Source organism: Microbacterium hominis NBRC 15708, assembly GCF_001592125.1.
Lineage (GTDB): Bacteria > Actinomycetota > Actinomycetes > Actinomycetales > Microbacteriaceae > Microbacterium > Microbacterium hominis.
This window is the reverse complement of record NZ_BCWI01000012.1, coordinates 1-111,908: the sequence shown is the minus strand read 5'-3', so window position 1 is coordinate 111,908 and position 111,908 is coordinate 1. Positions and strand designations below refer to the sequence as shown.

Here is a 111,908-nt window from a genome sequence, read left to right as displayed (position 1 = left end):
CCAGCTCTTCGTCGAGCACCCCCACCGGCAGCGGCGAGAGGAAGGCCGCGGCCGAACCGGCCGGCACGATCCGCACCGGATCCTCCCGGCGCGTGCCGCCGCGGGCCGCCTGCTGGGCGGTGAAGGTGCCGTCGGCGATGCCCACCCGCACGTCATCGACGCCGAGGCTCGCCACGGCGCCCGCGAGCACCGTCGCCGCCGCGGCCTCACCGCCGAAATAGCGCGCCGGCCCGCGCGCGTGCAGGGCGCACAGTCCGGGCTGGATCACCTGCACGTTCGGTGCGGCCTCCTCGATCGCCGCGATCACAGGCCCGAACGCCCGATGATCGCGCACGGCGTCGGCATCCACCACCGTCAGCTGCGGGCAGCGGGCCTGCGCATCACGGCGACGCATCCGTCGCCGGACGCCCTCGGCGCGCGCCGCCGCCGAGCAGGCGACGACCATCCCCTTCTCGAACACGGCGATGGGCCCGTCGGCGTCCAGCGGGTCGTCGCCGTCGCGGGTGAGCGCGACGATCGGCCAGTCGGGCACCCACACGACCAGACTGCGCGGAGGGGGCGGGCCGCCCCGGACATCGGCATCCATCTCACACCGCCCGTCTCATCGGCACGGGCGCGGGCACGCGCGAGCGGCCGGCGCCTTCCCCCCCGCCGAGGCGGCCCTGCTCGTCGGGAAGCAGGAGCCGGTTCGATCGCGGCACGGGCGCGCGCCGGCTGGTCACCGTGACGGTGAGCTCTCGTCCCGACAGGATGCCGTGGCCCTCGCCGAGGCCCGACCACGACGGATCGGAGACGTCGATCATCGCCTCGGTCTGCGGCCAGGGGCCCTGCACGAGCAGCACGGCATCGCGTTCACGCATGCGCGCGGCGAGCCGGGCGACGTCGGCATCCTTCGCCCGGGCCGGCGGCCGCACCGCCACGACCGACAGCACATCGGCGAGCGTCGAGGTCACCGCGAGCCAGCGCTCGCCCGGATCGGGCACCAGGACGAGCCGCGACAGGTCCACGCCGGCGGCGCGCGCCGCTTCCACACCGACGTGCGGCATGCCCACGACGGCGCACCACGAGCCGGTCTGCGAGGGTTCGGCCAGCAGAGCGAACAGCAGCGACATCGACCGCCCGAGCGCGTAGGCTCCCCCCGTGCGCAGGCCTCCGCCGGGCAGCAGCGACGCCAGCGCCGGCGGCACCGGGAGCACGGGCGTGTCGAGGCGACGCCCCTGCATGCGCTCCATCTGCGCGCGCAGGGTGCTCACGGTGCCCGCGACGTCCGCGGCAGCGACGTTCCCCACGATCGGCCTCACTTCGACAGATTAGAACATGTGTTCTAGTACTTCAATGCCTCTGCGTCGAAGATAAGAACGGGTTCGGACATTGCGCGCCGCATCCCTCGACCGGCCGCGCCGGACGGCTCATCTGCGCGAAACATGCGACTGATAGGACGGACGCCATGACCCGTACGCTGACCATCACGGGCGCCTCCCTCATCGTGGAGCGCTTCGACGAGCCCGACCTCGACCGCACCGGCGACCTCGTGATCGGCGCGGACGGCCGCGTCGGCGTCCCGACCGCGGAGCCCGCCGCATCCGCGCACGACACCCTCGACGCCGAGGGCGGCCTCGTCACCCCCGGTCTCGTCAACGCGCACCACCACCTGCTCCAGTCGGGCTTCCGCACCCTGCCGGGCACCCGGGGAGTGCCCATGCGGGAGTGGCTGCCCGCGATGGCCGCCGCGTATGCCGCCGCGGGCATCGACGCCTCCCTCGTCCGCGCGACGGCCGGCGTGGGGCTGGCCGAGTCGCTCCTGTGCGGAGTGACCACCGTCGCCGATCACCAGCTCAACTGGCCCGACCCCGCGGCCTCCCCCACTCCGGTCGACGACACCGTCGCGATCGCGCACGCCATCGCCGGAGCGGCCGCAGAACTCGGCGCGCGCCTCGTGTTCGTCCGCGGATCGGCCCGCGACGCCCCCGCCGCCGCGGCGGCGAGCGCGGAGGCGATCGTCCGCGACCTCCTCCCCTCCGCCGCCGACGTCCCGGGCGGCACGAGCGCCGACGGCATGCTGCAGCTCGCGGTGGGCCCGGCGGGCGTGCACTCCGACTCCGCGGAGACCTTCCGCGCGCTCGGCGACGTGGCGCGGCGCCACGGTCTGCGCCGGCGCACCCAGGCGAACGAGCAGGTCGACACCGAGATCGCGCTCACCCGGTACGGCCGGCGGCCCCTCGACCTGCTCGAGGAGTGGGGCTGGCTCGAGCCGGACGTGACGATCGCGCACCTGTGCGACGTGACGGATGCCGAGATCTCACGCCTCGCGGCCGCCGGCGTCACCGCCACGCACGCACCGGGCTGCGACGTGCCGATGGGCTGGGGCGTCGCCCCCGTGGCCCGCCTGCGGGCGCACGGCATCGCCGTGGGGCTGGGCACCTCGGGCGGCGGGTCGAACGACGCCGGGCACCTCCTCGCCGACGCCCGCCTCGCGATGCAGGTGTCGGGCCTCGTCGGGCCGACGCTCCCGGCGCGTGACGTCCTGACGATGGCCACGTCGGGCGGCGCCGCGGGTCTCGGTCGCGCGGAGCTCGGCATCCTGACCCCGGGGGCCGCGGGCGATGCGTGCGTCTGGGACGTCTCCGGCGTCGCGGACGCGGGCGTGGCCGATCCGGTCGCCGGACTGCTGTGGGCCCACCCGGGGCGCCGGCCGCGGCACGTCGTGGTCGGCGGGCGCGTGGTCGTCCGCGACTACCGGCTGGTCAGCGGCGACGAGACCGCGCTCACCGCCGCGCTCCGCGCCCGCGTCGGCCGCTGACGCCGGCGCCGCCGCACCGGAGCCCTGGCGCCGGCCGGCGTCGGCGCCCCGGCCGGCGTCGGCGCCCCGGCGCCCGGAGCCCCGGGGCCGTGACCACCGTCGGAGTTTCCGCGGGGATCGGCCCACCGCGGCCCCCTTCCGCCGCGCGCAGGGCACAACCTCCGACGTTCGTCACAGGATCGGCTCCGCTTGCCCGAGCTCCCCCGATGCCCCCACCGTCGGCGCGGCCGTCCGGCCCGCACAGAAGCGCGGCGAGCGCGACGTGACGTACGCCGGAGAAACCCGGTGGTGACACCGCACCATCCCTCGGTTCGGGGCTCACGCCGGGAAAGTCCGACGATCGTCACCACCACCCAACCGCAACCCAAGCCCCAGCCCAACCGCAACCCAAGCCCCAACCCCAGCCCAAGCCCCCGCGGCACCCGCTCAGACGTCGAGCACGATCCGGGGACAGGCCGCACGCGAGACGCAGGCCATCATGACGGCGCCCTGCTCCCGCTCGAGCGGGGTCAGCACCGAGTCGCGGTGCTCCACCTCTCCCTCCAGCACCGGCACCTCGCAGGTGCCGCACGTGCCGCGGCGACAGCTGGAGAGCACCATCGCGGTCGGGCTCTGCTCCTCGATCGCCTCCAGGACCGACTGGCCGGGCAGCACCGTGACGACGTCGCCGGTCATCGCGAGCTCGACCTCGAACGGCTCCGACCAGACCGGCTCGCCGTACGCGATCGCCTCGAACCGCTCGACGTGCAGCGCCTCGGCGCGCCCCGCCGCCCCGAAGCCCTCCTCGAGGGCCGCGATCAGTCGCGCCGGACCGCAGGCGTAGACGGGACCGCCGTCGGCGGCGGCGGCCACGAGTGCGGCGACGTCGAGGCGGGAGCCCTCGTCGGAGGGATGCAGCCGCACGCGGCCCGTGCCGTCGTCGAGCGCGCGCACGTCGTCGACGAAGGCCATGGTCGACAGCGACCGCCCGGCATAGTCGAGCGTCCACGCGGCCCCCGCGGCGGCCGCGGCGCGCACCATCGCGAGGATCGGGGTGATGCCGATACCGCCGGCGACGAAGCGGTGCACCGCTTCGGGCACCATGTCGTACGAGAAGTGGTTGCGCGGTCCGCGCACCCGCAGCCGTTGGCCCACCTGCACGTCGTCGTGCACGCGCACCGACCCTCCGCGCCCGTCGTCCTCCCGGAGCACCGCGACCCGCCACGTCGACCGGTCCGCGGCGTCGCCGCAGAGCGAGTACTGGCGCTCGATGCGCTCCGTCCCGGGCTGACGGCCGTCGGCGAGGATGAGGTCCACGTGCGACCCGGGCGCCCAGACGGGAAGGTCGCGGCCGTTGTGGGCCACGAGGTCGAGTGCCACGACGCCGTCGGCGAGCACGGTGCGGGCGGCGACCACGAGGTCGCGCTCGACGTCACTGAAGTAGCTCATGGATCCCACTCTTCCCATTCGCGCGGGGCCGTCCCGCCCGCGGGCGGCGACCGGCCGCACTCTTCGCGCGGATTTAACACGGCTGCAATCCCGACAGGCCTGCCAGGAAACACGTCGGGCGTTTACTGATTCTCACCCGATGTTGGTCATACCAACAACACCGCACCGCCCGCCGTCACCGCCACCGCCCGCCGTCATCGCCACGTGAGGAGAAGCCCCTATGGATGCCGAACTCCTCGAGCCGGGCCAGCGCATCGGCGCCGTCACCGGACTCTCGCCGGCCGGAGAGGTCGGTGACGCCCTCGCCTTCGCGGACGGTCGTGTCGTCGACGCGGGGGCTGCAGATGCCGACGGCGAGACGATCGACGCCACCGGCTGGGTCGCCCTGCCGCCCCTCGCCGACCTGCACGCCCACCTCGACAAGGGCTACACGTGGAGCGCGTTCGGCCAGCCCGAGGGCTCACTCGAGGACGCCATCGCGTGCTGGGTCGACCACGGCGAGAGCCACACGTACGAGGCGATCACGGCCGGCGCGCGCCGCCACCTGGTCGCCGCGCTGCACGCCGGCGTCACCGCCGTGCGCTCCCACACGAACTACCACCTCGGCGACGACCCGCTGCGCGGCGTCCGTGCGCTCGTGGAGCTGCGCGCCGAGTTCGCCGGGCTCGTCGACCTGCAGGTCGTCGCGAGCCCCGGGCCCTCCGACGGCCCGGACGATCTGGGACGCGCCGCCGTCGCCCTCGGGGTCGACCTGGTCGGCGGCTTCCCCCACCTCGCCGACGACCCCGCGGCGGACCTCGAGCGCGCCGCCGCGTTCGCCGAGGAGTTCGGCCTGGGCCTCGACCTGCACACCGACGAGACGCTCGATCCCGCCTCGACCGGCCTGGCCGAGCTCGCCGCCCGCACGCGCCACTGGCCCGCCGGGCTCATCCGCTCCGCCGGCCACTGCGTCAGCCTGTCCACGCAGGATGCCGCGACCCGCGCCCGCACCCTCGCCGCCGTCGCGGAGGCCGGTGTCTCCATCGTCACCAACCCGCTGACCAACCTCTACCTCCAGGGGTGGCAGCATCCGGTCGGCACGCCGCGCGGCATCCCCCCGCTGCGCGAGATCCTGGAGGCCGGCATCACGCTGGCGGCCGGCGGCGACAACGTGCAGGACCCGTTCAACCCGCTCGGCAACGCCGACATGGTCGACGTCGCCTCCGAGCTCGTCGTCGCCGGTCACCTCACGCCCGCCGAGGCCTGGCACGTCAGCTCCAACGGAGGACGCGCCGCCTTCGGACTGCCGCCCGCCCGCGGACGGGTCGGCGACGTCGCCGACATCGTGCTCGTGCGCGCCGCGCACACCGCCGAGGCGCTCGCGGAGCGCGCACCGGATCGCATCGTCATCCGCGACGGCCGCGTCATCGCGGTGCGCCGCCGCGTCGTCGGCAGCGTGCTCGATCTCCGCCCGTTGCCGGCCCCGCCGTCCGCCCCGACCTCCGAGGGAGCCCTCCTATGACCACCGTCACCGCACCCGCCGATCCGCGTTCGCACGCCGGCACCGCCGACACCGCCCGGCCGACCTCCACACCCACGCTCGCCTTCCGCGACGTCGCCAAGGTCTTCGACACGGGCACCCGCGCCCTGGAGGACGTGTCGATCGATGTGCGCCCGGGCGAGTTCGTGTCGGTGGTCGGTCCCTCCGGCTGCGGCAAGTCGACGCTGCTGCGCCTCGCGGCCGGGCTCGACGCCGCCACGGAGGGCGAGATCGACGTCCGCGCCGACACCACGAGCTTCGTCTTCCAGGAGGCGACCCTGCTGGAGTGGCGCAGCGCGCAGCGCAACGTCGAGCTCGTCGGGGAGCTCGCCGGCGTCGCCAAGGCCGAGCGTCGGCGTCGCGCCGCGGAGGTGCTCGACCTCGTCGGCCTGTCGGGCTTCGAGGACCAGCATCCGCGGGCGCTGTCGGGCGGCATGCGCATGCGGGTCTCGATCGCCCGCGCCCTCGTCGCCGAGCCCCAGCTGGCCCTGTTCGACGAGCCGTTCGGCGCCCTCGACGAGATCACGCGCCTGAAGATGCAGACCGAGCTGCAGCGGCTGTTCCAGCTCAAGGGGTTCGCGGCGATGTTCATCACCCACTCCATCTCCGAGGCCGTCTACCTGTCGAGCCGCGTGCTCGTGATGAGCGGACGGCCCGGCCGCATCGTCGACGACATCGAACTGCCCTGGTCCTACCCCCGCTCGCCCGAGCTGCGTTACGAACCCGAGTTCGGGCGCATCGTCGGCCACCTCTCGCACGCACTGGAGGCACACTCGTGAGCCAGAACCTCGCCCTGAAGGCGCCGACGGCGCACGCCGACACGTCGGCCGGCCCGGTGAGCCCGTCGAAAGCGGCCGCGGATGCCGCGGCATCCGCCGAGACGACGACCGCCGTGATGGCGGCGCGCCGACGGCCTCGCGGCGCGGCGGGCGTCGTGCGCGGCGCCTGGTCGCGCGCGTTCCCGATCGTCGCCGCACTGCTCGGGATCATCGCCATCTGGTACGCGGTGTCGTACCTGCTGCTGAGCGAGAGCCGCCGGTTCCTGCTGCCGCCGCCGCACCAGGTGCTGGCCGAGACGGTCGGCAACGACAAGGTGATCGCACCCATGATCGCCGCGCTCGGTCAGACGATCTCCGTCGCGCTGGTCGGTCTCGCGATCGCGGTCGTGATCGGCATGGGCTGGGCCATCGTGATGTCCCAGTGGACCCTCGCCGAGAAGATCCTGTACCCGTACGCGGTGATCCTCCAGACGATCCCGATCCTCGCGCTCACCCCTCTCATCGGCATCTGGATGGGCTACGGCCTGCCGGCGCGCATCGTCGTCTGCGTCATCATCGCGGTGTTCCCGATGATCTCGAACACCCTCTTCGGCCTGCAGTCGGCGACGCCCGCGGCGCACGACCTGTTCACCCTGCAGAAGGCCAGCAAGTGGCAGCGGATGACGAAGCTCATGCTCCCCGCGGCGATCCCGTCGATCTTCACGGGGCTGCGCCAGTCGGCCGGTCTGGCCGTGATCGGCGCGATCGTCGGCGACTTCTTCTTCCAGCAGGGCAGCCAGGGCATCGGCGGACTGCTGCGCACCTACACGCTGCGCCTGAATATGGAGCCGCTGTTCCTCGCGATCATCTTCACGGCACTGTTCGGCGTGATCGTCTTCTCGATCTTCGCCGCGCTCGATCGGCTGGTCGTCGGACGCCTCTTCGGCGTCGCGACCCGCTGATCGCGCCCCGCCGCCCGCACCGCTTCTCCTCACCCGCACCACGAATCGCACCACCCGTCTGTCCGCACCGCACCCGAAGCCCGTCCAGGAGGACACCGTGTCACAGCCCACCTTTCTCTCCCGTCGTCTGATGGCGCGCAGCGTCGCCGTCGGCACCCTCGCCGTCACGGTGTTCGCCGTCGCGGGATGTTCCAGCACCGAGGCGGCGGCTCCGGCCACGACCTCGGCCGCGACCGCGGCCGAGAAGGGCGGCCCCCTCGACCTCGCGAGCGTCTGCCCCGCGACCGTCGTCATGCAGCAGGACTGGCAGCCGGAGTCGGAGCACGGCGCCATGTACAACCTGGTGGGAGACGGGTACACGGTCGACACCGACAAGAAGACCGTGACCGGCCCGCTCGTGGTCAACGGCACCGACACGGGCGTGAAGATCGAGGTGCGCTCGGGCGGCCCGGCGGTCAACTTCCAGCCGGTGCCCGCGCTCATGTACCTCGACACCGACATCCTCATCGGCGCCGTCAACACGGATGCCGCGATCGTCGCCGACGCCGACCAGCCGACCGTCGCGGTCACGTCGCAGCTGACCTTCAGCCCGCAGATCCTCATGTGGGACCCCGCCAGCCACGACGGCGCCAAGACGATCAAGGAGGCCGCCGCCGCCGGCGACCCGATCGTCACGTCGGGCGACGTGATCCCCAACCTGCTGCTGTCGCAGGGCATCATCACCTCGTCGCAGATCGACACGAGCTACGAAGGCACCCCGCAGCGCTTCGTGTCCGACCCGAAGATCCTGCAGCAGGGCTTCGCGACGGCCGAGCCCTACATCTACAAGAACGAGATCTCGCAGTGGGGCAAGGACGTCGGCTACCAGCTGCTGTCCGAGCTGGGGTACAACATCTATCCCGAGCCCCTCGCGGTACGCAAGGCCGATGTCACCGACAAGGCCGACTGCCTGAAGAAGCTCGTCCCGATCATGCAGCAGTCGCAGATCGACTTCCTGAACGCGCCGGAGCACGGCAACGCGGTCATCCTCGACCTCGTCGAGAAGTACGACACCGGCTGGACCTACTCGGAGGGCGTCGCGGAGTTCTCGGTGGCGCAGCAGAAGGAGCTGGGCCTGGTCGCCAACGACGAGGCGTCCGGCGTCTTCGGGCAGTTCGACCCCGACCGCATGGCCTCGATCGTGAAGGACTTCACGCCCTTCCTCGTCACGGCCGGCAGCATCACGCAGGCGGCCGCGTCGGCGATCGACCCGTCGGCGCTCTACACCAACGAGTTCATCGACACCTCGATCAAGATGGACTGACACCGTCCGCACGCGAACGCCCTGCCCCACGATCGTCGGGGCAGGGCGTTCGCGTCGGTCGGGGCGTCAGAGTGTCGCGGTGACGCGGTCGGCGAGCGTGTCGAAGCGCTGCGCGACGGCGAGCGCCTCCGCAAGGGCGGCGTGCAGCGGCGCGAGCGTCTCGACCTCCGCCCCGGCATCGCGGGCGCTCGTCGTGTCGCAGCGGATGTTGACGGCCGTCGCACGGATGCCGCACGCGAGCATCCGCGCCGCGACGGCGACGTCGGGCGCCACGCGCGGCTCGCCGTTCTCTTCGAGCCACGTGAGGGCCGACCCCAGGGATGCCGCGACGTCGACCAGTGCGGCGCTCGCCTCGGCGGCGGCCACCGTCGTGGCGATGATCGCCGCCGGGCGCTCCGCGTCACCGGCGGGACGGCGGAAGGCGGCGACCAGCGCCGCCGACATCCGCCCGTCGTGCTCCGCGGCGACCAGCGCGTCGCGGCGCGCCCGCGTCGCGTCCGCGAGCACCGCGTCCCGGTGCGGGGCGACGGCGTAGCCGGCGGTCATGGCGACGAGCGCGGCCCCCGTCGCGATCACGACGCCCGCAGCGGCTCCGCCGCCGGGTTCGGGGACGGGGGCGGCGAGCGCCGCCAGCCAGTCGTCGAGGCGTGCGGATGCGAGATCGGGGGCGGACATGCGCCCACTCTAGGGGCGGGCGGCCGCACCGATCGGGGGGCGACATCGACGCATACGCGACCGTAACACCCGCGAAACGGCGCGCTTCTACAGTGACATTGTTGGCGAGACCAACATCGATTCCTGGATCGCCGAACGCGGGCGACCCGCGAGAGGAGGCACCGTGACCGTCCAGCTGCGCCTGCGCGATGCGTCGCGACGATGCCCCAAACGCATGGTCTACGGACCGTGCGGCGGCGTCGGCGCCGACGGCGGTTGCGAGGTCCCCGGCATCCGCTGCTCGTTCGCCGCCGACCCCGACCTCCTGCATACGCTCGACGTCTCCGCCGCCGACGTCGCAGCCCCCGAGAGCGCCGAGCCCAGCGGCGACGCGCTGCCCCTCTCCCCGCGCCGGACGGCGGCGGCCGCCTTCGCGACGCGCGTCTCGGAGGGGCTGCTCGTCACCGCCGATCTTCCCGTGCGCTCGGCGGATGCCGGCGTGCTCGCCGAGGCGGGCGCGCGCCTGGCCGGATTGACGGCGGTGATCGCGGGCGAGCCGCCCGGCCTCCGCGCGTCGCTCAGCCCGACCCACAAGGCGCTGGTGCTCGGCGGCGCCGGCGCCACCGTGATCGCGGGCATCACCTGTCGCGACCGCAACCGTGTCGCGATCGAGGGCGAGCTCGCGGCCCTCGCCGATCTCGGCGTCGCGGGCGTGCTGGCCGTGACCGGCGACCACCCGGCATCGACCGCGCTCCCGCACGCCCAGCCGGTGTTCGACCTCGACTCGACGCGCGTGGCTGCCCTCGCCCGCCGCGCGGGCCTGTTCGTGGCGGTGGCCGAGCAGCCCGCCGCACCGCCGATCGACTACCGGCCCGTCCGGCTCGCGCTGAAGGCGCGCGCGGGCGCGGAGCTGGCGATCCTGAACCTCTGCGGGGACCTGTCCGATCTCGTCCGCTTCGCCGGAGCGCTGGCCGCGACCGGCGCAGCCATCCCCCTCGTCGCCTCGGTGCCCGTGATCACGTCGCGATCGGCGGCCCTGCGGCTCGCGGCGCTGCCCGGGGTCCGCCTGCCATCGGGGCTCGTGACGGCGGTCACCGCGGCCGCGGCCGTCGACGACGCGGGCGTGCACGCCGCCGTCGCGGCGGCACGGGAGGCCCTCACGGTGCCGGGAGTGGTGGGCGTGCACCTGTCGGCCGTCGTCGACGAGGCCGACCCGACCGGCCTGGCCGCGGTCGACGCGATCGTGCGCACCGCGACGCTCCTGCGCGCGGGCCGCGCCCCTTCCTCCGACGCGACGGCGACGGGGGCCGCGGCATGAGCCTCGCCGCGGGCACGGCGCCGCGCGTCGCGGGGTGCCCGAAGTCGATGGCCTACGGCCCCTGCGGGGGCGTGAACCCCGACGGCACCTGCGAGGTCGATCCGACGCCCTGCGTCTTCCTCCGGCGCGACCTTCCCGTGCGCTGGGACGGGAACGGCGACGCTCCCGTCGACCGCGACCCGGTCGACGCGGTGACGACGGCCGCGGGGCGCGAGGTAGCCGAGATCGCTCAGCGTCGACCGCTGGTGTTCACGGGGTTCCCGGTGCGCGCGCTGCGCTCCGACGCCGTCCGCCCCACCGCCGACGCCCTGTCCGGCAGCGTGGATGCCGTGCTCTCCGGCGATGCCGGACGCTCGCGCGTGCAGTTCCCGCCGTCGTACCGGGCCGCGCTCATCGCGGCGACGGGCCTGCGGCTGTGGATGGGCTTCAACGCACGCGACCGCAATCGCACCGCGCTCGAGCGCGAGCTGCTGTCGCTGCGCGCACTGGGGGTGGCCGGGGTGCACTGCGTCACCGGCGACCACACGCAGACGGGCGACCGGGCCGACGCGCGACCCGTCTTCGATCTCGAATCCACGACGATGCTGCCCCGCGCACGAGCCCTCGGCCTGCTCACCTCGTTCGCGGAGTCCCCCGCGGCACCGCCCGTCGCCGAGCGCGGCGCCCGGGTGGCGCAGAAGCAGCGCGCGGGCGGTCGGCTGTGCCTCACGCAGTACGCCGGGGATGCCGAGGAGGTAGCCGACTTCGTCACGCAGTGCCGCACGGCGGGCGCCACCGCTCCGGTGCTCCCGGGCGTTCCCCTGGTGATCGACCGCGACGGGGCGGGACTGCTCGCCTCCTTCCACGCCGCGAAGCTGCCGCGGGGCTTCATCGACCGTCTCTTCGCGGCGCGGGACGTGCGCACCGAGGGGATCCGCCTGGCCGTCGAATACGGCCGCGCACTCCTCGACACCGGTCTCGTCGGCGGCGTCGTCATCGCCGGCGGTGCCCGTCTGGGCGAGGAGGTCTCCTACGCCGCCGACCTCGCCACGGTGGCCCGAGAGCTCGGAGGCGGGACGTGAGCGGGTCAGTGCGCTCCGGCGCTGCCTTCTTTGACGGTCAGCACGCGCGTCGACTCGCCCGGTTCGGTACGCCACCGGTGGCGTATGCCGCCGTGGTAATACACGGCGTCGCCGACCTCGAGGGCGAACTCCTGATCCTCCAGCACGACGACGAGGCGACCCTCGAGCACGTAGACGAACTCTTCTTCGTCGTGGACCCACCACAGGTCCTCCGAGAACGTCCCCGACATGACCATCGGCACGAAGCGCGGGTGGTCGCGCGCGAGCACGCGCAGAGGGCTGCCCCCGGCATCCAGCGGCGTCGCCTCGCTCGCGCGGAAGACGTGGAACTCCCCCTGGGTGCGCACCGCCGCGTCGGCGTCGTCCGTGAGCAGGGCCTGCTGGGTCGTGCCGAGCGCCTGGGCGACCCGGAACAGCGAGGTCATGCTCATCCGCTCGAGCCCGCGCTCGACCTGGCTGAGGAACGAGTGCGACAGCTCGGCCTGCGCCGCCACCTGAGTGAGCGTCATCCCGCGGCGCTGGCGGAGCGCGCGGATCCGCGCACCGAGCGCGCGGGCCGCCGAGGCCGGGCCGTCGTCGGCCAGGGGCGCGTCGGCGGCACGGCGGCGCGACGAGGCGGCATCGGACATGAGTGAAGACTATGACACACGAAAGGAAACCGAGATGACCGGCGCGACACCCACCGACATGCTCGAACCCGCGGCTCTCGTTGCCGCGGCCTCCCCCGACTACGCGGCCCTCGAGGCGGACCTGGCGGCCGTCCTCGGCATCCGGGGCGTCTCCAGCGACCCCCGGCAGCGGGAGAAGGCCTCGGTCGACGGCGCCCGGATGTCGCCGATCATCGCCGAACAGCTGCCCCTCGGCGTCGCCGACCTCGTCGCGTTCCCCGCCGACGCGCAGCAGATCGCCGACGTCGTGCGCGTCGCCGTCGCGCACGGCGCCCCCGTGACGCCTCGAGGCAAGGGCACCGGGAACTACGGTCAGGCGATCCCGATGTCCGGCGGCCTGGTGCTGGACACCTCGCGCGCCCGCGGCATCGTCGAGGTGGGCGACGGGTGGATCACGGCCGAGGCCGGTGCGCCCATGGCCGCGCTCGAGCAGGCGGCCCGCCAGCACGGCCAGCAGCTGTGGATGTACCCCTCGACCGTGCACTCGACGGTGGGCGGGTTCATCTCGGGTGGCTCGGGCGGCACCGGCTCGATCGCGCACGGCAGCAACCACGAGGGCTTCGTGCTCGCCCTGGACGTCGTGACCCCGGCATCCGGCGGTGAACTGGTGCACGTGGAGGGTGACGATGCCCTCGGGTTCGTGCACAACTACGGCACGGCCGGCATCATCGCGCGGGCGACGGTGCGTCTGGAGCCGATGAACGACTGGCGGGGCCTGTACGCGTCGTTCGACGACTTCACCGGCTCGATGTCGGTGCTGCAGCGACTCGCCGCCCTCCGCCCCTTCCCCCGGCTCGTCTCCGCGGACGACCCGCACGTGTCCGCCCAGCTGCCGCCCGACCCCGCGTTCCCCGAGGGGCGCAGCTCGCTGCGGACGATCATCGACGCATCCCTCGTCGACGAGGCGACCGCCCTCATCACCGCGGCGGGCGGGCGCATCGAAGAGGTGCGGGAGGGCCCCCAGGTGTCGGCGGCCATCTCGGTGCTGAGCTACAACCATCCGATCGAGTGGCTGCAGAAGTCCGAGCCCGGCGTGTACTTCCACGTCGAGGTCGGCGGAGACGCCCTCATCGACCGTCACGACGAGGTCATGGCGGTCTACCCGGGCGCGCACCTGCACATCGAGGCGACCGCGACGCGTCCCATCGGCATGCTCGCGGGGGTCTACGAGAGCCCGGAGCAGGTCGCCGACGGCATCGCGGCCCTGACCGCGCTCGGAGTCGGCGTGCACAGCCCCCACCAGTGGAACGTCGACTTCCGCCTCTCCGAGACGGTGCAGCTCGCCCGGACGACCGACCCGCGGGGGCTGCTCAACCCCGGCAAGCTCGATCCCGCCTACGGCGGACCCGTGAAGGGGGCGATCCGATGACCGGCGAGTTCCCCTTCACCCCGACGTCTCGCCACTGGGCGGACCTGTCCGGCCCCGCGCTCACGGCGCTGCTGACCGAGCGCTCGATCGCCGTGGTGCCCATCGGCGCGATCGAGCATCATGGTCCGCACCTGCCGCTGCGCACCGACGCGCTGGTCGCCGAGACCATCGCGACGGCGGCCGTCGCGCGCGTCGCGTCCGCGGGGATCGACGCCTGGGTGCTGCCGACGATCAGCTACGCCAAGTCCGACGAGCACCACTGGGCGCCCGGCACCATCTGGCTCGAGGGCACGACCGTGCTCGACCAGCTCGTCGACATCGGCCGCTCGATCGCGATGACGCCGGCCAAGACGGTCGTGTTCGTCAACGGCCACGGCGGCAACGTCATGCTGCTCGGCTGGGCCAACCGCGAGCTGCGTCGACGCTTCGGTCTGCGCACCTTCTCGATGCCCGCGACCGCCGGAGGGGCCGGCGACGGCATCGACGGCCGCCCCGACGAGAAGGGACAGGGCATCCACGGCGGCTTCTCCGAGACGTCGCTGGTCATGCACCTGGCCCCCCACCTCGTCGCCCCCGACATGCCCGCCCGGAACGTCCCGGAGCACATCGCCGGCCTCACCCACATCGGCTTCAACCGCAAGCCGGTCATGTTCGGGTGGACGAGCGACGACTTCGGCCCCGAGGGCGTGATCGGCGACGCGACGGGCGCCAACGCGGCGCACGGCAAGGAGCTGTACGACCGGGGCGTGGACTTCGTCTGCGAGGCCCTCGCCGAGATCGACGGGTTCGTGTTCGGATGACCGCGTCGTACGCCCCCGGCATCCCTCCCGCTCCCGTCGTGATCGCCCACGACAGCGACCCGGTGCAGTCGGATGTCGCGTGGAGCGATCCCCTCGCCCTCGCCGCCGACTGGCTGCCCGCGCCGGGCGAGGACCGCCTGCTGATGACGGTGTCGACCATCGGGCTGGACGGCATCCCCGACGCGCGCACGACCATGCTCAGCGACTTCGACGGCGAACGGTTCTTCTTCCACACCGATGCCGACAGCCGCAAGGCCGCCGAGCTGGCGGCCTCCCCCGGCGTCGCCCTCACCCTCCTGTGGCCGGGCTTCACCCGCCAGCTGGTCGTGCAGGGCACCGCGACGCGGTCGCCGCGTGAGGAGTCGGACGAGGCCTACCGGCGTCGATCGCCCTACCTCCAGCAGCTCGCCTGGCAGAACACCGCCGCGTATGCGCCTCTGCCGCTCGCCGAGCGGCGCGCACAGTGGAGCGCGTTCCTCGCCGCCCACGGCGGCGCCGAGCACCCCGCCTTCACGCCGCCCGAGACCTGGGCGGGTTACGCCGTGACGCCCCATCGCCTCGTGTTCTGGGTGTCGAACCCGGCCGCGGCGAGCCGCCGCCTCGCCTACACGCGCGTGGGCGACGGGTGGAGGTCGGAGGCCCTGCCCGGCTGACCGGGGTCAGGCGGCCAGCGACAGATACGGCTCCCAGGCCGGCTCGGAGCGCTCGGTGCCGCGCACCGTCCACTGCGGGCCGCGGGGCGGCTGGGGCGGCCAGCGCAGCTCCCAGCCCATCTCCTGCGGGGTGCGGTCGCCCTTCATGTTGTTGCAGCGCAGGCACGCGGCCACGAGGTTCTCCCACGAGTCGGCGCCCCCGCGCGAGCGCGGCAGGACGTGATCGATCGTGGTCGCGCTCTTGCCGCAGTACGCGCAGCGGTGGGCGTCCCGACGCAGCACGCCGCGTCGGGTCACCGGCACGCGACGGGCCCCCGGCACGCGCACGTACCGTGTGAGCACGATCACCGCCGGACGGTCGCACGAGCCACGGATCCCCCACACGGGATTTCCGTCGATGCGCTCGATGACGGTCGCCTTCTCGTTCATCACGAGCACGAGGGCTCTCTTGAACGAGACGACGGCCAGGGGTTCGTATCCGGCGTTCAGCACCAGTGTGCGCATGCGCGTTCCTCTCGAACGGCCGTCGATGGCTTCGACGGCTCTCCGTTGTCGACGCGGCACGGACGGGGCGGCGCAGGCACGAAAAAAGGCGCTGTCATGAAGACAGCGCCTTGAACCCGCGACGAATGTCGCGGCAGTCGTGCACACGATGCCGAAGGACATAGCGGCCGAGCGCATTCACGGTTCGAATGCGAGGTCCTGTGTCCATGCGGCTCCCCCTCGGCTGTGCGAGCGTCGGGATCAGGCTAATGCACGCAGCGACGACGCGGGCGAATGGCAGATGAACGGATGCCGCGTGTCGGGCCCGGTCACCGGGCCGCGACACGCGGCATCCGTTCATGCGCGATCAGCGGACGTTCGCGACGAGGAAGTCCTCGGCGTTGGTCCACGACCCGTTCACGTAGATCTCCAGGTGCAGGTGCGTGCCGTAGGCACGACCGGTGTCGCCGACCTGGCCGATGATCTGGCCGGCCCGCACGGTGTCGCCGACGACGACACGGCGGGTGCCGTAGGACATGTGCGCGTACAGCGACGTGACGGTGTTGCCGCCGATGTTGTGGGCGATCTTCACGTAGACGCCCCAGCCGGGGCCATCTTCGGTCGATTCGACCACGACGCCGTCCGCGATCGCGTAGATCGGTGTGTAGCGGTCGACCATGTAGTCGGTGCCCTTGTGCCCCGCGTAGGGCTCGCCGAAGTTGTTGAAGAACGGCAGCGGGCGCACGACGGAGCCGGCGGGCGCGATGGTCTCGGCGAGCGATCCGGAGTAGACGGCGGACGCCGTGGATGCCGCCGCGATCCGCGCAGCGGCCGCGGCTTTCGCGGCATCCTCGTCCTTCTTGGTCTGGATCTCCTCCGGCGTGGTGGCCGAGTAGCTGTCGCGCGCGAGGGCCGTGGGCGTGGCCTCGGAGGCGATGACGAGCGACTGCGCGTTCTCGGCGGCCACCTGCTGCAGCGTGACGGCTTCCGCCGAGCCGGAGCTCGTGGCGGCGAACGCGGGCACGATGGCGACGGTGGCGATGAGGCCGCCGACGGCGGCGACCGTCACGAAGCTGCGCACGGGGTGACCCGTGCGGCGTGCACGTCGTGCCGGTGCGGGGGTCGCGGCGGCGTCTGCGCGGACGGCGGGAGAGGTGGATGCGGAGCGGGCGAGCGTGAAACGGCGCGCGCGGCTCCGGAGAGTGGGTGTCGTCGCTTCGGACTCGGGTTTCTCCTGCGACGGGTCGAACTGATCAGCCAATTGTCCTCCGGCGCCTCTGCAGTCCTCCCCGGAGGCAGGATGCTGGTTCGTCGGCACTCGGTGTCAGGGCACAGATGTACGGGCTTCACCGCGCGAACGACGAACCGATGAGGCAATCCGTGCGGAGGTCCGTGGCGGGCTTCTCGCCACGTGGACTTTTCGAGGCTAGCGGAAGGTAACGAATAAGTCACGCAGAGTTCTTCGTACGCAGGCCCTTCCCTGGCGATGCTCAGGCTTGCGGGACCGCGTCGACGAGGAAGATGTGCGAGGCGACCTCGACCGGCAGCTCGAGTCCGTCGGGCTTGCCGGCCATCTGGACGAGCACGTAGCCCTCGCTGAAACGGAACTCTCCGACCCCGCCCGGCACCACGCCCGCGTCGCGCAGCTGGTCGAGCAGCTCGGGGTCGACCTGCACCGGCTCCGCGAGTCGGCGCACGGTCCCGCTGACGGGCCCGCCGGTCTCGTTGAGCAGCCGCACCAGGCCGACGACCCCGTCGTGGAAGGTGCGCGCCGGCACGTCGCCCAGCTGGTCCAGCCCGGGGATCGGGTTCCCGTAGGGCGATTCGGTGGGGTGACCGAGCAGCTCGATGAGCCGGCGCTCGACCAGCTCGCTCATCACGTGCTCCCAGCGGCAGGCCTCTTCGTGGACGTAGGCCCAGTCCAGGCCGATCACATCGCTCAGCAGGCGCTCGGCGAGGCGGTGCTTGCGCATCACGTCCACCGCCTTCTGCCGGCCGGTGATGGTCAGCTCGAGCGAGCGGTCGTCGGAGACGACCACGAGGCCGTCGCGCTCCATGCGTCCCACCGTCTGCGACACCGTGGGCCCGGAGTGCCCGAGGCGCTCGGAGATGCGCGCACGCAGGGGGACGATGCCCTCCTCCTCGAGCTCGAGGATCGTACGCAGGTACATCTCGGTGGTGTCGATCAGATCGGTCATGTGGCAGGCCTCGGTGCGCGTTCGTGGGTGTACTGCCAGCCTATCCGTTTCTCACGGCGTCCCGGCGGGGCCGCCCCCGCGCTCACCCTAGAATCGGGAGCATGGCCCACGTCACGCTGCCCCGCGAGATCCTGCCCGCCGACGGTCGCTTCGGTTGCGGACCGTCCAAGATCCGCCCGGAGCAGCTGGCTGCCCTGGCCGGTCCCGGCTCGGTGCTCATGGGCACCTCGCACCGCCAGGCTCCGATCAAGAGCCTGGTCGGCCAGGTGCGGATGGGACTCAGCGACCTGCTGCGTCTGCCCGACGGCTACGAGATCATCGTCGGCAACGGCGGCTCCACCGCCTTCTGGGACGCCGCCGCGTTCGGCCTGATCGAACGCCGCGCGCAGAACCTCGTCTTCGGCGAGTTCGGCGGGAAGTTCGCCGCGGCCGCGGCGGCGCCGTGGCTCGAGGCGCCCGACGTCCGCAAGGCGGATGCCGGCACCCGCACGGTCGCCGAGGCCGTCGAGGGCGTGGACGTATACGCGTGGCCCCACAACGAGACCTCCACCGGCGTCGCGGCGCCGATCGCTCGCGTCGCGGGCGATGACGGCGCGCTCACGGTGATCGACGCCACGAGCGCCGCGGGCGGCATCAACTTCGCGGTCTCGCAGACCGACGTCTACTACTTCGCGCCGCAGAAGAACCTCGGCTCCGACGGCGGGCTCTGGTTCGCCGCCGTCTCCCCCGCGGCGATCGAGCGGATCGAGCGCGTGGCGGCATCCGGTCGCTACATCCCCGAGTTCCTGAGCCTGAAGAACGCCCTGGACAACTCGCGACTGAACCAGACGCTCAACACGCCCGCCGTGGCGACGCTGATCCTGCTCGACAAGCAGCTCGAGTGGATCAACGGCAACGGCGGACTGGGCTGGGCCGCCGCGCGCACCGCCGAGTCGTCGAGCGCGCTGTACGCGTGGGCCGAGGCCTCGCCCGTGGCGACGCCGTTCGTCGCCGACCCCGCCGACCGCTCGCCGGTCGTCGTCACGATCGACTTCGACGAGACCGTGGATGCCGCGGCCATCGCCGCGAGCCTGCGCGCCAACGGCATCGTCGACACCGAGCCGTACCGCAAGCTCGGCCGCAACCAGCTGCGGATCGCCACCTTCGTCTCGATCGAGCCCGACGACGTGCGTCAGCTGATCAAGGCGATCGACTACACGATCGCGCACACGCACGGCTGAGTCCCGCCGGGGCGGCGTGTCACCCGTGGGGTGAGCGTCTGCGGCGAGGGCGGGCCGGAGCGGCCTCAGCCCTCGTCGTCGTCCTCGTCGTCGTCGCCGTCATCGAGCACGTCGATGTCGACGCCGTCGACGTCTCCCGCGTGGAGGATCGGCGACCCGTCGTCGTCGAAGTCCGCGGCATCCAGATCGTCGACGTCGTCGAGCTCGTCGTCCAGCTCGTCGAGGTCGTCATCGGACACGCCGTCCTCGTCCTCCGCGTCGTCCTCGGCGTCGGCACCGCGCTCGGCGGCCAGCGCCGCCTGTGCGGCCTGGTACTCGGCCAGTCGCACCGCCCACGGCACCCATTCGGGAGCCAGCAGCGCGCCCGCGCCCGGCAGCAGCTCAGCCTCCAGCACGGTGGGCTCGGCGTCCTCGACCACGGCGAGGCTCACCGTCCAGTACCAGCCCGGGTAGCCCTCCATCGTGTTGCCGAACCGCAACGACACGACGCCGCCGTCCTCGACGGTGTAGCCCGCGGGGGCGCCCACCGTGGCGGCGGGGGTGATCTCCGACAGCGCGGCGAGCGCCAGGTCGTGAGCCGCGAGCAGACGCTCGTCGGCGACGACGGGAGCCGAGCCCTCCGGCTCGGCCGCGCCGGAGTCGACGGACTCAGGCGTCGAGTTCATCGGCCACCTTGCGCAGGATCGCCGCGACCTTCTTGCCCTGACCCGCATTGGGGTAGTGGCCGTGGCGGAGATCGCCGCCGACCTTGTCGAGCAGCTTGACGAGGTCTTCGACCACGACGGCCATGTCGTCCGGCTTCATCCGGTTGCGCTTGGCGAGGCTCACGGGCGCGTCGAGCACCCGGACCGCGAGGGCCTGCAGCCCGCGCTTGCCGTCGGCCACACCGAAGTCCAGGCGCGTGCCGGCCTTGAGTCCCTCGGTGCCCGCGGGGAGGGCCGTGGCGTGCAGGAAGACGTCCTGGCCGTCATCGGTGGTGATGAAGCCGAACCCCTTCTCGTCGTCGTAGAACCTGACCTTGCCGGTGGGCATCGCACTGACCTCGCTCATCGGCGCCCGAACATGCGGACGCGGTGACATGGGGGCGTTCTGCCCCTGTCTCCAGCCTACGGCACCACCACGACTGCGGCGGGGACGCAGTAGGGTGATCCCGATGCCCTCTTCGTCCTCTCGCACTCCCGGCGCCGCCGACGATCTCCCGGTCCGGCGGATCGACCGCGTCCTCGCGTTCATGTCCCTGGGTCTGCTGCTGCTGTCGGTCGTCTGCTTCGTCGCGATCATGATCGGCTCGGCGACCGGCATGAAGCACGATGACTTCGGCCAGGGACTGTGGCCGCTCGTCGGCACCCTCGTCTACATCGCGCCCATCGTCGCCTTCGCGCTGCTGATGGCGGTGCTCATCATGACCTTCATCCGGAAGGCCCGGGTCGGCAAGGGCCGCTGACGTGACCGCCTCCGACGCGCGCGCACTCGCACAGCACCTGGTGCAGCGCGGCGACGACGCGCTGGCGAGCCTGCTCGCCGCCCGGCACATCGCCCCCACCGTCGGATGGAACGACGCCTTCGACGCGGCCGAGGCTCTCCTGGACCCCGCCTCCCTCGACCGCGCGCTCGTCGCGCTGACCGGCGACGAGGTGGACGCGCTCTCCGGCGACGGGCCGGTCCCGCCCGGCCCCGTGCGCGACACGCTCCACGAGCGCGCCCTGATCGACGCGGACGGGACCCCGTACACGGCGGTGCGCACCGCTCTGGAGACGATCCGCCGGCGCGGCGTCGCCACGGCATCCGGCGCCGTCGCCCCGCCCGCCGCCGAGGGGTCGGACGATGCCGGCGCCGCGGAGCGGGCCTTCGCCTCGCTCGGCTCGCTCGCCGACATCCTCCACGCCGCGCTCGCCCATCCCTTCGGGCGGATCGGCGCCGGCACGCTCGGCGCCGCCGACCGGCGCCGCCTGATCGAGGCCGGCATCGTCGACGACGCCGTCGCGGCCGACGAGCTGGTCGTGATCGCCGAACGCACGGGGCTGCTGTCCGGGCAGGACAAGACGTGGCTGGTGACCCCGCGCGGAGCGCAGTGGCTGCACAGCGACACCCTCTCGCGCTGGGCGGAGGTCGCGGCGGCGCTGCTGGACGCGCTCCCGCGCGGTGTGCGCCGGCGCGGCGGCGGCTGGCTGCCGCCCTACGCCTGGGCGGCGGCGTACCCGTTCGACTCGGCGTGGTCCGAGCGTGCCGCCGCGCTGCGCGCGCTGCTCGGGCGATGGGCGCTCCTCGACGATGCCGGCCGCCCGACGAGCTGGGCGCGCGACGTCTTCGCCGCGGCGGGCGACGACACCCCGACGACCGGTGCGCTCGATCTCGACGCCCTGGCGGGGCTGCTCCCGGGCGAGGTCGATCGGGTCTACCTGCAGAACGACCTGACGGCCATCGCTCCCGGACCGCTCGCTCCCCACCTGGACATGCGGCTGCGCTCCGTCGCCCGCCGCGAATCGCACGCCCAGGCATCCACCTACCGGTTCACGCCGGAGACGATCGCCGACGCGCTCACCTCGGGCGAGAGCGCCGAGTCCCTGCGCGAGTTCCTCACGGAGCTGTCCCTCACCGGGCTCCCCCAGCCGCTGGCCTACGAGATCGAGCGGACGGCCCGCACCCACGGCACGATCCGCGTCGGCCCCGACAGCGAGGGCCGCACCCGCGTCACGAGCGACGACGACGCCCTGCTGCGCACGCTCGCCGTCGACCAGGCCCTGCGTCCCCTGGGCCTCGTGCCGGAGGGCGCCGACCTCGTGACCCGCAGCGGAGCCGACACGGCCTTCTGGATGATCGCCGACGCCCGCTACCCGGTGGTGGCCGTGGATGCCGGCGGACGGCGACGCCGCCTCGACCGCCATCGCCTCGCATCGGCGCCTCCCGCCGCCGCCCCGCGGGAGGAGGCCTACGCCGTCCTGCTCTCCCGCCTGCGCGCCGCACCGTCGGAGGACGCCGACGCCGCGTGGCTCGGCCGTGAGCTCGACCAGGCCGTCCGCGCCCGCGCGACCATCGTGGTCGCGGTGCGCATGCCCGACGGCAGCGACCGCGAGTTCATCATCGAGGCCACCGGTCTCGGCGGCGGGCGCCTGCGCGGACTGGATCGCACGGTCGACGTGGAACGCACCCTCCCCGTCTCGAGCATCAGCGGCATCCGCCCCGCCGGAACGGCCTGAGCGACCCCGCGGCATCCGCCGCCGGGACGACCGACCGGCACCCGCGCCGACGCCGGTAGACTGGGACGCTATGGCTGACGGCCCCCTCATCGTGCAAAGCGACCGTACCGTGCTGCTCGAAGTCGCGCACCCGCAGGCGGAGACGGCGCGACACGAGCTCGCGATCTTCGCCGAGCTCGAGCGCGCACCCGAGCACATCCACACCTATCGCGTCACGCGCTTGGGGCTGTGGAACGCGCGCGCGGCCGGCCACACGGCCGACGACATGCTGGCGACGCTCGATCGCTGGTCGCGCTTCCCCGTGCCCGCCTCGGTGTCGATCGACATCCGCGAGACCGTGAACCGCTACGGACGGCTCGTCATCGAGCGGGATGCCGAGGGCGCGCTCGTGCTGCGCGGCACCGACCCCGCGGTGCTCGCCGAGGTCGGCAAGAACAAGCGCATCCAGCCGCTGCTGGTCGGTCGCCCGTCCCCCGACACGTACCTCATCGACGCGTGGGCACGGGGGCACATCAAGCAGGAGCTGCTGAAGATCGGCTGGCCGGCCGAGGACCACGCGGGCTACACGCCCGGGACGCCGCACGAGATCGACCTGCACGAGGACGGCTGGACCCTCCGCCCCTATCAGCGCCAGGCGGTCGACATCTTCAGCGAGGGCGGCTCCGGCGTCGTCGTGCTCCCCTGCGGCGCGGGCAAGACCCTCGTCGGCGCGGCCGCGATGGCCGAGACGAAGACCACCACCCTGATCCTCGTGACCAACACCGTCAGCGCCCGCCAGTGGCGCGACGAACTGCTCAAGCGCACGTCGCTGACGCCCGAGGAGATCGGCGAGTACTCCGGCCAGACCAAGGAGGTCAAGCCGGTCACGATCGCGACCTACCAGATCCTGACGGCGAAGCGGAAGGGCGAGTACGCCCACCTCGCGCTACTCGACGCGCTCGACTGGGGACTCATCGTCTACGACGAGGTGCATCTGCTGCCCGCACCCGTGTTCAAGCTCACCGCCGATCTGCAGGCGCGCCGCCGCCTGGGCCTGACGGCGACGCTCGTGCGCGAGGACGGCCGCGAGGGCGACGTGTTCAGCCTCATCGGCCCCAAGCGCTTCGACGCGCCGTGGAAGGAGATCGAGGCCCAGGGCTTCATCTCCCCCGCCGTCTGCTACGAGGTCCGCGTGGACCTGCCGCCCTCCGACCGCCTCGAATACGCCGCATCCGCCGATGACGAGCGCTACCGCCTGGCCGCCACCGCGCACGCCAAGATCGGCGTCGTGAAGGACCTCGTGGCCCGCCACAGCGGAGAGCAGATCCTGGTGATCGGGCAGTACCTCGACCAGATCGACGTGCTCGCCGAGGCGTTGGACGCCCCCAAGATCACCGGCGCGACGCCCGTCGACGAGCGCGAGGAACTGTTCGCCGCATTCCGGGAGGGCCGCGTGCCCGTGTTGGTCGTCTCGAAGGTCGCGAACTTCTCGATCGATCTGCCCGACGCGTCGGTCGCGATCCAGGTGTCGGGATCTTTCGGCTCGCGCCAGGAGGAGGCGCAGCGTCTGGGCCGCCTGTTGCGTCCGAAGTCGAACGGGCACACCGCCAGCTTCTACACGCTCATCGCCCGCGACACCGTCGACCAGGACTTCGCCCAGAACCGGCAGCGCTTCCTCGCCGAGCAGGGGTACAGCTACACGATCCTGGATGCCGAGGGCATCGCCGCCGCGTAGCGCACCGCGTTTCGACTCGTCGCTGCGCTCCTCGCTCAACGACCGGACGCCCCCCGCCGCGCTTCGACTCGTCGCTGCGCTCCTCGCTCAACGCCCGGAACCGCACCGCGTTTCGACTCGTCGCTGCGCTCCTCGCTCAACGCCCGGAAGCCCCCCGCCGCGCTTCGACTCGTCGCTGCGCCCCTCGCTCAACGACCGGAACCGCACCGCGATTCGACCCGTCGCTGCGCCCCTCGCTCAACGACCGGAACCGCACCGCGATTCGACCCGTCGCTGCGCTCCGCGCTCAACGACCGGAACCGCACCGCACCCCCGGTCGTTGAGCGAGCGGAGCGAGTCGAAACGCCCCGACGAGCGGGATGCTCACCACGCGGGAGCGGGCGGCGGCAGCAGCAGCGTCCGCGGCAGCGGGCGACGCACCAGCACCCACTCGACCACCGCGACGTAGCCGCCGATCAGCAGGAACGACCACAGGAAGCTGACGATGCCGGTCGTGCTCTCCGTCGGGCTCGATCCCGACGCGAGCGACAGCAGGAACGCCGTCAGGTTGTTCACCACGTGCAGCGCGATCGCGGCCTCCAGGCCCCCGGTGCGCCACGTGAGCCAGCCGGCGGCGACCGCGAACAGCCCCACGCCGATCTGGCCGAGCACGTCGTAGCCGTGGCCGAGGACGAACAGCGGCACGGGCAGCAGGATGGCGAACGCCGGATGCCGCAGCCATCGCCCGATGGCCTGCATGAGATATCCGCGGAAGATGTACTCCTCCGCGGCCGCCTGCACCGGCACGAGCAGCAGCACGACCACCGCGGTGATCGGCCAGGTCGGAGCCGGGCCGCCCGCGACCGGCTCCTCCATGCCGCCGGGGAGCAGGAACCCCACCGCGGTCAGCACGGCCGAGACGCCGACGGCGAGAGCGCCGCACAGCAGCATCCATCGCCAGCGCAGCCGGCCCGCGGCCGACGAGACGAGCCCGAGGCGCCGCCCGTTCACGATCAGCGACGCCAGAATGTAGGCCGGCAGCATCAGGGCGATCGTGCCGAGCAGGATCGCGACCATCAGCGGGTCGCCCATGTCGACGCCGCCCGACTGGCCCAGGCGCGCGAGGCTGTCCAGCCGCTCCGGGTCGCGGAACAGCGCGATGCCGACGACGACCATGGCGAACACGAGGAAGGCGACGTAGATCGCCAGGCCCAGGATGCCGGTGACCAGCGGCGTCCACCAGCCCGAGCGCCGCCGCGCGAAGATCAGCCGGTGGAAGGCGAGGCCGCCGACGAGGGCATCGCCCGGGAGAGCACGGGCCGGACGCGCGATCGGCGGCGTGACGGGCGGCATCGGCGGTGCGAACAGCGGTGATGACGGAGGGACGGGGACCTGCGGCGCGGGCGTCGTCATTCATCCATCTTCGCCGATATCCAGCAAAGGGAAGGGTTGCGATGCCAGGATGGGCCTATGACCGCACCGCGCATCCTCGTCGTGGACGACGAACCGAACATCCGGGACCTGCTGGTCACGAGCCTGAGGTTCGCCGGCTATCAGGTGCGCGCCGTCGCCAACGGCGCCCAGACCATCTCGGCCGTCCTCGAGGAGGAACCCGACCTCATCATCCTCGACGTCATGCTTCCCGACATGAACGGGTTCAGCGTCACCAAGCGTCTGCGGGGCGCGGGATACACCGCCCCGATCCTGTTCCTGACGGCGAAGGACGAGACCGAGGACAAGATCGAAGGGCTCAACGCCGGCGGCGACGACTACGTCACCAAGCCGTTCTCGCTGGACGAGATCGTCGCGCGTCTGCAGGCCATCCTGCGCCGTACGATGCAGGCCGACGAGGAGTCCACCATCCGTGCCGGTGAGCTCACGATGGACCAGGACACGCACGACGTGACCGTCGGCGACGTCTCCATCGATCTGTCGCCGACCGAGTTCAAGCTGCTGCGCTATCTGATGCTCAACCCGAACCGGGTGCTCAGCAAGGCGCAGATCCTCGATCACGTGTGGGAGTACGACTTCAACGGCGATGCCGGCATCGTCGAGAGCTACATCTCCTACCTGCGTCGCAAGATCGACCCGTACTCGTCGGAGCCGCTCATCCAGACCAAGCGCGGCTTCGGCTACATGCTGAAGGCCGGCAAGTCCTCCTGACCGCCCGCCCATGACGGTGGACGGGGTGTACGCGGCGCACGCGAAGAAGAACGATCGCCTGACGTCGTGGTGGCGCGGCATCAGCCTGCGCGCCAAGGTGACGGGCGTCACGGTCGCGGTGCTCACCGTGGGCCTGCTCGCGGCCGGTTTCGGAACGGCCGTCTTCCTCCGCAACGCCCAGATCGCCGAACGCGACCAGTCGATCAGCCAGACCGTCACGCTCGATCAGGCCAGCAGCCTGCTCAACGTCGAGGTGGTCGAGGGCGTCGCGCAGTTCGAGCCGGCCGACTATCCGCCGCTCACCTCGTTCTCGATCGCCGTCTACGGCCCGGACGGCACCCTGCTGGCCACCGGCGGGCCGGCCCAGAGCGACGGTCCGGTGTTCCCGGCGACCTTCGGTCTCGATCGGACGCTCATGCAGGGCACAGCACCGTTCGAGCTGTTCTCCGCCGACGGCGAGACGGTGTACCACGCCGCCGTGGACGTGCTGCAGATCCCGGGGGCGCGGGAGAACAACGTGCAGCTGCTCGCGCTGCCGCTGACTCCCGTCACCCAGACCGTGGCCAGCTTCGTCGGCATCTACAGCATCCTCGCTATCCTGACGATCCTCGCGAGCGCCCTGCTGACCCGGTGGCTCGTGACGCTCGCGTTCCGCAGTCTCGGACAGGTCGAGCAGACGGCCATGTCGATCGCACGCGGCGACTTCGGTCAGCGCATGGGCGACATCGCCCCGGGCACCGAGGTGGGCAAGCTCAAGACGGCCATCAATGCGATGCTCGACCGGGTCGACCACGCCCTCGGGCAGCGCGATGCGACCGTGCTGCAGATGCGACGCTTCATCGGCGATGCCAGCCACGAACTGCGCACCCCGCTCGTGACCGTGCGCGGCTATGCGGAGCTGTACCGGATGGGCGCGATCTCGGGCGACGAGCAGACGGCGCAGTCCATGGAGCGCATCGAGAAGGAGGCGATCCGGATGGGCGGCCTCGTCGAGGACCTCCTCGCCCTCGCCCGCCTCGACGAGCGCCGCGACATCGTCGTCGCCCCCGTCGACCTGCGCCCGATCGCGCGCGACGCGGTGCTCGATGCCCGGGCGACCGCGCCGGAGCGGACGGTGTCGTTCCTGGACGACGCTCCCGCGCCGCGACTGCTGCGCCCCGCATCCGCTCCCCCGACGAGCAGCTCGCCGACGCGGCGCCGTCCGCCGACGGCCGCGATCGGCGCGCTGCTGCGTCGGCGCCCGCGCCCGGGCGAAGAGACCGGCACGCCCGCGCCGGCGGAACGGCCTCCCGTTCTGGCGGCGAGGGAGCCCATCGTGCTCGGCGACGAGAACCGCATCCGCCAGGTGGTGGCGAACCTCTTGGGCAATGCCCGCCGCTACACGCCGGAGGGCTCGCCGGTGGAGCTGGCCGTGGGCGTCGACGAGCCGGCGGGCATGGGCTGGATCTCGGTCATCGACCACGGCGACGGCATCCCGCCCCAGCTCCGCGACAAGATCTTCCAGCGGTTCTGGCGCGCCGACACCTCTCGCACGCGCGAGACGGGAGGCTCGGGCCTCGGGCTCTCGATCGTCGCCTCCGTCGTCGAGGCGCTGCACGGATCCATCGTGGTCAGCGAGACGCCCGGCGGCGGCGCGACCTTCCGGGTGGCCTTCCCGCTGGCCCAGGCGCGGGATGCCGCCGAGCACCTGTTCATCGAGACCCAGCCGCTGCCGCGCCTCCACGCGGACTCCTGAGGGCGCCGCCTCCTCCCCGCACGGCTGGCGCCCGACGCCGTCCACGGGAGCGGCGCCCGCCCCGCGCGCGGCCACGCGCGCCGCGTAGCGTGGGGGCCCCGTCGAAAGGAGATCCCATGACCGCCTTCAGCGTCGATGCGGACGCCGTCCTCGCCGCCACCGGTGCGATCCGCGGCACCGCCGACCGGCTCCAGGCCGAGACCGCCGCGATGCTGGGTCAGCTCACCCAGCTCCAGGGCACCTGGACCGGTGGCGCCGCCGTCGCGTTCCAGAGTCTCGTCGATCGCTGGCGCAGCGCGCAGACCGAGCTGGAGAGCGCCCTCACCGACATCGGGACCGCCCTCGGTCACGCGGGAGCGCAGTACGCGCAGACCGAGGTCGCGGCGGCGGGCCTGTTCCGCTGACGGCATCCGGGAACACAGAAAGGCCCCTCCGAGGAGGGGCCTTTCCGATGAGGGTCGGACTCAGAAGTCCATGCCACCCGTGGGGTCACCGGCGGGCGCGGCAGCCTTCTCGGGCTTGTCGGCGACGACGACCTCGGTGGTGAGGAACAGACCCGCGATCGACGCGGCGTTCTGCAGCGCCGAGCGCGTGACCTTGGCCGGGTCGATGATGCCGGCGGCGAACATGTCGACGTACTCGCCGGTGGCCGCGTTCAGGCCCTGGCCGACGGGCAGCTCCGACACCTTGTTCGCGACGACACCGGGCTCGAGACCGGCGTTCAGCGCGATCTGCTTCAGCGGGGCCTCGATGGCGACCTTGACGATGTTCGCACCGGTGGCCTCGTCGCCCGTGAGCTCGAGCTTCTCGAACGCACGCTTGCCGGCCTGGATGAGCGCGACGCCACCACCGGGGACGATGCCCTCCTCGACGGCCGCCTTCGCGTTGCGGACGGCGTCCTCGATGCGGTGCTTGCGCTCCTTGAGCTCCACCTCGGTGGCCGCACCCGCCTTGATGACGGCGACGCCGCCGGCGAGCTTGGCGAGGCGCTCCTGCAGCTTCTCGCGGTCGTAGTCGCTGTCGGTGTTCTCGATCTCGCGCTTGATCTGGGTCACGCGACCCTCGATCTGCGCGGACTCGCCGGCACCCTCGACGATCGTGGTCTCGTCCTTGGTGACGATGACCTTGCGCGCCTTGCCGAGCAGGTCGGTGGTGGCGTTCTCGAGCTTGAGACCGACCTCCTCCGTGATGACCTGGCCGCCGGTGAGGATCGCGATGTCCTGCAGCTGGGCCTTGCGACGGTCGCCGAAGCCGGGAGCCTTGACGGCGACCGACTTGAAGATGCCGCGGATCTTGTTGAGCACGAGGGTCGCGAGGGCCTCACCCTCGACGTCCTCCGCGATGATGACGAGCTCCTTGCCCTCCTGGATCACCTTGTCGACGATCGGCAGCAGGTCCTTGATGTTGGAGATCTTCTGGTTCGCGATGAGGATGTACGGGTCCTCGAACACCGCTTCCTGACGCTCCGGGTCGGTGACGAAGTAAGGGTTGATGTAGCCCTTGTCGAAGCGCATGCCCTCGGTGAGCTCGAGCTCGGTGCCGAAGGTGTTCGACTCCTCGACGGTGACGACACCCTCCTTGCCGACCTTGTCGATCGCCTCGGCGATCAGCGCGCCGATCTCGGGGTCGGCGGCGGAGATGGATGCCGTGGCGGCGATCTCCTCCTTGGTCTCGACCTCCTTCGCCGATGCGAGCAGCTCGTCGGAGAGAGCCTTGACGGCCTTCTCGATGCCCTTCTTGAGCGAGATGGGGTCGGCCCCGGCGGCGACGTTGCGCAGGCCCTCGCGAACGAGCGCCTGGGCGAGGACGGTCGCGGTGGTCGTGCCGTCACCGGCGACGTCGTCCGTCTTCTTGGCGACCTCCTTGACGAGCTCCGCGCCGATCTTCTCGTACGGGTCGTCGAGCTCGATCTCCTTGGCGATCGAGACGCCGTCGTTCGTGATCGTGGGGGCGCCCCACTTCTTCTCGAGCACGACGTTGCGACCGCGGGGGCCCAGGGTCACCTTGACGGCGTCGGCCAGGATGTTCAGGCCACGCTCGAGGCCGCGGCGGGCCTCCTCGTCGAAAGCGATGATCTTTGCCATAAGTGTGTCGTCCCTCCCGGACGTGAGGATGAGTCTTTAGCACTCGCGAGGATGGAGTGCTAACTCATTCTGGCACTCTGGCATGACGAGTGCAAGCCGCCGACGCCCGGCGCGGCGACACGCGCCGAACCGCCGCCGAGGGCGCGCGGGAGGAGGGTCGACGCGGGGTCAGGCGACGACGCGGACCGACTCGGCCTGCGGGCCCTTCTGGCCGGCACCGACGGTGAACTCGACCGTCTGCCCCTCCTCGAGCACCCGGAATCCGGACATGTCGATGTTGGAGTAGTGGACGAAGACGTCCTGGCCATCGGTGACGGTGATGAAGCCGAAACCCTTCTCGGCGTTGAACCACTTGACGGTACCCTGGGCCATGCGAATCTCCTGATGCTGCGGTGGGACGTCGCAATGCTAACCAGCGCTCGCGGCGCGAAAACGCCGATCCGGCAACTGTTGACACGCGCGCATCGAAGTGTTCACACGCGTGAAACACTCCCCCGCGGAGGTCGCGTCCGCGCGGTGTCAGCCGGCCGGCGTGGCGCCGGCATCCGTGCGATCGGCGCCGATCACGACGACCAGCAGCGTGCTGCCGTCGCCGCCGGCCAGCCCCGCATAGGCGTCGCTGAGGGAGACCGTCGCACCGCCGATGACCTGCGCGAGGCCGCGGGCGGCGCCCTCCTCGGCGGGATCCGAATAGAACACGGTGGTGGTCTGGAACCCCGTCGAGCCGGCATCGCCGGCCGTGACGTCGTCGGCGGCCCAACCGGCGGCCACGATGGTCTGGGCGAGCGCGCCGGCGAGCCCCGACTGCGTGGTGGCGTTGAGCACGGTCACCTTGAACGACGGGTCGACGACGGGCTCGGCCGTCGCGATCGGCGGCGGGGTCGCGCTCGGCGTCGGGAACAGGGTCACGCGCCCGGTCGCGACCAGCGTGCCGAAGATGCCCACGGCGACGAGGACGACGATCGCGATCGCCGACCACAGCATCACCACACCCCCGCGCATCCGCGGGTTCTCGGCGCGATGAGCACCGATGCGGCCCCCGTCGAGGGGCAGATCATCGAAGCGGTCCTGGTGAGCGGGGGTTCTCGGCACCACAGAATGCTATCGGCCCGTTCCCGTGGGAACCGCGGGAACGGCGGCGCGGCCTGCGCGCTCGCGTTCGCGTGCCTCGCGCAACCGGCGCAGCCGGTGCACGAGCATCGCATCGTAGGCGGCCGCGTCCGGCTGGTCGACGACCCGGCCGAGGAGCTGGTAGTAGCGCGCCGGCGCGAGCCCGAGCTCCGCGCGGATCGCCTCCTCCTTGGCCGCATCGTGACCGCTCCAGCGCGACTCGAAGTCGAGGAGCAGGCGGTCACGGTCGGCGAGGGGCACACTTCACGCTAACGCGGCGAGGACGTTTCCCCCTCGCGCCACTCCAGCCAGGAGCCGAGCGGATCGGCCATCGCCACGATGCGCCCGTCGAGGGCGAGGGCGAACCCGTCCGACGACGGCTCCTGCGCGTGCGCTCCCACCTGCCAGCCGCGATGCAGCGTCGGGGCGTCGAGGGTGATCCACCGTCCCGCAGCGCGCACGTCGTCGATGAGGACGTGGCGGGCATCCCACGGGATGTGGGCCAGCACCCCCGGGGTCTGGATGACGAGTGTCGCCTCCCGCGGCGCCGCGGCGACGGCGCGGGCGAGCTGGGCGGAGCCGTCGCCGGCGAGGAGCAGCGGCGGGTCGGCCGCCGCGATGCGCAGCGCGTCGGCGACGCGTTCGACGCGGCCCTCCTCGCCCGGCCAGACGAGACCCGTCAGCCAGGCGGCCGTCGCGGGATCGGTCGGCGCGAGCGGTGCGAGGTCGATCCCGGCGCGCCAGACGATCGTCGGAGAGCGCAGCGGCGGTACGAGCGGACCGCGCAGCACGCTGCGCAGGACCACCTCCGACGTGCCGTCATCGGGATCGAGAGCGATCTCGCCGTCCGGCGTCGCGTAACGGTAGGAGTAGCGGTCGGGGTAGAGGCAGAGTCCGGCGCTCGCACCGATCTCGAGCAGGGCGATCGGCCCCTCGATGAGGCTGAGCGCGGGCAGCAGAGCGGCGCACCGCAGCGGCTCGTTCGTCTGGAGCGACCGGCGGGCGCACTCCCCGACGACCTCGTCGGCGTGGCGCAGGAGCCACTCCCGCCACACCGCGTAGGGCGGCTCGCCGGAGCCCAGCAGGCGCGCGACGGCGAAGACGAGCGGCGGCTGACGGTGCATCGGGGCGATCCGCGCCAGGACGGACTGCACCGTCCGGTCTGCGGCGACGCCGGCCGCCCAGTCGGCGTACACGGCCGAGCGCCCGGGCGCCTCCTTGCGGGCGAAGCGCGCGTAGCGTTCCGCGACCGCGGCGATCTCTGCATCCACGGGCTCCATTCTCGCCGGGACGGAGCACGCCCCCGCGACGTCGGGTTGAATGGAGGTGGACTAAGGAGCCAGATATGACCTACCACGTCACCAAGACCGACGAGCAGTGGCGTTCGGAGCTGACCCCCGAGCAGTACGCCGTCCTCCGTCAGGCGGGGACGGAGCGCGCATGGACCGGCGAGCTCCTCGACGAGAGCCGCGCGGGTCTCTACACGTGCGCCGCGTGCGGCGCCGAGCTCTTCCAGAGCGGCACGAAGTTCGACTCGCACTGCGGGTGGCCGAGCTTCTACGAGTCGGTGCGGCCGGAGGCCGTGGAGCTCATCGAGGATCGCAGCCACGGCATGGTGCGTACGGAGGTGCGCTGCGCGAACTGCGGGTCCCACCTGGGCCACGTCTTCCCCGACGGCTTCGGCACGCCCACCGGCGACCGGTACTGCATGAACTCGCTGTCGCTCTCGTTCACGCCGCAGGGCGAGGCGGACGCGTCGTGATCGACGCGGTCACCGACTACCCCGCCCTCGCGGCGGTGCGCGGGCGGCGGTCATGGTCGAAGGTGACGGATGCCGCCCCGACCCGTGCCGAGCTGCTCACCCTGGTGTCGGCGGCCGGCCGGGTCGCCGACCACTCGTCTCTGCGCCCGTGGCGGGTGATCGAGCTGCGCGGCGATGACCGGCTGGCCCTCGGTGCGGCCATCGCGACGGCCGAGGGCGACGACAAGCCCTCGACGAAGCCGTTGCGGGCACCGCTCGTGCTCGCGATCGTCGCCAGCTACCGCAAGAGCGACAAGGTGCCCCGCTGGGAGCAGGAGGCCGTCGCCTCGGGCGTCGCGCACATGCTGAGCCTGCTGCTGGACGAAGCGGGCTGGGGCGTGATCTGGCGCACGGGTCGCTACACCCGCGCCAAGGCCGTCGCGAAGGCGCACGGTCTCGGCACGGACGAGGAGCTGCTCGGGTGGCTCTACGTCGGCGGCAAGCCGCAGGGCGCGCGCCCGGGACGGCGGACCTCGGTCGACCCTCGATCGCACCTGACGCGGATGCCGGCGGCGACGGTCTCCGGCGAGAAGGCGGACGCCGCCGCGGCGAAGGCGAAGGCGAAGAAGAAGGTCAAGAAGAAGAAGAAGGACTAGTCCGCCGGCGCCGCCACGGCGCGGCGGCGATGACGACGGACGTCCCGGCCACGAGCACCATCAGCAGCTCCGTGACCCAGCCCGGGCCCGAATCGGCGGGCCACAGCGCGTCGATCGCGAACGCGGTGCCGAGCTGGCCGACGACCACCCCCAGGCCCAGCAGCAGCACACCCGTGTGGGCGACGAGAGCCGCCGACAGGAAGATGTAGGCGACACCGACGACGCCTCCGAGGTACAGCCAGCCGGCCGAGGGGAGCTCGGCGGGCGGTCCCACCAGCGCGACGTGGACGGCCGCCGCGATCGCGAGCACGATCGTCCCGCCCAGGAAGTTGACGAAGGTCGCCGTCAGGGGCGTGCCCACGCGCTGACGAAGTCGTCCGTTGGTCGCCTGCTGCCACGCGATGCCGACGCCCGCCAGGAACGGCAGCAGCAGCATCCACCACGGGATGCGGTCGAGCACGCCGCCCTGCAGGGAGATGCCGACGGCGACGAGCGCGAGCATGCCGCCCGCGACACGCGGCATGGTGACGGCGACGACGCCGGCCGGGCCGTAGCCGATGCGGTCGAGGACGAGTCCGTTGAGCGTCTGCCCGGCGACGACGCCCACGGTGAACAGCGACACGCCGATGACCGCGACGGCGAGCCCCTGCGTGGCGACGGTGAGCGCTCCGGCCAGGCCGCCCCCCAGCATCCACCAGGGGATCGTGCGCGCACGGATGCCGAGGACGAGCGCCGTGACGCCGCGACGGCCGGCCGGCAGGACGGCGGAGAGCACGACGAGCACGGCCAAGCCGGAGGCGAAAGAGACGACGGCGGCGACGAAGCCGTCGCCGATGTGCAGACCGAGCTGGCCGTTGATGCGCGCCTGGATGGCCGTCAGCACACCGACGAGCACGGCACCCCCGAGGGCGACGCCGGCGGGCAGCCGGTGCGTCGTCGGAGGTGTCACGAGTCCTCAGCCTATCCGGGCAGGACGGCGGGACCCGGCTGCTCAGTCGTAGCCGAGGATGCAGATCGCTTCGGTGATCGGGTCGGGTTCGGTACGCGGGTCGTGCTCGTCCACGAGATCGAATCTAGGGGCGTCCGACGCGGGAGGCCAGCCGCATCGCCGTGCATAACGACAACGCTCTCCGCGCGCCGACCTCTGGACGCGGGTTGCACGACGCACACGACCGCTATATCTTCTTTTCTACACGATCGATCCCTGATTATATACACCAAACGTCACAGTTTGTGTCCCTCGGGATCATGATCATCGCGGAGCCAACGGAGGACCCCTGATGCAGACATCGCCCGTCTCGGAGTACGACGTCGTCGTCGTGGGTGCGGGAGCAGGTGGGCTCGCCGCCGCCGTGACCGCCGCTCACGGCGGAAGCTCCGTGCTCGTGCTCGAGGCGGCGGAGGTCTGCGGAGGCGCGACGGCATGGTCGGGCGGGTGGCTGTGGGCACCGCGGTCACTGCTCGCCACCCGCGAAGGCGTCGATGAGTCGCTGGACGACGTCAGCGCCTACCTGCGTGCCGTGCTCGGTGACGACTACCAGGAGGACCGGGTGCGGGCCTTCCTGGAGGCGGCCCCCGAGATGATCGAGTTCTTCCACACCCGGACCGCGCTCGAGTTCGTGCCCGGCTCGAAGATCCACGACATCTACGGCGATCTGCCCCATGCCGGCACCGGCAACCGCTCCGCCGCCCCGAAACCGATCAACGCGCGCCGGCTCAGCCGCTCGGTACGGGCGCTCCTTCGCGGTCAGCTCTACGAGACGTCCTTCCTCGGGATGGGGATCATGGCCGGACCGGACCTCGGCGCCTTCCTCGCGGCGGCCCGCGGCGACCTGCGGGGTCTGTGGCACTGCACGTGGCGGGTCGGGCTCCACCTCGTCGATCTCGTGCTCCACCGCCGCGGCATGCAGCTGGTCAACGGCACCGCCCTGGTGGGCAGACTGCTGCAGTCCGCGGAGGACGCGGGAGTCGAGATCCGCGTCAGCTCCCCCGCCCGCGCGCTGACGACGGATGCCGAGGGCCGTGTCACCGGGGTCGTCGCCCAGACGCCGGACGGAGAACGCACCTTCGTCGCGCGCGCCGGCGTCGTGCTGGCCGCCGGAGGCTTCCCGAACGACGTCGAACGTCGGCGCGACCGCTTCCCCCGCACCCCCACGGGCACGGAGCACTGGACCCTGGCACCGGCGACCGCCGACGGCACGGGCATCTCGCTCGGAGAGAGCGTCGGCGGACGCCTCCAGCAGGGCGCCGCCGCCGGCGCGTGGTGCCCCGTGTCGCTCATCACCTATCGCACGACGGGGCGCACCGGCGTGTTCCCGCACATCATGGACCGCGCCAAGCCCGGCAGCATCGGCGTCATCAGCACGGGCGAGAGGTTCGTCAACGAGGCCAACGGGTACTACGACTACGTGACCGGAATGTTCGCGGCCGTGCCGGCGGGCGAACCGGTCCAGTCGTGGCAGATCGCCGACGCGACCTTCGTGCGACGGTTCCCGCTCGGCATGGCCCGGCCGCGCCCCGTGCCGCTGCTGCCCTACCTGCGCAACGGCTACCTCGTGAAGGCGCCGACCCTGCGCGAGCTCGCCGCGCGATGCGGGATCGATCCGGACGGACTCGAACGCACCGTCGCGGAGTTCAACCGCGACGCCCGCGCCGGCGTCGACACCCGGTTCGGGCGGGGACGCACCGCCTTCAACCGCTACGGCGGTGACGCCTCCGTCACGCCGAACCCCTCGCTCGCCCCCCTCGAGAAGGGGCCGTTCTACGCCGTCCGCGTACTGCCCGGCTCGTTCGGCACCTTCGCGGGGTTGGCCACCGATGCGAGCGCGCGCGTCGTGGATGCCGACGACCGCCCCATCCCGGGGCTCTACGCCGTCGGCGCCGACCAGGCCAACGTCATGGGCGGCCACTACCCCGCCGGCGGCGTCAACATCGGGCCCGCGCTGACCTTCGGCTACGTCGTCGGACGCGACCTCGCCCGCATCGAGACGGCGGTGGTCCGGTGATGCGCGAGATGGGGGTGGCGCACCTCACGCTGCTGACGCTCACGCCGCCCGAGCTGGTCGACATCGCGGCCGCGGCCGGCTTCGGCTTCGTCGGCATCCGCGTCCGGGCCGTCACGACCCAGGAACGCGCGTTCGACATGCGACCGGGCTCGCCGATGCTCGCCGAGACGCTCGCGAGACTCCAGCACACGGGACTGACCGTCCGCGACGTCGAGTTCCTGCCGCTCACTGCCGGGGTCGGACGCGAGCAGTGGCTCCCCGCCCTCGAAGCCGGTGCGGCCCTCGGCGCGTCGGCGCTGACGGTCACCGGGGCCGACCCCGACCGCGCACGGCTGATCGACACGCTCGCGGCACTGACTCAGGATGCCGCGGCCCACGGCATCCGCCCGCTGCTGGAGCCGATCTCCTATCAACCCGTCGGCCGCGTCGCCGACGCCGCCGCGATCGCCCGTGAGACCGGCGCGGCCCTCATGCTCGACCCGCTCCACATCTGGCGGGGCGGATCGTCGCTCGACGACATCCGCGGCCTCGAAGCGTCGCTCGTGCCGGTGCTCCAACTGTGCGACGCGCCGCCGACCGCCCCGTGCGGCGACGACCGGGTGGCCGCACTGCAAGGCGAAGCCCGCGCGCAGCGGCTGCTGGTCGGCGAAGGCGGGCTGCCGTTGGCGGAGCTCCTCGAGGCCGTGCGGCCCGGCACTCCTGTGAGCGTCGAGATCCCCCACGCGCGCCTGCAGGCGCACCTGCATCCGCTCGCCTACGCCCGCCGGGTCGCCCGGAGCACCCGAGACCTGCTGGAGCGCGTCGATCGGACCCGTCCCTCGCCCGCCGCGGAGGCGGCCGGGCACATCGTCGTCGAAGGAGAGCGCTCATGACCGCCACGACCCCCCGCACCCCGCATGCCGAGAGCGCGGTCGCCGCGACGGCGCGCCCCGGCGACACGGTCGTCGATCTTCTCGTGCTCGGCACCGGGGCGGCAGGCCTGTCGGCCGCCGTCACCGCCGCCGCGAGCGGGCTGGAGACGCTGGTGCTCGAGAAGACCGAGTACCTCGGGGGGACGACCGCCTACTCCGCCGGCACCTGCTGGGTGCCCGGTCACCGTCATCAGCGCGCACAGGGGCTCGCGGACGAGAGAGCGGAGGCCTCGCGCTACCTCGACGCGGTGGTCGGCGACAAGGCGCCCCGTGAGATCCGGGAGGCCTACCTCGACCGCGGCCCCGAGATGATCGACTGGTTCCACGACCTGGGAGTGCGGTTCTGGCATTCCCGCACGGTGGTCGACTACCACCCCGAGGAGGACGGAGCCGGTGTCGGCCGCGCCCTGGAGCCGGAGACCTTCGACGGGCGCCGCCTGGGCTACGAGGACTTCCGGCGCGTCCGGCCGCCCGTGCCGGAGTTCGCCCTGTTCGGCGGCACGCTCATGGTGCGCCGGGCGGAGGTGAACCGCCTGCTGGAGCTGTTCCGCTGGTCGCCGCGGGCGGCCGCCACGGCGCTCTCCCTCGGCATCCGCTGGTTCTTCGACCGCCTGCGCTACCCCCGCGGCACCCGTCTGGCGATGGGCAACGCCCTCGTCGCGAACCTCTTCCACACCCTCACGGCGCGCGGCGGCCGAGTCTCGTTCAGCAGCACCGCGAAGGAGCTGCTGATCGAGGACGGCCGCGTCGTCGGCGCGATCGTGGAGGCGGACGGGCGTGAGCGGCGCGTGCTCGCGCGGCGCGGCGTCGTGCTCGCCGGCGGCGGGTTCGCGGCCTCCCACGCGTGGCGGGAGGCGCATCTGCCCGCCCCGACGCCCCAGTTCACCCGCGCCGCCGAGGGGGCCACGGGCGACACGCTCGCCCTCGGCCTCGCCGCGGGCGCCGCGCTCGGACCGGATCACGGCGACAACGGCTTCTGGTTCCCCAGCTCCATCGGCCGGCGCCGCGACGGGTCGCTCGTCGTCTTCCCGCACATCTGGGACCGTGCCAAGCCCGGCATCGTCGCGGTGACCGCCTCGGGACGCCGCTTCGTCGACGAGTCGGTGTCGTACCACCGGTTCGTCCGCGCCATGTACGCCGCCCAGGCCCGCGACGAGGCCATCCCGGCGTGGCTGATCATCGATGCCCACGCCCTGCGCGAGTACGGCCTCGGCATGATCCGCCCGCACACCCCCGGGCGCGCGCTGCGCCGCTATGTCTCGGACGGCTACATCCACCGCGCCGGAACGATCGCCGAGCTCGCGCGACGGATCGGCGTCGACCCGGACGGGCTCGCCGAGACCGTCCGGGTCAACAACCGCTCCGCCGTCACGGGCGTCGACGAGGAGTTCGGAAAGGGCACGAGCCCGTTCGGCCATCAGTACGGCGACGCGCGCCACCGCCCCAACGTCAACCTCGGACCGATCCGCAGGGCGCCCTTCTACGCCCTTCCCCTCGTCCCGACCCCGCTCGGCACCGCGCGGGGACTGCGGATCGACACGGAGGCCCGCGTGCTCGACGCGCACGGCCGACCGATCGCCGGGCTGTACGCGGCCGGAAACGACGCGGACTCCCCGATGGCCGCCGAGTATCCCGGCGCCGGCGGGCAGGTGGGCGCGGGCATGACCTTCGGCTACATCGCCGCGCGCCACGCGGCATCCGCCGCGCCTTCCTCCCCCGCGGAGGGTGCCGTGGGGATCGCGACGACGGAGGCACGGTCATGACCGCCCCGAACCTGCGGACCCTCGCCACCGCACTCGACCAGATCGGCGTGGTCGTCGCCGACCTCGATGCCGCCGCGGCGGGGATGCGCGCGGCGTTCGGCATCGAGCCACGGCTGCGCACCACTGCCCGCTACCGCGGTGCACGCTATCGCGGGTCGAGCCTGGACACGGAGGTCGATGCGCTCTTCTACGACCTGTTCGGCATCGAGATCGAGTTCCTCGCGCCCCGCGGCGGCCCCGACATCTGGCAGGAGTTCCTCGACGAGCACGGCCCGGGACTGCACCACATCCGCTTCGCGGTGGACGATCACGACGCCGTCGTCGCGGCGATGGCCGCGGCGGGCATGCCCGTGCATCAGGAGGGGGACTCGGTGCGCGGCGGCGGCGTCCGCTACGCCTACTTCGACGCGCGCCCGACGCTGGGCTTCTTCCTCGAGATCCTGTCCACGCCCGTGTGAGCGCTCCGACATGGACATCGGCAGCCGTTATGCTCGCGAGGTGGAGATCCGCTGGCTCGAAGCCTTCGTCGTCGTCGCCGAGGAGCTGCACTTCGGACGCGCGGCCCAACGCCTGCACGTCGCGCAGTCGCCGCTGAGTCAGACCATCCGCCGACTCGAGGCGAGCATCGGCACCGAGCTCTTCGAGCGCAACACGCGCAGCGTCGCGCTGACGCCGGCCGGGCGGGCACTGCTGCCGATGGCCTACCGCGTGATCCAGGACCTCGCCCTGGCCACCGAGGCCGCGCGCGCGGCCTCCGGCGCCATCCGCGGCACCGTGCGCATCGGGTTCTCGGGCGCGTTCAACCACTTGACCCTGCCGGCGCTGGCGCGCGCGGCCCGGCGGGAGCTGCCGGAGGTGGACCTGCAGCTGGTCAGTCGCGTCCGCACCCGCGATGGGCTCGCCAAGCTGCGCAGCGGCACCCTCGACCTGGCGTTCGTCGGGCTGCCGGTCGCCGCCGAGGGCATCGACTCCCGCATGATCGCCCGCACGCGTCTGGGCGCGGCCCTGCCGATCGATCATCCCCTGGCCGATGAGCCGGCACTCCACGCGCGTCAGCTGGCCGAGGACGACTTCCTCTCGATGCCGACGGACGGCTCGTCCGCCATGGCCGAGGGGCTCATCCGCTGCTGCGTCGCCGCGGGCTTCCGCCCGAACATCGTGCAGGAGGTGGCGGACCCCTACATGATGCTGACCCTCGTCGCGGCGGGCATCGGCGTGACGATCACCGCCGAGGATCTGGCGCCGATCATGCCGCAGGGGGCCCGGTGGGTGGAGCTGCTCGACGAGCCGCAGTACATGCGGCACGGCATCGCCTGGCTCAAGGACGACCAGAGCGCCGCGCTCCGGGCGGTGCTCGACCTCGCGGAGCGCATCCTGCCGACACCGGAAGATTAAGCGCAGAATCCTCTTTGTTTCAGACAAACCTAGTTCTGGACGCGACACAATAGGGATGCCACGCTGTCGGGAGCGCATCGCACACGCGACCGCACCCCACAGAACAACGGCGTCTGGCCTCAGCGCCCTCGAACGAAGGCAGAGCACATGTCAACGACGACATCTCCTCCCCGGAAGAAGAACAACGCGCGCATCGCCGCCGTCTCAGGATTCATCGGCAGCGCACTGGAGTACTACGACTTCTTCATCTACGCGTCCGCCGCCGCGTTGATCTTCCCGCACCTGTTCTTCCCCGCCGGCGAGCCCGGCGTGGCGACGCTGCTGTCGTTCGCCACGGTCGGCGTCGCCTACGTCGCCCGCCCGTTCGGTGCCGTGCTGTGGGGACACGTCGGAGACCGGTGGGGACGCAAGAAGGCGCTGCTGGCCTGCCTGTCCATCATGGGCGTGGCGACCTTCCTCGTCGGCTGCCTGCCGACGTGGGACGCGATCGGGGTCGCCGCGCCGATCATCATCGTCGCGCTGCGCCTGATCCAGGGCGTGTCGGCCGGCGGTGAGTCCCCGGGCTCGAGCGCACTGACGCTGGAGCACGCCCCCGACCGTCACCGCGGCTTCTTCACGAGCTGGACGATGTCCGGCATCATGTTCGGCATCGTGATCTCGAGCCTCGTGTTCATCCCGATCGCGGCCCTCCCCGAGGACGCGCTGCTCAGCTGGGGCTGGCGTGTGCCGTTCTGGGCATCGCTCGCCGTGACCGTCGTCGCGATCGTCCTGCGCCGCATGCTGGACGAGCCGGAGGTGTTCGAAGAGGTGAAGGAGACCGAGGAGGTCGCGAAGATCCCGCTGGTCACCCTCTTCCGCTACAACGGCGGCACCGTCCTGCGCGTGACGCTGATGTCGCTGTTCACCGTCGTCAACACGATGTTCAACGTGTTCGTCCTGGCCTACGGCACGACCGTCGCCGGCATCCCGCGGGCGAACATGCTCATCATCATCACCGTCGCCAACTTCGCCGCGGTCTGCTTCGGCCCGATCGCCGGGGCACTGTCGGACCGGATCGGACGAAAGCCCGTCTTCCTCGTCGGCCTCGTGCTGCAGTCGATCACGATCTACGCCGTGCTGGCCGCCGTCGACGCCGCGAACATGCCGCTGGTGTGGGCGCTGAGCATCTTCCTCATCGGCATCGCCTACACCCTGTCCAACTCGGTGTACCCGGCCTACTTCCCGGAGCAGTTCCCGGCGCGCGTGCGCTACACCGGCATGGCGGTCAGCCTGATGCTCGGGCTCGTCCTGGCCGGCTTCACGCCCGCGATCGCGCAGGGCTTCGTGACGGGCGAGGGCAACGAGCAGAACTGGCCCGCGGTCGCGTTCTTCACGATCGGCATCGTCCTGATCTCGGGAATCGCGACCGTGTTCGCCCCCGAGACCTCGCGGACGCCCACGGCGCACCTCGGTCTGAGCCGGCGTCAGCTCGCGGAGATCGATCGCCGCACCGAGACCGGCGAGGCGCTCACGCAGTCGGTGCGCACGACGCCCTACGACCGCTTCAGCCGCCGCTGAACACCAGGATGCCGGGCGCCGCCGCCGTCACCGGCGCGGCTCCCGGCATCCGCGTCCCCAGAAACGGAACCCCATGACACGCTCCTACCTCGTCGGACTCATCGGCTCGGGGATCGGGTCGTCGTCGACGCCCGCCCTGCACGAGAGCGAGGCCGACGCGCACGGCGTGCGCTACCTCTACCGCACGATCGACATCGACGCCCTCGGCCGGACGGCCGCCGACGGCGCCGAACTGGTGCGGCAGGCGCAGGAACTCGGCTACGACGCACTGAACATCACCCACCCCTGCAAGCAGACCGTCCTGTCGGCGCTCGACGAGCTCTCCCCCGACGCCGAGCTGCTGGGCGCCGTGAACACGGTGGTGTTCCGCGACGGCCGCGCGATCGGCGCGAACACCGACCATTCGGGCTTCGCCCAGGGCCTGCGCGACGGGCTGGACTCCCCCGCGCTCGACCGCGTCGTCCTCCTCGGCTCGGGCGGAGCGGGCTCGGCCATCGCCTTCGCCCTCCTGAACGCCGGCACGCGGGTGCTGTCGGTCTTCGACCCCGTCGTCGAACGCGCCCGGGCGGTGCGCACGGCGCTGGGCCCGGCCTTCCCGGGAGCGGAGATCGTGGCGATCGGCGCCGACGAGCTCGCGGCGGCGATCGGAGCGGCCGACGGACTGGTCAACGCGACCCCCATCGGCATGGTGGGCCACCCCGGCATCCCTGTCGACCCGTCGCTGCTGCACTCCGGCCTCTGGGTCGCCGACGCGATCTACCGGCCGCTGCGCACGGAGCTGATCGAGACGGCGCAGGCCCTCGGGTGCGCGGTTCTCGACGGCGGGCGGATGGTGGTCGGCCAGGCCGCCGACACCTTCCGGCTGATCACGGGACGGGACGCGGATCCGGAGCGGATGCGGGCCCGCTTCCTCGCGCTGACGGGCGCGACTCAGTAGTCGGCGCGGCCGCCGGAGAGGTCGAAGGTGGCTCCGGTCGTGAAGCCGCACTGATCGCTCGCGATCCAGGCGACGGTCGCCGCCACCTCCTCCACCGTCAGGAAGCGCCCCATCGGGATGAGGGCGCGCGTGCGCTCGATGAACTCGTCGGTCAGCTGCGAGAACAGCTCCGTTCGCACCATGACGGGCGCAATGGCGTTCACGGTCACGCCGTCGGCGATCAGCTCGCGCGCCAACACCTTGGTCATGCCGACGACGCCGTGCTTCGCGGCGGTGTAGGCCGACAGCGAGGCGGTCGCCTCTTTGCCGGCGATCGAGGCGACCGTGATGACGCGTCCGTAGCCGCGTTCGCGCAGGTGCGGCACGACGGTCTTGGCCGTCAGGAAGGCGCCGGTGAGGTCGAGATCGACCACCCGTCGCCACGCGTCCGCGTCGTAGTCCCAGAGGGGTCCGACCGGGCCGGTGATCCCCGCGGAGGAGACCACGACGTCGACCTTGCCCACGCGGCGCAGCGTCTGGTCCATCGCGTCGCGCAACGACCGCTCGTCCGTGACGTCCGCCGTCAGCAGCGCGGCGGGCTCCCACGATCCGGCGAAGGCGGCGGGCTCGCGATCCCACACGGACACGTCGGCACCGGATGCCGCGAACAGCGCTCCGATGCCGGCGCCGATCCCGCGCGCCCCTCCCGTGATGACGACGGACGTGTCTCGGAAGTCGAAAGTCACCTGTGACATGCCCGCCACGGTAGCGCGCCCATTTGAACGGGATCAAGCATAAACAATGACTGATTCAGTCGTTCTGTTCACACTATCTTCGTCACATACTGGAGTCCGTGAGCCCAGACGAAGGAGTCATCATGCCGACGTTCGCCGTGTCATACGCCTACGCGCCCGGCAGCGAGGAGGCCCGCGCCACGCACCGCCCGGCCCACCTCGCCTTCCTGCAGGGACTGCACCGTGCGGGCATCCTGTACATGAGCGGCCCGCTCGCCGATACCGACCCGAGCGCGCTGCTGATCCTCCAGGACACCGACCGCGTCACGCTGAGCGCCCGCCTGGACGAGGACCCGTTCTTCACCGAGGGCCTCATCGCGCAGCGCACCGTCGCCGAGTGGAACGTGTTCTTCGATCCGCGTAACACGGTCTCCTGATGCGCACCGCCCGCACCGTCGCCCGCGGAACGCTCTCGTTCGACGAGATCGCCGAGCCGCAGCCGCGCGCCGGCCACGCCCGTGTGCGCATCCACGCCGTGAGCCTGTGCGGCACCGACCTGCACATCTTCGACGACGACTTCCCCACGCAGCTGCCCCTCGTGCAGGGGCACGAGATGTCGGGCACCGTGATCGACACCGACCCCGCCGCCGCATTCTCCCGCGGCGAGCGCGTCGCGATCGATCCGCTGGTGGCGTGCGGCGACTGCCCCGCCTGCCGGCGCGGGCGCTCTCACGTCTGCCCGCACCTGTCGGTGCGCGGATGCTACGAGGACGGCGGATTCGCCGAGGTCGTGAGCGTCCCGGTCGACCGGCTGCACCGGGTGCCCGACGACCTCGCGCTGGATGCGGCGGCCCTCGGCGAACCGGCGTCGATCTCCCTGCAGGCCGTCGCACGCGCCGGAGCCCAGCCCGGCGAGACGGCGCTCGTCCTCGGATGCGGGCCGATCGGGCTGCTGGCGACGCTCGGACTGACCGAACGCGGCGTGACGGTGATCGCGGCCGACACCGACGCCGAGCGCGTCGCCCTCGCGCGGGAGTTCGGCGCGGCTCACGCGCTCCGCGTGGCCGACGGATTCCCCGACGACGAGCAGCGAGCGCTGCTGTCCGCCCTCACCGACGGCGCCGGACCCGATGTCGTCATCGAAGCGACGGGGGTGCCCGCGTCGCTGGAGAACGCCGTCCGCCTGATCGCGGCCGGCGGGCGCATCGTGCAGGTCGGGATCTCGCCCCGCCCCGCCCGCATCACGGTCAAAGACCTCACCGACAAGGAGATCGAGCTGCACGGCAGCCGCAACAGCCGCGGCCTGATCCCGGACGGTCTCGCGATGCTCGCGCGCCACCCCGCGGCCACCGCGGCGCTCCTCACCCACCGTTTCCCCTTCAGCGACCTCCCGGAGGCGTTCCGCACGATGGCCGACCCGTCCATTCCCACCGGCAAGATCCTCGTCCTGCTCTCTCCGGAGACGGAGGCCACGGCGTGAGCGGCGTCCTCGCGGGAGTCGAGCAGCTGCCGCCCGCCGTCGACGTGCTCGTGCTGGGCTCGGGGGCGGCCGGACTGGTCGCGGCCCTGCGGGCGGCGGATGCCGGCGCCGTCGTCTGCGTCGCCGAGAAGGCCGACCGCGTGGGCGGCACCACGTGCGCCGGCGGCGGTGTCATCTGGGCCCCCGCCACCGACATCGCGGCCGCGGCGGGCTTCGCCGACAGCCCCCGCGCGGGGCGCGACTACCTCGCCGCCGCCTCCGCGCACGTCATGGATGCCGAGACGATCGAGTGGTACGTGGAGACGATCCGGGAGGCGATCGCCTATCTCGACACCGCGACGCGCGTCCGTCTCGCTCCCCTGGCCCGTCCCGACTATCGCGGCGAATGGCCGGGAGCGGCCGCGGGCGGACGCTCGCTGGACAATGAGCCGTTCGACCCCGCGCCCTTCCCCGGGCTCGCGGAGGCGCTTCGTCCGCCGTCCTACTTCCCGCTACTGACGATGGCCGAGCGCGACGACCTGGACGGTCGGGCCGCCGATCCGACCCTGCTGGCCGACCGCGCCGCCCGCGGCGTGCGCACGATGGGAGGAGCCCTCGTCGGGTCTCTCGTCGCGAGTGCGCTGGACCGCGGCATCCGGGTGGTGCGCGGCGTCCGCGCCGACGGACTGGAACGTGCGGGCGACCGGTGGCGGGTCTCCTTCGCCGAGACGACCGTCACCGCCGGCGCGGTCGTGGTCGCGACCGGGGGCTTCGAGTGGAACGCGCACCTGCGGGCCGCTTTCCTCCCCTTCGACGTCACCCCGATCAGTGCCCCGTCGAACGAGGGCGACGGGCTCGAGCTGGGGTTGGCGCTCGGCGCCGCAGTCGCGGACATGACCGAGATCTGGGGCGTGCCGGTGCTCACCCCTCCGGAGCAGGTCTACGACGGCGCACCGTCGGGACGGATGGGCAACGTCGAGATGACGCTGCCGGGATCGCTCACGGTCAACGCGGCCGGCGAGCGCTTCGTCAACGAGGCCCTCGCGTACGCCGACACGTGCCGCATGTTCGGCGACACCGATCCCGTGACCGGCCGGCCGCGCAACAGCCCGGCGTGGCTGGTGTTCGACGCGGCGTTCGCCCAGCGTTACCCGATCGCCGGGTCGGCGACGGGCGCGGCCCCGGACTGGGCGGTGACCGCGCCGTCGGTGCGCGAGCTCGGCATCGCCATCGGCGTCGATCCCGACGGGCTGGAGACGACGGTGGCCCGCTTCAACCGGGATGCCGCCACCGGCGTGGACACGGTGTTCGGACGGGGCGAGACCGCCCAGGACCGGTTCCTCGGCGACGCGACGCACACCCCGAACCCGTGCCTGGCCCCCCTGTCCACACCGCCGTACGCCGCCGTCCCCGTGCGGGCCGGGGCGCTCGGCACCTCGGGAGGCCTTCTGACCGATCGCGACAGCCGCGTGCTCTCGTGGAGCGGAACCCCGATCGAGGGGCTGTTCGCCGCGGGCAACGTCTCCGCCGGCGTCTTCCGGGGCACCTATCCGGGAGGGGGCGCGACGCTCGGCTCCGCCGTCGCACGCGCCTTCGTCGCCGGTCCTGCGGCCGCGGCCGCGGCGCGCGCCGCGCGCACGCTCGTGGGGGCCGGGCGATGAGGGTCGCGCTCGTGGGAGCAGGCGCGATCGGGCGCACGCACGCCGACACGATCGCCGCGACCGCCGGGTTCGACCTCGCAGGCATCGCCGACCCGTTCGACGCGGCCGGGCTCGTCGCCGAGCGGTACGGGACGCGGCACCACCGCGACCATCGGACGCTGATCGAAGCGGAACGACCCGACGCCGCCATCATCGGCACGCCGAACGAGCTGCACGTTCCCCAGGCGCTGGACTTCATCGCCGCGGGCATCCCCGTCCTCGTCGAGAAGCCGGTCGCCGTCGACCTGGCCGACGCCCTGACCCTCGTCGCGGCGTCCGATGCCGCCGACGTGCCGGTCCTCGTCGGGCATCACCGGCGCCATCATCCGGTCGCCGCGAGGGCGAAGCAGATCATCTCGGCAGGAACCCTGGGACGCCTCGTCGCCGTGAGCGTCACCTCGTTCCTCGCCAAGCCCGACGACTACTTCGACATCGCCTGGCACCGCACGGCCGGCACCGGCGGAACGTTCCTGATCAACCTGATCCACGAGATCGATCTGCTCCGCTACCTCGTCGGCGAGATCACCGCGGTGACGGCCCTCGCCTCCACCGCGACGCGCGGCCTGGAGGTCGAGGACACCGGTGCGCTCGCGTTCGCGTTCGACTCGGGGGCACTGGGCACCCTCATCGTCTCCGACACCGTCGCGGGGCCGTGGAGCTGGGATCTGACGGCCGGCGATTCGCCGCGCTTCCCCGCCCATCCGGTCGATTCGCACCGTGTCGGCGGCGTCGAGGCGTCGCTGACGCTGCCGACCCTGGAGGTGTGGCGCCACGACGGCGAGCGCAGCTGGACGAACCGGATGCACCCGCAGCCCGCCGATCGGGGCGTCGAGGACGGCGACACGAGCCCGTACGTCCGGCAGCTGCGCCATTTCGGCGAGGTCGTCGCACGCCGGACGGAGCCTCTCGTCAGTGCGCGCGAGGGCGCCCGGAACCTCGCGGTGATGGATGCCGTCGCGCGGGCCGTCGCGACCGGGGCGACCGCGACGGTGCATGCGGTGTGAGGCGCGCCGCTCAGGGCCCGCCGGGGACGTCGAAGGCGTGCGACACGATGAGGGCGGCGGCGGCGTCATCGCCGAAGGCGGCGAGCACCGCGGCGGCGTCCTCGGGGGCGGTCGCGGCGGTGGCGACCGCACCGGAGAACACGGTGTCGATGGCGACGGCGGCGGGCAGGGCGCCGAGCAGACGCACTCCTCGCTCGCCGACGAGCTCGCTCGCCTGCTGGAAGCCGAGGTCGACGCGGCGTTCGCGCAGCAGGCGGGCGACGGGGATGCCGGGCGGCGCCTGGACGAGGCGATCGCGCAGCTCGTCGTCGAGTCCCAGTTCGGCGATCAGCGCCACGAGGGCCGCGCCGCTCGGACCGGTCGAGTAGCCGATCCGCCGCGCCCCGCGCAGCGCGTCACGCAGCGCCGCGAGGTCGTCGAAGGCGGGCTGACCAGTCGCGACGGCGACGGCATCCTCGGGTGCGCGGACGGCCACCGCCACGTGGGACAGCAGCAGCGGCGTCACCGTGTCGGCGCGCACATGGCCGTCCCGCGCGAGTGCGCGCAACGCGTCGTCCGCCAGGAACACGAGGTCGACCCTCTCCCCCGCCGCGACGCGGCGCCCGGCATCCACTCCGCCGACGGACTCGAGCTCCACGGCCGGCAGACCGGCCGCCTCCGCCGCGGCGGCGAGGTCGGCGAGCACCTGCCGGGTCGCCATCGACGAGATCGCCTTCACGCGGCATCCTCGAACGTCTCGGCATCCACCTCTGCCGCGCCGCGGTCGTTGTACCGCGCCCCCGCGACGGTCGCGGTGTCGATCAGCGCGCTCGCACGGTCGAGGATGTCGGGGGCGATGCGGAGGTCGGCCGCATCGAGGTTGTCGCGCAGATGGTCCGCACGCGTCGTCCCCGGGATCGCCACGACGTGCGGGCCGCGCGAGAGCACCCACGCCAGCGCGAGCTGGGCCGGCGTGTATCCGCTCTCGGCGGCGAGGCGCCGCCACGCCGGCAGGAGCGCGGCGTTGGCCGACCAGTTCTCCCCCTGGAAGCGGGGCATCGCGCGGCGGATGTCGCCGTCGGGCAGGAGGTCGGGGTCGCGGATCGCATCGGCGAGGAAGCCGCGAGCGACCGGCGAGAAGGCCACCAGGACGATCCCGTCCTCCTGTGTGGCCTGCAGCATCCCGAGCTCCGGGTTGCGGCTCCACAGCGAGTACTCGTTCTGCACCGCGGCGATGGGCGCCGCCTGCTGCGCTTCGCGCAACCGCGCGACCGACACCTCCGACAGCCCGATGGCGCCGATCTTGCCGCTCGCGACGGCGCCGGCGAGGGCGTGCACGCTCTCCCCGATCGGCACCGACTTGTCCCACCGATGCAGGTAGTACAGGTCGATGTGATCGACCCCGAGCCGGCGCAGCGACGCATCCACCTGGGCGCGGAGGGTCTCGGGGCGTCCGTCGATCCGCTTCACGCCGTCGACGATCGCCATGCCCCCCTTGCTCGCCAGCAGCACCTCGTCGCGACGTCCCGCGATGGCGCGACCGACGAGCTCCTCGTTGCGTCCGCCGCCGTAGAGCGTCGCGGTGTCGAGGAAGGCGGCCCCGGCATCCAGCGCGTGCCGCACGAACGCGACGCCGTCCTCCACGGGCGGCGCGACCCCGTAGGCGTGGCTGAGCGGCATGCAGCCGAGACCGACGCGGGCGAGGGTCACGCGAGCTGCTCCTCGAGCATTCCCAGCACGCGATAGCAGTCGAACACCTGACGCAGCGACGAGTTCGGCTCGCGCCCCTCCCCGATCGCCGCGATGAACTCCCGGTCCTGCAGTTCGATGCCGTTCATGCTCACCGCGACGTGCGAGACGTCGATCGGCGTCTCGTTGCCGTCGACGAGATCGTCATAGCGGGCGACGTAGGTGCCGGTGTCGCCGATGTAGCGGAAGAAGGTGCCGAACGGCCCGTCGTTGTTGAACGACAGCGACAGCGTGCAGATCGCGCCGGATTCCGCCTTGAGCTGGATCGACATGTCCATCGCGATCCCGAGCTCCGGGTGCAACGGCCCCTGGATCGCGTGGGCCTGCACGATCCTGCCCGCCTGATAGCCGAACAGATCCACCGTGTGGGCCGCGTGATGCCACAGGAGGTGGTCGGTCCAGCTGCGCGGCTCGCCCTTCGCGTTGGTGTTCGTGCGCCGGAAGAAGTAGGTCTGCACGTCCATCTGCTGGATGTCGTACGCCCCGGCGGCGATCCGCTGGTGGATCCACTGGTGCGACGGGTTGAAGCGCCGCGTGTGCCCCACCATCGACACCCGGTCCGAGGCGAGCGCCGCCGCGAGCGTCTCCTCGGCATCGGCCAACGAGTCGGCGAGCGGGATCTCGACCTGGACGTGCTTGCCGGCCGCCAGCACCGCCTGCGTCTGCGCCGCGTGCAGACCCGTGGGGGTGGCGAGGATGACGGCGTCGACGTCGTCGCGCTCCAGCACGGCGTCCAGGCCGGTCACGGCCGTGGCGACGTCGTACTGACGCGCGACCGCCTCGGTCGCCCCGGGGTCGGTGCCGCTGACGACCGTGACCTCGGCGTCGGGGATGTTCATGAGGCCGTCGAGGTGCTTCCTCCCGAAGGCGCCGGCGGCACCCACGACGGCGATACGGATCTTCTGGGTGCTCACGCGGGTACCTCTTCGACGGGACGGCTCTCGCTCTGAGACAGTACCGGTGCGGGCGCCGTCGGGTTCGAGATGACGAGGTGGCCGACGGCGGTGTTGGATGCCGGGACGTGGTAGAACCGGTGCTGCACGTCCGGCGCACCGCCGCCGAACTGGTCATCCATCGCGCCGCGCGCGATGAGCCAGTCGACGAGCTCGATGCCCTCCGACCCCGCCTCGTCGACGTACTCCATGTGCGACCACTCCGTCAGACCCAGCGGGTCGGCGATGAGGTGGTCGAGGAAGGCGTTGTCCCATTCCTCGTTGATCAGCCCTGCGCGCGGGCCCTGCAGCTGGTGGCTCATGCCGCCGGTGCCCCAGATCTGCACGTTCAGCGGCTCACCGTCCCACTTGTCCAGGGCGCGGCGGATGGCCTTGCCCAGCTCGTAGCACCGGCGCCCGGACGGCACCGGGTACTGGACGACGTTGACCGGCAGCGGGATGACGCGGCACGGCCACTCGTCGACGTCGCCGAAGACGAGCGACAGCGGGACGGTCAGGCCGTGGTCGACGACCATCTCGTTGACGAGGGTGAGGTCGAAATCGTCCTGGATGACCGACTGGGCGATGTGCGCGGCGAGCTCGGGATAGCCCTTCACGTCGGGCACCGGCCGGGGGCCGTAGCCCTCGTCCGCCACCGGATAGTGGGCGCCGGTGCCGAGCACGAAGGTCGGGATGATGTTCGAGTCGAACGCGGTGGCGTGGTCGTTGTACACCAGGATGATCACGTCGGGCGTGTTCTCCTTCGCCCAGCGCCGCGTCCACTCGTACCCGGCGAACACCTTCTTCCAGTACGGCTCCTCGGTCTTGCCGTGGTCCATGGCCGCACCGATCGCCGGGACGTGGGAGGTGAACAGGGCCGAGGTGAACCTCGCGGGCGCGTCCTCGCGCATCGTCTCGGCCTTCTCGGTCGACGGCGGCGTCCACCCGTCGAGATCCTTCAGCCGCGCCCCCTCGGGGCGCCGGCCGCCGCCGACCATCATGTCGCGGTAGGCGGCTTCGCTCATGCCGGTCATCGAGCCGGCCATCTGCTGGAAGCTCATGCCGTGCGTGGCGCCGATCTTGCTGAGGAAGTAGATGTTGCCGCCCTCGGCCATCATCGCGTTGAGGTCGAGGTCGAGCACGGCCTGGCGCTGGGCGGGCGACAGCGGCCACTCGTCGAGGTACGCCTCGCGGTCGGCGAGGTAGCGCTCGCGGTTCTCGGGCTTCATCAGCGACATGGAGAACTGGTTGAGGTGATAACCCTTGCGCGCCTGATCGGCGTCGAAGATGATCGTGCCGGGGATCTTCTGGTAGGGCTTGTCGAGTGCCATGTCATGCTCCTTCGCGTGAGAGTTCGGGCCAGTAGAGCCGCAGCGGGTTGTCGACGAGCAGCTTGCGCTGCAGCTCGGCGGTGGTCGCGATCTGCGGGATGTAGTCGACCAGCAGTCCGTCGTCGGGCATGTGGTCCTTCAGGTTGGGATGGGGCCAGTCGGTGCCCCACAGCACGCGGTCGGGGAACTCCTCGACGACGCGACGGGCGAAGGGGACGACATCGGTGTAGGCGTGCTGCTCGCCGTCGAGGGCACGGGGGCCGGTGACGCTCAGCCGCTCCGGGCAGCTGACCTTCGTCCACACGTTGGCGTTCTCGCGCAGGAAGCGCAGGAACAGCCCGAACTCCTCGCCGTCGACGTCCTTCGTGACATCGGGGCGGCCCATGTGGTCGACGACGACGTCCGTCGGGATGGCGCTGAAGAAGTCGTACAGGTCCGGGAGGTCCTGGGCTTCGAAGTAGATCACCACATGCCACCCCCACGGCGCGACCTTCTCGACGATGCGCGAGAGCGCGTCGGTGGGAACGGAGTCGACGAGCCGCTTGACGAAGTTGAAGCGCACGCCGCGCACGCCCGCGGCGTGCAGCGCGGCGAGCTCGTCGTCGCCGACGTCGGCCCGCACCGTCGCGACACCGCGCGCCCGGTCGGCGGCCCGCTCGAGCGCGTCGACGAGAGCACGGTTGTCGGCACCGTGGCACGTGGCCTGGACGATGACGTTGCGCGCGAAACCGAGGTGGTCGCGCAGGGCGAAGAGCTGATCGGCCGAGGCGTCGCACGGGGTGTACTTGCGCTGCGGCGCGTACGGGAACTGCGCACCGGGGCCGAACACGTGGCAGTGCGCGTCGACGGCACCGGCGGGCAGCACGAAGGCGGGGGTGCGGGGACCATCGAACCAGTCGAGCCAGCCGGGGGTCTTCTCGAACCCGCCGGTGGTCTGTCCGTGCCGCACGGCCGCGTCGGATGCCGTCATCTCTCAGTCCTCCACGTATTCCAGGCCGGCCGCGGCCAGCGGCTCGCGCATCCCGTACAGGTCGAGCCCCAGGACGCCGTCGCGGAACCGCTGCCGCTTGCTCTCCTCGTTGGCCTCGCGGGCGGCCGCGGCGTCGGCCACCGCGCCGACCAGCGCCCGCGGGACGACGACGACGCCGTCGACGTCCGCGACGATGACGTCGCCCGGATTGACGAGGGCGTTGGCGACGACCACCGGGACGTTGACGGAGCCCAGCGTCGCCTTCACGGTGCCCTTGGCGTTGATGGCGCGGGAGAAGACCGGGAAGTCCATCCGCTCGAGGTCGGCGACGTCGCGCACGCCGCCGTCGATCACCAGGCCGGCGCAGCCGCGGGCGGCGAGCGAGGTCGCCAGCAGCTCGCCGAAGAATCCGTCCTCGCTCTCGGTGGTGCAGCCGGCGGCGATGACGTCACCGGGCCGCACCTGCTCGGCCGCGACGTGGAACATCCAGTTGTCGCCCGGTTGCAGCAGCACGGTGACCGCCGGACCGCACAGCGTCGCGCCCGTGTAGACGGGGCGGATGTAGGGGCGCAGCAGCCCGACCCGCCCCATCGCCTCGTGGACGGTCGCGACGCCGAAGTGCGAGAGCCGCTCGACGTCGGCGGGATCGGGGCGGTCGATGACGGTGCGGACCAGTCCGAGATCGTTCAGACGCATGGGGTGCCTTTCAGAGACCGCGGGCCGCGAGGGCCCGATCGATGCGGGGGTAGACGCGGCGCGCGTTGCCCTCGAAGACCTGCTCCCGCTGCGGCGCGGTCAGGGTGGGCGTGGCATCCACGTAGCGCCGGGTGTCGTCGAAGTAGTGGCCTGTGCGCGGGTCGACGTCGCGGACGGCGCCGATCATCTCGCTCGCGAAGAGGATGTTCTCGGTCGGCACGACGCGGGTGAGCAGGTCGATGCCGGGCTGGTGGTAGACGCACGTGTCGAAGAGCACGTTGCCGAGGAGGTGCTCCTCGAGCTCGGGCTTGCCCAGCGCCATGGCGAGGCCCCGGAAACGGCCCCAGTGATAGGGCACGGCGCCGCCGCCGTGCGGGATCACGAAGGTGAGGTCGGGGAAGTCGCGGAAGAGGTCGCCCTTCAGCAGCTGCATGAACGCCGTCGTGTCGGCGCCGAGGTAGTGGTCTCCGGTCGTGTGGAACTGGGGCTTGCACGACGTGGACACGTGGATCATCGCCGGGATCTCGAACTCGACGAGCTTCTCGTACAGCGGATACCAGGAGCGGTCGGTGAGCGGCGGCGCGTCCCACCGCCCGCCCGACGGATCGGGATTGAGGTTGACGGTCACCGCGCCGAGCTCTTCCACGGCCCGGGTGAGCTCGTCGATCGTCGTCGCCGGGTCGACCCCGGGCGACTGCGGCAGCATGGCCCCCATCAGGAACCGGTCGGGGAAGAGCGCGCTCACGCGCGCGCAGAGGTCGTTGCAGATGCGCGCCCACGTGGCGCTCACCGTCGCGTCGCCGATGTGGTGCGCCATGAACGACGCCCGCGGGCTGAACACCGTGACGTCGCTGCCGCGCTCGTCCATGAGCCGCAGCTGGTTCGCCTCGATCGTCTCGCGGATGTCGTCGTCGGAGATCCGCAGCGCGGCCGGGTCCGGCTCCGCCCCCTCGCCGGCCGCGAAGGCGATCTGCAGGTCGCGCCAGGCGCCCAGCTGTGCCGGTGCCGTCGTGTAGTGGCCGTGGATGTCGATGATCAACGCTGGACCTCGCCGTTCGGATGTTGCCTTACAGCGACGGTAGTCAGCGCCGTCACTGCGGTCCAATAGATTCTGCGTAAGACATCTATCGATATCCTCTATAGATGTCGCTTCCCGACCTGAACCAGTTGCGCACGTTCGTCGTGCTGTACGAGCTGCGCAGTCTGACGGCCACCGCCGACCGGCTGCACGTGACGCAGCCGACGGTCAGCTACACGCTCGCCCGCCTGCGCGAGCGCTTCGGCGATGTGCTCTTCCGACGCGAGGCGAACGCGATGGTGCCCACCGCGCGTGCGACCGCGTTGTTCGCGCCGCTGCACGAGGCGCTGGCGCAGATCGACGCGGCCGTGAGCGAGGCCGACGTGTTCGATCCGGCATCCTTCAGCGGAGAACTGGCATTGGGGCTCACCTCGATCGGTGAGCAGACGTTCCTGCCGCCGATCATGGCGAGCCTCGAGCGGGCCGCCGCTCATCCGCGGCTGCGCGTGGAGCGCGTCGACGCCGACCACGTCGAGCACGAGCTGGTGCGGGGCACCGTCGATGTCGCCATCTCCGTCTCGCACCTCGTGAGCGCGCGGCTGTGGCGCTCGCGGGTGCGCAGCGTCGAGTACGTCGCCCTCTCCTCGCACTCCCACCCGCTCCCTGAGACGGGTGCGGACATGTTCGCCGGGCGACGCTTCGTGCAGGTCTCCTCGCGCGGCGGGCACATCTTCCCCGAGCAGTCGCTGGCCGAGCAGGGCCTGATCGACCAGGTCGCGCTCAGCGTCGTCGAGTACGCCACCGTCCCGGCGGTGCTCTCCGCCACCGACCTCGTCGTGCTGCTGCCCCGACACGTCGCCGAGGTCTTCTGCGGCTGGTTCCCCGAGCTGCGGATCGCCGAGTTGCCGTGGCCTGCGCAGAGCTCCCCGGTCGCCCTCTACAGCCGGCGCGAGGCGAGCCTCACGCCGGCGCAGCGCTGGTTCCGCTCACTCGTGCTCACCGCCGTGACCTCCGGCGAGTACGAGCCGGGTCACCCCGCAGAGCCCGACCGGCGACCGCTCGAGGACTAGACGGCCCGCCCCCGGTTCCAGCTGGATTTGGCCGGGGTCAGCGGACTGCGCACGTGGATCGCCCAGGTGGAGTGGGGATGGATGGTGAGGATGGCCCGCTGCCACCAGGACCGTTTCTCCTCCGACAGGTGGGGCAGCACGGCATCCTTGTCGAGGTCGTCCTCCGGCCGCGGACGCAGCGCCTTCCACACGAGCTGCACCTCCGGAGCTCCCGTGGGGATGCCGTCCAGGTCGAGGACCGCCGCATCCCACGGCAGCTGCAGGCGCGAGTCGCGACGGTACAGCCACGCCCGGTCCGAGCCGTCCTCCACGTTGAGTCGCAGCAGCCACTGCCCCCGCGCGTCATCGTGCACGAGCACCCGCTGCACGTCCGCATCCGCGGCGATCCGCTCCCACGGCACGAACTCGCCCTCGTCGCCCGACACCCACACGCTGTGGCCGTCGGGAAGCGCGGCGATCAGGGCCGGGAGCTCGCGCGCCGTCGTGCTCGCGTCGAGGTTCGTGCGCGGGCGAATGGTCTCTCCGAGCCAGCGGTCGAGTGCCGCCCCGCCCGAGAGCCACCACCGCGCGGACGTCTGCGCGAGCACGTCCGCCACCCGCTCGGGCGACGAGGTCGCCCATGCGGTCGCGGGCGTGGGTTGCGGCTGAGACACGTGCCGGCGACAGGATTCGAACCTGAAACCCCCGCACGACGGGAGCCACCTCTGGGCCGGGCCGTCGCACCGCGATGCGCGGTGTCGACGCCCCCACACTATCGACTGCGGCCCACCGCCGACCACCCGCCGACGCCGCGCGGGCGTCACACCCGCACCCCGTGCGAACGTGTGTGACGCGTCCAACTCTCAGGTGCCCGTGGACACACCCGCGGCGCGACGGGAAGGCTCAGGGGCGAAGGGGAGTAGTTCCGCCCGGCTCTGCGGGCGCGTCTGCGTCGACATGCTGACGATCACGATGATCCGTCCGGCGCAGCACCTCGACTCTCGAGGCGAACGAGACCTTCGGCCCTTTGTCGCGGCCGTGGTCCTTCCTCGGTCGCCCCGACGGAAAGACGATGATGCCCCCTGCCCTCATCCTGCGGATCACGGTATGCCTCGCGATCGCCGCCCCGGCCATCGGCTTGCGCATGACCGGCATCCACACCGTGCCCGTGCTCGACATGCTCATCTTCGGCTCTGCCGTGGTCGCCGCCGCATTCCTTCTCGCGTGGGCCGCCGAAGCGGCGCAGAAGGACATCTCCGGAGCGCTCGCCATCGCCATCCTCGCCCTCATCGCGGTGCTGCCCGAATACGCGGTGGACCTCTACTACGCGTTCCGCTCCGGGTCGGATGCCGCCTACCTTCCGTTCGCCGCCGCGAACATGACCGGATCGAACCGGCTGCTGCTCGGCTTCGGGTGGCCGCTCGTGGTCATCGTCGGGATCGTCGTCGCGAGCCGGGCCGCGCGCAGGACCGGCTCCCGGGCGCCGCGATTCCTCGCGTTGCCGTCGGAGAGTCGCCTCGACATCGGCTTCCTCGCACTCCTCGCCCTCACGGCTTTCGCGATTCCGCTCCTGGGCGCCATCCCGATCTGGTTCGGCGTCGTCCTGATCGCCGTGTTCATCGCGTACCTCTGGCGCGCCGGGCAGGTCCCGTCCGACGGCGAGGAGGAGTTCGTCGGCGCGGCCGCGCTCATCGTCGATCTGCCGAGGCGAGCTCGGCGCGCCAGCGTCGTCGGATTGTTCGTCGTGTCGGCGGCGATCATCCTCGCCTGCGCCGAGCCGTTCGCCGAGGCGCTCGTCGCGTCGGGCAGCACGCTCGGAATCGACAGCTACTTCCTCGTCCAGTGGCTTGCTCCCCTCGCTTCGGAAGCGCCGGAGTTCATCATCGCCGTGATGTTCGCTCTTCGCGGCATGGGGGCAGCCGCGATCGGCACGTTGATCGCGTCGAAGGTGAACCAATGGAGCCTGCTGGTCGGATCGCTCCCCATCGCCCACTTCTTCGGCGGCGGAGACCTCGCCCTCGCCCTCGATGCCCGCCAGGTCGAAGAGTTCGTCCTGACGGCGACCCAGACCCTCCTCGGCGTCGCGATCATCCTCGCGCTGCGCTTCCACCTCTGGTCGGCCCTGTCTTTGGCGGCGCTGTTCGCGGTGCAGTTCTTCGTGACCGACACCGGCGGCCGCTACGTGCTGAGCGCGATCCAGGCGTCCGCCGCGATCGTGGTGCTGTTCGTGCACCGCCGACACCTCCTGGTCACGCTCTCGGCTCCGTTCCGTCGACCGTCGGCGCGCACGTCGGATGCGGCATCCCTCCCCCCGCAACGCGCGACTGCCTAGGATGACGGGAATGTCGAAACCCGTCGTGAGCCGCATGGCCGAGGACTATCTGACCCTCATCTGGAAGGCCCACGAGTGGCCGGGAACGTCCGCATCCACGACGGAGATGGCCGCCGCCCTGGGCGTCACCGCGTCGACCGTGTCGGCGAACCTGAAGAAGCTCGCCCGCGACGGCCTCATCGCCTACGAGCCCTACGGCTCGATCGCCCTCAGCGACGCGGGTCGCACGGTCGCCGTCGAGATCGTACGTCGGCACCGCATCATCGAGACCTACCTGACCGAACGGCTCGGGCTCACCTGGGACCAGGTGCACGACGAGGCCAACCGCCTCGAGCACGCGGTGTCCGACCTCGTCCTGGATCGCATGGACGAGGTGCTCGGCCACCCGAGGTTCGATCCGCACGGCGACCCGATACCGGCCCGCGACGGATCCGTCGCCACCGTGGACTCGCGGCTTCTCACGCAGGTCGCGACGGGAGAACGCGTCACGGTGATCCGCATCTCCGACCGCCATGCCGACGTGCTGCGCTACCTCACCGACAAACGCATCGTCCTTGGTACGACCCTGACCGTCATCCACCACTCGCCCGCCGCCGGCGCCCTCGTCGTCACGATCGGAGACGACCGGCGCGAGCTGACGGCCGAAGCCGCCGCACACGTACGAGTCGTTGCGGCCGACAGCGGCGAGGCCGAAGAGCGCGACCGGCCACGCTGAGCCCTTCTCGACGTCTCGTCGCGCGTCTGACCCCCGTCTATCACGGCCACGACCTGCTACCGCGCAGGGTCCTCAATGAACTGCACTCGTGCGACGGTGCCACCGTCACACGAGTGGGTGGAGGTGCCGAACTGGGAGGTGTCCACAGCTCCATCCGTGAGAACAGCAACCATTGTGACCGTTGAACACAGCAGGCTAGCGTGAGCAGATGAGCGGCCGACCCCAGACACATTCAGCAACTCCCGCGATCGTCATGAGTCTCTCGATGATTGTCCTCGTCGGGCTGCCACTGCTCGCTGTCTTCATCGTGAGCACTGTCATCCGCGAAGTCCCAGCATGGCTGGCCGCCGCAGCACACATCATCTTGCTGCGTTAGTCACCGCATCCGCCGCTCTCGACGGATATTGCATCCGTCCGGTCGACGCACCCTGGGATGCAGGAGAGATCCGCATGCACGACGAAAGCGGTGATCGATACCGAGTGCCACGGAGAGGGATATGGTTCGACGATGTCGAGTAGGGTGGGCCCCTTCGCCACCCGCAGCGACGTGTCCACCATCTACCGAGGCGCTCGCTCTGGGACCGACCACCCTCCTTCCCCGTCGTGCCGCGGAAGTCAGCTGGTCAGGGTGTCAGAACGGTGCTGACTACAGGACTTGAATCTGCAACCCCGGGTCACGGGAGCGGGCTTCTGACGGGCTGACTTGCCGCGAATAGTGGCCTTAAGCCAGTCGCATACGCTTCCAGGCAGTGCCGTTCGCCACCCATTCGCCGACCGAAAGTCCGCAGCGGTGCGGGTGAACCAGTCGTCTTCGTGCAATGAGCGAGGGTCCGGCGGACGCGACCCTATTCGAGAACCTTCTGCGCCTCTTTGCGTACCCACGTGCGGTCATCCTGGAGAAGTCCGCCGAGCACCGAAGCGGGCAACCGCACCTTTCGCTTCCGGAGCGCCGACACGGCGTGCCCATTGACGTCACGATCCGCCAACAACCCCAACAAGACCTGATCCGCCTCCGGACGCTTCGACTTGGCGAACCCGAGCACAACCATCTCTCGTCCCCGCCCGTACCGCACATTCGTCGCCAGATCGACCAACTCATCGAAAGCTGCGTCATCCCAGGAGGTCTCCAGCGCGTTACCTGCGGCCCAACGAACACCCATATTTGACGGCACGTCAGCTCGACGGAAAAACCGAATGAGTGCGCTCGTCGCCGTCGGTCGCGCCCACGGAACGCTCAGCGCACGGACGATCTCCATCGCGACACGATCATCATCTGATCCTTCGAGCGCCTGTACAAGCACGGGGATCGCGCTGACGTACCGGAGCCCAGACCGACGCAGGTTTGCCAGCGAGTCGAAATGATACCCAAGGCGGCCGAGCTCTTCCAGCACTACCTCCTGGCCTCCTGGCGCGGTCACACTCTGCCCGTCTCGTAGAAGAGCCTGCCGTCAGCCTCCTGGGTTTGCAGATAGTCGGCGACTCGGGAAGCGACCCTCTGATTCTCCGCGTCGATCGCGATCAGCTTGGGGTTCCCCCGCTCCACCGCTCCTCCAAGACCCATCACACGGTCCTGGACCTCGGCCTGCGTCTCGGCTGAGAGGTCAGAGAAGAGCACGCGGAAGACGTAACGCCCTGAATGCTCCGTCACGCGACGGACGCTGAAAGCTCCTTCCGACGTCGTCTCGGTTTCGACGACGTCTCCGAGCGCGACGTCGTAGAGGAAGAACGGTATGCAGCAGACCTCGAATGTCGATTCGGTCAGCTGCCGGCACCACAGCTGCTCATATCGGTCCTGCTCCGGCAACGGCGCGACGACGATGAAGTTGGCACGCTCTCGCCAGATGGGCTCGTGGTGCGCCGTGTACTGCCTGGGTGTTCGATTCACTGTGGGCCTCCACGCCGCACGTCCCGAGAGCCGTCTCTCGGCGATGCCGGATAGCGATCCGCGCCCTCACGGCGTTGCAGGGCAGACAGATCCTCCGCTCCTTCTCGGATGACGGCGCGAGCATCGAGCTGCTGCTTCTGCCCTTCAGCTGTCGCCACGACCGATGCTCACGCTCCCCAGTCCAGTCCCCGGTTGCATCGCTCTCGTCGCCAGCCACAGCTGACCCGTGACTCCCCAGTAGACCGCCATGTCTGTGAGCTCCAGGTTTGTCACAGCATCCGCCCCCCGAGGAACAACGGGACTCGGTACCCAACGCAGTAGTCATGGCTGATCGGCAGCGTAGGCCCGCACTCATTCACCCACTCCAAGAAGAAGCCTGACGCAAGCGCAGCGTCTTCGTATTCGTGCAGCGTTGAGTCATGGAAATCGTCGAACGTCGCGGGGATCGTCAGGATCTCTCCCGTCCCGGGTTCGACGAGAAGCACCGATCGGAAACGTGCATCTTCCGCAGCCGCGGCGTCGAAGCCGAACTGACGCCCGAGCCAATCGAAGGCGAAGGGGCGGATGTCCGTCGTCGGGAACATCTCTGAGATCCACTGTGCTGCGGCCGGGCCCGACTCATCGTCATGCAGACGGTAAAGACCCCCACGAAACGAGGCCCCTGCGAACTCGTCCATGAAGGACGAGTATCCGGGCACCGTAAGCAGTGCGTCATCGCGCCAGGGCAGGCCTGCACTCGACACCACGTCGCGTCGTGCGCCGAACACGCGTCGGAACTCATCGAACATGAGGCTCCTTACCTATCGACATATTGCCACACAGACCCACGCCTCCGCCGCTCAGCGCCATCAACACGCCTCCGCCGCTCGGCGCCATCAATCTGAGCGCGTGAAGTGAACCCTCTGGTCCTCATCTTGCAAGCTCCACGGATAGTAGACGAGGTGCATCTGGCCAGCGAGAACGTCTCTTTCGAGAAAGAACACCGGCGACACAGGACATCCGGATCGATTATCGGCGAAGACGTCTATCTCGAACCCAAGCGCGTCATCTCTCTTCGGATACCCGCCCCATGTACCTTCCCAATGAGCGCGATCTGACCAGTCCAAGTCGGCTATATGAACACCCGACGCGGCGGTGTAACACCCGAGCTCGATGGGCCAATCTGCAGAATGAAATCGGCCGCCGGGTCCGAAGGTGAGCGTAATACTCTGCCTCCTGGGATATGCGAGGACCCAGTCGCCAACGACATCTGCTCTGGAAATTGCCGCCACACGATATGTCGGATTCATCACCCATAACACGCCGAGAAGCACCAATAATGCTGCAGCGATGCCGCTGAAGTGCGCAATCTGGCTCTCGGCCTTTCACTCACCACTGTATTTTTTCCATCCATTCGAAACAGAATCGATGGTCGATGAAATCATGCTGCGGCAAATTCCGCTGCAGCCTGGCGGTCACAGCCACCCCGTCTCGTAGATCATCTGGCCCACGCGACTCTCGGCCTGCAGCCACTCGCCAATCCGGGAAGCGCGAGCCGGGCTGTCAGCGTCGATCGCCAGCAATGTCGGCGTCGCCCATTCGATCAACCCTCCCGCGCCGATCGTCCACTGCTCGACCGCGCGACGGCTGTCCCGCGACGAGTCGAAGAAGTGCACACGAAAAACGAAGCGACCCGACCGTTGTCTCACGCCGCGAAACACGAAGCGACCCTCAGAGGTGGACTCTGTCTCGACGATGTCCCCCAGCGCCACGTCGTAGAGGAAGAACGGTATACAGCAGACCTCGAACGTCGACTCGGTGAGCCGCCGACACCACAACTGCTCGAATCGCCCCTCCTCGGGCAACCGCGCGTTGATGATGAAGTTCGCACGCTCCCGCCACACCGGGTTGGGATGAACCGAGTACCCACGGTCCGCGTTGGTCATTCTGGTACTCCCCACCAACTCGGCGCCAGCATCGTGAGCGTGATCCGCCGACACCGACCGGACTTCCAGATCGGCCGTTGACGCTCAGACATCCCCGGAGTCGCCGCCGCGCCGAGTCATGAAGACCCCGATCGAGATCCAGACGATTGACGCCACGGAGGCGCCCATGATGAACGAGGCGGCATCCATACCCCAGACCCTACATCTCGAGCACGGTTGGGCGAAGGAGTCAGCCGGTCAGGGCTTACAAAAGTGCAGGCCGCAGGATGTGAGCCTACAACCCCCGAATTATCGCGGCGGTCTTCTGATCAACCGACATTCTGCCCCGAACCGAAGTTCGTGACAGGCGTTCCTGGAAAGCAGATGCTGGCACTCGGTCAGAGGTCGAAAACGGGATGGCGCCGGATCGGGGGGTAACGCCGATCACGCATCTGGATCCCCATCATTGTCGTGAGCGCCCGATTCTCTCCCCAAGGTAACAGCGCCGAACAGAATGAGCACGGGGGCGATCCATTCGAACCAAACGGTGTAAAGGGGACCGTATGAAGGATTGAAACCGGCGAGAATGGCGATCAGGAGGATGCCGAAGCCGCCGAACCCGCCAACCACACCCACCCGCGAGGTGGGCGGAAGAGTCAGCTGGTCAGGGTGTCAGAGAACGGTGCCGGCTACAGGACTTGAACCTGCAACCCCCGTATTACAAGTACGGTGCGCTACCAATTGCGCCAAGCCGGCGAGGCCCGGAAACCCGGGCCAAATCGGGGTGTCTACGGAATACGAGGGTACGTCACCCCGCATAAACCCCGCACATTCATTTCGGCTCCCCGATCGCTCGCGGAGCCATCACAGAGTCTAGAGCGCTCGCCGCGGCCGTGCCGCCCACCGTCTTGCTCATGTAGACGTTCATCGTCAACGACGGGTTCGCGTGGCCGAGATACTCGGCGATCGCGCGGGCGGAGAGGCCGGCCTGATCGAGAGCGGTCGCCACGGTCTTCCGGAACGAGTGGAAGGTGTACTCGCCCAGCTCGAGTCGCTCCCGCGCCGCCTGCCACTCGTTCGCCGTGTTGCGACGATCTCTGCGCTTGAGGAAGGGGGTCGGGAACACCGGGCCGTCTCGACGCTCCCGGCGCACCAGAGCGGCGGCGACGGCCGCGGGCACGGTGATGCGCCGCTCCCCCGCCGTTGTCTTCGACTTCCGCACGGTCACTATCGCGCCGAGCGTCGGGATGCCGGCCGGCGCGACGATCTCCACGTCGGCCCAGTCGAGCCCGAGTGCCTCCGAGATCCGCACGCCGGTGCCGGCGAGGAACTCGATCAGGTCGACCATGTCCATCTGCTGCAGCCGCTCGTCGGCGCGGACCTTCGCGAGCAGCGTCGGCAGCTCGTCGACCGGGATTGCCGTCGACCCTTTCGCCTTCGCCTCCACGCGCGCGAGCTCCCGCACCGGGTTCGACTTCACGGCATCAGAACGGGCGGCGACGCCCATCATGCCCGACAGCACCGCACGCGTCTTCTTCGCCTGCCCGGGACCACGGTCGACCGCGACGTCGTCCAGGACGCGCTGCAGGCGGTCCGCCGTCGCCTCAGACACCGCGAGGTCGCCAATCCTCGGAATGATGACCTGGCGGACGATGTACGTGTAATCCTCGACCGTCCGCGGCGCACGCCCCGCCTTCTCGACGAGGAACCGCTCACCGAGATCCCGCACGCGCGTCTCCCGCTTCACCTCCACCGTCGTCGACTCCTGGATCTCCGTGAGAGCGCGCCGCAGCGCCGCTTCGGCCTTCGGCCGCGACGGCGCGAACCGCTCGACCTGCTTCAGCCGGCCCGACTCGAACCGGTAGCGTGCGCGCGCACGCCACTTCCCGGGCTCGACCTCGACCGTCGAGATCCGACCGTAGCTACTCAGCGGAGTTCGCGGCCGGGGCATCGTTTCCACCAAGCTCAAGCAGGCGCGAGCGTTCGAACTCGCTCCGGCGGTACGCCTCGATGTAGTCACGAGCCGCCTGCAGCCAATGCTCGTCGCTAAGGCCTGCAAAGGGCCCGAGTGTCACATGCTCCACTGATCGCCCCGGGGCGACGTTCTCTAAAGCGGCGATCGCGTCAACGAGCACCGCTGGCAGCTCCGGCACATCGGGAACGTCGTACCCCGCAGCAACGTAGTCGGACCACCGAGCACGCGAATTGGCGATCTCGACGAGATCTTGCTGCAGCGCGGTCTGGCCGAACGCGCCGTCGGACTCGATCCAGAGCGCGTTATGCCACCTCGCGTATGTCAGTGCTTCGGCGTATTTGTCGAGCGGGCCGAAGTAGGCGGGCTCAAGTGCCCCCCTGAATCCGCGTCCCGAGACCCATCCCCAGACGGTCGCCACGTCGGGGCTCGGAATCACCTCACTCGCAGGCAAGTCTTCCGTCGAGGGCAGGCCAAGCATCAGATAGGTGGGCGCGACGTTCAGCGCAGCAGCGAGAGTCATGACCTCCCCGACCGTGAACGAACTGCGCTTAGTCGAGCTGAGCATGCCGTTGAGCGTGTCCAAGCTCAGCGACCATCCAAGCTTTCGCAACTCGTCGCCGAGGCGGGCGATCGACCATCCCCGACGCCTCCTGAGTTCGTTCACCGAGCCGCGAATGCGGAGAGCGTATTCGCGCTCCCAGTCCTTGAGCGGAAGAGGGTTTGTCATGCACTGACCATATCTGCATCCACATCTTGACAACAACTCGTATCTGCTGAATCATCCTGATGGTAGGCACTTCATGCATACCCACATTGTCATTCATTGGAGATACGATGCCCAGACCATCCCCCGCAGCTCCGCCGAGTACCCCTCGCGAGCACCTTCCGGAGATCGCGACGCGCCAGGAGGTGAGCGCATACACGCGGATCTCGATGCCGACACTCGCCAGGTGGGCCGGAGAGGGGAAGGGTCCACGCTTCCGCCGGGCTGGTGGCCGCGTGCTCTATCGCCGGGCTGATGTCATCGCATGGCTGGACTCGCTTGACGCGGGCGGCGAAGAGGCATGAACGATCCGACGGCGCGCGCCGCCTCGCGGAACCTCGACACGTCCGCCCCGGTCGCCGCCCTCGTCTACCGAGGTGCAACGTCCGAACGGGTCTGGCTCGACCGGCCGACAGCGCGAGCCCTCACCGGGCTTCTCCGACTCACGCGCGCCGCAGACGGCGCACTCCACGGCCAACTCAACGAAGAAGCCGCCCGACTGTTGCAGCAGACAGACGGCCGAGCATCCAACGAAGGACAACACTCATGAACAGTATGCAGTCCCCCACCGACCCGACCACCATCTACGGCGGGCCCGTCGACGAGGTCACGACCGTCATCGAAGACCACGAGGTCGAGGGCATCCGAGTCTCGATCATGCACGCGTTCGCCGCGGACGGTAGCGACCTCGGAGTCGATGTCCGGTTCGCGTGGGGCTCGTCACCCGATGCCGTCGAGGTCGACGTCGACCTGCGCTACCTGCGTGCCCTCGCGGCCGCGACACACCGTGCCCTCTCGCTCGTCGAGCGCACCGAGGGCGAGCCGAGCGCATGACCGCTGTCATCAACGCGCGGTTCGCGGGCGGGACGATCCTCGTCGAGTCCACCACGTTCACCCACACCTCGACCGTCGACCTCAGCTTGCCGGGATCGTTGCCGGTCCCCCTCCGAAGCCATGAAGCCGCGGACCTGACCGTCGCCCTCGCCGGGCATCTGCCGCTCGCGGACGCATGCGCGGTCCTCGACCGACTGACCGCGCTCGTCGAAGCACGCGCCCAGGAAGCCCGCACGATCCGCCGCCGTCGCACGGTCGACGAGCGGCTCATCGACCTCGAGGGCTGAGGTGTCACTCGTCGAGAATCAGCTCGAGCTCATCCGCTGGGCTCTCGGCGCACAGGTCGCACCGCACCCACGGATCAGGATCGGTGAAGACCGCGCCGCGCGCGTCCTCATCGCGCTCGCGACGTACGCCGACGTCTCCACGCGCGTCGCGTGGCCGTCCGCGCAGACGATCGCCGACGACATCGGCCTGCCCGCCGGCTCGGGAAGACGAACCGTCCGTGACGCTCTCACCGTGCTCGAATCCTCAGGACTCATCGAACGCACCGCCCACAGCGGCCGGTCGACCGCCTGGCACCTACTGGCAGGCATCCCTGCCACAGAGTCTCCGAGTGAGCCGGTGGACAACACCGACGACACGGCAGGGAACCCTGCCACATCGACGCCTGTGGATAACTCGCCCGATGTGGCAGGGGAACTGGCAGGGGACATGGCAGGGAGACCGGCAGGGACCCCTGCCACGAACAAGAACAGGAACAAGAACAACCCCCCAACCCCCCACAGGGGGGCAGGCGGGGACCACAAGAACGAACCCAACGCGCGCCGAGCCCTCGCCACGATCATCGGCAGCCGACGACTCCCGTTCACCATCGACGAACTACTAGCGATCGCATACACCCACACGACCGGCGACCCCTGGGACGGATACCTCACCATCAGCGCAGCCACGACCGACGCCTTCGACGACGCACGCGACCCACGCGCCGTGCTCCTCAAGCGCATCCACGACCGCGGCCTCCACACCCACCAGGTGCGCGCCGCATGACCGTCTGGGTAGAACAACCACACGACACGGGCTCCGCCGTCTGGGGATGCTCAACCTGCGACAGCGGCGCCTGGTGCTCCGACCACACCACCGCTCAACTCGAAGCCCGCACCCACGCACGCGGACACGGCAACCCCGACATCACCATCATCCGCGCCCACCACGGCCCCACACCCAACCACGACCGCGACGCACGCATCCGCGCACTCCGCACCGCCGGCCGCAGCATCCGACAGATCGCCCACGCCGTCGGGATCTCCAACGCCGGTGTCACCAAGTCACTCGCACGCACCAGGACAGACGCATGACCGCGAAGCACCGCGACCCCGAATGGCGCCGAACCTGCCGCATCATCCGCGCCCAAGTCCGCCAAGCATGGGCCCGAGGCGAAGACGTCACATGCTGGCGCCACGGCCACATCATCCCCACCGACACCCCCTACGACGTCGGACACATACAGCTCAACGCCGGCAACGGCATCGACAACGCCGCACCCGAATGCCGACACGGCAACCGCAGCCACGGCGGCAAGATCGGCGCCCGCATCACCAACCAGCGCAGACGCGCCCGAACGACAGGACTCGTCACACCACCATGGGCATGACACCACTACCCGAACAGCGACCCCAACACGGCCCCCAGGAGCCCAGCCGGAAGACCAACGCCGGGCACCCGACGATCCGCCCTCGCCCCAACCCAAACGACAACTCGAACCACCGCGAAGCAAACCATGCGCCCCACATGCACGGCGCCGGGCCGGTTCTTTCAGAGCAAGCCGTTCGGCTCCCCGCCTACGGCTCAACACGCGCCCCTCTCCCTGCCGATCAGCCCCGCGGTGCCGCGTGACGGCGCGGGCGAGCAGCGCGCAACGTGTCTGCGGCTGCGGCGAGCCGGCGCGAGCGCGAGGGCTCTGCCGGCGGCATTACGACCAGGCCCGCCGACGGGGCGAGCGAACCGACATCGTCACGCCCGCGACGTCCGCCGCACCGACGATCGCGGACCTGCTCGGCGAGGCAAACTGGCTCGAGTGGCGTTCGCGCATCCCGGATGCGACGCACGTCACCAAACTCGTCACCACCGAGCAGACCCGGGCCGAGTTCCTCGAGGGCGCGCGGCTGCTGCGCATGGACGTGCGCCGGCGAGGCGGAGACGGCCATCCGGGGCCGTCCCCGATTCAGCTTGTGATCGCCGACATGCTCAACGCCGGCCGGAAGTTCAACGGCATCATGGAGCCGCGACGGACGACGAAGACCACAGCGATTCAGGCCGTCGCGTTGGGGCGTTGCACGCTCCGGGACGACTACCTCGTGGGGTGGACGCTGGCGAAAAAGGACGGCGGCACGAAGACCGCCGAGCGGTTCCGGAAGGACATCATCACGCACATCGATCGCGTGTATCCCGACCCGAAGTCTCGGCCGTTCGTGACCAACGTGGGCAATGGGACGCCGCACATTCGATGGCCAAATGGGTCTTACTTCAACGCCTACGCGCCGGGAAACGATGCGTTCACTTCGGGCGCGTACGACATGGCATGGATCGACGAGGCGCAGGACGCGACGCCGGAGATGACAGAGGACATGATGACCTCGATCCCCCCGACGCTGGATGGCCGATACCAGCCACAGATGATCGGGTCGGGCACGGCACCCGACTACCAGGCAGGAAACCTGCTGTGGAAGCTGCTGACCATGGACGGCGCCGGCGTGCTCCGCCACGGCATCCCGGAAGACACGGACCCCGCGGAGCTTGAGGCGTGGGAGCCGGATGACGAGCACCCTCACGCCCGCGTGCGTGAGCTGATCGAGCTGAACCATCCCGGGATCGGTTACACCACGCCGCTGTCGGACGTGCTCGACAACTTCCACGCGATGTCGTCGAAAGCGTTCCAGCGAGAGTACCTGTCGCTGCCGGGCGAGGAGGGGTCCGCGACGGCGCTGATCAAACAACCGCTGTGGACGAAGACGCGCACTGACAAGCCATTCCCGAAGTCGCTACCGTCGGTCGTGGCTCTCGCGATCGCGATCCACCCAGACGGCAAGTGGGCGTCCCTCGCCGCAGCCTGGCACGGGAAAAAGGGGCGCCGACACGTCGCACTACTGCACCATCAGGAGGGCGTCGACGGGTTCGGCAAGAAGGTGCTCCTCAAAGCGCGGAAGCTTAACCGGCGGGTGATCTTCGATCCGGGTCGTCCGCTCGAGAATGTCGAAGTCACCCCGCTCATGCTCGGGCGCCCGCCGCTGCGAACTCGTCCCCTGGGCCGTATGGAGATCCCGCGCTCGGCGGTGCAGTTCATGCGATACCTGAACGCCGGTGACATCGTCACATATCACGGGCAGGAACCGCTCGACGCAGCCGCAGAGATCGTCGTGAGGAGGGCGTTCGGGCAGACAGGTGCGTGGGCATTCGGCAGGCCGGACGAGAAGACCCGGCCCGACGACGACATCACCCCGATCGAGGCCGCGTCCCGTGCGCTCTACGCGCTCGACGATGAGAGGCGGGCCACCGGCGTCCCGGAGCTGGTCGGCGTATAGCACGCGCCGGGGTGGTAACGGTTGACACCGCGGCACCCACCACCGTGGAAGGCATGGCGGGTTTCTGGTCGTGGCTTCTGGGGGAACCGTCCCCCACTTCCGCCAGTGGCGCGCCCGCGCTCGCCGCGCCAGGTTCCGGTGACAGTCTGCAACAGGCGATCGTCGGGGACATTCTCGGACATCTCCCCGAGGAACTCGTCACCCGCGAAACCGCCTCCCGAGTCCCCGAGTTGAAGCGAGCACTTAAGGGGCATCAGTCGCTCGTGTCGCCTCTGCGATTCGAGAAGTTCGAGAACGACTCGAAGGTCGCGGCACAACCGTACTGGGTGTCTTCCTGCAGCTACCCCGGCATGTCCCGCCACATCGCTCTCAAGAAGCTCGTCGAAGAGCTGTTTTGGGAAGGTATCGGCATCCTCGCTTGTCGCCTCGCTACGGACGGCGACGTGTACGACTGGGTGACCGTACCGCGCCACCTGTACTCGATGGACCTCCTCACGCAGCGTGTGACCCTGCACGAGTCGATCCCCGTCGAGTACCGGATGCGCGTTGTCGTCGTCCCGCTCGGCGCGAATGGTGTCATGGCCGACGGCATCGACTCGATCCGTCAGGCCCGCAAGCTCGAGAAGGCGCGACAGACCCGCCTCGACGCGCCGCCCGCGGCGACGGAGCTGCACATCACAGACTCGACGTTCGACGGGATGAAGCGAAAGGCGAAGGAAAACCTCGCGACCCAGTACGTCGAGACCCGTGCGAAGCACTCGGTGTCCGTCACGCCGAGCTACATCGAGGTCAGGGAGCGCGGCGTGTCCGGGCAGCTCGACCTGTTCGAGGACGCGAAGAACTCCCTGCGCCTCGAACTCGCGATGCACGGCGGCGTGCCGGCGTCGTTCGTCGAGGGCGGCAAGGAAGGCAGCGACCTCTCCTACTCGAACGAGCAGGACCGGCAGTCGGAGATGTGGACGTACGGGTCCGCCGAGTACGCGTACGCGATCGCCGCCGCCCTCTCCGGCGACGACGTCGTCGGTCCCAACGCGGAGGTCCGCGCCGACCTGTCGCACTTCTCCGTGCCTGCTCCCACGTCCATCGACCCCGAAGCCGGGGACACCAGCACGCCCACCACCGAGGAGAACTGACATGGCACGCGCCACCACCACCGAACCCACCGCTCCCGACGTCGTCGAGACGCCCGACGTCGAGTCGACGTCGCTGCCCGCGGAGCTGGCCTCCCGCTTCGTCACGGCTGTCACCGCCGACGCTCCGACCGCCGATCAGGTCGCGATCGTCCGTCAGAACGCCGGCGCGATCACCGCCGCGGCCGAGCAGATCCACCAGCTCCCCGACGGCAGGTACAAGTCGCTCGCGCTGACCTCGCTCGAGGAAGCGCTGATGTGGGCCAACAAGGCGGTGTTCGCGTGAGCGAGGCCGGCCTGTTCTCCCGCGTCGCCGGCACCCGCGAGATCGAGGGTCTGCTGCTCCCCTTCGGCGAGCTGTCCCGCCCGAACCTCTCCGGCACCGAGCCGGTCATGTTCAGCGCATCCGCCGTCGCGCTCCCCCGCGACCCGTCGATCGTCACACTCAACGACGAACACGACCGGTTCAACCCCCTCGGCCGCGGCGTGAAGTTCACCGTGAGCGACGCCGGCGTCGTAGGCCGGTTCGCGATCGCCAACACCGACGAGGGCGACGCGTTCCTCGCCTCCTACGGTGACGGCACCGGCAAGCGCAAACTGTCCGCCGAGCTTGGCTCCCTCGTGCGCAACGGCATCAACGCCGTCCGCTCCCGCCTAACCGGCGCGGCCGTCTGCGCCGAGGGTGCGTTCGAGTCCGCCGCCCTGTTCTCCCTCGCTCCCGGTCAGAACGTCGAGTTCACCACCGATGTGCCGGCCAGCGACGAGTACTCCGCACCCGACCGCGACAACAGCTCGCGCACGGTGTCGGAATTCACCGACTCCGAGGGCGTCCGCTGGCGGCGCATCGAGGAGTACTCCAGCAAGTCCACCGTCGAGAAGATCACCGACGCCGAGCCCTCGGCAGACACCAACCTCACCAACTCCAAGGAGGAGACCATGACCGCAGCCGCCGCTCCCGCGGAGCGCCAGATCCCCGCGGCGCCCGCGCTGTTCAGCGGCGCCGCAGCCCCCGCGCCGGCTCCCGCCGACGTCGACATGAACGCGTTCTTCTCGGCCTTCCATGCCATGAAGAACGCGCGCTCGGCGGATACGGAGAACGCCCTCATGGCGCTCGCCGACATCACCACGGGCGGCGGCCTCGCGAACGGGGCGACGCCGGCGGCGTGGGTCGGCAAGCTGTGGCAGGGCAAGCGGTACGTCCGCAAGTTCATCGACCTCGCCACGCATGTCTATGGCCCGATCGACATCAACGGTCGCGAGGGCTACCGCCTCAACGACACCGATGGCCTGGTCAAGAAGCGCACCACGGGCGAGAAGACGGAACTGCCGACCGGCTCCGCGACGAGCGACAAGCGCAGCTCCACGCGCGACAGCTACGGCTACGCCGCCGACATCGCGCAGGAGTGGAACTACCTCTCCGGTGGTGCGGATGTCATGCAGCAGTTCTGGGAGGGCGTCGCGAACAGCTACGCGAAGGTCACCGACGTCGACGCCCGCGACACCCTCATCCGCGTGGCCATGAACCGCGACGGCGCAGCGCTCTCCGCGCGCGTCGCCCCCGAGGCGCTGCCCGCCGGCACGCCCGCCAACTCCGCGTATTACCCCGGCGTGGTGCAGCTGATCCAGGCGATCGAAGCGATCAGCGACGCGGACGATGACCCGGCCTGGGCGATCGTCAACCCGGTGCTGTGGAAGCAGCTCATCTACACGCCCAAGGATCTGCTGCCCGAGTTCATCTCGCTGCAGGTCACCGCTGGCACCGGCGAGGCGAACGTCGACGGCAAGGTGATCGTGAAGAAGGCGCCGCAGTCCGCCTTCCCCGGCACGAAGGCCACCGACCCCCAGGTCGCCGCCGGGGCGAAGGCAGCCGTCGAGTTCAAGGAGCTCGGCGAGACCCCGATCCAGATCGACGCCGTCGAGGTCGCGAAGTTCGGTCTCGACCGGTCCATCGTCGGTTTCCTGGAGACGTTCATCGTCCGCCCCGAGTCGACCGTCTTCATCGGCACCGCCGCCTGACCATGTCCGAATGGTTCAGCTCCGCCGACCTCGAGGCCGCGCACGACGCGTTCCCTGAGCTCCCGATCCAGAACGAGACTCTCGCCGGGATGCTCCTGGACGTCGCGCGCGAGCAGGTCCTCGCGTTCGCAGCGGACGATGAACCCGTCGTGCAGGTCACGGATCTGCTGCACAACCTCGGGGTCGAGGCCGCGACGATCGCTCAGGTGATCACGCTCCTCGACTTCGAGGCCAGCACCCCCGGCGTGCCGACCCGGTACGTGTACGCGCAGCTCATGCAGGCGAAGAACCTCTGGCTCGCGGGCAAGGGTGAGGACGGGCCCGACGGGTTCGCGTTCTCACCGCGTCCGCTGTCGAAGGACATTCAGCGGGTCATCCGCCCGACCTCGGGAGTCGCCGATGTTTTCTGACCCCGCCACCATCCGCACCGAACTGCGCGACCGGCTAAAGCCGCTCCTGCCAGCGACGTGGCGGATCATCGACAACCTCTCCCAGGCCGTCGACACGGTCGTAACGGTGCTCTACTTCGAGTTCACCGAGGTCAGCTCGTCGGTCAACGGCGCCGCGCTGGACCGCTTCACCGTCGCCCCGAAGTTCGACCTGGTCGTCGCCTCCGCCGGGGCCGGCGATGAGGACGGGGCGGACGCCGACCTCGTCACCCTCGCACACGCTCTGCAGCAGTGCGACGACATCTACTGGGACACCGCGAAGAAAGAACGCCTCAGCAACGGGGCGATCGCCTGGCGGTTCCCCCTGACCCTGCTCTCAACCATCGAGGAGTGACCATGACCGACGCGCCCAACGTCGCCACCTACAACAAGTCCGGCACGATCAAGATCGGCGCGGACAACTACACCAAGGGCGTCGACTCGTTCGCGCTCGTGCCCACCACCCCGACCGCGCAGCACACCGACATCGGCGGCGGCGTCCAGTCCGTCGTCGGAATCCCGACCTGGGTGTGTCAGATGTCGTTCGCCCAGGACTGGGCCTCCGAGGGTTCCCTCTCGCAGAAGAGCATCGAGTGGGCCGGCCAGACGAAGACGATCGAGTTCACCCCGCAGACCGGCGCGGAAGTCGTGACCGTCGAGGTCGTGTTCCAGCCGTCACAGATCGGAGGCGCGGCGGGCGGCATCAACAAGGCCACCCTCAACCTCGGCGTCAACGGGCAGCCCGACTTCGGAGCCTGACCATGGCGAGCAGCGGCCGCATCAGCCTCCTGGTCGACTCGCCGCTGCGCGACATGCTCCTCGCCGCCCGCGAGTTACCCGCCGACGTCCGCAAGGAGATCGGCATCCAGACGAAGAAGGCGGCCGAACCGATCTGGTTCGAAGAGGTCCGGGACCGGTCAGCGACCCGACTGCAACAGCGAGCACTCGTCAACAGTGCCCGCGTCGGCGTCACCGCCCGGAACCTGTTCCTCCGCTCCGGCTCCGTCGGGAAGCTCTCCGACGGGACCCCGGTCTCCGTCGTCGCGAAGGGTGCGGAGTACGGCGGCAACCCCGCCAAACGGATCATCCAACGCTCCCGCCGCGGCAAGAAGTACCCCCGCCGCATGGGCTCCGTGTTCGGCGCACCCCGCCGCGGAGGCAACGTCTTCACCCCCGCCGCCACCGACTCGACTGCGCGGTTCGCGTCCCTCTGGATTCAGACCGCCGCCCGCACCGCCCTCGACCACCTCGAACTGAAAGGACGATGATGGCCTCCGTCCACGAGATCGGCATCGCCGCAGACACCCGCGGGTTCGACGAAGGCGTCCGCAGCGGCATCATCAAGCCGCTTGAGAAAGCCGAAGACGCGTTCAAGGACATGGAGCGCGCTGCCACCGACGCGGGGCGCGACGGATCTCGCAGCGTCGGCACACTCGAAGACGCACTCCGCGACGCCCAACGCCAAAGCGAAAGACTCGAGGACAGCCTCAACGATGTCGGCGACGGCGGCCGCCGTGGCATGGAGCATATCCGCGGCGGCGCCCAGGAACTGCAACAGGAGATCGGATCGAACCTCGGCGAGGCGGTCTCGTCGTTCCGGGGCGACATGTCGGATCTCGGCCAGGTCGGGCAGGACACATTCGGCGGTCTCGCCGCGACGGTCGCAGGACTGGGCCCGGGCGGCCTCATCGGCGCGCTCGCGCTCGCCGCCGGCGCCGCCGGACTGGGCCTCGTGACGGCCGGTCTGCAGGACGCAGAGGAGCGGCAGGAGCGCCTCGCGGAGTCGGCGGCAGAGTGGGCCAAGGCTTACCAGGAAGCCGGCACCACGATCCTCAACGCCTCCCAGATCGTCGCCCGTGGGCAGGACATCTTCGGCGATCCGGAGAAGTACAAGGAGGCGGAGACCAATGCGAAGAACTGGGGCGTCGAGCTGTCGACCGCAGTCGCGGCGATGGCCGGCTCGGACAGCGCAATCTCGGCCGTCAACGATGCGCTCGACGCTCAGACCAAGGCGCTCGAAGACAACGCGGCTGGTGCCGACAACTACGCCCAGAACATCGAGCAAGCAACGACCGGCCAGTCGGAAGCGAACAACGCACTCATGGACGGGCGCCGTGCCTTCGACGAACTCACCGGCTCCATGAAAGTCGGGCGGGAGACCGCCGGCTACATCTCGCAGATGATGGCCGACATCTACCGGTCAACGGAGGGCGCGACGGAGAAGGTCGACGAGTTTGGGGACACGATCATCACGCTGCCCGACGGCAAGCAGCTCTACATCGACGTGGAGACCGGTCAAGCCACGGAGGACGCCGACGCGATCGAGCGCCGGATCTACGCGATCCCCTCCTCCAAGTCCGTTCGTGTCGACGTGGACATGAGCGACTTCAACCGGAAGATGGACGCGATCAACCGGCGCGCGGCTGAGGGCGTCTCGGTGGTCGTTCACCCGACTCTCGGGCGGGTGATTCAGTGACCATCTTCACTCGACTCCCCGGCGACTCCCCCGACGACCAGCTCACGGTTGCGCGAGTCGACGCACCGTGGTCGGACACGGTGGAGTCCCGAACCCTCGAACACCAGCTCCTCGAGTCGTCGACGACGCTGTTCACATTCCGCCCGCCGCGCGCCCCCAACGGGACGATGCACCTTCGGTTCACGGATGCCGCCACCGCCTACGCCGCGCGAGCGTTCTTCACGGCCGCGGCGCACTTCCGCGTGACAGACCCCGGCCCGGTCGTGCTGCCCGCCGTCTTCGCCGTGAGCCCTGGCACGCTGCCGGTGACGCAAGAGGTCGGGTCATGGGTTCTCGCGCTGCCGTGGCGCGAGGTGATCGAATGACTTCCGTCACCTACGAGTACGAGGCGGAGCTGCGTGACGGGGACGTCTGGCGGCCGCTGCACGTCACGAGCATCGTCCCGTCGGTCGACATGGATCGCGTGCCCTACACGGCGGCGACGCTCACCCTCGGCGGACTATCCGAACGGGAGTGGGGCCTCCTGGACCCGCGCACCGTCGACCCCGCCGAGGGCGGACAAGTCCGGTGGCGAATGCGGCAACTTGACCTTGAAGGTCGAGTCCTCGCCTATCTCCCGCGGCTCTCCGGCTCGGCCGACGAGTGGGCGACGATGTTCGTGCGCACTGCGAGCCGATCGCTCGACGTCGCAACCGTCACCGTCGCCGGCGGCGAAACGATGATCGATGACCGCGAGGTGATCGAGGAGACACGCTTCTTCGTCGGCGGTCACGAGATCAGCAGACAGATCGTCGCTGCGCGGGACGTCGGAGAGCTCGTCGACGTCGTCCTCGGCCTGACATTCGGTTCAGGCAGCGCACGAGCCGCTGACGCGACCGCCGACGCGGCGCTCTCGGTCAAGACCTTCTCGACACTCCTCGAAACCGGCTACGAAGTCGACCCGGCTCAAGGAACATCGTTCCTCCAGCTCGTCGAGAACCAGCTATCGGCGACCGGATGCCGTCTTCTCGATGCATGGGGCATCGAGTGGCTCGTCGCTGACCGCGATCGCATGCCCGCAGCGGACGGCGCGCCGAGCGTCCACCGCTGGGCGTCATACGACGAAGACCTCCCCGACGGCGTCGAACCCGTGATCGTCGGATTCAGTGAGACGGTTTCCCGCGACGGCGACTGGGCCGACACCGTCGCCGTAGAAGGCGAGGCAGACAGCTTCACCCTGTGGCAGCACTACGCCGCCGGCGGCACCCGTTCGCGTGGTCGCGTCATCTCGCTCGCTGGCGCCGAGCCATCCGCGAACCTCGCCGAGTCGATCGCGTCGCGCACCTTCCGCCGCGGCCACGACATCACGATCATCGCGCGGACGATTCTCGACGTCACACCAGGTGCGCGACTTGAGGCGTACTTGCGCTCCGGCATCCTCAGCGCCGAAATCGTGTCCGTCGAGTGGCGCACCGAAGACGGCGAGATGACCGTTCACGCACGGTCCACTGAGGCCATGTCGATCGATGCCGCCGACACCGTCAACACCCGACGGATCTCCGCCGAGGATGCCGTGAACGAGGCTCGCACGCTCGCCGGCGCGTCGTACGACGCCGCGGTCGCGAAGATCCCCGACAGCGCAGACGCGCTGCATCGCCTGATCAGAGAGGTCCGGTGGATACGATGACGCCCACTGTCTCGGAAGCCGATGAGCTTTGCGCTCACTACGCCCATCGGAACCTACCTGCCTATATGCACAAGCGGCACGGATGGAGGGCTGAGAAGAATCCGGCCGTCGACGCCGACGACATGGCTCAAGAACTCATGATCGAGGTGCTCAGCATCGCGGACAAATGGGAAGACATCGCCGCCCGGTTCGACTACGTGCGTGAGGGTGGCCCCCTTGCAAACCTCGGGATCGTGTGGGCCTACCTCGAACAGCGCGCTCTCGACGTCGCCAGGTCGACTGCCGAGCAGAACCGCATCCAACCGTTGTATTCGATCGAAGAGGCAACGTCGCCAGACGGTTCCCTGACCCGCTCATCTCTCGCGCGAGCGATCAGCGTCCAGGCGCACACTTTCGCCGTGCTCGACTCCATCGTCGACGATTGGTCGATTCACATGTCGCGCCGAGGCAAAGCCGTGCTCGCCCTTCGTGCATACGACAGACTGCCGGTGTCTCGGATCTCTCAGCTACTAGAGATCGAGAATGCGGCTCCTGTGCTACTGCGTGCACGTGAGAGGGCGGCATGGATCGTGCGTCGACACTACGAAGACGACCCGGCGCCGCTCGGCAACGGTGCGGTCAAGTGGGAACCGTCGCTGGCGCTCCAGGACTACATAGCCGACACGCATGGCGAGGACATCGACGGCTGGCTCGGCCGATTCACGCGAGCACTCCGAGCCGATCCCCAGTACATCGCCGACATGCTTACCAAGCACGACGTGACCACGCCTGCCACACCGTCAACGCTGAGCCGCGACGAGCTTGCGCGAGTCGATGCGTTGTATGCATGTGGAATCGGGGTCACCGCAATCGGCCGAGAACTCGGAATCACGACCGAACGCGTGCGTAGAGCGGTCTCTCGACCGATCGAACGCGAACTCGCCTGAGGCCCATGGCGCGCCCTACCCGTCATAGCCTGCGTCGGCACGACGATCGAGACATGTCTCACGAGCCATCAGAGGTACTCGTCGACGCCGCGCGGATGGCCTCGATTCTGGGCGTCAGCCGCGAAACCGTCTACAGCAAGGCCCGCGCCGGCGACATCCCGTCCTTCCGGATTGGTCGTCTATACCGGTTCAACGTCGACGACGTTCTCAAGGCGCTGCAACCGCCGTCGCCCGGATCTTGGCATCAGTCCCGACGATCGACCGCGCGCCCGCGCGCAGCTCGAGCCCACGGCGGGCTACATTGAGCCACATGACGGACGGCATCGGCTGTGCAGTACGAGGGTGCCCACGCGATGCGGTCGAGGTCGTTAACCTCGGGCCGCCGGATGATTTCTCAGAGTTCGCGGCCTGCATGGATCACGGCTTGGAGTTGAGCGCTGGCGAGTCGTTCACGATTGATGAAGACCGATCCATTCGCATTGGTCGCGACGCGGACCCCAGCGTCCTGCACCTGGCGATGCATCGGGAAAGGTCGCGGCATCCGTCGATCACGCTCGGGCTTGGTCACACCGGCGAGGTGGAGCAAGAGATCACCATCCAACTACCTGCCCAAGCTCGCAAGCTCCTCCACATGTGGCTGTCTACCAGACTCGACGACTGAGTACATCGCGGGCAGCCCATAGCTGCGCAACCCCGCATAAACCCCGCAGAATCCACGAACTAGACAGATAGCGCCTGAGGGCGCCTGATCAGTCGGCGCAAGGCATCACGGGAAACCTGATACCCCGCAAAAACCCCTGATCGAGCCGGGTGCGCAATTACAAGTACGGTGCGCTACCAATTGCGCCAAGCCGGCGGGGCCGCTCCAGTCTAGCCAGCGGTCCGGGCCGCTTACGGCGCCTTCGTCGGCGTGAGGGAGGGCGTCGGAGTCGCGGTCTGCGACTTGTAGTACGACCCGCTCGCGCTCGTGAGGACGAACTGGGAGAACTCGGCGGCGTCCGACATGTCGCCGACGTACTGCTGGCCGTTGACGACGACCATCGGCGTGCCCGTCAGCGTGAGACCGTCGGTGCCCGGGATGCTGCTGATCGCACGCTCCGTCGCGCCCTTCACCCACGCCGAGTACGACTCCGTCTCGATGCACTCACGCAGCTTCTTGGGGTCGTCCGACCCGTTGGCCTGCGCGATGTCGGCGAGCTCCTTGTTGGAGAACCCGTCCGAGTCGACGGCGGGCTGGCGGGTGAGCAGCTCATTGTTGAAGCTGAAGAACTTCGAGGGGTCGAGGGTTGCGACGCACGCGGCGGCGCTCGCGGCGCGCAGCGAGTACTTGGTCCCGTTCGACTTCGCGGTGAGCATCGACACCGGGTGGTAGGTCAGCGTCGCGGCACCGTCCGAGACCCACGACGACAGCTGCTGGGCGTTCGCGAGCTGCCACTGGCGCGCGGCGGGCGCGAGGTAGTCGACGTAGACGTGGATGTTGACGACGGATGCCGAGGCACTCGGTGCCGGCGTCGCGCCCGGCTCGGCCGCAGCGGTGGGCTCGGGGGTGGCGCCGTCGATCTCGTCACCCGAGGATGTCACCGAGACGGACGTGACCGCGAAGCCGTCTGCGGTCGCATCGGCGGGCTGGAGCTGCGGACGGTCGTCGTTGGACCGGATCGCCCACGACACGGCCACCGCGACGACGACCACCGCGGCCGCGACTCCGACCGCCAGCGCGAACCGCTGGACGAGTCGGACACGCGACTGCTTGGCGTGCACGAGCTGCGCCTTCTCGCGGACCGCATCGCGGCGGCCGGCAGGCGTGGGCTCGTTCGGAGTGTCGTCGTGGGACATGGGACCTTCTGAGAGAAGCAGCTCGGGGTGCGTGCCGCCACACGTCGCGATCGTCGCGGACGGGGCTGGGCGATGCCTCGATGCTAGTCAGCCAGCCTGGGAAATGCCCAGACGGAGCCTCCTCCTCGCCCGCGAGAACGTGCGATACTGAGAGCGCGTCCACCGAAGGGCGTGCGGGTCAAGCCCCCGCTCATTCCATCACTACGGATCGTCCGGCACGTACCTGCCGGTGAAGGAGAAGAAAACATGGCGTCCGTCACCTTTGACAACGCAACCCGCCTCTACCCCGGCGGCACCCGCCCCGCGGTCGACAAGCTGAACCTCGAGGTCGCCGACGGCGAGTTCCTGGTCCTGGTCGGCCCCTCCGGTTGCGGTAAGTCCACCTCGCTGCGCATGCTGGCCGGCCTCGAAGAGGTCAACTCGGGCCGCATCCTCATCGGCGACCGCGATGTCACCGACATCCCGCCGAAGGACCGCGACATCGCGATGGTCTTCCAGAACTACGCGCTGTACCCGCACATGACGGTCGCCGAGAACATGGGCTTCGCCCTGAAGATCGCCGGCGTCGGCAAGGAAGAGCGCGCCCAGCGCGTGCTCGAGGCCGCCAAGCTGCTCGACCTCGAGGAGTACCTGACGCGCAAGCCGAAGGCGCTCTCGGGTGGTCAGCGTCAGCGCGTCGCGATGGGTCGCGCCATCGTCCGCCAGCCCCAGGTCTTCCTCATGGACGAGCCGCTGTCGAACCTCGACGCCAAGCTGCGCGTGCAGACGCGCACGCAGATCGCGTCGCTGCAGCGCCGGCTCGGCGTCACCACGGTCTACGTCACGCACGACCAGACCGAGGCCCTCACGATGGGTGACCGCATCGCCGTGCTCAAGGACGGCCTCCTGCAGCAGGTCGGCACGCCGCGCGACCTCTACGAGAAGCCGAACAACGTGTTCGTCGCCGGCTTCATCGGCTCGCCCGCGATGAACCTGTTCCCGGTCGACCTCGCGAGCGCCGGCGGCATCCAGTTCGGCACCGCCGTCGTCGACGCCGACATCGACCGCCCGACGAGCGCGACGCAGGTCACGGCCGGCATCCGCCCCGAGGACATTATCGTGAACCCCGCCGACGGCCTCGGCCTGTCGGTCACGGTGGATCTCGTCGAGGAGCTCGGCGCGGACGGCTACCTCTACGGCCACACCGACATCGCCGGCAAGCGCACCGACATCGTCGCGCGCGTCGACGGTCGCAGCCACCCGAACGCCGGCGAGACGGTCGTCCTCGCCCCCGTGCCGCACCACGTGCACGCGTTCGACATCGAGTCCGGCGAGCGCCTCACCAAGAAGGCCATCGCCTCGGCCTGATCCGACGACGACGCGGCGCGGGTGGCTCCGGTTCAGCGAACCGGCCCCCGCGCCGCGTCGTATCCCCCGACGAAAGCGAAGACCGGCGTGGTCCACTCCCTCACGATCACTGCGAGCAGCGTCGACGCGGGCCTGCTCGCCCTGCCCTGGTCCACTCCTCTCGACGAGTGGGGCAAAGACACGATCGTCTCGCTCCCGAAGGGCCTGTCCCGCCACCTCGTCCGCTTCGCCGACCTGTCCGGACGTGTGGTGGCCGTCAAGGAGACCACGGGAGAGATGGCCCGTCGTGAGTACGACATGCTCGGCTCACTCGGCCGCCTCGACGTCCCCTGCGTCGAACGCGTCGCGGTCATCGACGGCCGCCGTACGCCGAAGGGCGAGCCGCTGCCGGCGGCCCTGGTGACGGCCCACCTCAAGTTCTCCCTCCCCTACCGCGCGCTGTTCACCCAGGTGCTGCGCCCCGACACGGCCGGGCGTCTCGTCGACGCCCTCGCGGCTCTGCTCGTGCGCCTGCACACGATCGGCTTCTTCTGGGGAGACGTCTCGCTCTCCAACACCCTGTTCCGCCGGGATGCCGGGGCCTTCGCCGCCTACCTCGTCGACGCCGAGACCGGCGAGCTGCACGAGGGCGGCCTCACGCGCGGCCAGCGCGAGCACGACCTCGATGTCGCGCGCACGAACATCGCCGGCGAGATCATGGACCTCGAAGCCGGCGGACGGCTCGAGGGAGGGGTGGATGCCGTGGCCATCGCCGACGGCATCATGTCGTCGTATCACTCGCTGTGGGCGGCCCTGACCGACAAGGAGAGCTTCGCGGCCGGCGAGGCCTGGCACATCACCGAGCGCGTGAAGCGCCTGAACGACCTCGGCTTCGACATCGGCGAGATGTCGATCCGCACCACGTCCGACGGCACGAGTGTGTCGATCCAGCCCAAGGTGGTCGACGCGGGGCACCATCAGCGGCGCCTTCTGCGCCTGACCGGGTTGGACGTCGAGGAGAACCAGGCACGGCGGCTCCTGAACGACATGGACGAGTTCCGCGCACGCGTGTCGCGGCTGGGCTCGGACGAGGAGATGGTCGCGCACGAGTGGCTGACCCGCGTCTTCGAGCCCGTCATCAAGGCGATCCCGTGGGATCTGCGGGCGAAGCTCGAGCCGGCCGAGGTGTTCCATCAGGTGCTCGAGCACCGCTGGTACATGTCGCAGGCGCGCGGACAGTCGGTTCCCATCGCGGAGGTCGTCTCGTCCTACATCGACGACGTGCTGCGTCACCGCCGCGACGAGGCCACCGTCATGGGTCCGCCGACGGAGACGATGGCCATTCCGGTGATCACCGCCGCGATCGGCACGATCGACGACGACGAGGATGACGACGTCGACTGGCGCGATCTCGTCTGACGCGGCGTTTCGTCGAACCCCGTCCGTTGAGCGAGGCGCGCAGCGCCGAGTCGAAACGCCGGCGCCCGTCAGTAGCCGACGGTGAAGCGCTCGCGGACGTGCTTCGGGTTCTCGATCTCGTCGAGGATGGCGACGGCGAGGTCGGCTCCGGAGATGAACGACTCCCCCTCGGCATCCGTGACGAGGACATCGCCGCCGTCGCGGTAGCGTCCGGTCCGCTCACCCGGGTTGAACGCGCCGAAGCCGCCGGCCGGGTGGATGAAGAACCAGTCGCGGCCGGTCTGCTCGGCCTGCAGGTCCTCCAGCACGCCGATCATCTCCAGGGCCTCGGCCTTGAACTCCTCGGGGAAGCCCAGGTCGATCACGCGCTGACCGCCCGGTGCCACGAGGCTTCCGCCCGCGCCGCCGACGACGCCCAGCCGCACGCTCTCCGGCAGCACCGTGTTGAGGGCCTCGAGGTTGGGGCGCACGAGTCCCTCCATCGCACCGCGCGGAGCGACCGTGCTGACCACGACGTCGACGCCTTCCAGCTGCGCGACGAGGCCGGGGATGTCCAGCAGGGTGCCCTCGATGTAGGTGGCGCCCGGAACGCGGTCGGCCGCGACGGAGCGCGACACCGACAGGACGGTGTGCCCGCGGTCGACGGCCTCCGAGACGATGTGACGGCCGGCGAAGCCGGTGCCTCCCAGAACAGCGATGATGGCCATGTGGAGCGATCCTTTCGTTCGACTCCGCGTCACTCGGACGCGGCGCGGATGGTGGCGACCTGGTAGAGCGCGACGGATGCCGCGATGCCGGCGTTGAGCGACTCGGTGGCCGAAGAGATCGGGATCGAGACGATCTGATCGCAGGTCTCCGTCACCAGGCGGGACAGACCCTTGCCTTCGGAGCCGACGACGATGACGACGGGGCGGTCGGCGAGCTCGAGCTGCGGCAGGGCGACGTCTCCGCCGCCGTCGAGACCGAGGACGAACACGCCCTGCTTCTTGAACTCCTTCAGGGTCGTCGTGAGGTTCGGTGCCATGGCGACCGGAACGCGGGCGGCGGCTCCGGCGCTCGTCTTCCACGCCGCCGAGTTGACGCCCGCGGAACGACGCTGCGGGATGATCAGGCCCTGGCCGCCGAAGGCCGCCGTGGAGCGGATGATCGCGCCGAGGTTGCGCGGGTCGGTCACGCCGTCGAGCGCAACCAGCAGCGGGGTCTGGCCCGTGGCGATCACCTGCTCGAGAAGGTCCTGCGGGTGCGCGTACTCGTACGGCGGCACCTTGAGGGCGACGCCCTGGTGCACGCCGTCGAAGCCGGCCATGCGGTCCAGCTCGGGCCGCGTGACCTCCATGACCGGGATGCCGCGCTGGGTCGCGATCGACAGCATCTCCTTGACGCGGTCGTCCATCTCGACGCGCTGCGCGATGTAGAAGGCGGTGGCCGGGATGCGCGCCCGCAGCGCCTCCAGCACGGAGTTGCGCCCGGTGACGTTCTCGGTGTCGTCGCCCGCCTTCGCCTTCGGGGCGCGTGAGGGACCCGGCTTCTGTCCCGGCCGTCCCTTGCCGCCCGCGGCCGCGTAGCGCTCGGCCGCGGCCTTGCGCTTGCCGGCGACGTGCCAGCTGCGGTCCTCGGCCTTGGGAGTCGGCCCCTTGCCCTCGAGCGCCTTGCGCCCGTGACCGCCCGTGCCCTTGAGCGGGCCCTTCTTCTTGCCCTTGCCCGCGGAGGGGTTGCCCGGCTTAGCCATCGTTCAGACTCCAATGGGTCCCGTCGGGACCGTCTTCGAGGACGACGCCGGCCGCCGCGATCGCATCGCGAAGGCGGTCGGCGCTCGCCCAGTCCTTGTTCGCGCGCGCCTCGGCGCGCTGGGTGATCATCGCCTGCAGCAGGCTGTCGAGCGCACGGCCCTGTGCGTCGTCGGTGTCGCCGCGCCAGCGCGGGTCCGCGGGGTTCATGCCGAGCACGCCGGTCATCCGCCCGACCTCGACGAGCGCGCGCGCGGCGGCATTCCGATCGCCGGCGTCCAGGGCCGCATTGCCCGCCCGCACGGTCTCGTGCACGACGGCCAGCGCCTGCGGAACGCCGAGGTCGTCGTCCATCGCGGCGGCGAAGGCCTCCGGCAGGTCGGCGATGACGAGCGGGGTCGGGGTCCCGAGCACGCGGGTCGCGCGCTGCTGGAAGGTACGGATCCGATCGAGGGCCGCCTCGGCGTCATCGAACGACGCGGAGGTGAGATCGAGCGTGGAGCGGTAGTGGGCGGCGCCCAGCGCGTAGCGGACGACGAGCGGATCGCGTTCGGCGAGGACATCGGCCGCCAGCAGATGGTTTCCGAGCGACTTCGACATCTTCTGGTCGCCGACGGTGACGAGCCCGTTGTGCACCCAGTAGCGGGCGAACGCGTCGCCGGCCGCCGTGGACTGGGCGAGCTCGTTCTCGTGGTGCGGGAAGCGCAGGTCGATGCCGCCGCCGTGGATGTCGAACGATGCGCCGAGGTAGCGCCTGCTCATCGCGGAGCATTCGATGTGCCAGCCGGGACGACCGGGCCCCCAGGGACTGTGCCAGACGGCGTCCGCCGGCTCGCCCTGCTTGGCGCCCTTCCAGAGCGCGAAGTCGCGCGGGTCGCGCTTGCCGCGCGCATCCGCGTCGGCGGCGGGCTCCATCGCGTCGATGCTCTGATGCGTGAGCGCCCCGTAGGACGGCCACGATCGCACGTCGAAGTAGACGTCGCCGGCGGCGGCGTAGGCGTGCCCGCGCGCGATGAGGGTCTCGATGAGCTCCTGCATCTGCGGGATCGACCCGGTCGCCCGCGGCTCGTAGGTCGGCGCCAGGATGCCGATGGCGGAATACGCCTGGCCGAACTCGCGCTCCATGCGGTAGGCGAGGGCCCACCACGGCTCGTCGTCCGTCGCGTTCTGCAGCACCTTGTCGTCGATGTCGGTGACGTTGCGCACGAAGGTGACCCGGCCGAACCGTCGCCCCAGCCAGCGCCGCAGCAGATCGAACGCGAGAGCGGCGCGCAGATGATGGATGCCGGGACCCGACTGCACCGTCGGACCGCAGACGTACATGGTGACGTTCGCCGGATCCTGCGGGGCGAAGTCGCGCAACGCCTGCACCTGGGTGTCGTAGAGCCGGACCGTCACCGCTCCAGCCTACCGGCGCGGGCGCCGACGGACGGCGGCGTGGGACACTGGCGGACGATGAACGCCTCCGACGACATCCTCATCCGCCCCGACGACCTCACCGGGCAGGCCACGCGCGCTCTGGTCGCGGCCCACCTCAGCGGGATGCACGCCGCGTCGCCCGCCTGCAGCGTCCACGCGCTCGACATCGACGCGCTGCGCGATCCGTCCGTCTCGTTCTGGTCGGCGTGGATCGCCGGCGAGATCGCCGGGATCGGCGCACTGAAGCGGCGCGACGCGCACCGCGGGGAGCTGAAGTCGATGCGCACCGCCGAGCGTTCCCTGGGCCGCGGGGTCGGTCGCGCGCTCCTTCGCCGCATCATGGCCGAGGCGGCGGCCGCGGGGATGTCGAGCCTGTGGCTGGAGACGGGCACGACCGAGGAGTTCGCCGCGGCGCGGCACCTCTACGCCAGCGAGGGCTTCGTCGTGTGCGGCCCGTTCGACGACTACGTGCCCGACCCGTTCTCGACGTTCATGACGCGGGAGCTCTAGCACCGCGGGAGTCGCGCCCGACCACCGCTCAGCGGGGGACGACGACCGCGACGGCGAACGCCGCGACGCCCTCGCCCGTGCCCGTGAATCCCAGGCCGTCGGTCGTCGTCGCCGACACCGTGACGGGGGCGCCGAGCGCCGCCGACAGCACGCTCTCCGCCTCCGCCCGACGTGCGGACAAGCGCGGCCGGCGCGCTTGCACCTGCACCGAGACGTTACCCACCGCGTAGCCCGCCTCGGCGACGAGCGCGCGGGTCCGTGCGAGGAAGACCCCAGCGTGGGCACCCGCGTACTCCGGCTGGTCGGTGCCGAAGTGGGTGCCGATGTCGCCCAGGCCGGCGGCGGCGAGCACGGCGTCGACGATCGCGTGGGCCACGGCATCCCCGTCGGAATGACCCTGCAGTCCGGGCTCGCCCGGCCAGGCGAGTCCCGCCAGCCAGAGCTCGCCCTCGCCGCCGACGGCGTGCACGTCGGTGCCGATCCCGACGCGGGGCAGCGCCGCTGCCACGGTTCCGGCAGGACGGGCGCCGAGGAGTGCGCGAGCACGGTCGAGGTCTGCCGGCGTCGTGATCTTGAAGCCCCGTTCGTCGCCGGCCACGGTCCAGACGGCGGTGCCGGCGCTCTGGACGAGCGCGGCGTCGTCGGTGTGATCGGCGGATGCCGCGGCGTAGGCCGCATCGATGACGGTGCGCGAGAAGCCCTGCGGGGTCTGCGCGGTCGCGAGGTCGGACCGGTCGACGGCTTCGCGCACGGCCTCGCCCGCGACCCGTTTGACGGTGTCGACCATCGGCAGCACCGGCAGGACGGCGTCCTTCCCGTGCTCGAGCGCGTCGATCACGCGGGAGAAGACCTCCGGCGGCGTGAGCGCGCGGGCTGCGTCGTGCACGAGCACCCGCTCGACGTCGGGCCACACGGCGTGCAGACCGGCCGCCACCGAGGCCTGCCGCGTCGGGCCGCCGGCCACCACCGAGACCAGGTCACGGCGGGGGCCGGCCGCGGCGAGTGCGTCCGTGAGCGCATCGCCGACACGGTCGGCGGGTGCGACCACGATCACCTGAGCGGCCGACGCCGCGAAGACGCCGTCGAGGGCATGACGCAGCACGGTGTGCTCATCGAGTCCGACGAAGGCCTTCGGCACACCGACGCCGAGACGCTGGCCGGAGCCCGCGGCGACGACGATGACGGCGACGTGCGGGACGGGGAGAAGTTCGGAACTCACATCGCGACCCTACCGAGCCGCGTCCGCGCGGGCGAGCCCGCGCGGCGGTCAGCTCGCGAGGACCTCGTCGAGCACGCCCGAGGCGTGGTCCTCGTCGGCCTTCAGCGCGAGAGCGATCTCCGAGACGAGGATCTGACGTGCCTTGGCGAGCATGCGCTTCTCACCCGCCGAGAGGCCGCGGTCCTGATCGCGGCGCCACAGGTCGCGCACCACTTCGCTCACCTTGATCACATCGCCGGAGGCGAGCTTCTCGAGGTTCGCCTTGTACCGGCGGGACCAGTTGGTGGGCTCCTCGGTGAACGGCGCGCGCAGCACGTCGAACACCCGCTCGAGACCGTCCTTGCCGATCACGTCACGAACGCCGACCAGGTCGACGTTGTCGGCAGGGACCTCGATGATGAGGTCTCCCTGCGTCACGTTCAGCTTCAGGTACTTCTTGGTCTCGCCCTTGATGATCCGGTCCTTGACCTCGATGATCGTCGCGGCCCCGTGGTGCGGATAGACGACCGTCTCGCCAACCTCAAAAAGCATGCAGTTATGTCCTTTCGGCAAAGTCCAGAATACCACAGGCGACATACGCTAAGGTTCGCCGGTTCGAGGCCGAGCCGCCGGGCGGCGGGGGCGGCGCCGGCTCCCGGCATAGAATGAGGACACACCGACTCGTCCAGGAGGATCCGTGAACACGCGCCGTCTCGCGTCCGTCGCCCTCGCCGCCGTTGTGGTCCTCTCCACGGCCGGCTGCAGCATGATCTCGCCGCAGGCCACCACCATCACCTACTCCCCCGCGGAGGGCGTCAACATCGCCCACTCGGAGCCGCTGAAGGTGCGCAACGCGCTCTTCGTCGCGAACGAGGACGGCACCGAAGCCAACTTCCTCGCGGCGATCGTCAACGACACCGACAGCGCCGAGAGCCTGCTCGTCGGCGTCGACGGCACCACGCAGCGCGTGCGCGTGCCCGCCCGCTCCACCGTGAGCCTGGGCTTCGACGGCGCCGACCCGCTGCTGTTCACCGGACTGTCCTCGAAGCCGGGCACCGACGTGAAGGTGTCCTTCCAGTCCGGCACCGGTGAAGCGGTCGAGGATCGCGTGCCCGTCCTCGACGGCACGCTCTCCTACCTCGCCGACTTCGTCCCCGCGAGCTGATCGCCGCGGCCGGGCGCCCGGCGGCGCTCAGGCCTCGAACCGGTATCCCAGCCCGCGCACCGTCAGCAGCATGACCGGCTCGCTCGGGTTGCGCTCGATGCGGGACCGGATCCGCTTGATGTGCACGTCGAGCGTCTTCGTGTCGCCGAAGTAGTCGCTGCCCCACACCCGGTCGATGAGCTGGCCGCGGGTGAGCACCCGGCCGGCGTTGCGCATCAGCACCTCGAGCAGCTCGAACTCCTTCAGGGGCATCGGGATCGTCTCCCCGTCGACCGACACCGTGTGCCGGTCGATGTCGAGCACGACGCGGCCGCCGTCGACGATGCTGTCGTCCAGGCCGAGGTCGGGCCCCTCGCTGCGGCGCAGGACGGCGCGCATGCGCGCCAGCAGCTCGCGTGACGAGTACGGCTTGGTGACGTAGTCGTCGGCCCCCAGCTCCAGGCCGACGACGATGTCCACCTCGGAGTCCTTCGCGGTCAGCATGATGATGGGCACCTTCGAGCTCGTCCGCACCACGCGGCACACCTCGGTGCCCGGCATCCCGGGGAGCATGAGGTCGAGCAGGATGATGTCCGCCCCGCGCGCCGCGAACGCCTCGAGGGCGGCGGGGCCGTCCTCGGCGATCTCCACCTCGAAGCCCTCCCGACGCAGCAGGTAGGCGAGCGGGTCGGCCAGGTCGGGCTCATCCTCGACGATCAGGACGCGGGTCATCGCTTCTTGTCTCCTTTCGCCCGCGAGACGTCGCGGGCGGCTTTCTTCTTGCGTTTCTTCTTGACCGGGAGGTCGTCGGGCGGAGCGACCGCGGGAAGGCGGACCGTGAAGGTCGAACCCCGACCGGGACGCGACCAGACCTCGACCTCGCCGCCGTGTCGCTGCACGGCGTGCTTCACGATCGACAGGCCCAGCCCCGTGCCGCCCGTGCGGCGGGAACGGGCCTGATCGGCGCGGTAGAAGCGCTCGAAGACGCGCTCCTGCTCGTCTTCGGGGATGCCGATGCCGCGGTCGGTGACCGCGATCTCCACGATCTCCCCGTCGGTCTTGACGCCGACACCCACCTGGCCGCCCTGCGGGGAGTACGCGATGGCGTTGGCCACGAGATTGGCGATCGCCTCGGTGAGCACCTGCACGTCGCCGCGCACGTAGGCGTGACGCGCACCGCCGCGGGCGACGGAGATCGCAGCGGAGTCGGCGGCGACGGACTGCGACTCGATGGCGGCGGCGACCACCTCGTCGACCGAGACGTCGCGCAGCTCGGTGAGGTCATCGGCGGACTGCAGCCGCGACAGGTTCATGATCCGCGAGGTCAGCTGGCTCAACCGCGCCGCCTCCGCGCTCAGACGGCCGGCGAAGTGGCGCACCTGGTCCGGGTCGTCGGCGGCCGACTCGACGGCCTCCGCGAGCAGGCTGACCGCGCCGACCGGCGTCTTCAGCTCGTGACTGGTGTTGGCCACGAAGTCGCGGCGCATCTCCTCGACGCGCTCGCGCTCGGTGATGTCGCGGATGACGATGAGGATCAGGCGCGGGGTGATCACGCTCGCCCGCGCCGACACCAGACGCGGCTCGACCCCGCGGCGCAGCCGCATCGTCTGCGTCTCGGGCATCTCGCTGCGCCGTACCGACCGGGCGAGCGCGCGCAGGTCGTCGTCCGGCAGGGCGAAGTCCTCGTGCATGCCGAAGAGCGCGGCCGGAGCGGACACCGCGACGATCTGCAGGGAGGTGTCGACGACGACCGCGACTTCGTCCATCCCCTGCAGGACGGCGGCGGTGCCGTCGGGCAGCGACGTCGACGCGGCCACGCGCGCACGGTCGCGCGCACGCAGCGCGATGAGCACGAGCGTCGCCACACCGCCGCCGAGAACGAGGCCGAGGATCAGGGCGATCACCGGCTGCAGGGAGTCCATGCCTCCCAGCGTAGGGTGGACGGACACCGCAGATTCACGTTGCGGATCACCGCCCGACACCCCGGCCGCAACGTTCATCGCTGCGGCACCGATCGTTAACCTTGGCCCGCGATGATCGCCGGGTCAGCGGAAGGCACCGTGCCTGCCCGCCGGAAGAGAGGCACCCTGATGCGCGAAGTTTTCCACCAGTCGCTCGAGGACGTGCAGTCGCGTCTCGTGGAGATCGCCGAACTCGTCACGGAGGCCATCGACAAGGCCACGCGCGCCTTCGGCACGAGCGACGTCGCTCTCGCGGAGGAGGTCATCGAGGCCGATCAGGTCATCGATGAGAAGGCGGTCGCCCTCGACGAGCTCGCCATCCAGATCCTCGCGCGCCAGCAGCCGGTCGCCCGCGATCTGCGCATCGTCGTGGCGGCGCTGCGCGTGTCGGCCTCCCTCGAGCGCATGGGCGACATCGCCGAGCACATCGCCCAGCTCACCCGGATGCGCTTCCCGGAGCGCGCGATCCCGAAGGGCCTCAAGGGCACGTTCACCAAGATGGGCGAGCTCGACGTCGAGGTCGCGCAGACGCTCACCGAGCTGCTGCGCACCGAAGACCTCTCCTTCGTCGAGACGCTGCGCACGCTGGACGACAAGGTCGACGACCACCACCTCTCCGTGTTCGAGAAGGTGCTCAGCGAGAACTGGCAGGGCGAGGCCGGCGCGACCGTCGACGCGACCCTGGCCAGCCGCTACCTGGAGCGTTTCGCCGATCACGCCGTCTCGGTCGCCAAGAAGGTCGCCTACCTCGCGACCGGCGACTGGACGCCGGACACCGACACCATCGCGGTCATCATCGCCGAGGGCGAGGCGCTCGACGACGTCGAGTGAGGCTCCGCCCCGCCGGGGCGCACACGAAGAGGGGGGATGCCGGTCGGCATCCCCCCTCTTCGTCGTTGCGCTCGCGCGCCGCGCTCAGCCCTTGCCCTGGCTCGCGACGGCGGCGGCACCGGCGGCCGCGGCCTCGGGGTCGAGGTACTCCCCCGGTGCGACGGGCATGAGGTCTTCGCCGAGGCGGTACACCAGCGGGATGCCGGTGGGGATGTTGAGCTCGGCGATGTCGGCGTCGCTGATGCCGTCGAGGTGCTTGACCAGGCCGCGCAGCGAGTTGCCGTGTGCCGTGACGAGCACGGTCTTGCCGGCCTTCAGGTCGGGGACGATCTCGTTCTCCCAGTACGGGAGCAGACGGTCGATGACGATCTTCAGCGACTCGGTGCGCGGCACGTCGCCGTCGATGCCGGCGTAGCGCGGGTCGCCGACCTGGCTGTAGGGCGAGTCGTCGGCGAGCTCCGGCGGCGGCACGTCGAACGAGCGGCGCCACAGCATGAACTGCTCCTCGCCGAACTCCTCGAGCGTCTGCGCCTTGTCCTTGCCCTGCAGGTCGCCGTAGTGACGCTCGTTGAGGCGCCACGAGCGCTTCACGGGGATCCACAGACGGTCGGCGGTGTCCAGGGCGATGTTCGCGGTCTGGATGGCCCGGCTCAGCAGCGAGGTGTGCAGCACGTCGGGCAGGATGCCGGACTCCTTGAGCAGCTCACCACCGCGCGCGGCCTCGCCACGACCCTGCTCGGTGAGGCGGACGTCCACCCATCCGGTGAACTGGTTGGTCTTGTTCCACTCGCTCTGCCCGTGGCGGAGGAGGATCAGCGTGTACGGCGCGGTCATGCTCGTCATCCTACCGGCGCGGGCGCTGGCATCATGGGGGGATGCCGCCGGAGAAAGCCCCCGCCCGCGGCGTCGTCGGTCAGATCACGCGAGGCACGACAAACACCAACCGGCTGCGCCGCATCGACCGCTGGATCGCGCGGCATCCGGTGCTGCGCCGCGCCGCGGATCCGTTCGTCGTCGACCTGGGCTACGGGGCGAGCGCCGTGACGGTGCTGGAGCTCGAGCAGCGGCTGCGGCGCGTGCGTCCCGATGTCGACGTGCTCGGACTGGAGATCGATCCCGGCCGCGTCGAACGGGCGCGCGCCCAACTCGACGGCGTGCGCGCGGGCCGCGCCCCGTTCGCCCCCGACGCGCGGGTCGCGTTCGCCCGCGGCGGGTTCGAGGTGCCCGCGCCGCACGATCGGCGTCCCGCCGTGCTGCGGGCGTTCAACGTGCTGCGGCAGTACGACGAGACCGACGTGCCGGCGGCCTGGTCGCGCATGGCGCGACGACTGCAGCCCGACGGCATCCTCGTGGAAGGCACGTGCGACGAGCAGGGGCGGGTGTGCACCTGGCTCGAGATCGGCGTCGATGCCGTGCCGCGCACCCTGACGCTGTCGCTGCGCCTGTCCGCGCTCGAAGCCCCCGCGATCGCCGCCGAGCGGCTGCCGAAGGCCCTCATCCACCACAACGTCCCGGGCGAGCCCGTGCACGGCTTCCTGCGGGCGCTCGACGAGGAGTGGACGCGCGCCGTCGCGACCGCGTCGTTCGGTCCCGTCCATCGGTGGCGCACCGCCCTGCTCGCGCTGCACGGCGCCGGCTGGCCCGTCGGCGGACGCGCACGCTGGCGCCTCGGCGAGGTCACCGTGCCGTGGACGCTGGTCGCCCCGGCCTCCTGACCGACCGCTCGGCGATCCCGCTCAGACCCGCGGGATGGCGGCACGCGCCTCGTCCGCGGGCATGCCCGCCGCGGTCATGAGGTCGACGGCGAGGGGGCGCATCGCCCCGATGAGGGTCTGGTCGACGGCCGAGCTGCGGTCCGCGAGCACCCCGGGATCGAGGCGGCCCGCGACCGCGCGGACGGCCTCCCGCGCCGCCGGCTCGTACGAGATGTCGCCGAGCGCGTCGGCGATCAGCCGCGCACCCGCGCCGAGCTCGTTGAGCAGGTCGGCGGCGATCGGCCGCGCGGTGCGGTCGTCGCACAGGTAGACGATGCGCCGCGCGATCACCCGGAGGTTGCGCGTCGCGAGATCGACGTGCACGCGCACCCGTTCCTGACGCTCGAACTCCGGGCGCTGCGCACGCAGGAACGGCGAGATGCGTGCGATCTCCGAGCCCGACTCGATGCCCGCGCGCCACTGGTCGACGAGCCCCTGCAGCGCCCGCGCCTTCCTGAGCCCGCGCTCGGCCCGACCGGGGTCACCGCGCCGCAGCGCCTGCACGAGAGTCGCGAGGGCACCGTCGAACGCTGCGAACAGCTCCGCTCCCTCCCGCGTCACGGCACGCAGCGGACTGCGCGGCAGCAGCGCCGTGACCAGCAGGGCCGTGACGCCGCCGACCACGCCGTCGATCATCCGCAGGAACGGCACGCTCACGGGGATCACCATGACGATCGCCGACTGGATCGCCGCCGCGATGGCGAAGGCCGGCTGCGGCGACAGGAAGCGGGCGATGACGAGGGATGCCGCGAGGGTGAGACCCAGCTGCCACCAGCCGATGCCGGCGACCAGCACGATGATCTCGGCGACGAGGATGCCGACGATCATGCCGATGACCGTCTCCAGCACGCGGCGCGGGCGCGCGTCGCGCACCAGCCCCAGGCTCGAGACGGTGACGGTGGCTGCGAGCAGCGGCGCGGCGTGGCCGAGCACGTAGTGGGCGAACGAGAAGGAGACCGTCGCCGCGACGACGATCTGGACGATCGCGGGGGCCGATGCGACGACGCGGTCCACGCCGACGCGGGGATGCCAGCGCGCGCGCCATCCGGTGGCGATCGCCGCGGTCGGCGGCGACGCGGGGGGCCGGGGCTTCCCGGGCGGCTCGGGAGGGGGGACGGCGGCCACCGCGGTCAGCGACGCCGGGACAGCCGCGGCATGCGGGGCACGGCGGCCGTGCGGCCCGCGTCGGGCGGCACGATGACCTCCTGCGCGGCGGCGACGACACCGCCGTCGACGGCGACGGTGAGCTCGGCATCCGTCGGCGTCGTCCGCTTGACGTACGCGAGCGCGATCGGCCCCTCCTCGTGGTGACGCGCGACCGAGGTGACGGCGCCCACGGCATCCTCGCCGAAGAACACCTCCGCTCCCCGTTCGGGAAGCCGCGCGTCGCTCCCGTCGAGCTGCAGCGACACCAGACGCCGGGGCGGATGCCCCAGGTTGTGCACCTTCGCGACGGTCTCCTGCCCGCGGTAGCAACCCTTGTCCAGATGGACGGCACTGCGCAGCCAGTCGGCCTCGTGCGGCAGCGCGCGGCCGTCGGCCTCGGTGTCGGCGCGCGGACGCCAGGCGGCGACGCGCACCGCGTCGACGGCCATCCACCCGGCCACCGCCTGCGATCCGGAGGCCGCGGCGGCGGCGATGTCGGCGGCGGTGTCGACCGTGACGACGGCCTCGGACCAGTCGTAGGCGGTGCCGGGATGCGGGGTCGCGGGCGCGTAGCCCCACCCACCGACGCCGACCTCGGGCCAGGGATCGCGCCAGACCGCGAGCGCCGGAAGCGCCGCGACGGCGTCGCCGGTGCCGCCGATGACCCGCATCCGGTCGGACAGGTCGTGCAGCTCGACGCGTAGGCGGAAGCGCATGCGCGTGAGCCAGGTCAGCAGCGCGTCGGCGTGCGAGCGGTCGACGATGAGCCAGGTCCGCTCACCGTCGTCGACGACGGATGCGGCGTGCTCCACGTGCCCCTGCGGATCGAGCACCAGCAGCTCGGTGCTCACGCCGGGGGCGAGCGCGGCGAGGGCTTGAGACGTGATGGAGTCCAGCCAGGTGAGCCGGTCGACCCCGTCGACGGCGAGCACGACCCGGTCATCGAGGGGCGCCAGCGCACGACCCGCGATCAGATCGCGCTGTTCACGGGTGGGGGCGGCGACGTGCGCCAGTCCGCGCTCGTCGACGACCGCGCCGGGAACGCGGGCGAAGGGGCTGGAGGATGCGGTGTCGTCGGTCACGGCGCGATCACTCGACCCGCGCCAGTCGCGCGGAGGCGTGCGAGGCGAGCTCTCCGCCGAGCGCGGCGATGTCCCAGGCCCACAGCAGATGACCGTCGACGAGGCCGTACATGCGGGTCGCGGCGGTGTACGCCTTGGCGCTGGCCGGACGCACCACCGCATCCGTCGCGATGTCGATCCGCGGCCCGCGCACCTGTCCGACGTACAGCTCGCTGACCCCGTCGGAGTGGACGAGCGCCACCTCGAGGTCGAATCCGCCCTCCGCGTTGCGCAGCAGCTCGACGTCGTCCGCGGTGCGCGGCGTCGCGCGCGCGACGGATGCCGGCAGCAGCGCCGGCCCCGCGTCGCCGCCGTCGGCGGGCCGGGCGAGGCGCCAGTAGCCGGTCTCGGCCACGAGCGGCGTGCGCGCGCCGTCGTCGGCGAGGAGCCAGGCGCTCGCGGAGTAGTTCACGTAGTCGCCGCCGTCGTGGCTGAAGCTCACGCGATGGGCGAACTCGCCGCCGAACGAGACGTCGTCGGCCTCGTAGTCGATGACCCCGGTGCCCTCCCAGACGCCCAGGAGCCACGAGAGCGGGACGAGATCCGCCGGCAGGTCGGTCGGCAGGTCCAACATGGTCGTCAGCGCTGGCCGCGGTAGAGGTTCTTGATCACGACACCCGACACGAAGACGATCGCGAGCGAGGCGAGCGCGAGCAACCCGACGAAGAAGAGTTCGAGCGCAACGAGGTCCATACCCTCACTCTACCTTCACGAGAACATGCTGGAGAGTCCGAGGCCGAGGCCGATCAGCCCCATCACCACGAACGCGCCCAGCGCACTCGCGGCCACACGGCGGAGGAAGCCCTGCGAGTGCCCCTGCACCAGTTGCACCACGAACGCGAGGATGAGGCAGGCGGCCATGCCGACCGGCATCCATGCGGCGCGCCACTCGTCGGGGGCGAGGATGCCGATCGCGATCGCGATCACGGCGCCGGCGACCCAGACCCCGACGATGCCGCCGTATCCGGCGCGGGGCGCCAATCCGGGAAGCGTCATGGGTCCATTGTCACCGACGCGCCGCGTCCGCGCACTCACCGCGTCCGCACGTGCGCACGTCGCCGCCGCGCCCGGGTTCTAAGATGGGGGCACGGTTCGGGCATCAGGACCGGAAGGGACCCCATTGGCTCAGCTGCTCGTCTTGAGTTCCGCCCCGGGCGGCAGTCCCGTCCTGCCCGCGCTCGAGCTGCTCAGCCATCGCGTGCGGCAGATCCCGGCCGAGCCCGCCCAGCTCGTGAACGCGCCCAGCTCCGATGTGATCTTCGTCGACGCGCGCACCGACCTGGTGGGCGCCAAGTCGCTGTGCAAGATCCTCAACACGACGGGGCTCGACGCCCCCCTGGTGCTCGTCGTCACCGAGGGCGGACTGACGGCCGTGTCGACCGACTGGGGCATCGACGACGTCATCCTCGTCGGCGCAGGCCCCGCCGAGGTCGACGCGCGCATCCGGCTCGCGGTGGGGCGGCAGTCGGCGGCGCAGGTGTCCAGCCGCATCCAGACCTCCGGCATCACGATCGACGAGTCGTCCTACTCGGCGAAGGTGCACGGCAAGCCGCTGGATCTCACCTACAAGGAGTTCCAGCTCCTCCACTTCTTCGCGACGCACCCCTCGCGCGTCTTCACGCGCGAGCAGCTACTGAGCGAGGTGTGGGGCTACGACTACTTCGGCGGCACGCGCACGGTCGACGTACACGTGCGGCGTCTGCGCGCCAAGCTCGGCGACCTCGAGCAGCTCATCGGCACCGTCCGCAACGTCGGGTACCGGTTCAACGTCTACGAGGACGACCAGATCCCCTCGCCCCGCGAGGCCTCCCAGGCCTGATCTCGTCGCGGGCGCACGATCGACCACGCGGTTAACGCGGCGGTCACCTGGCCCTGACATGATGAGGTAATGATCGACACCGACGTTCTGGACACCGGGCTGGGCGACGAGGACGACGACGACTTCGACGAGATGGTCGAAGACGGCGACGCGCAGCTTCCCGAGCACCGCTACATGGACCGCGAGCTCAGCTGGCTCGCGTTCAACCAGCGCGTGCTGGAGCTCGCGGAGGATCCCTCGCTGCCGGTCCTGGAGCGCGCGAACTTCCTCGCGATCTTCGCCAGCAACCTCGACGAGTTCTTCATGGTCCGTGTCGCGGGGCTCAAGCGACGCATCGTCACGGGGCTCGCCGTGCCGACCAACGTGGGCCGCGCTCCTCAGGACGTGCTCGCCGACATCTCGGATGCCGCCCACGCGCTGCAGCTCCGTCAAGCGGCCGTCTGGCTCGACATGGTGCAGCCGGCCCTGTCCGACGCCGGCATCGACGTGATCTCCTGGGACGATCTGACCGCCGCCGACCGCGACGAGCTCTCCGACTACTTCCAGTCGCAGGTGTTCCCGGTGCTCATGCCGCTGGCCGTCGACCCGGCGCACCCCTTCCCGTACATCTCGGGCCTGTCACTGAACCTCGCGATCCGCATCCGCAACGCCAAGACGGGCCGTCAGGAGTTCGCGCGTCTGAAGGTTCCGCCGATGCTGCCCCGTTTCGTCGCCGTCCCCGGCGAGCCCGGGCGGGCGCGTTACCTGCCGCTGGAGCAGCTCATCGCCAACCACCTCGGCGACCTCTTCCCGGGCATGGAGATCCTCGAGCACCACACGTTCCGTCTGACGCGCAACGAGGACGTCGTGATCGAGGAGGACGAGACCGAGAACCTCATCCAGGCCCTCGAAGCGGAGCTCCTGCGCCGACGCTTCGGTCCCCCGATCCGCCTCGAGGTCACCGAGGACATGGACGACGTCACGCTCGACCTCCTGATCGCCGAGCTCGACATCACCGAGCAGGAGGTGTACCGCCTGCCGGGCCACCTCGACCTGCGGGGCCTGTTCGACCTCTCCCGCATCGATCGGCCCGAACTGCACTACCCGGCCCACGTGCCGACGACGGCGCCGGCGTTCCAGCCGCTCGAGCAGAACGGCCGTGCCGACTTCTTCGCGGCGATCCGCAAGGGCGACGTGCTCGTGCACCACCCGTACGAGTCGTTCACGACGAGCGTCGTGAGCTTCCTCGAGCAGGCGGCGCGCGACCCGCACGTGCTCGCCATCAAGCAGACGCTGTACCGCACCTCGGGCGACAGCCCGATCGTCCAAGCGCTCATCGACGCGGCCGAACGCGGCAAGCAGGTGCTCGCGCTGGTCGAGGTCAAGGCGCGCTTCGACGAGGCGGCGAACATCGTCTGGGCCCGAAAGCTCGAGAAGGCCGGCGTGCACGTCGTATACGGCCTCGTCGGGCTGAAGACGCACTGCAAGCTCCTGCACGTCATCCGCGAGGAAGACGGGATGCTGCGCAGCTACAGCCACATCGGCACCGGCAACTACAACCCGAAGACCAGCCGCATCTACGAGGACTTCGGGCTCTTCACCGCCGACGAGCAGGTGGGCCGTGACCTCACGCGCCTGTTCAACGAGCTCAGCGGCTACGCGATCGAGAAGAAGTTCAAGCGCCTGCTCGTCGCCCCGTTGCACCTGCGCAAGGGACTGCTGCGCCAGATCGAGAACGAGCGGCGCCACGCCCTCGAGGGCAAGCCGGCCCACATCCGCATCAAGGTCAACTCGATGGTCGACGAGCAGATCATCGACGCCCTGTACCGCGCCAGCCAGGCGGGGGTGCGCGTCGACGTCTGGGTGCGCGGCATCTGCTCGCTCAAGGTGGGACTGCCCGGCGTGAGCGACAACATCACGGTCCGATCGATCCTCGGCCGCTACCTCGAGCACTCGCGCATCTTCGCGTTCGCCGGGGCCGGCGAACCGCAGGTGTTCATCGGCAGCGCCGACATGATGCACCGCAACCTCGACCGCCGCGTCGAGGCCCTGGTCCGCGTCGTGGCGCCGGCCCAGATCAAGGAGCTCGTCGACCTGTTCGATCTGGCGATGAGCGACGAGACGAGCTCCTGGCACCTCCAGGCCAGCGGCGAGTGGCAGCGATACAGCACGGATGCCGAGGGCAGGCCGCTCATCGATCTGCAGGACCGCACGATGACGCAGGTGCAGCGTCGGCGGCGGGCCCGGGCGGTGCGATGACCGACACCGCCGTCTACGCCGCCGGCGGAGTGGTCTGGCGCGTCGTCGACGGCAAGCTCCGCGTCCTCGTGATCCACCGCACGGCCTACGCCGACGTGACCATCCCGAAGGGCAAGGTCGATCCCGGCGAGAGCCTGGCCGAGACCGCCGTCCGCGAGATCTTCGAGGAGACCGGCATCCGGGTCGCGCTCGGCATCCCGGTCGGCGTCTCGCGCTACCGCATGCCCAACAAGCGGCAGAAGATCGTGCACTACTGGTCGGCGGAGGCGACGGATGCCGCGATCCGCGCGTCCGCGTTCGTGCCCAACAAGGAGATCGCCGCGATCGAGTGGCTGTCGCCGCGCAAAGCGCTCGCGAAGCTCTCGTACCCGGTCGACGTGGAGATCCTCGAGGAGTTCCTGCGCTACGTCGACGACGGTGTGCTCGCGACGTTCCCGATCGTCGTGCTACGCCACGCCAAAGCGCTCCCCCGCGAGGACTGGGACGGTGCGGATGCGGCGCGTCCCCTCACCGCACGCGGGGCGAAGCAGGCGGCGGCCGCCGTCGGTCCACTCCGCGCGTTCGGCGTGCGCAAGATCGTCTCGAGCGACGCGGTCCGCTGCGTCACGACCGTGACGCCGCTGGCCGCAAGCCTCGGCAAGGAGATCCACCGCACGAGCGCGCTCAGCCAGGACGCGTGGGAGGACGGCACCTCCGACGTACGCGCCGTCATCGGCCGGCGCGTGCGCTCGCGCAAGCCCGCGGTGCTGTGCAGTCACGGGCCGGTGCTTCCCGGCATCCTCTCGGAGCTCGCCCTCGCGACCGGCACCCTGCACGGGTCGTACCTGGGCAGCGCCTCGGCGCTGGACACGGGAGCGTTCTCCGTCGTGCACCTGTCGGCGACCAATCCGGGGTCCGGCATCATCGCGATCGAGACGCACGAGCCGAAGCTGTAGCCGGTGGAGGGCCTGCGTCTCGCGTGGGGTCCGGTGCCGCCCGGGCGGATCGCTCGGAGCGAGGCCGCGTGGGCGCTGCTGCGGACGCTGCTGGCGGAGGCCGGGGCGCCCGAGGTCGTGCTGACCAACCCGTGCCCCCGGTGCGGGGGTGCGCACGGCCCGGTGCAGCTCCGCGGTGCGCCCTGGTGGGCGGCGGTGACCTACGCCGGGGCGACGGCGGTCGTCGGCATCCTCCCCCGTGACGCCGCCGACGGGTTCGCCCTCGACGCCGAGCCGTTGCACGATCCGGTGCGCGAGGCGGCCGGCGGCATCCCGGGAGGGCTGCGGCGGTGGGTTCGCGCCGAGGCCGCGCTGAAGGCCGACGGCCGCGGACTGGCGGTGGACGCGGCATCCGTCGCGATCGCCGGCGACGACGGCGATCGCTGGGTCGCCCGGCTGCCGGGCACCGCGCGGGTCGTGCACGGGGCGGAGGTCGAGGGTCCCCCCGGGGTCCTCGTCTGCGCCGCCGTTCTCACCGACGCGGGACGAGTCGCCGCGGGCGCGTGACGATCGTCGGAGATTCGTGCCGAAAGCGCTCGCGACACGCGGCCATCGGCGTCGGCGCGATCACGACTCCGACGTTCGTCACGGGCTACCGGCGCGGGCGTAAGCGCGGCGGGTGCGGGCGCGGCGGCGGGCCTACGGCCGCGGCAGCGGCGGCAGCTCTGTGCGGTCGAGCCACGGCGTGAACACGTCGTCGAGGTCGCGGCCGGCGACGCGCTCGGCGAGCGCGCGGAAGTCGTCGGTCGTCGCGAGTGCGTGCCGATACGTCTCGACCCAGTCGTGGAGCACCCGCGCGAACGCCGGAGGACCGATGCGGCACCGCAGGGCGTAGAGGGTGAGGGCGCCCCGCTTGTAGACGCGGTCGTCGAACATGAGATCGGGTCCGGGGTCGCTGAGCAGCAGATCCTGCGGCAGCGCCCGCAGACGGGCGTGATGCTTCGCCGCCTTCTCCGCTACCGTCGCCGCGCCGGACCGCTCGAACCACAGCCACTCCGCGAAGCAGGCGAAGCCCTCGTTGAGCCAGATGTCGCTCCAGCGCCCGATGCCGACGCTGTTGCCGAACCACTGGTGGGCGAGCTCGTGGGCGATCAGCCGCTGCTCCTCGGGCACGAGGTGGTTGCTGCCGAAGACCGCCAGGCCCTGGGCCTCCAGCGGGATCTCGAGCTCGTCGGGCGTCACGACGAGCGTGCACGCCTCCTGCGGATACGGGCCGAAGGACTCCTCGAACAACGCGAGCATGCGCGGGACGTCCGCGAACGCCCGCGTCACCTCGCGGCGGAGCCCGGCGGGGGCGAACACCCGCACCCCGTCGCCGTCGCCGTCGTCGCGGGATCCGAGCAGGGTCTGCTCGTACGGGCCGATGTGCACCGCGACGAGGTAGGTGGCCACCGGCACGGCGGACACCGACGTGACCGTCACCCGTCCGCCGGCCGTCGCCTGCGCGGCCGGTCGTCCCGTGAGCACGGGGAGGTAGCCGGCATCCGTCGTCACCGCCAGTCGCATCGGCGCCCGCGCGTCGGGACGATCGTTGCAGGGGAACCACGTGGGCGCCCCGGTGGGCTGCGAGGCCACGAGCGCGCCGTCCTCGAGCTCCTCCCACCCGATCGTGCCCCAGCGGGAGCGCCGCGGGGCGGGGGCGCCGGCGTAGACCACCTCGATCGAGAACCGCTCCCCGGGCTGCATGCGGTGCGGCAGCGTGACGCGGAGCTTGCGCGGACCCTGCGCGAACCGCGTGCGACGGTCGCCGTCGACGCGCACCCGCGAGGCCCGCAGCCCCACGAGGTCGATGCTGACTGCCGACACCGGTGCGGCGGCGACCGCGTTGATCGTCGCGCGCCCCTCCAGCCGGTTGGTGCGCACGCGGTAGTCGATCGCCACGTCGTAGGACTCGACGTCGAAGCCCGGATCGCCGCTCTCGGGGGCGTAGGGGTCGTGCCCGCTCACGAGGTGGACTGGTACGCGCGCACCGTGACCGCGTTCCAGGGACCGATGGGATTGCCGCTCCAGCGCGATCCCACCGGCACGGTCTCGCCGCGCATGACCAGGGATGCCGGGCCCACCGTGGCGTGGGCGCCGATACTGGCCGCCGGGAGGATGACGCTGTGGGGTCCGAGGGTCGCCCCGGCCGCGAGTTCGACGGTGTCCATGCTCATGATTCGATCATGGAAAAGGTGCGTCTGCACGACGCATCCCCGGTTCACGGTGGATCCGTCCCCGAGAGTCACCAGGTCGGGCTCGGGCAGCCAGTAGCTGTCGCACCAGACGCCGCGGCCGATGCGCGAGCCGAGCGAGCGCAGCCAGACCGCGAGCGCCGGAGTGCCGGTGGCGGCCCGCGCGAACCACGGCGCGGCCACCATCTCGGTGAAGGTGTCCGACACCTCGGTGCGCCACACGAAGCTCGACCACAACGGCTGCTCGCCGGCGCGGATCGGGCCCACGATCAGCCACTTCGCGGCCGTGGACACGCCCGCGGCGACGGCGCCCGCGCACAGCAGGACGACGCCGGAGAGCAGGATCGCGACGCCGAGTCCGGCGACCTCGATGAGGGCCGCCAGCACGAAGACGACCAGCAGCCCGATCGCGCAGGTGACGACGACGGGGACGAACCTGCACAGCTCCCAGAGCGTGCGCGCGACCCGCAGCCGCACGGGCGGCCGGTAGGTGCGCGACTCGTCGCCCTCCGCCGAGCGCCGCCGCAGCCGGACGGCGGGCGAGCCCAGCCACGACGATCCCGGCTTGGCCTTCACCGGCGCGGCCGACAGGACGGCGACGAGGCCGTCGCGCGGCACGCGGTGCCCCGGCGCGGCCATGCCGGAGTTGCCGAGGAACGCGCGCTTGCCGATGCGCACGGGCCCCAGCCGCATCCAGCCGCCGTGCAGCTCGTAGGAGGCGACCATCGTGTCGTCGGCGAGGAAGGCACCGTCCTCGATGCGGGTGAGGGAGGGGATCAGCAGCACGGTGGATGCTTCGACGTCACGGCCCACCCGGGCCCCGAGCAGACGCAGCCAGACCGGCGTGAACAGGCTCGAGTACAGCGGGAACAGGATGGTGCGGGCGGAGTCGAGCAGGCGCTCGATCGTCCACGCCTGCCACCCGATGCGGCTGCGGACGGGATGGACGCCCTCCCGCAGCCCGACGGACAGCAGGCGCACCGCGAGCACCACGACGGCGGCGAAGACCATCCCCGCGACGATGACGCCGGGCACGAGCCACACCAGCGCACCGCCGAGCGCCGCCGCCAGCGAGGAGGCGCCCACCATGCCGCGGGCGACGACGAGCCCGCCCGCCGCGAACGCGGCCAGCGGCAGCAGGGCAAGACCCAGCGCCGACGCGGCGTAGGCCCACAGCCAGCGGTTCGGCGCGGGCGCCCGCTCGACCGGCCATTGCGCCGACGTGCCGCCGACGCGCACCGCCGGCGAGCCGGCCCAGGTCTGGTCGGCGCGGACGCGGCCGAACACGGCGGAGCCCGGAGCGATCTCGGCTCGGCGTCCGATGCGCGTTCCCGGAGCGAGCGTGCTGCGCGAGCCGACGGTGGCTCCGGCGCCGATGCGGATGCCGCCGATGCGCACGACATCGCCGTCGATCCAGTACCCCGACAGGTCGACCTCGGGCTCGATGGCCGCGCCGTCCCCGATGTCGAGCATGCCGGTGATCGGCGGCAGGGCGTGCAGATCGACGCCGCTGCCGATGCGGGCACCGAGCGCCCGTGCGTAGTAGCTCACCCACGGCGCTCCGGCGAGCCCGACGGCATCCACCTGGTCGGCGATCTGCTCGGCCAGCCAGAGTCGGATGTGCACCCAGCCGCCGCGCGGGTAGTCGCCGGGGCGGACGCCGGCGAGCAGCAGGCGAGCGGATGCCGCGGCGATCGCCATGCGACCGAACGGCGTCGCGAAGACGACGAGGCCGACCACCAGCAGCCACAGCGGCGCATCGGGCAGGACGTCGAAGCCGGGGACCAGCTGCAGCAGGGCTGCAGCGGTGAGCAGGTACAGCATCCATCGGATGCCGGAGAGGATGAACAGCGGGACGGCGAGCACGGTCTGCGCCCACTGCGCGCGCCGCGGCGTGGGCTCGGGGCGGTGGAACGTGGTCGACGCCTCCTCCTGCAGGCCCGATCCGAGCGCCTTCGCCATCGCCCCGAGACGGGGCACGTCGTAGATGTCGGCGACCGAGAACTCCGGCACACGCGTGCGCAGCCGCGACACGAGCTGCGCCGCGGCGAGCGAGCCGCCGCCCAGGTCGAAGAAATCCGCCTTCCGATCGACGACCGGCATCCCGAGCACCGCGAGCCACTGCTGCGCGAGCCAGGCCTCGCCCGGGGAGAGGTCGGAGGCCGGCAGCTCGACGTTCGGCAGCGGCCACGGCAGCGCGGCACGGTCGACCTTGCCGGAGGTGCGCACCGGCAGCTCATCGACCACCGCGAGGAGCGGCACCATGGGCGCGGGCAGACGTGCGGCGAGGTCGGCGCGCGCCGCCAGGCGGTCGAAGTCGGGCGGCGCCGCGAGGTAGCCGACGAGCACGGGGACCCCGGCCTCGGTCGTGCGCACGGCGGCCGCGGCGCCGGTGACACCGGGCAGGTCCTGCAACGCCGCCTCGACCTCGCCGAGCTCGATGCGACGTCCGCCGACCTTCACCTGGTCATCGGCGCGCCCCTGGAAGACGAGGCCTTCGGACTCGTAACGGACGAGGTCGCCGGAACGGTAGGCGCGGTCCCATCCGAGCGTCGGCAGGGGGGCGTACTTCTCGGCATCCTTGGCGGGGTCGAGGTAGCGCGCGAGACCGACGCCGCCGATGATGAGCTCACCGACACCGCCCTCGGCGACCGGCTGCCCGTCGGCGTCGACGACCGCGAGCTTCCACCCGTCCAGCGGCAGGCCGATGCGCACCGGCACCGAGCCGTCGAGAGGCGCCGCACACGCGACGACCGTCGCCTCGGTGGGGCCGTAGGTGTTCCACACCTCCCGGCCGTCGGCGACGAGACGCGCGGCCAGCTCGGGCGGACAGGCCTCGCCGCCGAAGATGAGCAGACGCACGTTCTCGATCGCATCGGCCGGCCACATCGCGGCGAGGGTCGGCACCGTGGAGACCACCGTAATGCCCTGCCGCAGCAGCCACGGCGCGAGATCCTCCCCCGAGCGCACGAGCGACCGCGGCGCCGGCACCAGGCACGCACCGTGACGCCACGCCAGCCACATCTCCTCGCACGACGCGTCGAAGGCCACCGACAGCCCGGCCAGCACGCGGTCCTGCGGCCCGAGCGGCGCATCGGGCACGAACAGGCGCGCCTCGGCATCCACGAACGCGGCCGCGGAGCGGTGACTGACCGCGACGCCCTTGGGCACGCCCGTGGACCCCGACGTGAAGATGACCCAGGCGTCGTCGTCGACGCTCGGCGGCGGCACGGCGATGATCGCCTGCGTCGCCGGATGCGGCGCCGCCCCGTCGAACAGGCCGCGGCCGACGACCGCGTCACCGGATGCCGGGGAGTACTCCCCCACTCCCGAGACGACGCCGCTGACTCCGGCCTCCCCGAAGACGAGCTGGGCGCGCTCGTCGGGGTCGTCCGCGTCGACGGGCACGTAGGCGGCGCCCGCGGCGATGATCCCCAGGATCGCGATGTAGAGCTCCTTCGACCCCGACGGCATCCGCACGCCCACGCGATCGCCGCGGCGCACCCCCGCGTCGTGCAGACGGGCGGCCGTCGCCCCGACCCGCGCCATCAGCTCGCGGTAGCTCAGCGCGCCCGAGCCGTCGTCGATCGCGGACGCCTCGGGGAAGGCGAGCGTGGTCGCCCGGAGGACGTCCAGAAGGGTCCGGGCCGGCGGCGCGGCGGCCGACCGGTCCAGTGCCGTCTGCGCAGAGCCCGTCACGTCAGGAGAGCAGATCGATCAGCTGCGCCTTGGTCAGACGCGAGTACCCGGAGCGGCCGTCGGTGCGGGCGCGATCGCGCAGCTGCGCGACCGTGAGCGCCGCGAGCTCCGACGCCGGTCCGCCCGGCTCCGCGTCGGCGTCCGCGGGGGTGTTCGCGGCGGCGGCGCCGCCCGGAGCGGCCAGCTCGGACGCGAGTGCGTCGGATGCCGCGACGGCCTCGGCATCCGCGCGCGCCGCGGCCCGCTCCGCACGGCGGGCCGCCTTCTTCAACGCCTTGGCCTCCGCGGCCTCGGCGGCAGCCCGGGCGGCGGCCCGCTCGGCCTCCGCCGCGCTCTGGCGGGCTTCGGCGCGAAGCCGCGCCTTGCGGTCGGCCGCCGAGACGGCCTTCGCGACCGCGCGCTCCAGCCGGCGCACGGCGCGTTCGGCCTCGCGGGTCACGGCGCGTGGTTTGCGGCGCAGACGCTTCTTCGACACGTCCGCGGCGTCGCGCGCCTCCTCGATGTACTCCTCCAGTCCGGCGGCGAGCTTCTTGGGAAGGCTCTTCGCCGTCTTGGCCGCTGTCTTCGCTGCCGCGGATGCATCGGTGACGGCGTCGCGCGCCGCGCGCTCGGAGGTGCTCTTGGTGCCCATGGCGCTCATCGTAGGCGTGCCAGGTGAACCGTCGGAGAACCGGTTCCGCGCCGCGACGGCGGGAGCACGCGATCGCACGGCATCGTTAACCCGTCGTTCACCTCCACAGCGCCGGCCGGTAAGAGTCGCTGTCTAGCGTCGGGGCGTGCCCTGCACCGGGCCGCATCTCCCGAACAACGTGAAGGATTCACAGTGAAGCTCACCCGTATCTCCCAGCTGGGCGCTCTCGCGGCCGTCGCCGCCCTCGCCCTGACGGGCTGCGCGTCGTCCGGCGGCAACACGCCGGCCGAGAGCGCGAGCCCGACGGCGACCAGCTCGGACGTCGCCTTCCAGATCGACCCGAACCTGAGCGGCACGATCACCGCCGGCGGCTCGAGCGCTCAGTCCAACGCGCAGCAGGCCTGGACGACCGCCTACAACGCGACCGCCAAGAACGTGACGATCAACTACGACAAGTCGCAGGGCTCCGGCGGCGGCGTCACCAACTTCCTGAGCGGCGCGTACGACTTCGCCGGCTCCGACTCGCCGCTGAACGCCGACCAGACGGCGCAGTCGAAGGCGCTGTGCACCGAGGGCGGGATCAACATCCCGATCTACCTCGACGGCGTCGCGATCATCTTCAACATCCCCGGCGTCACCAAGCTGCAGCTGAGCGGCGAGACGATCGCGAAGATCTTCGCCCTCCAGATCACCGACTGGTCCGACCCGGCCATCACGAAGGACAACGGCACCGCTCTGGCCGCCGGCGCGATCACCACGGTCGCCCGCTCGGACGGCTCCGGCACGACCCAGAACTTCACCAACTACCTCGCCGCGACCCAGTCGTCGGTGTGGACCTTCCCCGCGGGCAAGGACTGGCCGGTCGAGGGCAACGTCTCGAAGCAGAAGGGCGGCTCCGGCGTCGTCGAGGCCGTCAAGGCGGGCTCGGGCACCATCGGCTACGCCGACCACTCCGCGATCGGCACGCTGAACGCCGCCTCGATCGTCACCGACGGCACCGCGGTCGCGTACAGCGGCGAGGCCGTCTCGAAGACCTTCGAGGCCGCCGCGGTCGACAACTCCAACGGCGTCGCCGGCGACCTGTCGAAGAAGTTCGACTACAGCAAGCTGACCCCGGAGTCGTACCCGATCCCGCTGGTCTCGTACGCTGTCGTCTGCTCCACCTTCAAGGACGCCGCGCAGGCGGAGCTCGTGAAGTCGTACCTCGGCTTCGTCACCAGCTCGCTCGGCCAGTCGGTCGCGGAGAAGAACGCCGGATCGGCGCCGCTTCCCGAGTCGGTGCTGGCCGACGCCGCGAAGACGCTCGCGGCGATCAAGTAACACCTCGTCCCGGTCCGGTCTGCGCGGCTCACGCTGCGCAGACCGGACCTGGCTGAGCAGGGTCGTCGATCCCCGGATCGACGGTCCTGCTGAGCCGGACAGCACAGCCCGACTCTGCGATCTTCCCGACCCGAGGAGAACACATGACCCTGCCCGACCTGGGGGTTCGTCGTGGCTGACGTCAAGACCGCACCCGCGCAGAAACCGGCATCCAACATCGTCGGAAAGCGTCGCGCCGGGGACTCCGTCTTCCTCGGCCTGTCGACCACCGCGGCCGTGTCGATCATGATCATCCTGGCCGGTGTCGCCATCTTCCTGATCCTCAAGGGTCTGCCGGCGATCACGGCCAACTGGAGCGAGGGCGACCTCGCCGGGTACCAGAACAAGGACTGGACCAGCTTCTGGGACTACGTCGCCCCGCTGCTCTGGGGAAGCATCTGGGCAGCTCTGATCGCCATGGTCCTCGGCACCCCCGTGGCGATCGGCATCGCGCTGTTCATCTCGCACTACGCCCCGCGGCGCATCGCCGGCTTCCTCGGCTACATCATCGACCTGCTGGCCGCCGTCCCCTCCATCGTGTTCGGCCTCTGGGGCATCATCGTGATGCGGCCGCTGCTGCTGCCGCTCGCGGACTTCCTCAACCAGTACCTGGGGTGGATCCCGCTGTTCCAGGGCCCGGTCTCGAGCACGGGATCGACGATGCTCGCCGGCGGTGTCGTGCTCGCCGTGATGATCCTGCCCATCGTCACCTCGATCACCCGCGAGATCTTCCTGCAGACACCGCGTCTGCACGAGGAGGCCGCCCTCGCCCTCGGGGCCACCCGCTGGGAGATGGTGCGCCTGGCCGTCATCCCGTATGCCCGCAGCGGCATGGTCTCGGCCACGCTGCTGGGCCTCGGGCGCGCCCTCGGCGAGACGATGGCCATCGCGCTCATCATCTCGCCCAGCCTGATCTTCTCCGTCGCGCTGCTCACGGACGGCTACAACTCGCAGACGATCGCGGCGAACATCGCCCTCAACTTCCCCATCGCCACCGATCTGCAGCGCTCCGCCCTCATCGGCACCGGCCTGATGCTGTTCGTCGTCTCGCTCGCCGTGAACATGCTCGCCCGCTACATCATCGGGGCGACCGGTCCAGGCTCGAAGGGCCGCAAGAGAGGAAAGCGCTCGTGACCGAGCTCAGCACGCCCGTCGCAACGACCTCGACGCCGCCGCTGTCGCTGACCAGCGGCCAGCTGCCCCGCTTCATCGAGCCGATCGTCCTCGCCGTCTCGCTCGCGGTGATCGCGGCGCTGCAGCTCGTGCTCGGCGGGTTCAACGTCGCGACGTGGCTCATCTTCAGCGCCCTGGTCTACCTGCTGGCGATCGGGGTGTTCTCCGCCATCGTCGAGGGCCGGCGCAAGTCGACCGACCGCGTCGTGCGCGGCCTGGTCACGGCGGCCTTCGTGCTCGCCGTCGCACCGCTGATCTCCACGCTGTGGACCGTCGTGTCCAAGGGCATGGGCGTCATGTCGTGGGACTTCGTGACGAAGGTCGGCGGCACGACGTTCGACCCCGACACGCTGGCGGTCGTCTCGACCCCGGGCGCGCTCCAGGCCATCGTCGGCACCCTCATCATCACGGGGATCGCCGCCCTGATCTCCGTGCCGATCGGCATCCTGGCGGCCGTCTACCTCGTCGAGTACGCCCAACCGAACAACCCGCTGCGACGCGCCATCACGTTCCTGGTCGACGTGATGACCGGCATCCCGTCGATCGTCGCCGGTCTGTTCGCGTTCTCGCTGTTCGCCCTGATCGTCGGACCCAAGGCGTTCAGCGGCTTCTCGGCATCCATCGCCCTGTGCGTGCTCATGATCCCGATCGTGATCCGCTCGACGGAGGAGATGCTGCGCCTCGTGCCCGCCGACCTGCGCGAGGCGTCGTTCGCCCTCGGCGTGCCGCGGTCGACCACGATCATCAAGGTCGTGCTGCGGACGGCGGCGAGCGGCATCATCACCGGTGTCGTGCTGGCCGTCGCCCGCGTCATCGGCGAGACCGCGCCGATCTTCATCGCGGCCAGCTTCACCGACAACTTCAACTCCGACCCGTTCAACGGACCCATGCAGACCCTTCCGGTCATGGCCTACACGGCCTACAGCTTCCCCGGACAGGACATCGACGCCTCCCAGGCCCAGGCCTGGGGTGCCGCGCTGCTGCTGGTCATCCTCGTCGTCATCTTCAACCTGATCGCCCGGATCGTCGCGAAGGTCTTCGCGCCGAAGGCACGCTAAGCAAGGAAGGCACCAGTGTCCAAGCGCATCGAAGTCGAGAACCTCAACGTCTACTACGGCGATTTCCTCGCCGTGGAGGGCGTGTCGATGGATATCGAGCCCCGCGCCGTCACGGCGTTCATCGGCCCGTCGGGCTGCGGGAAGTCCACGTTCCTGCGCACGCTCAACCGCATGCACGAGGTGATCCCCGGCGCCCACGTCGAGGGCAAGGTGCTCGTCGACGGCGACGACCTGTACGGTCCCGGCGTCGACCCGGTGCTCGTGCGCCGCCACGTCGGCATGGTGTTCCAGCGGCCGAACCCCTTCCCCACGATGTCGATCAAGGAGAACGTGCTGGCGGGCGTGAAGCTCAACAACAAGCGCATCTCCAAGAGCGACGCGGATGCCCTCGTCGAGCGCTCCCTGCAGGGCGCGAACCTGTGGAACGAGGTCAAGGACCGCCTCGACAAGCCCGGTGCGGGCCTGTCGGGCGGCCAGCAGCAGCGTCTGTGCATCGCGCGCGCGATCGCCGTCTCCCCCGACGTGCTCCTCATGGACGAGCCCTGCTCCGCCCTCGACCCGATCTCGACGTTCGCGATCGAGGAGCTCATCCAGGAGCTGAAGTCCGACTACACGATCGTCATCGTCACGCACAACATGCAGCAGGCCTCCCGCGTCTCCGACAAGACGGCGTTCTTCAACATCGCCGGCACGGGCAAGCCCGGCAAGCTCATCGAGTACGACAACACCGACACGATCTTCACGGCCCCGTCCGTTCAGGCCACGGAGGACTACGTCTCCGGCCGCTTCGGGTGAGCGACCGCTGATCGCTGTCCGGCCCCGCCGCGCTCCGTGCGCCGCGGGGCCGCGTCGGTCGTGGGGCGGGCTGGGGCCGTGGGGCGGGCTGGGGTCGTGTCCCGGCTCGGTTCGGGTGCGAACTGCAAGGGCTCCCCCGCGACACGCCGGCACCACAGCATCCACCCCGGCGTGTCTCTCGCCCGACCTTGCAGTTGCGTCCCCCGGATGCCGCCGCACCTGTG

At 70.7% G+C, this 111,908-nt stretch carries 115 protein-coding genes and 1 tRNA gene (1 of these 116 running past the window's edge); 67 read left to right on the top strand and 49 right to left on the bottom strand.

The features are described 5' to 3' along the window. Window positions 1–586: the beginning of a Y-family DNA polymerase gene (locus MHO01S_RS10830; RefSeq protein ID WP_061782284.1), read on the bottom strand. The gene continues 1,073 nt to the left of window position 1, outside the view; 586 of the gene's 1,659 nt are visible here — the first part of the coding sequence; the start codon lies at window positions 584–586; its stop codon lies off the left edge, out of view. Between the two features lies 1 nt (window position 587). Further along, the gene (gene imuA', locus MHO01S_RS10825) at window positions 588–1,289 is read right to left on the bottom strand and encodes a DnaE2-dependent mutagenesis accessory factor ImuA' (protein WP_061782283.1); all 702 of its coding nucleotides are present in this window, start codon (window positions 1,287–1,289) and stop codon (window positions 588–590) included. 158 nt (window positions 1,290–1,447) lie between these two features. On the opposite strand from imuA', the gene MHO01S_RS10820 reads away from it, so the two are divergent. Then, window positions 1,448–2,800 (top strand): amidohydrolase family protein, encoded by a 1,353-nt coding sequence (locus MHO01S_RS10820; RefSeq protein ID WP_061782282.1) that lies wholly within the window; start codon window positions 1,448–1,450, stop codon window positions 2,798–2,800. A gap of 426 nt (window positions 2,801–3,226) precedes the next feature. Here MHO01S_RS10820 and MHO01S_RS10815 read toward each other — a convergent pair whose 3' ends face one another. Continuing rightward, a complete protein-coding gene (locus MHO01S_RS10815) occupies window positions 3,227–4,228 on the bottom strand; it encodes a PDR/VanB family oxidoreductase (RefSeq protein WP_061782281.1) in 1,002 nt (333 codons plus the stop codon). Between the two features lie 220 nt (window positions 4,229–4,448). Between MHO01S_RS10815 and MHO01S_RS10810 the strand changes: the two genes are divergently transcribed. The 4 genes from MHO01S_RS10810 to MHO01S_RS10795 all read left to right on the top strand — a co-directional run bounded on the left by MHO01S_RS10810 (window position 4,449) and on the right by MHO01S_RS10795 (window position 8,770). Beyond that, on the top strand, window positions 4,449–5,729 hold the full coding sequence (locus tag MHO01S_RS10810) for an amidohydrolase family protein (protein ID WP_061782280.1): 1,281 nt from the start codon (window positions 4,449–4,451) through the stop codon (window positions 5,727–5,729). Next, window positions 5,726–6,526 carry an ABC transporter ATP-binding protein gene (locus MHO01S_RS10805; RefSeq protein ID WP_060959176.1) on the top strand — a complete coding sequence of 267 codons (801 nt, stop codon included), beginning with the start codon at window positions 5,726–5,728 and terminating at the stop codon, window positions 6,524–6,526. Before MHO01S_RS10810 ends, MHO01S_RS10805 begins: the two co-directional genes overlap by 4 nt. Then, window positions 6,523–7,467, top strand: a complete 945-nt coding sequence (locus MHO01S_RS10800) for an ABC transporter permease (protein WP_061782279.1) — start codon at window positions 6,523–6,525, stop codon at window positions 7,465–7,467. Before MHO01S_RS10805 ends, MHO01S_RS10800 begins: the two co-directional genes overlap by 4 nt. Before the next feature lie 97 nt (window positions 7,468–7,564). Beyond that, the gene (locus tag MHO01S_RS10795) at window positions 7,565–8,770 is read left to right on the top strand and encodes a hypothetical protein (RefSeq protein WP_060959174.1); all 1,206 of its coding nucleotides are present in this window, start codon (window positions 7,565–7,567) and stop codon (window positions 8,768–8,770) included. Window positions 8,771–8,836: 66 nt separating this feature from the next. On the opposite strand, the gene MHO01S_RS10790 is transcribed toward MHO01S_RS10795, so the two are convergent. Further along, window positions 8,837–9,445, bottom strand: coding sequence for a cyclodeaminase/cyclohydrolase family protein (locus MHO01S_RS10790; protein ID WP_061782278.1), 609 nt, complete (start codon window positions 9,443–9,445; stop codon window positions 8,837–8,839). Window positions 9,446–9,608: 163 nt separating this feature from the next. Between MHO01S_RS10790 and MHO01S_RS10785 the strand changes: the two genes are divergently transcribed. Together MHO01S_RS10785 and MHO01S_RS10780 are read left to right on the top strand one after the other, a co-directional pair. Continuing rightward, a complete protein-coding gene (locus tag MHO01S_RS10785) occupies window positions 9,609–10,742 on the top strand; it encodes a methylenetetrahydrofolate reductase C-terminal domain-containing protein (protein WP_082808073.1) in 1,134 nt (377 codons plus the stop codon). Beyond that, entirely contained in the window at window positions 10,739–11,803 is a 1,065-nt protein-coding gene (locus tag MHO01S_RS10780; protein ID WP_061782277.1) for a methylenetetrahydrofolate reductase C-terminal domain-containing protein, read from the top strand. The genes MHO01S_RS10785 and MHO01S_RS10780 overlap by 4 nt, the downstream gene beginning before the upstream one ends. A 5-nt stretch (window positions 11,804–11,808) precedes the next feature. Here the strand turns inward: MHO01S_RS10780 and MHO01S_RS10775 are convergent, their stop codons facing one another. After that, window positions 11,809–12,432 carry a helix-turn-helix domain-containing protein gene (locus MHO01S_RS10775; protein WP_082808072.1) on the bottom strand — a complete coding sequence of 208 codons (624 nt, stop codon included), beginning with the start codon at window positions 12,430–12,432 and terminating at the stop codon, window positions 11,809–11,811. Between the two features lie 34 nt (window positions 12,433–12,466). Between MHO01S_RS10775 and MHO01S_RS10770 the strand changes: the two genes are divergently transcribed. The 3 genes from MHO01S_RS10770 to MHO01S_RS10760 are packed head-to-tail and all read left to right on the top strand — an operon-like array spanning window position 12,467 to window position 15,293. Continuing rightward, entirely contained in the window at window positions 12,467–13,840 is a 1,374-nt protein-coding gene (locus tag MHO01S_RS10770) for an FAD-binding oxidoreductase (RefSeq protein WP_231735018.1), read from the top strand. Beyond that, window positions 13,837–14,640 (top strand): creatininase family protein, encoded by an 804-nt coding sequence (locus tag MHO01S_RS10765; protein ID WP_060959170.1) that lies wholly within the window; start codon window positions 13,837–13,839, stop codon window positions 14,638–14,640. Before MHO01S_RS10770 ends, MHO01S_RS10765 begins: the two co-directional genes overlap by 4 nt. Continuing rightward, a complete protein-coding gene (locus MHO01S_RS10760) occupies window positions 14,637–15,293 on the top strand; it encodes a pyridoxine/pyridoxamine 5'-phosphate oxidase (RefSeq protein ID WP_060959169.1) in 657 nt (218 codons plus the stop codon). The genes MHO01S_RS10765 and MHO01S_RS10760 overlap by 4 nt, the downstream gene beginning before the upstream one ends. A 6-nt stretch (window positions 15,294–15,299) precedes the next feature. On the opposite strand, the gene MHO01S_RS10755 is transcribed toward MHO01S_RS10760, so the two are convergent. The 3 genes from MHO01S_RS10755 to MHO01S_RS10745 form a co-directional block, all read right to left on the bottom strand. Then, window positions 15,300–15,797, bottom strand: a complete 498-nt coding sequence (locus tag MHO01S_RS10755; RefSeq protein ID WP_060959168.1) for an HNH endonuclease — start codon at window positions 15,795–15,797, stop codon at window positions 15,300–15,302. A 346-nt stretch (window positions 15,798–16,143) separates the two neighbouring features. Then, window positions 16,144–16,857: a M23 family metallopeptidase gene (locus tag MHO01S_RS10750; RefSeq protein ID WP_223848874.1), complete on the bottom strand. Its 714-nt coding sequence runs from the start codon at window positions 16,855–16,857 to the stop codon at window positions 16,144–16,146. A 409-nt stretch (window positions 16,858–17,266) separates the two neighbouring features. Then, window positions 17,267–17,974, bottom strand: coding sequence for an iron-dependent transcriptional repressor DtxR (locus MHO01S_RS10745; RefSeq protein ID WP_060959166.1), 708 nt, complete (start codon window positions 17,972–17,974; stop codon window positions 17,267–17,269). A gap of 101 nt (window positions 17,975–18,075) precedes the next feature. Here MHO01S_RS10745 and serC point away from each other — a divergent pair, with 101 nt between their 5' ends. Further along, complete coding sequence (gene serC, locus MHO01S_RS10740; protein WP_061782276.1) at window positions 18,076–19,194, top strand: phosphoserine transaminase; 1,119 nt, start codon at window positions 18,076–18,078, stop codon at window positions 19,192–19,194. Window positions 19,195–19,259: 65 nt separating this feature from the next. On the opposite strand, the gene MHO01S_RS10735 is transcribed toward serC, so the two are convergent. Next, window positions 19,260–19,859 carry a DUF3027 domain-containing protein gene (locus MHO01S_RS10735; RefSeq protein ID WP_061782275.1) on the bottom strand — a complete coding sequence of 200 codons (600 nt, stop codon included), beginning with the start codon at window positions 19,857–19,859 and terminating at the stop codon, window positions 19,260–19,262. Beyond that, a complete protein-coding gene (locus tag MHO01S_RS10730) occupies window positions 19,843–20,226 on the bottom strand; it encodes a cold-shock protein (protein WP_060959180.1) in 384 nt (127 codons plus the stop codon). Before MHO01S_RS10730 ends, MHO01S_RS10735 begins: the two co-directional genes overlap by 17 nt. 121 nt (window positions 20,227–20,347) lie before the next feature. Here MHO01S_RS10730 and MHO01S_RS10725 point away from each other — a divergent pair, with 121 nt between their 5' ends. From MHO01S_RS10725 to MHO01S_RS10715, 3 genes are all read left to right on the top strand, one after another. Beyond that, a complete protein-coding gene (locus tag MHO01S_RS10725; RefSeq protein ID WP_060959179.1) occupies window positions 20,348–20,638 on the top strand; it encodes a hypothetical protein in 291 nt (96 codons plus the stop codon). A gap of 1 nt (window position 20,639) precedes the next feature. Then, window positions 20,640–22,391 carry a helicase-associated domain-containing protein gene (locus tag MHO01S_RS10720; RefSeq protein WP_061782274.1) on the top strand — a complete coding sequence of 584 codons (1,752 nt, stop codon included), beginning with the start codon at window positions 20,640–20,642 and terminating at the stop codon, window positions 22,389–22,391. 70 nt (window positions 22,392–22,461) lie between these two features. Further along, a complete protein-coding gene (locus MHO01S_RS10715; protein ID WP_060959853.1) occupies window positions 22,462–24,105 on the top strand; it encodes a DNA repair helicase XPB in 1,644 nt (547 codons plus the stop codon). A 363-nt stretch (window positions 24,106–24,468) separates the two neighbouring features. Here MHO01S_RS10715 and MHO01S_RS10710 read toward each other — a convergent pair whose 3' ends face one another. Next, complete coding sequence (locus tag MHO01S_RS10710) at window positions 24,469–25,497, bottom strand: CPBP family intramembrane glutamic endopeptidase (RefSeq protein ID WP_231735105.1); 1,029 nt, start codon at window positions 25,495–25,497, stop codon at window positions 24,469–24,471. A gap of 57 nt (window positions 25,498–25,554) precedes the next feature. Here MHO01S_RS10710 and MHO01S_RS10705 point away from each other — a divergent pair, with 57 nt between their 5' ends. The 3 genes from MHO01S_RS10705 (at window position 25,555) to MHO01S_RS10695 (ending at window position 28,386) form a co-directional block, all read left to right on the top strand. Next, on the top strand, window positions 25,555–26,247 hold the full coding sequence (locus MHO01S_RS10705) for a response regulator transcription factor (protein WP_060959854.1): 693 nt from the start codon (window positions 25,555–25,557) through the stop codon (window positions 26,245–26,247). A gap of 10 nt (window positions 26,248–26,257) precedes the next feature. Further along, window positions 26,258–27,982 (top strand): sensor histidine kinase, encoded by a 1,725-nt coding sequence (locus tag MHO01S_RS10700; RefSeq protein ID WP_061782273.1) that lies wholly within the window; start codon window positions 26,258–26,260, stop codon window positions 27,980–27,982. Between the two features lie 116 nt (window positions 27,983–28,098). Then, window positions 28,099–28,386, top strand: coding sequence for a WXG100 family type VII secretion target (locus tag MHO01S_RS10695; RefSeq protein WP_060959856.1), 288 nt, complete (start codon window positions 28,099–28,101; stop codon window positions 28,384–28,386). A gap of 60 nt (window positions 28,387–28,446) precedes the next feature. Here the strand turns inward: MHO01S_RS10695 and groL are convergent, their stop codons facing one another. From groL to MHO01S_RS10670, 5 genes are all read right to left on the bottom strand, one after another. Further along, entirely contained in the window at window positions 28,447–30,066 is a 1,620-nt protein-coding gene (gene groL, locus MHO01S_RS10690) for a chaperonin GroEL (protein WP_005051072.1), read from the bottom strand. Window positions 30,067–30,234: 168 nt separating this feature from the next. Next, the gene (locus tag MHO01S_RS10685; RefSeq protein WP_005051075.1) at window positions 30,235–30,438 is read right to left on the bottom strand and encodes a cold-shock protein; all 204 of its coding nucleotides are present in this window, start codon (window positions 30,436–30,438) and stop codon (window positions 30,235–30,237) included. Between the two features lie 147 nt (window positions 30,439–30,585). Next, window positions 30,586–31,158, bottom strand: coding sequence for a LytR C-terminal domain-containing protein (locus tag MHO01S_RS10680; protein ID WP_060959923.1), 573 nt, complete (start codon window positions 31,156–31,158; stop codon window positions 30,586–30,588). Between the two features lie 9 nt (window positions 31,159–31,167). Then, window positions 31,168–31,437, bottom strand: coding sequence for a DUF3263 domain-containing protein (locus tag MHO01S_RS10675; protein WP_060959857.1), 270 nt, complete (start codon window positions 31,435–31,437; stop codon window positions 31,168–31,170). An 8-nt stretch (window positions 31,438–31,445) separates the two neighbouring features. Beyond that, window positions 31,446–32,456 carry a DUF2332 family protein gene (locus MHO01S_RS10670; protein WP_061782272.1) on the bottom strand — a complete coding sequence of 337 codons (1,011 nt, stop codon included), beginning with the start codon at window positions 32,454–32,456 and terminating at the stop codon, window positions 31,446–31,448. A gap of 65 nt (window positions 32,457–32,521) precedes the next feature. On the opposite strand from MHO01S_RS10670, the gene msrB reads away from it, so the two are divergent. Continuing rightward, window positions 32,522–32,938, top strand: coding sequence for a peptide-methionine (R)-S-oxide reductase MsrB (gene msrB / locus MHO01S_RS10665; RefSeq protein ID WP_060959858.1), 417 nt, complete (start codon window positions 32,522–32,524; stop codon window positions 32,936–32,938). Next, window positions 32,935–33,573 (top strand): nitroreductase family protein, encoded by a 639-nt coding sequence (locus MHO01S_RS10660; protein ID WP_060959859.1) that lies wholly within the window; start codon window positions 32,935–32,937, stop codon window positions 33,571–33,573. The genes msrB and MHO01S_RS10660 overlap by 4 nt, the downstream gene beginning before the upstream one ends. On the opposite strand, the gene MHO01S_RS10655 is transcribed toward MHO01S_RS10660, so the two are convergent. Further along, window positions 33,551–34,522: a DMT family transporter gene (locus MHO01S_RS10655; RefSeq protein WP_060959860.1), complete on the bottom strand. Its 972-nt coding sequence runs from the start codon at window positions 34,520–34,522 to the stop codon at window positions 33,551–33,553. The genes MHO01S_RS10660 and MHO01S_RS10655 overlap by 23 nt on opposite strands. A gap of 331 nt (window positions 34,523–34,853) precedes the next feature. Between MHO01S_RS10655 and MHO01S_RS10650 the strand changes: the two genes are divergently transcribed. The 7 genes from MHO01S_RS10650 (at window position 34,854) to MHO01S_RS10620 (ending at window position 43,141) form a co-directional block, all read left to right on the top strand. Beyond that, window positions 34,854–36,578, top strand: coding sequence for an FAD-dependent oxidoreductase (locus MHO01S_RS10650; protein WP_060959861.1), 1,725 nt, complete (start codon window positions 34,854–34,856; stop codon window positions 36,576–36,578). Beyond that, window positions 36,578–37,450, top strand: a complete 873-nt coding sequence (locus MHO01S_RS10645) for a sugar phosphate isomerase/epimerase family protein (RefSeq protein ID WP_060959862.1) — start codon at window positions 36,578–36,580, stop codon at window positions 37,448–37,450. Before MHO01S_RS10650 ends, MHO01S_RS10645 begins: the two co-directional genes overlap by 1 nt. Then, entirely contained in the window at window positions 37,447–39,252 is a 1,806-nt protein-coding gene (locus tag MHO01S_RS10640; RefSeq protein WP_082808071.1) for an FAD-dependent oxidoreductase, read from the top strand. The genes MHO01S_RS10645 and MHO01S_RS10640 overlap by 4 nt, the downstream gene beginning before the upstream one ends. After that, on the top strand, window positions 39,249–39,710 hold the full coding sequence (locus tag MHO01S_RS10635) for a VOC family protein (protein ID WP_061782271.1): 462 nt from the start codon (window positions 39,249–39,251) through the stop codon (window positions 39,708–39,710). The genes MHO01S_RS10640 and MHO01S_RS10635 overlap by 4 nt, the downstream gene beginning before the upstream one ends. Window positions 39,711–39,750: 40 nt before the next feature. Continuing rightward, window positions 39,751–40,647 (top strand): LysR family transcriptional regulator, encoded by an 897-nt coding sequence (locus MHO01S_RS10630; RefSeq protein ID WP_060959925.1) that lies wholly within the window; start codon window positions 39,751–39,753, stop codon window positions 40,645–40,647. A 147-nt stretch (window positions 40,648–40,794) separates the two neighbouring features. Beyond that, complete coding sequence (locus MHO01S_RS10625; protein WP_082734171.1) at window positions 40,795–42,204, top strand: MFS transporter; 1,410 nt, start codon at window positions 40,795–40,797, stop codon at window positions 42,202–42,204. A gap of 73 nt (window positions 42,205–42,277) precedes the next feature. After that, window positions 42,278–43,141 carry a shikimate dehydrogenase gene (locus MHO01S_RS10620; protein WP_060959864.1) on the top strand — a complete coding sequence of 288 codons (864 nt, stop codon included), beginning with the start codon at window positions 42,278–42,280 and terminating at the stop codon, window positions 43,139–43,141. Here MHO01S_RS10620 and MHO01S_RS10615 read toward each other — a convergent pair. Continuing rightward, window positions 43,135–43,875 carry an SDR family NAD(P)-dependent oxidoreductase gene (locus tag MHO01S_RS10615; RefSeq protein ID WP_060959865.1) on the bottom strand — a complete coding sequence of 247 codons (741 nt, stop codon included), beginning with the start codon at window positions 43,873–43,875 and terminating at the stop codon, window positions 43,135–43,137. The two genes, MHO01S_RS10620 and MHO01S_RS10615, sit on opposite strands and share 7 nt — an antisense overlap. Window positions 43,876–43,997: 122 nt before the next feature. Here MHO01S_RS10615 and MHO01S_RS10610 point away from each other — a divergent pair, with 122 nt between their 5' ends. The 4 genes from MHO01S_RS10610 to MHO01S_RS10595 are packed head-to-tail and all read left to right on the top strand — an operon-like array spanning window position 43,998 to window position 48,017. After that, entirely contained in the window at window positions 43,998–44,291 is a 294-nt protein-coding gene (locus MHO01S_RS10610; RefSeq protein WP_060959866.1) for a YciI family protein, read from the top strand. Beyond that, window positions 44,291–45,334 (top strand): alcohol dehydrogenase catalytic domain-containing protein, encoded by a 1,044-nt coding sequence (locus MHO01S_RS10605; protein WP_060959867.1) that lies wholly within the window; start codon window positions 44,291–44,293, stop codon window positions 45,332–45,334. The genes MHO01S_RS10610 and MHO01S_RS10605 overlap by 1 nt, the downstream gene beginning before the upstream one ends. Then, on the top strand, window positions 45,331–46,974 hold the full coding sequence (locus MHO01S_RS10600) for an FAD-dependent oxidoreductase (RefSeq protein ID WP_061782270.1): 1,644 nt from the start codon (window positions 45,331–45,333) through the stop codon (window positions 46,972–46,974). Before MHO01S_RS10605 ends, MHO01S_RS10600 begins: the two co-directional genes overlap by 4 nt. An 11-nt stretch (window positions 46,975–46,985) precedes the next feature. Then, window positions 46,986–48,017, top strand: a complete 1,032-nt coding sequence (locus MHO01S_RS10595) for a Gfo/Idh/MocA family protein (protein ID WP_082808074.1) — start codon at window positions 46,986–46,988, stop codon at window positions 48,015–48,017. A 10-nt stretch (window positions 48,018–48,027) separates the two neighbouring features. Here the strand turns inward: MHO01S_RS10595 and MHO01S_RS10590 are convergent, their stop codons facing one another. The 7 genes from MHO01S_RS10590 to MHO01S_RS10560 are packed head-to-tail and all read right to left on the bottom strand — an operon-like array spanning window position 48,028 to window position 54,713. Then, entirely contained in the window at window positions 48,028–48,735 is a 708-nt protein-coding gene (locus MHO01S_RS10590; protein ID WP_060959870.1) for a substrate-binding domain-containing protein, read from the bottom strand. After that, entirely contained in the window at window positions 48,732–49,706 is a 975-nt protein-coding gene (locus MHO01S_RS10585; RefSeq protein ID WP_231735108.1) for an aldo/keto reductase, read from the bottom strand. The genes MHO01S_RS10590 and MHO01S_RS10585 overlap by 4 nt, the downstream gene beginning before the upstream one ends. Beyond that, window positions 49,703–50,659: a Gfo/Idh/MocA family oxidoreductase gene (locus MHO01S_RS10580; protein WP_197425770.1), complete on the bottom strand. Its 957-nt coding sequence runs from the start codon at window positions 50,657–50,659 to the stop codon at window positions 49,703–49,705. Before MHO01S_RS10580 ends, MHO01S_RS10585 begins: the two co-directional genes overlap by 4 nt. Further along, window positions 50,656–52,008 (bottom strand): protocatechuate 4,5-dioxygenase subunit alpha/beta, encoded by a 1,353-nt coding sequence (locus MHO01S_RS10575; RefSeq protein ID WP_060959871.1) that lies wholly within the window; start codon window positions 52,006–52,008, stop codon window positions 50,656–50,658. The genes MHO01S_RS10580 and MHO01S_RS10575 overlap by 4 nt, the downstream gene beginning before the upstream one ends. 1 nt (window position 52,009) lies before the next feature. Next, window positions 52,010–52,978 (bottom strand): amidohydrolase family protein, encoded by a 969-nt coding sequence (locus MHO01S_RS10570; RefSeq protein WP_061782268.1) that lies wholly within the window; start codon window positions 52,976–52,978, stop codon window positions 52,010–52,012. Between the two features lie 3 nt (window positions 52,979–52,981). Further along, on the bottom strand, window positions 52,982–53,674 hold the full coding sequence (ligK, locus tag MHO01S_RS10565; protein ID WP_060959873.1) for a 4-carboxy-4-hydroxy-2-oxoadipate aldolase/oxaloacetate decarboxylase: 693 nt from the start codon (window positions 53,672–53,674) through the stop codon (window positions 52,982–52,984). A gap of 10 nt (window positions 53,675–53,684) precedes the next feature. Beyond that, window positions 53,685–54,713 (bottom strand): amidohydrolase family protein, encoded by a 1,029-nt coding sequence (locus MHO01S_RS10560; RefSeq protein WP_060959874.1) that lies wholly within the window; start codon window positions 54,711–54,713, stop codon window positions 53,685–53,687. 104 nt (window positions 54,714–54,817) lie between these two features. Between MHO01S_RS10560 and MHO01S_RS10555 the strand changes: the two genes are divergently transcribed. Beyond that, on the top strand, window positions 54,818–55,762 hold the full coding sequence (locus MHO01S_RS10555) for a LysR family transcriptional regulator (RefSeq protein WP_060959875.1): 945 nt from the start codon (window positions 54,818–54,820) through the stop codon (window positions 55,760–55,762). Here MHO01S_RS10555 and MHO01S_RS10550 read toward each other — a convergent pair. After that, window positions 55,759–56,415 (bottom strand): nucleotidyltransferase domain-containing protein, encoded by a 657-nt coding sequence (locus MHO01S_RS10550; RefSeq protein ID WP_061782267.1) that lies wholly within the window; start codon window positions 56,413–56,415, stop codon window positions 55,759–55,761. The genes MHO01S_RS10555 and MHO01S_RS10550 overlap by 4 nt on opposite strands. Window positions 56,416–56,813: 398 nt before the next feature. Here MHO01S_RS10550 and MHO01S_RS10545 point away from each other — a divergent pair, with 398 nt between their 5' ends. Together MHO01S_RS10545 and MHO01S_RS10540 are read left to right on the top strand one after the other, a co-directional pair. Continuing rightward, on the top strand, window positions 56,814–58,073 hold the full coding sequence (locus MHO01S_RS10545) for a calcium:cation antiporter family protein (RefSeq protein ID WP_231735109.1): 1,260 nt from the start codon (window positions 56,814–56,816) through the stop codon (window positions 58,071–58,073). A 10-nt stretch (window positions 58,074–58,083) separates the two neighbouring features. Further along, window positions 58,084–58,788: a metal-dependent transcriptional regulator gene (locus tag MHO01S_RS10540; protein WP_197425771.1), complete on the top strand. Its 705-nt coding sequence runs from the start codon at window positions 58,084–58,086 to the stop codon at window positions 58,786–58,788. Window positions 58,789–59,633: 845 nt separating this feature from the next. On the opposite strand, the gene MHO01S_RS16490 is transcribed toward MHO01S_RS10540, so the two are convergent. The 7 genes from MHO01S_RS16490 to MHO01S_RS10505 all read right to left on the bottom strand — a co-directional run bounded on the left by MHO01S_RS16490 (window position 59,634) and on the right by MHO01S_RS10505 (window position 65,279). Next, window positions 59,634–60,179 (bottom strand): HEAT repeat domain-containing protein, encoded by a 546-nt coding sequence (locus MHO01S_RS16490; protein WP_157553780.1) that lies wholly within the window; start codon window positions 60,177–60,179, stop codon window positions 59,634–59,636. Between the two features lie 23 nt (window positions 60,180–60,202). Then, window positions 60,203–60,673 (bottom strand): DUF4265 domain-containing protein, encoded by a 471-nt coding sequence (locus MHO01S_RS10530; protein WP_060959879.1) that lies wholly within the window; start codon window positions 60,671–60,673, stop codon window positions 60,203–60,205. A 269-nt stretch (window positions 60,674–60,942) separates the two neighbouring features. Continuing rightward, window positions 60,943–61,461 (bottom strand): hypothetical protein, encoded by a 519-nt coding sequence (locus MHO01S_RS10525; RefSeq protein WP_060959880.1) that lies wholly within the window; start codon window positions 61,459–61,461, stop codon window positions 60,943–60,945. 666 nt (window positions 61,462–62,127) lie between these two features. Further along, window positions 62,128–62,598 carry a DUF4265 domain-containing protein gene (locus MHO01S_RS10520; RefSeq protein ID WP_060959881.1) on the bottom strand — a complete coding sequence of 157 codons (471 nt, stop codon included), beginning with the start codon at window positions 62,596–62,598 and terminating at the stop codon, window positions 62,128–62,130. Between the two features lie 662 nt (window positions 62,599–63,260). After that, window positions 63,261–63,333: transfer RNA gene (locus MHO01S_RS10515), tRNA-Thr, on the bottom strand. A 76-nt stretch (window positions 63,334–63,409) separates the two neighbouring features. Further along, a complete protein-coding gene (locus tag MHO01S_RS10510) occupies window positions 63,410–64,528 on the bottom strand; it encodes a tyrosine-type recombinase/integrase (RefSeq protein WP_060959882.1) in 1,119 nt (372 codons plus the stop codon). Further along, window positions 64,500–65,279, bottom strand: a complete 780-nt coding sequence (locus MHO01S_RS10505) for a helix-turn-helix domain-containing protein (RefSeq protein WP_060959883.1) — start codon at window positions 65,277–65,279, stop codon at window positions 64,500–64,502. Before MHO01S_RS10505 ends, MHO01S_RS10510 begins: the two co-directional genes overlap by 29 nt. 59 nt (window positions 65,280–65,338) lie before the next feature. On the opposite strand from MHO01S_RS10505, the gene MHO01S_RS16345 reads away from it, so the two are divergent. The 20 genes from MHO01S_RS16345 to MHO01S_RS10420 all read left to right on the top strand — a co-directional run bounded on the left by MHO01S_RS16345 (window position 65,339) and on the right by MHO01S_RS10420 (window position 79,033). Beyond that, entirely contained in the window at window positions 65,339–65,620 is a 282-nt protein-coding gene (locus tag MHO01S_RS16345) for a helix-turn-helix transcriptional regulator (protein ID WP_307131685.1), read from the top strand. A gap of 241 nt (window positions 65,621–65,861) precedes the next feature. Further along, window positions 65,862–66,149 carry a hypothetical protein gene (locus tag MHO01S_RS10500; RefSeq protein WP_157553779.1) on the top strand — a complete coding sequence of 96 codons (288 nt, stop codon included), beginning with the start codon at window positions 65,862–65,864 and terminating at the stop codon, window positions 66,147–66,149. Beyond that, window positions 66,146–66,436 (top strand): hypothetical protein, encoded by a 291-nt coding sequence (locus MHO01S_RS10495; protein WP_060959885.1) that lies wholly within the window; start codon window positions 66,146–66,148, stop codon window positions 66,434–66,436. Before MHO01S_RS10500 ends, MHO01S_RS10495 begins: the two co-directional genes overlap by 4 nt. Before the next feature lies 1 nt (window position 66,437). Then, window positions 66,438–67,199 (top strand): helix-turn-helix domain-containing protein, encoded by a 762-nt coding sequence (locus MHO01S_RS10490; RefSeq protein ID WP_060959886.1) that lies wholly within the window; start codon window positions 66,438–66,440, stop codon window positions 67,197–67,199. After that, window positions 67,196–67,507 carry a hypothetical protein gene (locus tag MHO01S_RS16485; RefSeq protein ID WP_157553778.1) on the top strand — a complete coding sequence of 104 codons (312 nt, stop codon included), beginning with the start codon at window positions 67,196–67,198 and terminating at the stop codon, window positions 67,505–67,507. The genes MHO01S_RS10490 and MHO01S_RS16485 overlap by 4 nt, the downstream gene beginning before the upstream one ends. Further along, a complete protein-coding gene (locus tag MHO01S_RS10485) occupies window positions 67,504–67,803 on the top strand; it encodes a hypothetical protein (protein WP_060959887.1) in 300 nt (99 codons plus the stop codon). The genes MHO01S_RS16485 and MHO01S_RS10485 overlap by 4 nt, the downstream gene beginning before the upstream one ends. 238 nt (window positions 67,804–68,041) lie before the next feature. Beyond that, entirely contained in the window at window positions 68,042–69,730 is a 1,689-nt protein-coding gene (locus tag MHO01S_RS10480; protein WP_060959888.1) for a hypothetical protein, read from the top strand. 263 nt (window positions 69,731–69,993) lie between these two features. Beyond that, window positions 69,994–70,863 carry a hypothetical protein gene (locus MHO01S_RS10475; RefSeq protein ID WP_060959889.1) on the top strand — a complete coding sequence of 290 codons (870 nt, stop codon included), beginning with the start codon at window positions 69,994–69,996 and terminating at the stop codon, window positions 70,861–70,863. Between the two features lies 1 nt (window position 70,864). Next, on the top strand, window positions 70,865–71,146 hold the full coding sequence (locus MHO01S_RS10470) for an Acb2/Tad1 domain-containing protein (protein WP_060959890.1): 282 nt from the start codon (window positions 70,865–70,867) through the stop codon (window positions 71,144–71,146). Continuing rightward, window positions 71,143–72,876 carry a hypothetical protein gene (locus tag MHO01S_RS10465; RefSeq protein ID WP_060959891.1) on the top strand — a complete coding sequence of 578 codons (1,734 nt, stop codon included), beginning with the start codon at window positions 71,143–71,145 and terminating at the stop codon, window positions 72,874–72,876. Before MHO01S_RS10470 ends, MHO01S_RS10465 begins: the two co-directional genes overlap by 4 nt. A gap of 2 nt (window positions 72,877–72,878) precedes the next feature. Beyond that, a complete protein-coding gene (locus MHO01S_RS10460; protein WP_060959892.1) occupies window positions 72,879–73,286 on the top strand; it encodes a hypothetical protein in 408 nt (135 codons plus the stop codon). Then, window positions 73,276–73,659, top strand: a complete 384-nt coding sequence (locus MHO01S_RS10455; RefSeq protein WP_060959893.1) for a hypothetical protein — start codon at window positions 73,276–73,278, stop codon at window positions 73,657–73,659. Before MHO01S_RS10460 ends, MHO01S_RS10455 begins: the two co-directional genes overlap by 11 nt. Window positions 73,660–73,661: 2 nt before the next feature. Then, window positions 73,662–74,063, top strand: a complete 402-nt coding sequence (locus MHO01S_RS10450; RefSeq protein WP_060959894.1) for a hypothetical protein — start codon at window positions 73,662–73,664, stop codon at window positions 74,061–74,063. 2 nt (window positions 74,064–74,065) lie between these two features. After that, window positions 74,066–74,572: a hypothetical protein gene (locus tag MHO01S_RS10445; protein WP_060959895.1), complete on the top strand. Its 507-nt coding sequence runs from the start codon at window positions 74,066–74,068 to the stop codon at window positions 74,570–74,572. Further along, a complete protein-coding gene (locus MHO01S_RS10440) occupies window positions 74,569–75,780 on the top strand; it encodes a hypothetical protein (RefSeq protein WP_157553777.1) in 1,212 nt (403 codons plus the stop codon). Before MHO01S_RS10445 ends, MHO01S_RS10440 begins: the two co-directional genes overlap by 4 nt. Beyond that, window positions 75,777–76,145 (top strand): hypothetical protein, encoded by a 369-nt coding sequence (locus MHO01S_RS10435; protein ID WP_060959897.1) that lies wholly within the window; start codon window positions 75,777–75,779, stop codon window positions 76,143–76,145. The genes MHO01S_RS10440 and MHO01S_RS10435 overlap by 4 nt, the downstream gene beginning before the upstream one ends. After that, window positions 76,142–77,446: a hypothetical protein gene (locus tag MHO01S_RS10430; protein ID WP_060959898.1), complete on the top strand. Its 1,305-nt coding sequence runs from the start codon at window positions 76,142–76,144 to the stop codon at window positions 77,444–77,446. The genes MHO01S_RS10435 and MHO01S_RS10430 overlap by 4 nt, the downstream gene beginning before the upstream one ends. Next, entirely contained in the window at window positions 77,443–78,372 is a 930-nt protein-coding gene (locus MHO01S_RS10425; RefSeq protein WP_060959899.1) for a sigma-70 RNA polymerase sigma factor region 4 domain-containing protein, read from the top strand. Before MHO01S_RS10430 ends, MHO01S_RS10425 begins: the two co-directional genes overlap by 4 nt. 53 nt (window positions 78,373–78,425) lie before the next feature. Next, window positions 78,426–78,677 carry a helix-turn-helix domain-containing protein gene (locus tag MHO01S_RS16340; RefSeq protein WP_167626530.1) on the top strand — a complete coding sequence of 84 codons (252 nt, stop codon included), beginning with the start codon at window positions 78,426–78,428 and terminating at the stop codon, window positions 78,675–78,677. A 5-nt stretch (window positions 78,678–78,682) separates the two neighbouring features. Then, entirely contained in the window at window positions 78,683–79,033 is a 351-nt protein-coding gene (locus tag MHO01S_RS10420) for a hypothetical protein (RefSeq protein ID WP_157553776.1), read from the top strand. A 230-nt stretch (window positions 79,034–79,263) separates the two neighbouring features. Here MHO01S_RS10420 and MHO01S_RS10415 read toward each other — a convergent pair whose 3' ends face one another. Next, window positions 79,264–80,208 (bottom strand): DsbA family protein, encoded by a 945-nt coding sequence (locus MHO01S_RS10415; RefSeq protein ID WP_060959901.1) that lies wholly within the window; start codon window positions 80,206–80,208, stop codon window positions 79,264–79,266. A gap of 246 nt (window positions 80,209–80,454) precedes the next feature. Here MHO01S_RS10415 and MHO01S_RS10410 point away from each other — a divergent pair, with 246 nt between their 5' ends. Further along, on the top strand, window positions 80,455–81,555 hold the full coding sequence (locus tag MHO01S_RS10410; protein WP_060959902.1) for an ABC transporter ATP-binding protein: 1,101 nt from the start codon (window positions 80,455–80,457) through the stop codon (window positions 81,553–81,555). 87 nt (window positions 81,556–81,642) lie between these two features. Beyond that, on the top strand, window positions 81,643–82,953 hold the full coding sequence (locus MHO01S_RS10405; protein WP_060959903.1) for a DUF4032 domain-containing protein: 1,311 nt from the start codon (window positions 81,643–81,645) through the stop codon (window positions 82,951–82,953). Between the two features lie 68 nt (window positions 82,954–83,021). Here MHO01S_RS10405 and MHO01S_RS10400 read toward each other — a convergent pair whose 3' ends face one another. From MHO01S_RS10400 to cysS, 3 genes are read right to left on the bottom strand one after another with little or no spacing between them, the layout of a single operon-like run. After that, window positions 83,022–83,660 carry an NAD(P)-dependent oxidoreductase gene (locus tag MHO01S_RS10400; RefSeq protein WP_060959904.1) on the bottom strand — a complete coding sequence of 213 codons (639 nt, stop codon included), beginning with the start codon at window positions 83,658–83,660 and terminating at the stop codon, window positions 83,022–83,024. A gap of 29 nt (window positions 83,661–83,689) precedes the next feature. Beyond that, entirely contained in the window at window positions 83,690–84,682 is a 993-nt protein-coding gene (gene rlmB, locus MHO01S_RS10395) for a 23S rRNA (guanosine(2251)-2'-O)-methyltransferase RlmB (protein WP_060959905.1), read from the bottom strand. After that, window positions 84,675–86,078, bottom strand: a complete 1,404-nt coding sequence (cysS, locus tag MHO01S_RS10390) for a cysteine--tRNA ligase (protein ID WP_060959906.1) — start codon at window positions 86,076–86,078, stop codon at window positions 84,675–84,677. Before cysS ends, rlmB begins: the two co-directional genes overlap by 8 nt. Window positions 86,079–86,135: 57 nt before the next feature. On the opposite strand from cysS, the gene MHO01S_RS10385 reads away from it, so the two are divergent. After that, entirely contained in the window at window positions 86,136–86,609 is a 474-nt protein-coding gene (locus MHO01S_RS10385; RefSeq protein WP_060959929.1) for a GNAT family N-acetyltransferase, read from the top strand. A 28-nt stretch (window positions 86,610–86,637) separates the two neighbouring features. Here the strand turns inward: MHO01S_RS10385 and ispD are convergent, their stop codons facing one another. Beyond that, window positions 86,638–87,828, bottom strand: coding sequence for a 2-C-methyl-D-erythritol 4-phosphate cytidylyltransferase (gene ispD / locus MHO01S_RS10380; protein WP_061782266.1), 1,191 nt, complete (start codon window positions 87,826–87,828; stop codon window positions 86,638–86,640). A 48-nt stretch (window positions 87,829–87,876) separates the two neighbouring features. Continuing rightward, window positions 87,877–88,359 (bottom strand): CarD family transcriptional regulator, encoded by a 483-nt coding sequence (locus MHO01S_RS10375; RefSeq protein WP_023954865.1) that lies wholly within the window; start codon window positions 88,357–88,359, stop codon window positions 87,877–87,879. Between the two features lie 145 nt (window positions 88,360–88,504). On the opposite strand from MHO01S_RS10375, the gene MHO01S_RS10370 reads away from it, so the two are divergent. Then, the gene (locus MHO01S_RS10370) at window positions 88,505–88,972 is read left to right on the top strand and encodes a hypothetical protein (protein ID WP_060959908.1); all 468 of its coding nucleotides are present in this window, start codon (window positions 88,505–88,507) and stop codon (window positions 88,970–88,972) included. A gap of 27 nt (window positions 88,973–88,999) precedes the next feature. On the opposite strand, the gene MHO01S_RS10365 is transcribed toward MHO01S_RS10370, so the two are convergent. Together MHO01S_RS10365 and MHO01S_RS10360 are read right to left on the bottom strand one after the other, a co-directional pair. Next, window positions 89,000–89,683: a response regulator gene (locus MHO01S_RS10365; RefSeq protein WP_060959909.1), complete on the bottom strand. Its 684-nt coding sequence runs from the start codon at window positions 89,681–89,683 to the stop codon at window positions 89,000–89,002. Beyond that, window positions 89,680–90,873 (bottom strand): sensor histidine kinase, encoded by a 1,194-nt coding sequence (locus tag MHO01S_RS10360; protein ID WP_060959910.1) that lies wholly within the window; start codon window positions 90,871–90,873, stop codon window positions 89,680–89,682. The genes MHO01S_RS10365 and MHO01S_RS10360 overlap by 4 nt, the downstream gene beginning before the upstream one ends. A gap of 168 nt (window positions 90,874–91,041) precedes the next feature. Here MHO01S_RS10360 and phoU point away from each other — a divergent pair, with 168 nt between their 5' ends. Further along, on the top strand, window positions 91,042–91,743 hold the full coding sequence (gene phoU, locus MHO01S_RS10355) for a phosphate signaling complex protein PhoU (RefSeq protein ID WP_060959911.1): 702 nt from the start codon (window positions 91,042–91,044) through the stop codon (window positions 91,741–91,743). An 84-nt stretch (window positions 91,744–91,827) separates the two neighbouring features. On the opposite strand, the gene MHO01S_RS10350 is transcribed toward phoU, so the two are convergent. Then, complete coding sequence (locus MHO01S_RS10350; RefSeq protein WP_060959912.1) at window positions 91,828–92,577, bottom strand: phosphoglyceromutase; 750 nt, start codon at window positions 92,575–92,577, stop codon at window positions 91,828–91,830. 41 nt (window positions 92,578–92,618) lie between these two features. On the opposite strand from MHO01S_RS10350, the gene MHO01S_RS10345 reads away from it, so the two are divergent. Continuing rightward, complete coding sequence (locus MHO01S_RS10345) at window positions 92,619–93,458, top strand: class I SAM-dependent methyltransferase (RefSeq protein ID WP_061782265.1); 840 nt, start codon at window positions 92,619–92,621, stop codon at window positions 93,456–93,458. A 21-nt stretch (window positions 93,459–93,479) separates the two neighbouring features. Here MHO01S_RS10345 and MHO01S_RS10340 read toward each other — a convergent pair whose 3' ends face one another. From MHO01S_RS10340 to MHO01S_RS10325, 4 genes are all read right to left on the bottom strand, one after another. Then, window positions 93,480–94,511 carry an FUSC family protein gene (locus MHO01S_RS10340; protein ID WP_255266086.1) on the bottom strand — a complete coding sequence of 344 codons (1,032 nt, stop codon included), beginning with the start codon at window positions 94,509–94,511 and terminating at the stop codon, window positions 93,480–93,482. A 116-nt stretch (window positions 94,512–94,627) separates the two neighbouring features. Further along, a complete protein-coding gene (gene ygfZ / locus MHO01S_RS10335) occupies window positions 94,628–95,725 on the bottom strand; it encodes a CAF17-like 4Fe-4S cluster assembly/insertion protein YgfZ (protein WP_061782264.1) in 1,098 nt (365 codons plus the stop codon). Between the two features lie 7 nt (window positions 95,726–95,732). Beyond that, the gene (locus tag MHO01S_RS10330; protein WP_061782263.1) at window positions 95,733–96,338 is read right to left on the bottom strand and encodes a nitrobindin family protein; all 606 of its coding nucleotides are present in this window, start codon (window positions 96,336–96,338) and stop codon (window positions 95,733–95,735) included. 134 nt (window positions 96,339–96,472) lie between these two features. After that, window positions 96,473–96,760, bottom strand: coding sequence for a hypothetical protein (locus MHO01S_RS10325; RefSeq protein ID WP_061782262.1), 288 nt, complete (start codon window positions 96,758–96,760; stop codon window positions 96,473–96,475). A gap of 124 nt (window positions 96,761–96,884) precedes the next feature. Here MHO01S_RS10325 and MHO01S_RS10320 point away from each other — a divergent pair, with 124 nt between their 5' ends. From MHO01S_RS10320 to MHO01S_RS10305, 4 genes are all read left to right on the top strand, one after another. After that, window positions 96,885–97,583, top strand: a complete 699-nt coding sequence (locus MHO01S_RS10320) for a response regulator transcription factor (protein ID WP_060959915.1) — start codon at window positions 96,885–96,887, stop codon at window positions 97,581–97,583. Window positions 97,584–97,652: 69 nt separating this feature from the next. Beyond that, window positions 97,653–99,821 carry an RNA degradosome polyphosphate kinase gene (locus MHO01S_RS10315; RefSeq protein ID WP_060959916.1) on the top strand — a complete coding sequence of 723 codons (2,169 nt, stop codon included), beginning with the start codon at window positions 97,653–97,655 and terminating at the stop codon, window positions 99,819–99,821. Further along, complete coding sequence (locus tag MHO01S_RS10310; protein WP_060959917.1) at window positions 99,818–100,756, top strand: NUDIX hydrolase; 939 nt, start codon at window positions 99,818–99,820, stop codon at window positions 100,754–100,756. Before MHO01S_RS10315 ends, MHO01S_RS10310 begins: the two co-directional genes overlap by 4 nt. A 3-nt stretch (window positions 100,757–100,759) precedes the next feature. Then, window positions 100,760–101,302: a 4'-phosphopantetheinyl transferase family protein gene (locus tag MHO01S_RS10305; RefSeq protein ID WP_061782261.1), complete on the top strand. Its 543-nt coding sequence runs from the start codon at window positions 100,760–100,762 to the stop codon at window positions 101,300–101,302. A 132-nt stretch (window positions 101,303–101,434) separates the two neighbouring features. Here MHO01S_RS10305 and MHO01S_RS10300 read toward each other — a convergent pair whose 3' ends face one another. The 3 genes from MHO01S_RS10300 to MHO01S_RS10290 are packed head-to-tail and all read right to left on the bottom strand — an operon-like array spanning window position 101,435 to window position 107,299. Continuing rightward, window positions 101,435–102,742, bottom strand: a complete 1,308-nt coding sequence (locus MHO01S_RS10300) for a M1 family metallopeptidase (protein ID WP_061782260.1) — start codon at window positions 102,740–102,742, stop codon at window positions 101,435–101,437. Further along, window positions 102,739–106,668, bottom strand: a complete 3,930-nt coding sequence (locus MHO01S_RS10295) for a Pls/PosA family non-ribosomal peptide synthetase (RefSeq protein WP_082808068.1) — start codon at window positions 106,666–106,668, stop codon at window positions 102,739–102,741. Before MHO01S_RS10295 ends, MHO01S_RS10300 begins: the two co-directional genes overlap by 4 nt. 1 nt (window position 106,669) lies before the next feature. Then, the gene (locus MHO01S_RS10290) at window positions 106,670–107,299 is read right to left on the bottom strand and encodes a hypothetical protein (protein ID WP_255266085.1); all 630 of its coding nucleotides are present in this window, start codon (window positions 107,297–107,299) and stop codon (window positions 106,670–106,672) included. A 192-nt stretch (window positions 107,300–107,491) separates the two neighbouring features. Here MHO01S_RS10290 and MHO01S_RS10285 point away from each other — a divergent pair, with 192 nt between their 5' ends. The 4 genes from MHO01S_RS10285 to pstB all read left to right on the top strand — a co-directional run bounded on the left by MHO01S_RS10285 (window position 107,492) and on the right by pstB (window position 111,684). Further along, window positions 107,492–108,619 (top strand): phosphate ABC transporter substrate-binding protein PstS, encoded by a 1,128-nt coding sequence (locus tag MHO01S_RS10285; RefSeq protein WP_060960444.1) that lies wholly within the window; start codon window positions 107,492–107,494, stop codon window positions 108,617–108,619. A 171-nt stretch (window positions 108,620–108,790) separates the two neighbouring features. Next, the gene (pstC, locus tag MHO01S_RS10280) at window positions 108,791–109,792 is read left to right on the top strand and encodes a phosphate ABC transporter permease subunit PstC (RefSeq protein WP_060960445.1); all 1,002 of its coding nucleotides are present in this window, start codon (window positions 108,791–108,793) and stop codon (window positions 109,790–109,792) included. Beyond that, window positions 109,789–110,889: a phosphate ABC transporter permease PstA gene (gene pstA / locus MHO01S_RS10275; RefSeq protein ID WP_060960446.1), complete on the top strand. Its 1,101-nt coding sequence runs from the start codon at window positions 109,789–109,791 to the stop codon at window positions 110,887–110,889. The genes pstC and pstA overlap by 4 nt, the downstream gene beginning before the upstream one ends. Window positions 110,890–110,904: 15 nt before the next feature. Continuing rightward, window positions 110,905–111,684, top strand: coding sequence for a phosphate ABC transporter ATP-binding protein PstB (pstB, locus tag MHO01S_RS10270; RefSeq protein ID WP_060960447.1), 780 nt, complete (start codon window positions 110,905–110,907; stop codon window positions 111,682–111,684). The last annotated feature ends 224 nt before the right edge of the window (window positions 111,685–111,908 follow it).

Excerpts from the sequence above, each read along its gene's own strand:
- MHO01S_RS10525 (WP_060959880.1), bottom strand. The coding sequence starts at position 61,461 with ATGTTCGATGAGTTCCGACGCGTGTTCGGCGCACGACGCGACGTGGTG.
- MHO01S_RS10315 (WP_060959916.1), top strand. The coding sequence starts at position 97,653 with ATGATCGACACCGACGTTCTGGACACCGGGCTGGGCGACGAGGACGAC.
- groL (WP_005051072.1), bottom strand. The coding sequence starts at position 30,066 with ATGGCAAAGATCATCGCTTTCGACGAGGAGGCCCGCCGCGGCCTCGAG.
- MHO01S_RS10545 (WP_231735109.1), top strand. The coding sequence starts at position 56,814 with ATGATGCCCCCTGCCCTCATCCTGCGGATCACGGTATGCCTCGCGATC.
- MHO01S_RS10415 (WP_060959901.1), bottom strand. The coding sequence starts at position 80,208 with ATGTCCCACGACGACACTCCGAACGAGCCCACGCCTGCCGGCCGCCGC.
- MHO01S_RS16340 (WP_167626530.1), top strand. The coding sequence starts at position 78,426 with ATGTCTCACGAGCCATCAGAGGTACTCGTCGACGCCGCGCGGATGGCC.
- MHO01S_RS10700 (WP_061782273.1), top strand. The coding sequence starts at position 26,258 with ATGACGGTGGACGGGGTGTACGCGGCGCACGCGAAGAAGAACGATCGC.
- MHO01S_RS10385 (WP_060959929.1), top strand. The coding sequence starts at position 86,136 with ATGAACGCCTCCGACGACATCCTCATCCGCCCCGACGACCTCACCGGG.
- MHO01S_RS10500 (WP_157553779.1), top strand. The coding sequence starts at position 65,862 with ATGAACAGTATGCAGTCCCCCACCGACCCGACCACCATCTACGGCGGG.
- MHO01S_RS10685 (WP_005051075.1), bottom strand. The coding sequence starts at position 30,438 with ATGGCCCAGGGTACCGTCAAGTGGTTCAACGCCGAGAAGGGTTTCGGC.
- MHO01S_RS10755 (WP_060959168.1), bottom strand. The coding sequence starts at position 15,797 with ATGCGCACACTGGTGCTGAACGCCGGATACGAACCCCTGGCCGTCGTC.
- MHO01S_RS10345 (WP_061782265.1), top strand. The coding sequence starts at position 92,619 with ATGCCGCCGGAGAAAGCCCCCGCCCGCGGCGTCGTCGGTCAGATCACG.
- MHO01S_RS10540 (WP_197425771.1), top strand. The coding sequence starts at position 58,084 with ATGTCGAAACCCGTCGTGAGCCGCATGGCCGAGGACTATCTGACCCTC.
- MHO01S_RS10650 (WP_060959861.1), top strand. The coding sequence starts at position 34,854 with ATGCAGACATCGCCCGTCTCGGAGTACGACGTCGTCGTCGTGGGTGCG.
- MHO01S_RS10410 (WP_060959902.1), top strand. The coding sequence starts at position 80,455 with ATGGCGTCCGTCACCTTTGACAACGCAACCCGCCTCTACCCCGGCGGC.
- MHO01S_RS10605 (WP_060959867.1), top strand. The coding sequence starts at position 44,291 with ATGCGCACCGCCCGCACCGTCGCCCGCGGAACGCTCTCGTTCGACGAG.
- MHO01S_RS10615 (WP_060959865.1), bottom strand. The coding sequence starts at position 43,875 with ATGTCACAGGTGACTTTCGACTTCCGAGACACGTCCGTCGTCATCACG.
- MHO01S_RS10290 (WP_255266085.1), bottom strand. The coding sequence starts at position 107,299 with ATGGGCACCAAGAGCACCTCCGAGCGCGCGGCGCGCGACGCCGTCACC.
- MHO01S_RS10330 (WP_061782263.1), bottom strand. The coding sequence starts at position 96,338 with ATGTTGGACCTGCCGACCGACCTGCCGGCGGATCTCGTCCCGCTCTCG.
- MHO01S_RS10325 (WP_061782262.1), bottom strand. The coding sequence starts at position 96,760 with ATGACGCTTCCCGGATTGGCGCCCCGCGCCGGATACGGCGGCATCGTC.
- MHO01S_RS10440 (WP_157553777.1), top strand. The coding sequence starts at position 74,569 with ATGATGGCCTCCGTCCACGAGATCGGCATCGCCGCAGACACCCGCGGG.
- MHO01S_RS10625 (WP_082734171.1), top strand. The coding sequence starts at position 40,795 with ATGTCAACGACGACATCTCCTCCCCGGAAGAAGAACAACGCGCGCATC.
- MHO01S_RS10620 (WP_060959864.1), top strand. The coding sequence starts at position 42,278 with ATGACACGCTCCTACCTCGTCGGACTCATCGGCTCGGGGATCGGGTCG.
- MHO01S_RS10775 (WP_082808072.1), bottom strand. The coding sequence starts at position 12,432 with ATGTCCGATGCCGCCTCGTCGCGCCGCCGTGCCGCCGACGCGCCCCTG.
- MHO01S_RS10695 (WP_060959856.1), top strand. The coding sequence starts at position 28,099 with ATGACCGCCTTCAGCGTCGATGCGGACGCCGTCCTCGCCGCCACCGGT.
- MHO01S_RS10485 (WP_060959887.1), top strand. The coding sequence starts at position 67,504 with ATGACCGCGAAGCACCGCGACCCCGAATGGCGCCGAACCTGCCGCATC.
- MHO01S_RS10610 (WP_060959866.1), top strand. The coding sequence starts at position 43,998 with ATGCCGACGTTCGCCGTGTCATACGCCTACGCGCCCGGCAGCGAGGAG.
- MHO01S_RS10570 (WP_061782268.1), bottom strand. The coding sequence starts at position 52,978 with ATGACGGCATCCGACGCGGCCGTGCGGCACGGACAGACCACCGGCGGG.
- MHO01S_RS10725 (WP_060959179.1), top strand. The coding sequence starts at position 20,348 with ATGCCCTCTTCGTCCTCTCGCACTCCCGGCGCCGCCGACGATCTCCCG.
- msrB (WP_060959858.1), top strand. The coding sequence starts at position 32,522 with ATGACCTACCACGTCACCAAGACCGACGAGCAGTGGCGTTCGGAGCTG.
- MHO01S_RS10640 (WP_082808071.1), top strand. The coding sequence starts at position 37,447 with ATGACCGCCACGACCCCCCGCACCCCGCATGCCGAGAGCGCGGTCGCC.
- MHO01S_RS10575 (WP_060959871.1), bottom strand. The coding sequence starts at position 52,008 with ATGGCACTCGACAAGCCCTACCAGAAGATCCCCGGCACGATCATCTTC.
- MHO01S_RS10780 (WP_061782277.1), top strand. The coding sequence starts at position 10,739 with ATGAGCCTCGCCGCGGGCACGGCGCCGCGCGTCGCGGGGTGCCCGAAG.
- MHO01S_RS10505 (WP_060959883.1), bottom strand. The coding sequence starts at position 65,279 with ATGACAAACCCTCTTCCGCTCAAGGACTGGGAGCGCGAATACGCTCTC.
- MHO01S_RS10635 (WP_061782271.1), top strand. The coding sequence starts at position 39,249 with ATGACCGCCCCGAACCTGCGGACCCTCGCCACCGCACTCGACCAGATC.
- serC (WP_061782276.1), top strand. The coding sequence starts at position 18,076 with ATGGCCCACGTCACGCTGCCCCGCGAGATCCTGCCCGCCGACGGTCGC.
- MHO01S_RS10375 (WP_023954865.1), bottom strand. The coding sequence starts at position 88,359 with ATGCTTTTTGAGGTTGGCGAGACGGTCGTCTATCCGCACCACGGGGCC.
- MHO01S_RS10715 (WP_060959853.1), top strand. The coding sequence starts at position 22,462 with ATGGCTGACGGCCCCCTCATCGTGCAAAGCGACCGTACCGTGCTGCTC.
- MHO01S_RS10815 (WP_061782281.1), bottom strand. The coding sequence starts at position 4,228 with ATGAGCTACTTCAGTGACGTCGAGCGCGACCTCGTGGTCGCCGCCCGC.
- MHO01S_RS16485 (WP_157553778.1), top strand. The coding sequence starts at position 67,196 with ATGACCGTCTGGGTAGAACAACCACACGACACGGGCTCCGCCGTCTGG.
- MHO01S_RS10445 (WP_060959895.1), top strand. The coding sequence starts at position 74,066 with ATGGCGAGCAGCGGCCGCATCAGCCTCCTGGTCGACTCGCCGCTGCGC.
- MHO01S_RS10425 (WP_060959899.1), top strand. The coding sequence starts at position 77,443 with ATGACGCCCACTGTCTCGGAAGCCGATGAGCTTTGCGCTCACTACGCC.
- MHO01S_RS10765 (WP_060959170.1), top strand. The coding sequence starts at position 13,837 with ATGACCGGCGAGTTCCCCTTCACCCCGACGTCTCGCCACTGGGCGGAC.
- MHO01S_RS10710 (WP_231735105.1), bottom strand. The coding sequence starts at position 25,497 with ATGACGACGCCCGCGCCGCAGGTCCCCGTCCCTCCGTCATCACCGCTG.
- phoU (WP_060959911.1), top strand. The coding sequence starts at position 91,042 with ATGCGCGAAGTTTTCCACCAGTCGCTCGAGGACGTGCAGTCGCGTCTC.
- MHO01S_RS10400 (WP_060959904.1), bottom strand. The coding sequence starts at position 83,660 with ATGGCCATCATCGCTGTTCTGGGAGGCACCGGCTTCGCCGGCCGTCAC.
- MHO01S_RS10745 (WP_060959166.1), bottom strand. The coding sequence starts at position 17,974 with ATGACCGATCTGATCGACACCACCGAGATGTACCTGCGTACGATCCTC.
- MHO01S_RS10470 (WP_060959890.1), top strand. The coding sequence starts at position 70,865 with ATGGCACGCGCCACCACCACCGAACCCACCGCTCCCGACGTCGTCGAG.
- MHO01S_RS10360 (WP_060959910.1), bottom strand. The coding sequence starts at position 90,873 with ATGGACTCCCTGCAGCCGGTGATCGCCCTGATCCTCGGCCTCGTTCTC.
- MHO01S_RS10455 (WP_060959893.1), top strand. The coding sequence starts at position 73,276 with ATGTTTTCTGACCCCGCCACCATCCGCACCGAACTGCGCGACCGGCTA.
- MHO01S_RS10730 (WP_060959180.1), bottom strand. The coding sequence starts at position 20,226 with ATGCCCACCGGCAAGGTCAGGTTCTACGACGACGAGAAGGGGTTCGGC.
- MHO01S_RS10820 (WP_061782282.1), top strand. The coding sequence starts at position 1,448 with ATGACCCGTACGCTGACCATCACGGGCGCCTCCCTCATCGTGGAGCGC.
- MHO01S_RS10430 (WP_060959898.1), top strand. The coding sequence starts at position 76,142 with ATGACTTCCGTCACCTACGAGTACGAGGCGGAGCTGCGTGACGGGGAC.
- MHO01S_RS10770 (WP_231735018.1), top strand. The coding sequence starts at position 12,467 with ATGACCGGCGCGACACCCACCGACATGCTCGAACCCGCGGCTCTCGTT.
- MHO01S_RS10555 (WP_060959875.1), top strand. The coding sequence starts at position 54,818 with ATGTCGCTTCCCGACCTGAACCAGTTGCGCACGTTCGTCGTGCTGTAC.
- MHO01S_RS10705 (WP_060959854.1), top strand. The coding sequence starts at position 25,555 with ATGACCGCACCGCGCATCCTCGTCGTGGACGACGAACCGAACATCCGG.
- MHO01S_RS10495 (WP_060959885.1), top strand. The coding sequence starts at position 66,146 with ATGACCGCTGTCATCAACGCGCGGTTCGCGGGCGGGACGATCCTCGTC.
- MHO01S_RS10510 (WP_060959882.1), bottom strand. The coding sequence starts at position 64,528 with ATGCCCCGGCCGCGAACTCCGCTGAGTAGCTACGGTCGGATCTCGACG.
- MHO01S_RS16345 (WP_307131685.1), top strand. The coding sequence starts at position 65,339 with ATGGTAGGCACTTCATGCATACCCACATTGTCATTCATTGGAGATACG.
- MHO01S_RS10420 (WP_157553776.1), top strand. The coding sequence starts at position 78,683 with ATGACGGACGGCATCGGCTGTGCAGTACGAGGGTGCCCACGCGATGCG.
- MHO01S_RS10790 (WP_061782278.1), bottom strand. The coding sequence starts at position 9,445 with ATGTCCGCCCCCGATCTCGCATCCGCACGCCTCGACGACTGGCTGGCG.
- MHO01S_RS10350 (WP_060959912.1), bottom strand. The coding sequence starts at position 92,577 with ATGACCGCGCCGTACACGCTGATCCTCCTCCGCCACGGGCAGAGCGAG.
- rlmB (WP_060959905.1), bottom strand. The coding sequence starts at position 84,682 with ATGGCTAAGCCGGGCAACCCCTCCGCGGGCAAGGGCAAGAAGAAGGGC.
- MHO01S_RS10805 (WP_060959176.1), top strand. The coding sequence starts at position 5,726 with ATGACCACCGTCACCGCACCCGCCGATCCGCGTTCGCACGCCGGCACC.
- ligK (WP_060959873.1), bottom strand. The coding sequence starts at position 53,674 with ATGCGTCTGAACGATCTCGGACTGGTCCGCACCGTCATCGACCGCCCC.
- MHO01S_RS10735 (WP_061782275.1), bottom strand. The coding sequence starts at position 19,859 with ATGAACTCGACGCCTGAGTCCGTCGACTCCGGCGCGGCCGAGCCGGAG.
- MHO01S_RS10450 (WP_060959894.1), top strand. The coding sequence starts at position 73,662 with ATGACCGACGCGCCCAACGTCGCCACCTACAACAAGTCCGGCACGATC.
- MHO01S_RS10810 (WP_061782280.1), top strand. The coding sequence starts at position 4,449 with ATGGATGCCGAACTCCTCGAGCCGGGCCAGCGCATCGGCGCCGTCACC.
- MHO01S_RS10310 (WP_060959917.1), top strand. The coding sequence starts at position 99,818 with ATGACCGACACCGCCGTCTACGCCGCCGGCGGAGTGGTCTGGCGCGTC.
- MHO01S_RS10365 (WP_060959909.1), bottom strand. The coding sequence starts at position 89,683 with ATGACCCGCGTCCTGATCGTCGAGGATGAGCCCGACCTGGCCGACCCG.
- MHO01S_RS10520 (WP_060959881.1), bottom strand. The coding sequence starts at position 62,598 with ATGACCAACGCGGACCGTGGGTACTCGGTTCATCCCAACCCGGTGTGG.
- MHO01S_RS10760 (WP_060959169.1), top strand. The coding sequence starts at position 14,637 with ATGACCGCGTCGTACGCCCCCGGCATCCCTCCCGCTCCCGTCGTGATC.
- MHO01S_RS10670 (WP_061782272.1), bottom strand. The coding sequence starts at position 32,456 with ATGGAGCCCGTGGATGCAGAGATCGCCGCGGTCGCGGAACGCTACGCG.
- MHO01S_RS10460 (WP_060959892.1), top strand. The coding sequence starts at position 72,879 with ATGTCCGAATGGTTCAGCTCCGCCGACCTCGAGGCCGCGCACGACGCG.
- MHO01S_RS10645 (WP_060959862.1), top strand. The coding sequence starts at position 36,578 with ATGCGCGAGATGGGGGTGGCGCACCTCACGCTGCTGACGCTCACGCCG.